The organism is Sediminihaliea albiluteola (assembly GCF_014077625.1).
GTDB classification, from domain to species: domain Bacteria; phylum Pseudomonadota; class Gammaproteobacteria; order Pseudomonadales; family Halieaceae; genus Sediminihaliea; species Sediminihaliea albiluteola.
Genome location: NZ_JACFXU010000014.1, coordinates 230,687 through 346,029, shown reverse-complemented (window position 1 = coordinate 346,029; position 115,343 = coordinate 230,687). Strand labels below are relative to the sequence as shown.

The window sequence follows — 115,343 nt, the reverse complement described above, 5'->3', positions numbered from 1 at the left end:
TTGCTCCCACTCAGCCAGTGATGCGTCGTAGCGTCGCGCTTCGAACTCCTCATTGGTGAAGTACTTTACTGTTTCAAAATTGAGCAGGCTGTCGACAGCTCGGGTGTTACTGTTGGAGTCAGCCTCATTCATTTCGCGCACGAAGCGGGTCCGCCATTCCGTCGCCCGAATAGAAAATATGCCGTATATCAATACCGCTATTATCACGATAACTGAAAATGTGGCACCGTAGCTGAACAGTAAAATACCGGCCACCATAGTTATTTCAAACAAGGTCGGAGCGATATTGAAAATGAAAAAGCGCATCAGGAAGCTGATACCGCTGGTACCGCGTTCGATATCGCGCGCGAGGCCGCCAGTGCGTCGGTTTAAGTGGTAGTCGAGGTCGAGGCTGTGGACATGACGAAATACCTGCAGACCAATGCGCCGCATGGCGCGTTCGGTGACTCGACCAAATATAGTGTCGCGCAGCTCGCCGAAGAACACATTGGAAAAACGCGCTGCGCCATAGGCTAGTACCAAGCCTAAGAGTAGAGCCGCTGGGCTAGCGAGTTGTTGGATATCTTCCAAGCGATCAACCATAGCCTTGAGCAGAAAGGGAATGGTGAGAATGGCGCCTTTGGCCAGTAGTAGGCAGAGCAGAGCCAGCAGCACCCGCAGGCGGTTTTCCATGAGAAAAGGCCAGATGTAAGCTAGCAGCCGCCAGTTGACCGGCTTGCTAGTGTCGTGATCACTGTGGCTGTGTCGCATGTTCTGAGTCCGTCAAATACCTTGCTGTTGAAGTGCTCGAGCGTTGTTAGGCTGCTGAGCTGACAGTAGTGTGGGCATAGCCATACTACAACAATGGGTCTGGGAATAGCTTGAGCTGCCCGCTACTTGGCGCAGTGATACTTTGGGGCAGGCCAATAAGGGCTGTTAAAACATACCCGCCAAACCTAGTACCATGGCGTAACGAGTGCCCTTACCGATAGCTGTTAGCCCCAAGAATTGCCAGAAAGGGATTTTCATCATGCCGGCGATAAAGGTCAGTGCATCACCGCCTAGTGGAAGCCAAGATAGCAGTAGTGTCCAACGCCCATAGCGTTGAAACCAGCGCTGGGCCAAGGCGATGTTTTTTTCTTTGAAAGGAAACCATTTGCGATCGCTAAAATGCAGCAAATAACGCCCAAGTAGCCAGTTAAGCACAGAGCCCAAGGTGTTGCCGGCAGTGGCCCAGGCCCAAAGAGCTAAGGGCTCATGACCATTGTGTACTAGTGTAGCCAGTAGTATTTCAGAATAAGCAGGTAGCAGAGTTGCAGCTATAAAAGCACTGGCGAACAAGCCCAGGTAAGCCTCGGTCATTCTTTTTGCTCCACTTATCCTTGTTTGGGTTAAAAGATTGGCCCGGCGTCTTTGCCTTTGCGAAGATATCAGGGCTAGGCTCTGTGCTAATGGTGCCTTAGAGCGTTAGTATGACCAAACAATAAAGAGAGCAATTATTTAAGGAGTGCGATTGTGGAATTACCGGAAGCGGTACACTTTGGTCAAAATGACCTGCCTTTTGTCGATATTGGTGATGGCAGCAAGCTGAAAGTCTTACAGCTGCGAATCGGTGAAGGCATGTGGATTATCGAGAATATTTTTCAAGCCGGTTATGAGGTGGAGACGCATCAGCATACCGGTCCAGTTTATGGCTATACCACATCTGGAGCATGGAAATATAGAGAGTACGATTACGTCAATCGCGCTGGTTCTTTTCTCTACGAACCCGCCGGCTCGAAGCACACCTTGCAGTGCATCGAAGACGACACTCGCGTTTGGTTTCAAATGTACGGTTCTAATATCAACCTAGATGCCCAAGGCAATATTAGTTCTGTGGTGGATGGGCCTATGACCTTAGCTTTTTATTACGCTATGTGTGAAGAGCAAGGTCTGCCAAGACCCAATGTGTTGGTGGGCTGATGATGAAAATCGATATTTATGATCCCGACCAATACCTTGCCGGCATTCCTCATGATCAGTTCGCTTGGTTGCGTAAACACGCGCCAGTGTTTTGGCACGATCACCCCGATGGTTCAGGCTACTGGGTATTGAGTCGGCATGCCGATGTGACGGCTGTTTCCCGCGACTTTAAGACTTTTTCCGCCCAGCGCGGCTTTGTGATGGTGGATGATTTGCCAGCGGATATTCTTGCCATGGCTCAAAATCAGCTTTTGGGTATGGACCCTCCGGCTCACGGCCCTATCCGCCGTGCCGTGATCGCTCGCTTTACCTCAAGAAAACTAGCTGAACTAGAGCCCCTGCTGCGTGAAACAGCAAGGAATATCATGCAGTCTGCTCCCACAGCTCAGGAAATCAACTTTGTGGAAGATTTAGCGGGCGATTTGCCTACGGCGGTCATTTGTTCGCTGTTGGATATTCCGCAAGATATGTGGCCGCAGATCAGGCGCTGGTCAGATCTACAAACCTCGGGCTCTGACCCTGATTTGGGGGGCACAGCGGAGGATGTTGCCCAAGCGTCCCTGGAGATGGGTACCTACGGCTATCAATTGGCAGCGGAACGCAAAGGCAAGGGCGGTGATGATTTGATTTCCTTGCTAATTGATCAAGAAGTCGATGGTCGCTTGATTAGCGAAGAGGAGTTTGCCTCTTTGTTTATACAACTCACGGTGGCGGGCAATGAGACAACGCGCAGTTTAATCAGCTCTGGTATGCACCAGCTACTGCAGCGGCCGGACTTATATCAACAGTTAGCCAAGGACCCAAGTGGCCTGCCAAAGGCGATAGAAGAGATGCTGCGCTGGACCTGTCCGCTGCACTACTTCCGTCGCACTGCGACCTGCGATACTGAAATTCGTGGTCAGAAAATTGCTGAGGGCGATCGTGTGGTCATGCTTTACAGCTCGGCTAACTTCGATGAAGAGGTGTTTGATAGGCCCCTAGAGTTTGATATCACCCGTGATAGTAATCCGCATTTAGCCTTTGGCCATGGTATTCATTTATGTCTGGGGGCGAACTTGGCACGAATGGAGGCGCGACTTTTCTTTGAAGAGTTTTTTAAAGCCTTCAGTGGTATTGAGTCACTCGGTGCGCCGCAGTATATCCGCTCCAATAGTATTCACGGTTTTAAGCAGATGCCGGTACGTTTGATCGCCTAAAGGAGCTGCTGATGAAGGCTGCATTGTGCAGCGTTCATCGGCACTTAAGGATACTGTCGCAGGGTAAGAGTATCGCCGCGTTGGCTGAACTCAATGTGGCGCAGGAAGGACATACCCAGTAGTACTTCCTGAGTCTGTAGTCCGGGGCTGATACTGGCTACTACATTGTCTAGAGCGATGTCTCCCACACTGACACGATCCAGCCGAGTGGCATAGGCTGTTGCGATTCCATTGGCTGTTTGGGTAGAGATACGTCGCCCCCGTTTAAGTGATAGCTTTTGCGCCACAGCCATTGGTATGGCCACACCGGTGGCTCCTGTGTCCAGCATAAACACCACCTCGTGGCCATTGATACTGCCTTTGCTCAAGTAGTGGCCATTTTTACTGCGCTTGAGTACCACCTCCCGCACACCGCTTTCGAGGTGCTGGGTTTGTACATTTTGGTTAGGGTTATATTGCTGCTCCAGTAGCTCGGAAAAGTAAAAGCCAAGCAAGGCCATAAACACTAGCCAGGCCAAGGCCTGCATAATAATGCCCATTTTGCGCTGCTCTTTGGCTTCTCTGCTCATGCTACTTTAGCCCTTGGTGTAGCGTGGATTAGGCTAGCGTAACTACACAAGCTGCTGACAAAATCCGGCAACACAGCGCTAGTGGAGAGCGTGGCTAGGGCCAGCTTCACTGCTATCAGCCTCAGGAAATAGATAATCCATCTGCAGACATTCATTTGCCAGTTGTCGAGTGCTGTTCAGAGTCATAACTACAAAGATGGAAAACTGTTCGCGGCTAAGGCCAGCACTGATAGCTAAATAGCTGGCAATTATCAATTGTGGTGTGGCGTCGTCCACTATGTCGAGAAAAATTTTAAGGTTGGGGTGCTCGATGTTCATGCGGTGTATATCGGCGGATAAGGGCAGCAGTGCCATCGGGCGAACCTCTAGGCCTGTGCTAAACAACAAGCCCTCTTGCTCTTGTAGTAGCCGAGCGTCAACGACACCCTCTAATGCTTGCAGGGCACTAATGTGTAGACCATTGCAGTCACTGCAGAGCGTAAAGTCGACATTGCTCTCATTAAGCCAGCTTTCCAGTTGACGGCGATCGGGTTTTTTTAGAGAAGGCATGGTGGCGAGTATAGTCGAGAATGACTCACAATTTTACGACTTTGCCACCCCAGCTGCTATAGCAGCTGGGGCGCTTCAAAACCTTTGTGCGTCGACGACAGTGGGAAGTCTTTTGTTTGCATGATGGCTGTGATACATATGACAGCGCTGCTGCAGTTGGCAGTGTCCTGAGGCGGGTATCGTATAGTGGCATTACCCAAGCTTCCCAAGCTTGAGAGAGGGGTTCGATTCCCCTTACCCGCTCCAATGGGGGACTCCTTAGGACCAAAGTTACATAATCAATAAATATGCACTGGAGGACAGGGCCATTCATAGTTTTACAGTAGAAAAAACTCTTGCCGCAGCACGGCAGCAAGTTTGGGCGGTGGTATCGGACTTTTCCAATTTGGGCTGGTTTGAAGCTGCTGAACGAGTGGAGCAGGTAGGTGAGGGGGTCGGTCAAATACGCCGTATTTATATGCCCGGTATGGATCAAGCCGTTGAAGAAAAGCTTCTTGCTATCGATGAGGCGAGTTACAGCTATGAATACGAAGTTCTGCCGGGGGCTATGAACGTGATGCGTGACTACCGTGTGGTGGCCACATTAGGCGATGCAGGGGAGGGCCGTACACAGATGCGTTTAGAGTGCTCCTTTAGCGGGGTAACGGCTGATGGTGTCGCGCCTGAGGATATGATTGCCCTTATGCAGGACACCTATGACGCTATGCTCGACGCCATTGCAGCGGAGGCACTGAGCCGCGCCTAGCGCGGCCTTTAGCTCTCATTACTGTCGCCGGAGGGGCTCGCGTATTGGTCGTTCAGAGACTGCACGAAGCGATCTGATTCAGTTAATACCTTTTCCACTTGCCGGCGCCGCAGGCGCCCCCAGCCTCTGGGTTTAATGCTGGCGAGGGAGGTCCACCAAGCGCGCAAATTCCAGGCAAAGGCCCTTTGAATAGCCTGACTATCGGCCCCCAGAGATTCATCTTTAGCTAAACTGCGTAGCACACTGCGCCCGGCAATGCCGCGCAGCTTAGTGTGTAGAAACACAGCTACTAAAGCGAGGCTTGTGAGTACTCCGATCTGGGTGGCTATCTCAAGATTGACAAAGGGAGTTAGGTAAAAGCCATCCCAGTGTCCGCCGCGAAAACTCCACCACAAGAACAGTGCGGCAATGGCGCTAAACACCGGCACACTTAGCCATAGTGTGCGTTTGCGCCAGCGGCGGCGCGCCTGCTCTAGCAAGGGTATTTGCACATTGAGCATATGCCGGGCAGTCTTTTCCAGTACGCCAACAACACGGTAGGCGCGCTCTACTTCAACTTGATGGATGCGCATTTCAATATGGGCTAGGTCGGCATCTCGCTTGCTCTCGAGGCGCTCTCGTACTTGTGGGTCTTCAATCGCTAAGGCGGCGTCACGGGCGTAGATCCGGTAAAAGCGGCCGGCCGTTAAGCCACTTTGTGCCAAGGCGCGCTGCCAAGCCGCCACCACCTCTTCAGGATTGTCTTCTCGGGCGGTGTTGTCGATTTGGTTGAGGATGTATAAAAACTTGTTGGCATCGGCCCGCTGCACGGTATCCGCCACTAAGTGTTTTAGTGTGTCAGCCATGGCGCCGGGCTCTGGATGGCGGGCATCAAAAAACACCAGTACCAAGTCTGATAGGTTGATGATGTGATCAGTGATCAGCAGAGTAGAACTGCGCTGCTGGTCGGCATCAAAGCCGGGTGAGTCGATAAAGATTTTGCCGCGCAGCGATTCGGCTCGCAGAGCTTTGAGCTGCAAGTAAGAGTCGACCCGGCGACCTTCCCCCTCAGCAACACGTTCAATGTCTGCACTGATTTGATAAAAAGGGAAGCGCGGATCGCTGTCCAGAGCGAGCCCTGGCAGCGAGGCGCCTTCCGTACCGGAGCCGTAGCAAATCACCGTGAACTTATCGTCTACAGCCTGGTTACCGGTGCGCTGCAGGGCTTTGCCCACGTATTGGTTCATAAAGGTGGATTTGCCGGCGGAGTAGGTGCCCAGTACCGAAATGACTGGCCACCAAGACACCTGAGTGGCGAAAGACTCATCGGCGCTCATTAGGCCCAGCTTGCGAGCGGCATTGTCCAGCTTCTGAAAACTCTGAACACAGCCGGCAAGTACCGGGTTTTCCTGCTTCAGGTGGTTCTCTAGGCGCTTGATCCGCTCTTGAGTCGTGTTTCTGGCCACAGCTGTATACCCCGCTATCACTTTACATCACTATAGAACCCTATGGCCCCTAGACGCAAAGAGTCGTTTTGCGAGCATTGCTCAGAGCTGCTTTAAGCTTTCCTCTAGCTCATCCACTAAAGCTTCAAATACTTCCAGTGCCGCGTAGATCGGCTCGCTTGTGGTCATGTCGACCCCGGCGGCTTTTAATAGCTCTATCGGATAGTCACTGCTACCGGCGCGAAGCATAGTGAGGAAGCGCTCTCGAGCTGTTTCGCCCTCTTCGATAATTTTGCTTGCCAAAGCATTGGCGGCAACAAAGGAAGTGGCGTATTGGTAGACATAAAAATTGTCGGTGCGCAGCAAGTGGGGGATGCGACTCCACTCACTGGCATTGAGCGGGTCAGCGTGTACAGCATCACCGTAGTAGGCTTTAAAGACCTCGGCGTAGAGTGCGTTTAATGACTCCTTGGTGAGTGCTTCACCGGCTTCCGCTTTAGCGTGGGCCTGCATTTCAAAATCGGCCAGTGAAGTTTGACGGAAGAAGCCACTGCGGAATTGGTCGAGATAGTTCTGCAATAGGTAGGCCTTCTTGCGAGGACTGTCGGCCTTGGCCATAAGGCTCTGGAACAGGATGGCCTCATTGGTCATAGAGGCAATCTCAGCGATAAAGGTGCGATAACTGCCGTAGATATAAGGCTGTGTATTGCGAGTCAAATAGGAGTGTATGGAGTGACCATACTCGTGAGCTAGGGTGGAGACATCGTTTAGAGTGCCGGAGTAGTTAAGTGATAGGTATGGTTTGGAGTCGTACATACCCCAAGAGTAAGCGCCACCGCGTTTTCCTGCGCTCTCAAAGGCATCAACCCAGCCTTCTTCAAAGCCCTGCCAGTACAGGGCGAGGTAATCATCACCCATGGCCGAGAGTGCTTCGGCAACGATTTGTTTGGCATCTTCAAAATCTATCTGGCCATAATCAGAGGCCACCATGGGAGCGTACATGTCCCAGACTTCGAGGGTTTCTAAGCCCAGAGTTTTTCGGCGCAGCTCTAGATAGCGCTGCAGTGGCTCGACTCCTTCCCGCGCTACGCGAATCAGGTTGTGATAGACCTCTTCGGGTATGGCACTTTGGTAGGTCGCTGATTGCAGGGCCGAATCAAAGCCGCGAATTTTGGCTTCAAATACACGGCTTTTGACGTGGCCTTCGTAGTTGGCTGCCAGCATATTGCCGTGTTTTTCATACTCTTTAAACAAGGCTTTCCAAGCTGCTTCGCGATACCTGCGATCGGCGCTGCTCATTGCCGCACCATAGAGTCCCTTGGTAAGGGTCACCGGATTGCCCTGTTCATCCTCTATCTCACCAAAGCTGAGGTCGGCGTTGTCTAGAGCTAAAAAAACGCTAGAAAACTTGCTTAGCGGCTCTGAGGCCTGTGCTAGTAGCGACTCGGCCTCCTCAGACAGGGTGTAGGGACGCATCCGCGACTGCTCTTCGAGGTAGTGGCGATAGCCCCTTAATTGCGGCGTCTTCTCGAGCATCTGATCTATTTTTTGTGGTGAAATAGCCAGCAGCTCTGGTGCGATAAAAGAAGTAGAAGTACTGAGCTGGGCGTGCAAGCTTTGCGCCCGTGAATAGCGCGCGCTGTTTTCCCCCACTCGCATGTCCTCAAAAGACTTTAGGCCGGCATAAACATAGATCCGGCCGAGCAAGCGGTTCAGTGACTCATATTCCTGTATAGCTTGCAGCAGGGTGCTGCCATCTTCGCCTAGGCGACCCTTGTACTTTTCAATGTCTGGTATCCGTTCCTGCAGCATTTTGACATCGGCTTCCCAGGCATCACTGGACTCATACATTGCGCTGAGGTCCCATTTATATTGCTGGGGAATTTCACTGCGCTCGGGTGCTTGCGCTAGAGTGGTTAAGCTGAGCGACAGGCCCAAGGCCAGTGCTGTGGTTTTGAAAAAGGCTTTAGTCGCCATTTGTGCTCTCCAAAATAAAATATTAGCGTTGGCTGATCGGGTGTCGCTCGCCTCACTGAAGCTTATGCCTTGAGCTGCTCGGCGTGCATTTGCTCAAGTATTCGGAAGGTGCCTGTCGGGTCCTGACGTTTCATATCCAGCAAGTTCATTTCAGGACCTTCACCCACTGCTATTTCTTCTACGCCACTAGCAAAACCGTCGGCTATGACCTTAGCTGCAGCGTTAACATCCATGCCGGCTTCGATGTTGGGATCGGCCTTAGCGTGGAGCTCGCCTGTGCCAGTGACGGCATTATGGGCCACGGCAGTGCGGACAGAGCCCGGTACAATCGTTGACACCTTCAAGCCCAGATGGGCGACCTCAACACGCAGCGCATCGAAGAAGCCCATCACCGCATGCTTGGCGGCACTGTAGCCTGTGCGCATGGGCGCGCCAACTTTACCGGCGACACTCGAGGTTACTGACAGCAGACCACTACCCTGTTTTACCATAATCGGCAGAACCAGCTTGGTCAGTGCGATTTGGCCAAGGACATCAACATCAAGCAACTTGCGATACACCGCAAGATCGGTCTCCAAGCAGGAGGAACGCTGCGAGATACCCGCATTATTGACCAGTAGATCAATGCGCCCGAACTGCTCAACTACCTTGTCGACAGCTGCGGGCATGGACTCGTAATTTTCTACGTCCAGCGGTAGGACCAGTAAATTTTGCTCGGCTGCGCCGGCATTGATGCACTGCTGCTTAACTTCTTGTAGTGCTTGTTCGCGGCGAGATGAAAGCACCACACGAGCACCGCGCTGGGCCGCTTCGAGTGCTAAGGCCGCGCCAATGCCTGAAGACGCTCCAGTGATCCAGACCACAGCTTGGTCAAAGTTAAATCCCTTATTGTTCGCGTTCATTTACTGCTCCTATGCTGCGCCAGTACTGAGGGCGCTGTGCTTATTAGAGGGCCGTGGAGCAATGCGCTATTAAAAGTGCTTTGCTCTATATCAAAGGGCCCTGTGTTATTGTCCATGAGGGACTGAAAACTACGGTGTTGAATCCTACCATGTAGATTCTGCCTGTGGAGTCCTGACATCGTCTATGCTGTGTAGTACAGACAAGCGCTATGGGGAACCTAGGTCATGTGCGGGCGGTCTGAGCTAACAGTGACAGGGAGAAGTACTGATGACAATGAGTGAAGAAAACAATAATCGTAGCACTGACGAGCAGCCTGAAGAACATATGACGGCGATGCCGGAAGAGCGTCTTAATCGAGAGGTGTCCAGCAAAAAGGGCTTCCCCATCAAACACGCAGTGATTGTCTTAGCGATTATTGCCGTGTTGCTTTACCTATTTTATCCCCAGCAAGCGCCAGAGCAGGAAGTGCGGGAAGTGCCACTAGCAGAGCAGGGGCTCCAATCAGAGCCGACTGTACTGCCGGCGGCGGAGGATATTCCCAGGCTTGTGAGCCCTGAGCCATCTCAGAGCAGCGAGCAATCGCCATCAACAGATGAGCAGCAACCGGCATTGCCAGCCCCTAAAGACAGCGACCCTTTAATTCGTGAACAGTTAGCAGCAGTCGGTGTTAGCGCAGAACTTAGCGGCTTTGATAAAGGCGAAAACTTACTGCAGCGTTTAGTTGCTTTGGTTGATGGCGCAAGTCGCGGCACTGTGCTGCGCAAGATTTTACCCATGGACGCGCCTCAACAAGCTTTTCCGGTGATGGAGGTTGATGGCCAGCTTTATATGGATGAGGCGGGTTATGAACGCTTTAAGCCGTATGTAACTGCGCTGACGGCTTTGAATACCCAGGCAATGGTAAGTAGCTTCCATCAGCTGCGGCCTCTGTATGAGGAAGCCTATGGTCAGTTGGGGCTCAAGCCCGATGACTTGGATAACGCGGTGATTCGTATTTTGGATCGCATCATTGCCACGCCGGAGATAGAGGAGCCTATTGCCCTGGAGAGCAAGTCAGTGATGTATAGCTATGCCGATCCCGAGCTAGAAGCCTTGGCACCACTACAGCGGCAGCTCTTGCGAACTGGGCCAGATAACCTGCGCCGCATCAAAGCAAAGGCAAGCGCCCTGCGCGAAGCTTTGCTCAAGCCCGAATAAGCGGGCTTGAAGTTCTATGGCTGTGAAGTGCTATAGCGAGTAGCGAGGTGGAAAATGTAGCGCGCAAAAGAGTTAGCGCGCTACATGGGTTTTTACTGCTTATAAACAGCGACGATTTCCTCGATAGCAGCTGTAATCTGATTACAATCGAAGTTGCCTAGTGTCGCTCTATCTTCTGCACTGGTTTCAAAGCTCACCGTGGCACCGGCGCCGGCAAACATTATGGCATTGGGCAGAAGTGGGTGATCGTCTTCACGTACCTCTAAATCTTGAGGGTTGCCCGCAGCGGTGAACCAGCGCTCCAGATATTCCTTCCAGCTCAAATTTTCATCGCCAATGAGATAGGCTTTACCGCCCTCACCATTTTCCAGCGCTCCCAACACTGCCTGCGCGACTGAACGTGAAGTAATGTGATTGGTGCCACCTTTGGGTGCAAACACGGGCAGGTCGCTTAGTTGGCCACTGGCGTAGGCAACGAGACCGGCAATGTGAGGGACTTCCGTACCTGGGATGTGACCTAAGACAAAGGGTAGGTCCAGACAGCAAACCTTGAATTCGTCTGAGTTTAGGGCCCGCACTGCTTTGTCTGTGTTGGCTCGCGAGGTCACATAGGGACAGACACCAATGCGTTCTGGGGCGACCTGCGGGTAGAAGGTGCCGATGTAGACTACTTGGCTGATACCTGCATCTCTGGCGGCTTCTAGACAACGTGGTACCGCTATATCGTTGGCTTCAGTGTAAACCTGTGCGGGGTCAGCAGAGCCATCCATTGGCACATTGCGAATGTCGGCGGCGGCAGAAAAGACCAGGGCATCAAAGCCCTGTAGTCGGCCATCGCCCATATCGTCATTGATGTAGTCGCCTGCTAAGAAGGGCAGTTCTGCTAGGGCCGGTGCTTGCGGCGCTTTGCGCGACATAATAGTGACCTCGTGGCCCGCGCGCTTCAGCTGTAGTGCGGCGTCGCCGCCGATAAGGCCTGAGCCACCGATAACCAGTACTTTCATGAGTATTCCTTTTTTAGGCTTAGTTTGAATCTTTGGCGCCCAAGTCCTGGGGCCTCGTTAAAACGCGTATTTCTATCATTCTAAGCTAGATAGCTCAGCGTCTTGTCAGCTTGGCCCAGTCAGTGAGCAGCATATGCACTGCATTGAGGTTAACAGTTTGACTCCTCCGGCAGGTAGGGCTGAGTGGCCCTTGTTAGTTCGCGCTGTTGAACTTAACAGCGATTTGAACTTTGCTGCCGCTGCCACAGGCTGTTGCTGCATGGTTGACAGCACATGGGCGCTGGCCCAAAGTCGCTGCATTATTTGCTACACGGATCGGGCAACATGCAGCACTTGGAACTCTCTCTGGCGATCGTATTACTGATTGCAACGCTTTGTCAGTGGTTGGCTTGGCGGGTGCGTCTACCGGCAATTTTGTTCTTGCTATTGGCTGGCTTGGTGGCTGGGCCGGTGACTGGCTGGCTGGTGCCAGATGAGGTTTTTGGCAATCTTCTAATGCCGGTGGTTTCGCTATCGGTGGCAATTATTCTATTTGAAGGCAGTTTGACGCTGAATATCGCTGAAATTCGCGGGGTCAGTCAGGTTGTACAGCGCATGGTAACCATTGGCGCGCTGGTCACTTGGGTTATCGTGGCAACCGCCACCCACTATATCTTCGATTTCAGCTGGCAGATCAGCGCCCTGTTTGGGGCGGTGGTGATAGTCACTGGTCCTACGGTGATAGTGCCGATGCTGCGCTCAGTGAGGCCCACGCGCAAGGTGGCCAATATCCTGCGCTGGGAAGGTATCGCTATCGATCCGGTCGGGGCTTTGATGGCGGTGATGACCTACGAGTTCATTATTGTCAGTACGGATCAATCGGCGATTACCCACGTCCTACTGCTGTTCATGGAAACCGTGTTGGTCGGGATAATAGCTGGCTTGGCGGCGGGGATTGTGCTGGGCCGTATGCTGAGTCATCACTGGTTACCCGAGTATTTGCACAACTTGGCCACCCTCTGCTTGGTCTTGCTATCGTTTAGTGTTTCTAATGCTTTAGCCCACGAGTCTGGCTTGCTAGCGGTCACTGTGATGGGGATGTGGTTAGCTAACAAGCGCGATGTGGATATTCACCCCATTCTCAACTTTAAAGAACACCTCAGCCTGATGCTGATTTCAGTGCTCTTTGTGGTACTGGCTGCGCGGATCGACCTTGAGCAGCTGGCCAGTATCGGCTGGAAGGCTCTGCTGTTGCTACTGGTGCTGCAATTCTTGGCCCGGCCAGCCAAAATATTGATTTGTACCTTGGGCATGGACGTCAATTGGCGCGAGCGCGGCCTGTTATCTTGGATTGCTCCCCGGGGGATTGTCGCAGCGGCTATTTCAGCGCTGTTTGCGGAAAACCTGATTGCGATCGGCTATGACGAGGCGATCTATCTAGTCCCGCTGACTTTCACCATGATTATTGGCACGGTGGTTTTGCAAAGTGCCACAGCTCGGCCGATTGCTCGTATGCTGGGGGTGACCGAGCCCTCACCACGTGGTTTTTTAATTGTCGGTGCCAATGCCTTTTCCCGGGCCTTGGCGCTAGCGCTCAAAGAGCACGATTATCGCTGTGTATTGGCAGACTCGAGTCGCGAAGACATCCGTGCGGCACGTTTGGCGGGTTTAGACACTTACTATGGCAATCCTGTATCAGAGCATGCCGAAATACATTTGGACTTGTCGGGCATTGGTGGTCTGTTGGCGATGTCGCGGCAACGCTATGTCAACGTGATTGCTGCTATTCACTATCAACAGGATTTTGGCGCGCGGCGTATCTTCCGCTTGGCTTCAGATATATCAATGCGCAAGGCTGAAAAGCACCAGGTTACACAGGGCTATCAGGGGCGACAGCTGTTCGGTGAAGAAGTGACCTATGGCGAGGTACTCAAGTTACTCAACCGTGGCTGGAAAATTAAGAGCACGCGACTGAGTGAAGAGTTTGGCTGGGAGCAATACCAAGCTGAAAATGGCGTGGACTATCTGCCTTTATTTGTGATTGATGGCAAAGGCTGGATTGTGCCCTTCGTAGCCGGTGAAGACTTAAGCCCCGATGCGGACAGTATTGTATTGGCTTTAGCGCCGGAGGAGCGCTTAGCTAATGGCAAAGCGGCGGAAGCCAGTTAGAGCTCCGCTCCCAAGGAAAAGTGTGAGCGCAATCACGAATGGGCTTTAAAATTGTTTATAAATCTTTTGGGCTGTGTGAGGGTCTATCGAGCAAGTAAAAAGTATAACTATATTGGCTTGAACTACGCGCTAACAAAGAGTGCGTGAGGACATAACGATGATTATGGCAACCTTCAATCGCTTGGCGTCGCGCACTAGTTTAGCTTTGCTAGCGTTAGCATTATCTCCTTCGGTCTTAGCAGGGGCTGCAAGCCCGGGTAGTATCACCTTTGCGCCTGTTGGCGCAGCTGTGGCAGCGACCTCTGTGCCGACACTTGGCACAGCCGCGTTGATTTTTCTGGCGCTACTACTGGCCTTTGTAGCTTGGGTGTCCATGAAGAAAGGTGGCCCAACTGCGCTCTCTTCCAATTGCTGCGTATCTTGATTAGTCACTTTAGTCACAGCAACCTGCGAATAGCGCCGGCTGTTGATCGCTTCCTGCAGCCATTGATTGTTACGCCAAGCTTCCACCGAGTTCATCATAGCTCTGATGAGTCTCTCACCAACAGCAACTACGGCACCATCGTGCCTTGGTTTGACCATCTTTTTGGTACAGCCCGCCAGCCCGGCTCTGGTGCAGGCATACCTTTAGGTTTGAATTATCTCAGCGCTAAGCGAGATACTCAGATTCGCCGGGTGCTATTGCTGCCTTTTCTGTGGCGCCTGTGGAAAGTTGGCGATAAATAAGGCATTTATCTGTAGTCTGATCTGGCTTTGAAAAGCCAACACAGCGAGCGGAGATAGAGTGGACAAAGCTTTCTTTGAGTCCTATTACGAGACTTATAACAGCGAAGATGCCGAGGCTTTAAGGGCCTTTTATCACGATGAGGTCGAGCTGATTTCAGCCCAGGGAGTCATCAGAGGGCCTGATCAAATCATTGCAGTTTATCGTGATATTACGGCTAACTTTATTGATCAAATGACGCCGCAGGACATCAGCTTTAAAGATGGCTTCGCATATATACAGATACTGGACCGTTTCACAGCGAAACGAGAGGTGGAAGACTTTATGGGCATGGCTTTTACTAAAGGGCAAAGCTTTGAGTTGAATATCCGAGCTGTGTACGAAGTCGTTGATAATAAAATAATAAAAGCCAGCTTGTCGTTAGAGTGAAAGTTTGGCCCTTGTCGCTTTCAGGTAGCGCTTGCTCAATACTTGAATGGCAGCAAAACATACTATATGTTCAAAAATCCAATATTAGCTGCTGTCCGAGCTTCGCTGACTAGCTTAACTTAAGCTTGCTTTAGCAGGGCTTGGTACTGCAGCCAGAGTAGAGGTGCGCCTGTGAGTAAACTGGAGCAGTTTCGCGACGAAACCCGCGCTTGGTTAGAGGCAAACTGTCCTCAAAGTATGCGGGTTACACTGCATTCCTTTGAAGATATATACAGTGGCGGGCGTAATCCTGAAATTAAACACCCCGACCAAAAGCTGTGGTGTGATCGCATGGCCGAACGAGGCTGGACGGTGCCCCACTGGCCCAAGGAGTATGGCGGTGGCGGGCTTAGTGGCGAAGAAGTCAAAGTCCTGCGGCAAGAAATGGCACGGATCAATGCGCAACCGCCCTTAGAAAGTTTTGGCATTTCGATGTTAGGGCCTGCGCTACTGAAGTTTGGTAGCGAAGCGCAAAAGCAAGAACACCTGCCGCCGATTGCTCGAGGAGAAATTCGCTGGTGTCAGGGCTACTCGGAACCCAATGCCGGCTCCGATCTCGCCAGCCTGCAAACCCGCGCCGTAGACAAGGGCGACTATTACCTCATTAACGGGCAGAAAATTTGGACCTCTTACGCCGATAAATCTGACTGGATATTCTGCTTGGTGCGCACCGACAGTTCGGGTAGCAAACACGAGGGTATTAGCTTTGTGTTGTTCGACATGGATGCCCCCGAAATTACCACCCGCCCCATTAAACTGATCAGCGGCAATTCACCTTTTTGTGAAACCTTTTTTGATAATGCCAAGGCCTATAAGCGCAACTTAATAGGTGAAGAGGGTAAAGGTTGGACTATTGCCAAGTACCTACTAACTCACGAGCGAGAGATGATTTCTAGCTTTGGGGCTGCGCCTCGTGAGTCTTTGGCGGAGGCTGCAATTGAGGCCTTTGGGAGCGACGCTTCCGGACGGCTCGCTAATGGTGTGCTGCGGCAGAGCCTGGCTCAGTATCAGCTGGATGCCATGGCTTTTAGCGCCACGATGGCCCGTGTTCGAGATGAAGCCAAAGCGGGGCAGGGGCTTGGTGCCGCTTCGTCGATCTTTAAGTATTACGGCACAGAGCTCAATAAGCGTCGCAACGAACTCAATGTAGCACTTAACGGCGAAGCGGCTTTGGGTTGGGAAGGTGAGGCTTATGAGGGCGGTCGCCTCTGTCGTGATTGGTTGCGCTCTAAGGGTAATTCGATTGAGGGCGGGACCTCGGAAATACAGTTGAACATTATTTCAAAGCGCGTACTGGGTTTGCCGGACGCTTGAGCGGGCTGGCGCTGCCAAGCCTAAGAGGGCAATAGCGATGACACTGGTTTTAAACGAAGAGCAGCTTATGCTCAAGGATTCGGCGGCAGGTTTTTTGGCACAAAAAGCCAGCGTGTCACATTTGCGTGCACTGCGCGATAGCAACAGTTCTAGTGGTTTTGATCCAGCAGTATGGCGGGCCATGGTCGATATGGGCTGGGCGGGCATTGCCATACCTGAAGCTTTTGGCGGCCTGGGCTATGGTTACACAGGTTTGGGTTTGGTCTTAGAGCAAATAGGGCGGCACTTGAGCAGCTCGCCATTGGAAGCAACGGTCTTAGTGGCGGCTACCCTAATCAATGAGCTGGGGACTGAAGCACAGAAAGAGCAGTGGTTGTCGGCGATAGCAGCTGGTAATTGCCAGATGACGCTGGCCCTACAGGAGGGCAAACATCATGCCCCCGAGCGCACGGCACTTATGGCTGTGCCAAAGGGTGCTGGCTATCGACTCAATGGCAGCAAGCAATTCGTATTGGATGCCAGCACAGCGCAATATTTTTTAGTGGTGGCGCGTAGTGCTGGCGAGGTGGGTGAGGGCGATGCATTGAGCGTTTTTATTGTCCCTGCAGATACTAAAGGGTTGCGTATTGAAGCGCGGAGTATGGTCGACTCTCGGGCCGCCGGAGTGCTGCACTTGGATGCTGTACAACTGGGTGTGGAGGCTCTTTTGGGCGAAGCGGGTCAGGCTCGTCAGGCACTAGAACGCAGTTTGGATATCGCCAATATTGGTTTAGCAGCTCAGCTTTTAGGCCTTTCTTTAGAGGCTTTTGAGCGCAGCCTAACTTACCTGAAAGAGCGCAAGCAGTTTGGTCAGTTAATTGGCAGTTTTCAGGCCCTGCAGCATCGAGCAGCCAAAATGTTCGCAGAATTGGAGCTGGCCCGCTCCATAGTACTGCAGGCATTGCAGGCCATTGACCAAGGCGGTGACGGATTGTCGCTATTGGCTAGTGCGGCCAAAGCGAAGTTATGTGAGGTAGCGGAGCTAGTTAGCAATGAGGCTGTGCAAATGCACGGCGGTATTGGAATGACCGATGAACACGATATTGGCTTGTTTTTGAAGCGGGCACGAGTGCTCCAGCATAGTTTTGGTGACTACAACTACCACCTTAATCGCTTTGCCCAGCTCAAGGGCTATTAACTGCAAATTAAACTGAGCTTTAATCATCTTGCAGCTGATATGGGGCGCAGTCATTGACATTCGGCAGCGCTAATGGCTTTTCAGTACGCCTCTTAGGTATAGCTTCCTGCAGGAGAATTAAGCGCCACTTAACAAAGGACTATAAAACAGTGTGAGCCGACAAGGCCTACACTGCCTGAGTCAGGCATTAACGCCAAACAATAAGAGAGTGCATTATGGATCTGGGAATTAGCCCCAAAATCGCCCCTGTGCTAGAACAGGTTAAAGCCTTTATTGCCAATGAGATTACTCCGCTAGAAGAAGAGTTTTTGGCAGAAATTGATGTCGGTGATCGCTGGAGTTTCACCGGGCGTCAAACAGAGATTTTAGAGGGGCTTAAAAATAAGGCCAAAGCACAGGGCCTGTGGAATTTTTTCTTGACCGATGGTGAACAAGGCTCTGGCTTAACTACGGTTGAATACGCCTACCTCGCCGAGGAGATGGGCAAGTCTCATATTGCAGCGGAAGTCTTTAATTGCGCAGCCCCCGATACTGGCAACATGGAAGTGCTCTACAAGTACGGCAGTGAAGCGCAGAAAAAGCAGTGGTTGGAACCGCTGCTAAACGGCGAAATTCGCTCGGCCTATGCTATGACGGAGCCTGGGGTGGCCTCCTCCGATGCGACTAATATATCTACCCATGCAGTGCTCGATGGTGACGAGTGGGTGATCAACGGCGAAAAACACTATATTTCAGGTGCCGGTGATCCGCGCTGCAAAATTTTGATCGTGATGGTCAAAACTGACCCCGATGCGCCAAAACACCTGCAGCAATCTCAGATTCTCGTGCCGATGGATACCCCAGGTGTTGAAAACCTGCGAGCGATGAATGTTTTTGCCATGGATGACGCTCCCCATGGCCATATGCATCAGCGCTATACCAATGTGCGAGTACCTAAAGACAATATCATCCTTGGGCCTGGTCGCGGCTTTGAGATTTCTCAGGGACGTCTGGGGCCGGGCCGCATCCATCACTGTATGCGAGCCCTGGGCGCTGCGGAAAGAGCCTTGCAGCTGCTCTGTGAGCGCGCAGTATCGCGCAAGGCTTTCGGTAAGCCACTGGCCCAACTGGGCGGCAATATCGACATTATCGCCAATGCCCGCATGGACATTGAGATGGGGCGTTTACTGACGCTTAAGGCGGCCTGGATGATGGATAACGTTGACCCTAAAGAGGCGCGGGTATGGATCTCAATGATTAAAACAGCGGTGCCCAATATTTCGATCCGTATTGTCGACCAGGCGATTCAAATGTTTGGTGCACTGGGGGTGTCTCAAGATACACCATTGGCCAATATGTACATGGCGCAGCGCACCCTGCGCTTGGCTGATGGCCCAGACGAGGTGCACCGTATGGTAGTGGGGCGCAATGAGCTTCGTGACTATATGAAAGCACAGCAAGCGGCTAGCTCTGGCGATGCTTAGCGTGATCTAAGGGTGGAGCTAGCAGTGTCCGGCACAGCTCTCCCTAAAGGGCTCTGCTAGTCTTTGTCTTTCTTATTAGACTGTTAAGGCATTTCTTTTGTTTTGCCTCGTTCGGGCTGTGGCTAATGGTAATTTACATGGGCCTAAGAGGCGCAGCAGGAATTCATTAGGTGACGGCCAGCACAGCCTTAGTTTGACTGTGCTATTCCAAGTGAAGGAAGGGTCGATAAAGTGATTTAAGGAGTAAGTTAGTCATGCAGCTACCAGACACAGGAACTATTTTAGAGCTTAGCCAAGGAAAAATTCATTACTATGATGTCGGCCAGGGTGATGTCATTTTGTTTCTCCATGGCTCCGGCCCCGGGGTGACCGCAAGAGCAAATTTTGAGCGTAACCTGCCCGCTTTTGCCGAGCACTTTCGATGCTTGGTGGTGGATTTTCCGGGTTACGGCCAAAGTGAGGCAATTGATGGTGACCCAGTATCAGTTTGTGTCTCCGCTGTAGTCGAGTTGCTCAATGAGCTGGCTATTGAAAGGGTGCATATTATTGGTAACTCTATGGGGGGCATGGTTGGCTCAGTGATTGCCGCCAATCACCCAGAGCGGGTTAATCGCTTTGTAACTATCGGCGGCATCGGCATGAATCTATTTTCAGCTTTCCCAGCCGATGGCTTGAGTCTGCTCACGGAGTTTGTGGAAAACCCGACGCGAGAGCGTATCGAAAGTTGGTTGCGTTCAATGGTTTTCGATCAGAGCTTGCTTACTAAAGAGTTAGTTGATGAGCGTTTCGCGCGGGCGACAGAAGCCAAGACCTTTGAATCGACCAAGCGGATTTATTCGCGGGAATCCATTCAAAAAATTGCTGAGTTCCGACGGGGCGCAGCTGCCGCGGATGTTATCGCCCATCTGCCGCGGATACAGGCGCCTACCCTGTTAACTTGGGGCCGTGACGACCGAGTAACACCGCTGGATATGTGTTTGATTCCAATGCGTATTATCCCCAACTGCGAGCTCCATGTTTTTCCCAACTGCGGCCATTGGTCGATGATTGAAAAAAAGGACGAGTTTGAGAGCTTGGTGCTATCTTTTCTGCGTCGCGCTTAAGGCCTGAACTTGTACTGAGCTGCCGCATTCCTTGATAAGGCAAAGCGGCAGCACAATACTTGAATGCAAAAAATACCTACTGTATGTTCAAAAACTGTTTTATCTGGCACTGAGTCGACATAGATCTTGTGCAAGACTGCTTTTGGCTCAGTGAAACACCCTAATAATTATTCCAGTTACAGCCAAGGAGTGCCGTATGGCCGTTACCGTTGTTTCAAAAGAAGAAATGCTTAAACAGAAGGGCGTAAAACTAGAGCCCGGTCCCTGGGTGACGCTCGATCAGTCGCGTATTAATGCTTTTGCTGATTGCACCGAGGATCACCAGTTTATTCATATCGATCAAGAAAAGGCTGCCCAGACCCCTTTTGGTGGAACCATTGCGCACGGTTTTCTGACGCTCTCTATGTTAGTGAAGATGTGTGAGGACAGTGGCGTGATTCCCGAAAATATCGTCATGGGTATCAACTACGGCTTTAACAAAGTGCGCTTTCTTGCCCCAGTGCGAGCCGGTAAGCGAGTGCGCGCGCATGTTGAGATGCTGGATGTGGAGGAAAAAGAAGGCAACCGCCTGCTGATTACTCAGGGCATTACAGTGGAAATTGAAGGTGAAGAAACTCCGGCGCTAGTCGCAGAGTGGCTGTCTATGGTTGTTGTTGCCTAGTACTGGCATCGCCGTTTATTTTTTACAGAGGATTTGATTAATGACTATTCGCTATGACGGCAAAGTTGCCATTGTGACCGGTGCTGGCCAGGGTTTGGGTCGCAGTCATGCCATCGAGCTAGCTAAGCGCGGTGCCAAAGTTGTGGTTAATGACTTGGGCGGCGCCAAAGATGGCACCGGAGCATCTAGTGCCGCGGCGCTATCAGTAGTGGCAGAAATTGAAGCGGCTGGTGGTGAAGCGATCGCCAACGGAGCCAATGTCGCCAACTATGATGAAGTACAGGCCATGGTGAAACAGGCGCTCGATACCTGGGGGCGGGTTGATATTCTTGTTAATAACGCCGGTATCCTGCGCGACAAGAGCTTTGCCAAGGGCTCGCTGGACGACTTCAAGTTAGTCTTAGATGTGCACTTAATGGGCACTATCAACTGCACCAAGGCCTGCTGGGAAGTAATGCGCGAGCAGGAGTATGGTCGCATCGTTGTTACCAGTTCCTCTAGTGGCTTATACGGTAACTTTGGTCAAACCAACTACGGCGCGGCCAAGATGGGCGTGATCGGTGCGATGAATACTTTGGTGCAAGAGGGTGCCAAGTACAACATTCGGGTTAACGCATTGGCGCCAACTGCTGGCACCCGCATGACCGAAGGCCTCCTGCCGGATAAAGCCTTTGAGCTTTTAACACCTGAAACAGTAACCCCTGCGGTCTTGTACCTAGTCAGCGAAGATGCTCCCAACCGGACAATTCTCTGCGCCGGTGCTGGCGGCTTTTCTGTGGCGAAGATCGTCGAAACCGATAGCGTTTGGCTGTCCCCCGAAGAGCAGACGCCAGAAGGTATCGCAGCTCACTGGTCGCAAATTAACAATGACGACACGCTGCGTGAGCTCAAAGGTGGGTTTGAGCAATCCTTAAAAATGCTCACGGTTGCCGCTGAAGGTCTCGGCATTAAGCTGGATTAAAACAGGCTGACTGGCAGCATTAGTTGGCCCACTAAGGGAGCAATCGATGAAAGCAGTGGTATGTAAAGAGTATGGTATGGCAGACAAGCTCGTGCTGGAAAGCAACTGGCCGCTGCCTGTCGTTGGTGAAAAAGACGTGCTGATCGAAATCAAAGCAGCGGGGCTTAACTTTCCCGATGTGTTGATGATGCAGGGCAAGTATCAGACGCAGCCCGACATGCCCTTTGTGACTGGAGGGGAGTGCGCCGGGGTAGTGCTTGAGGTCGGCGCTGCGGTGACCCGGGTCAAGCCCGGCGATAAAGTGATTGCCATGGTTGGTTGGGGTGCATTTGCTGAGCAAGTGGCGGCCAATGAAATGACAGTATTCCCGATGCCTGAAGGCCTGAGCTTTGAGCAGGCTGCTGGAGTCGGCATCACCTACTTCACTTCCTATCACGCACTCGTTCAGCGGGCCAAAATTGCCGCGGGTGAAACCCTGTTAGTGATGGGCGCCGCTGGAGGGGTGGGTGTTACTGCGATTGAGCTTGGAAAGCTGTTGGGTGCCAGAGTGATTGCGGCTGCTAGCAGTGATGAAAAGCTGCAGTTGTGCCAGCAGCTCGGTGCCGATGAGCTGATCAATTACAGCACAGAGTCTCTCAGAGATCGGCTCAAAGAGCTGACCGATGGCAAAGGCGTTGACGTAGTCTATGACCCAGTGGGTGGCGACTATGCCGAGCCAGCAGTGCGCAGTATGGCCTGGAATGGACGCTACTTGGTGATTGGCTTTGCCAGTGGCCCGATTCCCAGTATTCCCCTGAACCTGACGCTGCTGAAGGGTTGCTCTTTGGTAGGTGTGTTTTGGGGGCGCTTTACTATGGAGGAGCCGGAGCTCAACCTGGCCAATATCCAAGCGCTGTGGAAATATTTCGCCGAGGGCAAATTGAAGCCGGTAGTATGCGATTTGTTTCCCTTGGAGGAGTATGAAGCGGCTTACAATTGCATGATTGAGCGCCGCGCCCGCGGCAAAGTGATTATCAGTCTTCAGCAGTAGTCGCTGGCTGCTGCAACATATCGGGAGCCGCCAGTGCTAGCCTTTGAGTTCGACACAGTGCCTAAAATTCACTGTGCCAGTGGCAGTGCTTTGCTGCTGGCACAGCACTGTCGAGCGCTGGATATCTCGCGGCCTTTATTGGTCACTGACCCCGGCCTAGTGTCGATCGGTTTGCTGGCACCGGTATTGGCGGCGCTGCAGCGCGAAGACTTACCTGCGCTAGTGTTTGATCAAGTTTGTGAAGACCCGCCTGAAAGCACAGTTTTAGCTGCTTTTGCTAGGGCGCGCGATGCTGGGGTTGATGGTGTTATTGCGGTAGGTGGTGGCAGCTCGATGGATGTGGCTAAAGTCGTCGCGGTGCTGCTGGCTGGTGTGCAATCTTTGCCAGAACTGTATGGGCTTGACCAAGTAAAGGGTGGGCGATTGCCTTTAATCCTGGTGCCAACTACTGCTGGCACTGGCTCAGAGGTTACCCCGGTGGCTGTTATCACTACCGGTGAAACCACCAAAGCTGGCGTTTCATCAGCGCTGCTGTTGCCGGATGTTGCGGTATTAGATCCCGAGCTGACGCTGAGTCTGCCTCCGGCAATCACTGCCATGACGGGGGTGGACGCTATGGTCCACGCGATAGAGGCTTATACTTCTAAGCACAAGAAAAACCCCATATCTGATAATTTGGCCCGCCAAGCTTTGAGGCTATTATCGGGTAGTATCCGGCAGGCGGTGAAGAACGGTCATGATCGGAGTGCCCGGGCCAATATGTTGCTGGGCGCGTGTTTAGCAGGGCAGTCTTTTGCTAATGCACCCGTGGCGGCGGTGCATGCCTTGGCTTATCCTCTCGGTGGCCACTATCATATTCCCCACGGCCTCAGTAATTCGCTGGTGTTACCGAGTGTGCTGGAGTTCAATGCTCCTGCTGCAGCGCCACTTTATGCAGATTTAGCGCAAGTGCTGAGCCAGGATGCGCTCAGTGGTAGCGAGGAAGCGCGGGCTGCTCAACTGGTAAGTGGGCTGCGCACTCTGATCGAAGAGCTGCAGCTGCCCGCTACGCTGGCGGCGCTGAATGTCCCCTACAACGATTTGGATATGCTGGCAGCCGAGGCCATGCAGCAGCAGCGGCTGCTAACTAACAACCCGCGCGAAGTCACTGAGGCCGATGCCTTGGCCATCTATCGCGCTGCTTATGGAGAACTACCTTGAATAAGAGCAAGCCCTTGGCTCGCGCTGATTATCGCTGTTTTTGCCCGCTTACCACTCGCTGGTCAGATAATGATATCTACGGCCACGTCAATAATGTGGTCTATTACTCATACTTTGACTCGGCGGTTAATCGCTACTTAATTGAGCGGGGCGGGCTCGACATTCACCGCGGTGAAGTGGTGGGCTTCGTGGTCAGCTCCGACTGCGAGTACTTTGCTCCGATCAGTTACCCTGAGACCATAGAGGCGGGTCTACGGGTCGAAAAGCTAGGGCATAGCTCGGTGCGTTATGGGGTGGGCATATTTCGAGAGGGCCGCGATGAAGCGGTCGCCCAGGGTCACTTTGTACATGTGTTTGTAGAGCGCAGTACAAACAAAGCGGTGACCATGCCCGAGCAGCTACGGGCAGCGCTTGAGGCGATTCATCTCGGGTGAGTGTGACGGTCGTGTAGGCTCAATACGACCAATACCAGCAAAAATACGCCGGCACTAAACAGCGCGGCCAAGGGGCCGTGGATCTGATATAGAGCGCCGGCGCAGATTGGCCCGACCACAAAACCCATCGCGGGGCAGGCGCTAACCATGCCAGCCACAGCTCCCTGTTCCTCAGTGCTGACGGCCAGTGAGGCGCCTGCAGCCACCGCCGGCATAGCCAGTCCCAGGCCGTTGCCCATAAACGCCATACCCACCGCCAACACAGCAAAGCGCTCAGAGCCGGCAACAATGCAGGCGCCGATGAGAAGTGATAGCAGGCCGAGGCGTAAAAACTGGGTCGCTCTTAGCCTGAGTCGCTGCATCAGTGTCACCTGGGCGTTGAAGGTGAATAGGGCAGATATCATCAAGGCGGCCCCGGTGAGTTGGGCGGTTTCAATGCCCGATAGCGAGAGCTTGTCCTGAAGAAGAAAACCAAGCGTTTGCTGGATAGCGGAGAAACCGATAAACAGGCCCACTGCGCCAGCAAGGTAGTGCCGAATTCGGGGATCCGTGAAACGGAGTCGCTTGCGGGGGTTGCGGCTAGTCAGGTCTTGCTTGGGGGTAGGGGGCAGCATGCGCCACACCACAAAACCCGCCAATGCTGATAATCCTGCGGCAAAATACAGTGGTGCCAGTAGACCAAAAGTGGCCAGCGCACCACTCACGGCTGGTCCTAGAATCATACCCATGCTGTTGGCCGTGCCCAGTCGTGCCATGGTCTTAGTGCGCATGCTGGGCGAGCTGTTGTCGGCAGCGTAAGCGGTGCTAGCGGGGCCGGTGGCAGACATAATAATCGACTGGCTACAGCGCGTAATCATCAGCACGGCATAGAGCAGCAGACCCGACATCATCCCTGCCAGGCCGGCATAGAGCACACTGGTAAAGAGCACCGTGCCAACAGTGTAGCCGGCTAGGCCGGTGATGATGATTGGTTTGCGACCAACTCGGTCACTGACACGCCCCCAGTGTGGCGAGGCCAGAGCGAAAATGAGTGCCGATACGGCAATGATAGAAGTGATTTGTAGCTCGCTAAGAGCCACTTCTCGGCCCAGTGGCGCCAGAATCGCAAAGACTAATGACTGACCAATGCCGGTCGCCATTAAGCCCATAATCAAGACGGAGGTTTGACGAATATCGAGTTGTTTGTACTGCTTAGTCATGCGGGCTTCAATCTTTTCATTGTAATTATGCTGCGGCCAGCATAGGTGATGTCGCTGTGGTGATGCTCCCCTAAACAGGGCGGGGTGGTAATATCACCAAATTGCCTTTCTGGGCCTCTCTAGTGGGCTAGCTGCTGTGGACAGCCACTGCGTATTCCCCTACAATCTTTTGCCAGATTTAACACGCTCGGCCAGCATCCGGGTTCCGTGTAGTCCTGTGAATAACTAGAGCTGATTGTATGATAAAAAGCGAGATGCGGTTGCCCGATCTCGCTTTTTTTTGAGCGCGCGGGACATTTGTGCGCTACATGGCAATCACTCACTGACGCGTTGGAGGTGTACTTGTACAGTCAGGCCCTGTTAGCCCTTGAGGATGGCAGTATTTTCAAAGGTACCGCTATTGGTGCCGAAGGAAGCTCTGTCGGTGAGGTGGTGTTCAACACCGCTATGAGTGGCTATCAGGAGGTTCTTACTGATCCTTCTTATGCCCGCCAGATAGTGACGTTGACCTACCCCCATATTGGAAACACCGGTACTAACCCCGAAGATGAAGAGTCTGCGGCGATTTGGTCCACTGGTTTGATCATTCGTGATCTGCCCCTGATGGCCAGTAGCTTCCGCAATCAAGAAGACTTCTCCTCTTACCTTAAGCGTCGCAATGTCATTGCGATGGCCGAAATCGATACCCGCCGTTTGACCCGTATTCTCCGCGATAAAGGTGCCTTAAGCGGTTGCCTAATGGCTGGCGACAACATCGATGAGCAAGAGGCGCTCGCGCAGGCTCGTGCCTTTGCCGGTCTCAAGGGTATGGACTTGGCTAAGGTAGTCAGCGTCAAAGAGTCCTACACTTGGACAGAGGGAAGTTGGGCGCTCGGTGAGGGCTTTTTCAAGCCTGCTGAAAGCGAGTTGACTAAGCATGTGGTGGCCTATGATTTTGGTGTTAAGCGCAATATCTTGCGCATGCTGGTGGATCGCGGCTGCCGTGTCACAGTAGTGCCGGCGCAGACTCCCGCAGCAGAAGTGCTGGCCATGAATCCCGATGGCATATTCCTGTCCAATGGCCCCGGTGACCCCGAGCCTTGTGATTATGCCATCCAAGCGATCCAGGAATTCCTAGAAACGGATGTGCCAATTTTCGGTATCTGTTTGGGGCATCAGTTGCTTGGTCTGGCCAGCGGAGCCAAAACCATGAAAATGAGCCAGGGTCATCACGGCGCCAACCATCCAGTGCAGAACCTAAAAGATGGCCGGGTGCTCATCACCAGCCAGAACCACGGTTTTGCGATCGCTGAAGAAGGGCTGCCAGCCAACCTAGAGGTAACCCACAAATCCTTGTTTGATGGCACCATACAGGGTTTTCAGCGCAGCGATAAAGCTGCATTTAGCTTTCAGGGTCACCCAGAGGCAGGCCCAGGTCCACACGATGCCGCGCCACTGTTTGACCACTTTATTGAATTGATAGAAGCCCGAGCGGGAAGAAGTTAAGCCGTATGCCAAAAAGAACTGACATTCAAAGTATCCTGATCCTCGGTGCTGGACCGATTGTTATCGGCCAAGCCTGTGAGTTTGATTACTCCGGCGCCCAAGCCTGTAAAGCGCTGCGGGAAGAGGGTTATCGCGTTATTCTGGTGAACTCCAACCCAGCGACTATTATGACCGACCCGGCGATGGCCGACTCCACCTATATCGAACCGATTGAGTGGCAGACGGTTGAGCGGATCATCGAGGCAGAAAAACCCGACGCACTGCTGCCAACCATGGGTGGCCAGACAGCCTTGAACTGCGCGCTAGATCTGGCGCGTCATGGCGTGCTGGAAAAGCATGGCGTTGAGATGATTGGCGCCACCAAGGAAGCGATCGACATGGCGGAAGACCGCCAGCTATTCGATGACGCCATGAAGCGCATCGGTCTGGAGACGCCGCGCGCTGCCACCGCCCACAGTTTGGAAGAGGCTTTTCAGGTACTCGACTCAATTGGCTTCCCCTGCATTATCCGGCCCTCCTTTACCATGGGTGGCTCCGGTGGCGGTATTGCCTATAACCGCGACGAATTTGAAAAAATCTGCCTGCGCGGACTCGATCTATCCCCAACTAAAGAGCTGCTGATTGACGAGTCACTGATCGGCTGGAAAGAGTTCGAGATGGAGGTGGTGCGCGACAAAAATGACAACTGCATCATCGTCTGCGCGATCGAGAACTTTGATGCCATGGGGGTGCACACCGGTGACTCTATTACCGTGGCGCCGGCCCAAACGCTGACCGATAAAGAGTATCAGATCATGCGCAACGCCTCGCTGGCGGTGCTGCGTGAAATCGGCGTCGAAACTGGCGGCTCCAACGTGCAGTTTGGCCAGTGTCCTAAAACGGGGCGCTTTGTCATCATTGAGATGAACCCGCGGGTATCACGCTCCTCAGCACTTGCTTCTAAAGCGACTGGTTTCCCAATTGCCAAAGTCGCCGCAAAGTTGGCTGTTGGTTTTACCCTAGACGAGTTAAAGAACGACATTACCGGTGGTGCCACGCCCGCATCCTTTGAGCCGAGCATCGACTATGTTGTAACCAAGATTCCTCGCTTTGCCTTCGAGAAATTTAACGCCGCAGACTCACGCCTGACTACCCAGATGAAGTCTGTGGGTGAGGTGATGGCTATTGGTCGCACCTTCCAAGAATCCATCCAAAAAGCCATTCGAGGCCTAGAAGTCGGCTCCTCCGGCTTTGAGTCGAAAATGGATGTGAAGGACCCCGATATTCGCGATGAGTTGATCTCCGAGTTGGTCAACCCCGGTCCTGACCGCCTCTGGTATTTGGGCGATGCATTCCGCGCAGGTATGAGCGTGGATGAGGTGTACCGCCACTCTGGTGTAGACCCTTGGTTTTTGATCCAAATTCAAGATTTGATTGAAATCGAGGGCAGCCTGAATTCGCTGGCCTTGACTGACATTGATAAGCAGGCCATGTACCGCCTCAAGCGCAAGGGCTTTGCCGACAGCCGGCTGTCGGTCTTGCTGGGTGTCACGGAAGGTGAAGTGCGCAGTCATCGTCACAGCCTCGGTATTCGCCCAGTGTATAAGCGGGTTGATACCTGTGCCGCGGAGTTTGTCTCCACCACGGCTTACATGTATTCCACCTATGAGGAAGAGTGCGAAGCTGAGCCGAGCGACCGCGATAAAATACTGGTCTTAGGCGGCGGTCCCAACCGGATTGGTCAGGGTATCGAGTTTGACTACTGCTGTGTGCATGCGGCACTGGCGATGCGTGAAGATGGTTACGAAGCCATCATGGTTAACTGTAACCCAGAAACCGTGTCGACCGATTACGACATCTCTGACCGCCTGTATTTTGAGCCGGTGACGCTGGAAGATGTGCTGGAAATTGTGCACCTAGAAAAGCCCAAAGGGGTGATTGTGCAATTTGGTGGTCAAACGCCGCTGAAACTGGCCCGCGCCCTTGAAGCTCAAGGTGTGCCGATCATTGGCACCTCTCCTGATGCCATCGATCGCGCTGAAGATCGTGAGCGCTTCCAGCGTATGATCCAAAAATTGGGCCTGCGACAGCCTGCCAACACCACAGTGCGCAGCGTTGACGAAGCACTAGAGGCAGCTGAAACGATTGGTTACCCACTGGTAGTGCGGCCCTCTTACGTACTTGGCGGTAGAGCCATGGAAGTGGTTTACCGCGAGGAAGACTTGCTGCGCTACATGCGCGATGCGGTACTGGTGTCTGATGACTCACCGGTTCTGCTCGATAGCTTCCTCAGTGCGGCTGTCGAAGTGGATGTGGATGCAGTGAGCGACGGTAAGCAGGTAGTGATCGGCGCAATCATGCAGCATATTGAGCAAGCTGGTGTGCACTCCGGTGACTCTGCTTGCGCTCTGCCGCCCTATAGCTTGCCTGCTGAGGTACAAGACGAAATGCGCGAGCAGATTCGTCAAATGGCCCTGGAGCTCGGTGTATGTGGCTTGATGAACGTGCAGCTGGCCTGGCAGGACAATGAAATTTACATCATTGAAGTGAACCCTCGTGCTTCGCGTACGGTGCCCTTTGTGTCTAAGTGCATAGGCCTATCGCTAGCTAAAGTGGCGGCGCGCTGCATGGCTGGTACCAGCCTGGCAGATCAGGGCTACACCAAAGAAATTGTGCCCCCTTATTTCTCAGTTAAAGAAGCGGTTATGCCCTTTAACAAGTTCCCTGGTGTCGATCCAATTTTGGGCCCTGAAATGCGCTCTACTGGTGAGGTGATGGGCACGGGTGACACTTTTGCCGGCGCTTTTGCTAAAGCACAGTTGGGAGCGGGTTCGCCCCCACCGCGCAGCGGCACGGCCTTGATCAGTGTGCGGGATGTCGACAAGCCCGGCATAGTTGAGGTGGCAAAACAGTTGGTTGAGTTGGGCTTTGATATAGTCGCCACTGGCGGCACCGCAAACGCACTGGAGCAGGCGGGACTGAGCGTGCGCCGGGTTAACAAGGTGCTAGAAGGGCGGCCGCACATTGTTGATATGATCAAGAACAATGAAGCGGACTTCATTATCAATACTACAGAAGGGCGTCGTGCGATCGCAGACTCGGCCCCCATTCGCGCCAGCGCTGAGGCGCATCGAGTGTTTTACACCACCACTCTTGCAGCGGCCGAAGCGGTGTGCATGGCCTTGAAACTGGAAACAGACAAGAAGGTGCGCAGGCTGCAAGACCTGCATGCAAGTATAGGAGTATAGCGCTATGAGCAATGTGCCCATGACGGTATCTGGAGAAGCTGCTCTACGGAAAGAGTTAGATCAGCTAAAAAAGGTCGATCGCCCACGTATCACCCAAGCTATTGCTGAGGCGCGGGAGCACGGTGACCTGAAAGAAAATGCTGAGTACCACGCGGCCCGTGAACAGCAGAGCTTTAACGAAGGTCGTATCATGGAAATTGAGAGCAAGCTCTCCAATGCCCAAGTGATCGACGTGACCAAAATCCCCTACAGTGGCAAAGTAATATTTGGTACGACGGTCGACCTCATTAATGTCGAAAGTGAGGCCACTGTGACTTACCGCATAGTGGGTGACGACGAAGCCGACGTGAAGCAGAACCTGATCTCGGTCAGTTCACCTATCGCGCGCGCTTTGATCGGCAAGGAAGAGGGCGATGTCGTGGTCGTCAAGGCACCTGGCGGCGACGTGGAGTATGAAATCGATCGGGTTCAGCATATCTAAGCGATGCCCGCATTAACCCCGCTGTAGCTGAAACAGCTGCATGCGGGCCAGCACCAGCTGCGCAATCAGATTAATCACCAGAGCGTGGTTCTCTTTGCGCAGCCCTTCCAAACCTTCACTTATCTGTTGCTGCAAGTCGCGGCTTATCTCACTGGGCAGGTCATCTGGCAGGCTGAGAGTAAAGCTGTAGGCTTCTGGTTGGCTAAACTCTTTGTAGATGCGTGTCAGTTCAGTGGCAGCAAAGTCGCTCAGAGCTTGGTCAGCGCCGTAGGCCGCTAAGCGCTGCCGCAGTTCCCGATCGAGAAAAGCTAGGCCCTGGGCCTGCGTGGATGGAAAATGGAGAACAGTCCCCATACAGTAGCTCGCCTCCTGTCATCAGATATCATCGATATCATAGGCCAGCGCAGTGTGTGGGGAAAGCGGGCTTTACTGAGGGCGTAGCAGGTTGGATAGTTTGGGGTCAGGCTGCTTGCTGTGGCGCAGTAGCAGAACGACGTTGCCAATGGATTGGACTAAGCTGCTGTTGGTGAGCTGGCAAATCTCGGCGGCGACTTCGCTGCGAGCTTCGCGGCTGCCCACGGCCAATTTGATCTTGATTAGCTCGTGATCGCTGAGGGCGCGCTCAATTTCTGTCAGCACATTGTCGTTGAGGCCCTTGCCTGCGACAGTGACGACGGGGTTTAATTTGTGGCCGATAGCCCGCAGTTGCTTGATATCCAGCTTGGCGTTCTTGCTCATAGGGTTTCCACGTTACAATGGGGTATTCACTCGGGGCGGGTATTCTACACAAGCGTATAGTGACACGATACGGCCCAATTTACGGAAATTATAGAGACTGTCTATGGCAAAGAAGCGCCCCTCAAGTCAAGCTTGGTTAAAAGAACACCGCGACGATCCCTACGTGCAGCGAGCCCAGCGTGAAGGCTATCGCTCGCGTGCTTGTTACAAGCTATTGGAGTTGCAGGATAAAGATCGTTTGATTCGTCCCGGTATGACGGTGGTGGATCTCGGCAGTGCCCCCGGTGGTTGGTCGCAGGTTGCGGCAGAGCTAGTGGGGCATCGAGGGCGGGTGGTAGCTTCGGATATACTGCACATGGACAGCTTGGCCGACGTGGAGTTTATTCAAGGTGACTTCACCGAGGACGCCGTGTTTGAGCAAATTGTTGAGGCGATTGGCGCAGCGCCAGTGGACTTGGTGATGTCAGATATGGCGCCGAATATGAGTGGTATGAGCGAGGTCGATCAACCGCGCTCTATGTACCTTGTCGAGCTGGCTTTAGATATGGCCTGTAAAGTATTGGCTCCTGGCGGATGCTTTGTAACAAAAGTATTTCAGGGGGAGGGCTTTGATGAATTGTTTCGTCAGGCTAAGGGCTCTTTTGGCAAAGTGTTGACACGTAAGCCAGCGGCCTCGCGGCCTCGCTCGAGAGAAGTGTATTTAGTAGCGAAAGCTTTCAAAGGACTTTAATTAGCGCTAATGCACACAGGGGGCTTGAAACGTGGAGCAATAACCCCATCTGTAGTACATTGGACAAACTTATATTCCCATTGTGGAATGCTTCGGGGGCTTGGTGTCCTTGTAGTGTTCTCCCACATCAATCCTCCGATTGGTCGGGCGTGCCCAGATTCCAGCTATAATTGTGGAACAACTGGTTTTAGCGTCGGTCTAGCAGACGGCAAGTTGGTGAGGTAACTGCGTTGAGTGATATGGCAAAAAATCTACTACTTTGGCTGGTTATAGCCGCCGTCCTGTTGTCGGTGTTCAATAACTTTAATATGCAGAACTCGACCGAACAGGTCGGTTATTCTGATTTCATTGAGCAAATCCAGCAGGATCAAGTGAAAAAAGTGGTAGTGGATGGTCTCACTATCACGGGCGAGCGTTTTGACGGCAGCCAGTTCGAAACAATTCGGCCCATGGTGGAAGATCCTAAGCTGATCGACGACCTATTGGATCACAAGGTGGTGGTTGAAGGGCGTAAACCGGAGCAGCAAAGCGTTTGGACGCAGTTGCTGGTGGCGAGTTTCCCGATCCTGATAATCATTGCCGTATTCATGTTCTTCATGCGTCAGATGCAAGGCGGTGCGGGTGGCAAGGGCGGCCCGATGAGCTTTGGCAAGAGTAAAGCGCGGCTGCTGGGTGAAGATCAGATAACTACCACCTTTGCTGATGTGGCCGGGGTCGATGAAGCTAAGGAAGACGTGCAGGAGCTGGTTGAGTTTCTGCGCGACCCGGGTCGATTCCAAAAGCTTGGTGGACGGATTCCTCGCGGTGTGTTGATGGTGGGGCAGCCAGGTACCGGTAAAACTTTGCTAGCCAAAGCCATCGCCGGTGAGGCCAAAGTACCGTTTTTCTCTATATCTGGCTCTGATTTTGTCGAAATGTTTGTCGGTGTGGGTGCTTCTCGGGTGCGCGATATGTTCGAGCAGGCCAAAAAGCAAGCACCCTGTATCATCTTTATTGATGAAATTGACGCTGTCGGTCGGCACCGCGGTGCGGGCTTAGGTGGTGGCCACGATGAGCGCGAACAGACCCTAAACCAGCTGCTGGTCGAAATGGATGGCTTTGAAGCGAATGATGGCGTCATTGTTATTGCTGCGACCAACCGCCCCGACGTGTTGGACCCAGCATTACTGCGCCCCGGTCGCTTTGACCGTCAGGTGGTTGTGGGCTTGCCAGATATACGTGGTCGCGAACAGATCTTAAAAGTACACATGCGCAAGGTGCCGCTGTCGGAAGATGTCGAGCCCTCTAAAATTGCTCGTGGTACACCCGGTTTTTCCGGTGCCGACTTGGCTAACTTGGTTAACGAAGCGGCGCTCTTTGCAGCGCGGGGCAATCTGCGCACCGTAGGTATGACCCAGTTCGAGCTGGCCAAAGACAAGATTATGATGGGCGCTGAGCGCAAATCGATGGTGATGTCGGAAGCTGAAAAGCGCAATACTGCCTACCATGAGGCTGGTCATGCGATTGTTGGGCGCTTGATGCCCGAGCACGACCCGGTCTATAAGGTGAGTATTATTCCGCGTGGTCGCGCACTGGGTGTGACAATGTTTTTGCCCGAAGAAGACCGCTACAGCCACAGTCGCCGTCATATCATTTCGCAAATATGCAGCTTGTTTGGTGGCCGTATTGCCGAGGAGATGACGCTCGGCAAAGATGGTGTTACCACCGGTGCTTCCAATGATATTCAGCGGGCTACGGACATCGCCCGCAAGATGGTGACCCAGTGGGGACTGTCGGAAAAAATGGGGCCTTTAATGTATGACGAGGCCGATGAAGAGGTTTTCCTCGGTCGCTCCAGTGGTCAGCCCCACAAAAGTATTTCCGGTGAAACCGCAAAACAGATTGACCAGGAAGTACGGCGTATTATTGATGAGTGCTATGCCACTGCTGAGCGCATACTGGAAGAGAACTTCGACAAGCTGCACCTGATGGCAGAAGCTTTGATGCTCTATGAAACCATCGATGCCGATCAGATCGACGATATTATGTCTGGTCGCCCAGCGCGTGAACCGAAAGACTGGGGTGGCTCTGGTGGCGGTGCCAGCAGTGATAGTAGCGCAACAAAAGAGCAGAATAGCAGCTCTGATGAGAGCGAATCCTCCCCAATAGGCGGCCCTGCCGGCGAGCATTAAGCGCGGGGCTCAGTAGATTTTGCCTGCCACAGCAGACTTTCCCCTGCCGGTGCTTAACTGCGCTGGCAGGGCTCTCGACTTATCGCGCCCCCAGGTCATGGGGGTGCTCAATACCACACCAGACTCTTTTTCAGATGGCGGAAGCCTCTATAAGCAAAACGGCTTAGATCTCGAGCAAGCTATGGCTCGGGCACGTCTGATGTGTGAACAGGGCGCTAGCATCATTGATATTGGTGGTGAGTCGACTCGCCCCGGCGCTGCTCCAGTCACTATTGAGCAAGAGCTGGAGCGGGTAGTGCCGCTGGTTGAGCGCATCGCAGCTGAGCTAGAGGTTGTCATCTCGGTGGATACTAGTTCGCCGCAAGTGATGACCGAGGCCGCTGCCGTAGGGGCTGGGTTAATCAATGATGTGCGGGCTTTGCAGCGCGAAGGAGCCTTGGCAGCGGCGGCGGCGACCGGCCTGCCGGTGTGTTTGATGCACATGCAGGGGCAGCCGGATACCATGCAGCAGAATCCTCAATACCGGGATGTTAGTGCTGAGGTGAGCGATTTCTTGCGCCAGCGCATGAGTGTTTGTGATCTGGCGGGAATTCCCCGTGAGCGTTTGCTGCTCGATCCAGGTTTTGGTTTTGGTAAGTCACTACAACATAACTTGCAGCTACTGCGTGACTTGCCGCAGTTGCGCGACTTGGGTCAGCCTTTGCTGGTCGGTATGTCGCGAAAATCAATGATCGCTAAATTGCTCGACCGGGCAGTTGACGAGCGTTTGGCAGCGGGTCTTGCTCTGGCGGTGTTGGCCGTTGAGCGCGGAGCGTGGATAATACGCACCCACGATATTCAGGAAACTGCCGACGCCCTCGCCATGTGTAGCGCACTGGCAGAAATTGGAGAATAAATGAGTAGACGCTATTTCGGCACCGACGGTATTCGCGGTGAGGTAGGCAGTAAGCCGATTACGCCTGACTTTATGCTCAAGCTTGGTTGGGCCTGCGGCCGAGTCTTTTCTCGCAGTGATGACGGCGCTGGCCGCAAGACTGTGATTATCGGCAAGGACACCAGAGTATCTGGCTATATGTTCGAGTCGGCCCTAGAGGCTGGCCTGGTGGCTGCCGGTGTCGATGTGAAGCTGTTGGGCCCCATGCCCACACCGGCGGTGGCTTTAATGACGCGCACTCAGCATGCCGTGGCGGGCATCGTGATCAGCGCCTCACATAATCCTTTTTATGACAATGGCATCAAGTTTTTCTCTGCTACTGGCTCCAAGCTGCCCGATGAGGTTGAGCTGGCTATTGAGGCAGAATTGGAGGAGGAGCTTGAAGTGGTGTCCTCCCGAGAAATTGGCAAGGTGTTGCGGGTAGTCGATGCAGCCGGGCGCTATATCGAATACTGCAAGTCGACGGTTCCCGAAGGCTTTAGTCTGCGGGGGCTTAAAATTGCGGTTGATTGCGCTAACGGTGCGACCTACCACATCGCTCCGAGTGTGTTATCAGAGCTTGGTGCCGACGTGGTCACCCTCGGTGTCCAGCCAGATGGCTTCAATATCAATGAAGGTGTGGGTTCTACTGATACCGCGGCGCTTTCAGCCTTAGTACTCGAGCAGCAGGCTGATCTAGGTATCGCCTATGACGGCGACGGCGACCGTGTGCTGTTTGTTGACCGCAATGGCAAGTTGGTCGATGGTGACGAGCTACTCTACATTATTGCACTGCACCGTTTAGCCCATGGCACCTCTGAAGCAGGTGTGGTGGGTACGGCAATGAGCAACCTTGGGCTGGAGCTGGCCCTGCGTGACGCCGGTTTGCAGTTAGTGCGGGCCAAAGTAGGTGACCGCTACGTCAAAGAAATGATGGAAAGCCAAGGCTGGTTGCTGGGAGGGGAGTCCTCGGGGCATATTATCTGTGCAGACCACACCACTACAGGCGATGGTATCGTGGCCTCTTTACAGGTCTTGGTGGCTGTGCAGAAGTCGGGCGGCGAGCTTTTGACGCTGCTCAAAGGAATGACCAAGTGTCCCCAAACCATGATCAATGTGCGGGTTAAGGGCAAGTTTGACATTAATGACTATCCCGCCATTGTCGATGCGGTGAAAGAAGTGGAGGATACATTGGGTGATCGCGGCCGAGTCTTGCTGCGCCCCTCGGGTACTGAGCCCCTGGTGCGTGTCATGGTGGAAGGCCAAGATCATGAGAAGGTCGCCGAGCTCTGCGCTGATTTGGCAGGGCGTGTCGAGGCGGCTGTGGCATAAAGGGATGGCTTTGCGCTCGATTGTCCTTGGCATTTGTCTTGTAACGCAGGGATATCTCGGGTAGCATTGCCGCCGTTTTCGCTCCGGGGAAAAACCATGCGTCGACCGCTTGTTATGGCTAACTGGAAGATGCACGGCTCACGAGCCAGCGTCGAGCAGTTGAGCACAGAATTGTTAGGCTTGGAAAACTTGTCACAGATAGACGTGGCTGTGTGTCCAAGTTTTGTTCACCTTGCACAGGTTTTGGCACAGGCTGCTAAGTCTGGGCTGCAAGTGGGGGCCCAGGACTGCAGTCATATGCAATCTGGCGCTTACACCGGTGAGGTATCAGCCGAAATGCTGGCTGATTTGGGTTGTGAGTGGGTCTTACTGGGTCACTCGGAGCGGCGCCAGTATCACTCAGAGTCTGATGACATGGTGGCTGCAAAGCTAGCTGCAGCACTTGAGGCTGGTTTAAAGCCAGTACTGTGTATTGGTGAGACGCAGGCTCAGCGTGAAGACGGTGAGGCTTTTGAGGTTGTAGCCAAGCAGCTTAAGGGCGCTTTGGCTGGTCAGGCAGAGCTGCGAGGTTTGGTGGTTGCCTATGAACCTGTTTGGGCGATCGGTACTGGCCTGACAGCAACGCCGGCCGAAGCGCAAGAGATGCACAGCTTTATACGTGAGCAGTTGGCGGGTATAGGATCATTGAATGCCGCTAAATTGCGCATTCTTTATGGTGGTAGTGTAAAAGCTGCCAATGCGCAGGCACTGTTCTCCCAACCGGATATCGACGGGGCTTTAGTGGGAGGTGCGTCATTAGACGCAGCCGAGTTTGCAAAAATTATTGAGGCGGCGATCTAGCGCCAGCCACTTTTGAAGTTGACGCCCCACGAGGGCAAAAGGACTTATGGAACAAATTATTCTGATTGTTCATCTGCTGCTTGCCTTGGGCATTATTGGCCTGATCATGCTGCAGCAGGGTAAGGGTGCCGATATGGGCGCATCCTTCGGTGCCGGTGCCTCCCAGACACTCTTTGGTAGTGGCGGCAGTGATAACGTTTTGACCCGAGCTACTGCGTGGTTGGTTGTGCTGTTTTTTGCTTCTAGCTTTGGCTTGGCTATTCTGGCGACTCAAAAAACACGTGTTGTCGATGATTTGGATCTCATTTTGCCGCCAGCTGAAGAAATTTCTGCGCCAGCTATAGAGTCTGATCTTCCAGTAGTAGATAATGCGGCGCCGGAAGCCGCTCCCATCCAAGAGGGAGATGTTCCGGAGTTGTAATCACCTGTTTATGCCGAAGTGGTGGAATTGGTAGACACGCTATCTTGAGGGGGTAGTGAGCTATGCTCGTGCGGGTTCAAGTCCCGCCTTCGGCACCATCTAAAAATCATCCTCTTGCGATGACTTTCTGCGGATTATTTCTGCGCCATACAACTGCCTGAGTGCACCTGCATGCTGAGTGAAAAAAACGAGTACTGGTCAGAAACATTTGCCGGGAAAGATTTTTCCTCCCAGGTGATCAAGGGTAAAGAGTTTGACGGCTGCGTATTTCGAGACTGTGACTTCAGTGAGGCCACTTTTGAGCGCTGTAATTTTGTCGACTGCGAATTCAATCAGTGCAATCTCAGTGTGGTATCCCTAGCTTACAGTAAGTTCTCAGGTGTCGTTTTTCATGAGTCAAAGTTGGTCGGTGTGGATTGGACTCGTATCACGCGGCCCTCGTTGATAGTGAGCTCGCCTGTCAGCTTCTACAAATGCATACTCAATGACAGTTCTTTTTTCGGTTTATCCTTTCCCGAGCTGATACTGGAAGAGTGCAAGGCGCATCAAGTGGATTTCCGCGAAGGGTCTTTTAGCTCAGCCAACTTCACTTATAGTGACTTTAGTGGCAGTCAGTTTAGTCAAACTGACCTTGCGGAGGCGGATTTTTCAGAGGCCAGTAACTACAGCATAGATGTCTATCAGAATCGAATTAAAGGCGCGAAGTTTAGCCGCCATGAAGCCGTGGGCCTGCTGGAGAGTTTAGAAATAGAGCTGGTCGACTGAGCTGCTTCCTCAGGCGCTCGCAAGTCTTTGGAGATTACTCACTTTGCCCTTGGGACTTAGCCGTAGATAGTAGTTTGCTTTTTGTTTTTCTATATAAATCCCAGAGCAGCATCGTAACTAAAACGATTAGCCCGTAATCGATCCAACTGGGAAAGTGGCTGGCTGAGATCAGCAAGCATAGTGTAAGTATGATGGCTGAGTGGCTAATAAACAGTGATTTTAAGGATATCGGCAGTAGGTCAGTGCTATTTTGTTTTTGAGTCATTGCGTCTACTTTACGCCTCGTGGTCTTTTCTGTTTCTTGTTATCGCCAGTTCTATCAGGGTGCCAACAAGAATTAATACAATCACTGCTTCGATGGGTGCGCCAAGCCAGTACCCTAGGAGGCCTAAAGCCATCGCCGCTATGTAACCGATATAGCTTGATTTCATATTAAAACCTCGGTGGTTGGTCATTTCGCTTGCATGGGTGGAGTTTGTTAGCCGAGGCGGCTGACGAAGTAATCGCCGCCCCGGCAAAGGGTTAATGCTGTTGTAAGCTTCTCGTCAGTGCTGGTGACGAGCCACTGCCGCCGATATAGTTAGCAAGATCGTATACGGCGAGCCCGAAACCAATACGGCCAGCAATTGCTGTAAGCATGCTTCTGGCGCCGAGCTGACCGATTGCGCCAACGGCGATACCGATAATAGGTGCTACACCTCCGTTTACGTTCTCAAGCTCCTCGGTAGTCAGTTCGCGGCATGGTGAAATAGCTGTGATCAAGGGTGTAACTTCTGCTGTAGTGTTCATATATAGTTCCCTCTATGAGTTACGTCCATTTTGTTAAGGTGCCACTTTTCGGTGGCGGGTTAGCATCGCGACTTCGGTCTGTGCCAAAAAGCCTCGATGTTTCGTTTCTCGACGAGTTGCTTATTGCAGATCTGCGTCGATGGTATGGTAATAGTTGTCGGCTCCTTGCATATAAAGATGAGCAATAGGGGGTTCAGAAACAATATCGATTTCGTTCAGGGCTTGTTTTGATGGATTGTTTTAGACTGAAGATGCTAGTTTTTTGCCGTCTATAGCTGGTGAATTGTATGCCCTTAATAAATGTAGGAATTAAATCGCTAGATAGGTTGACCCGGGTGGGTGTCATACCTATAATGCACAACCTCGAATTTGGGACGCAGCAGCAACGCGGCTCAAGGTGAAGTGCCAAGGGGTCTTCACAGCGAGAAAGTTTTGATGCGGGGTGGAGCAGTCTGGTAGCTCGTCGGGCTCATAACCCGAAGGTCGTCGGTTCAAATCCGGCCCCCGCTACCAATTTCGTATTACCCGCTCCAAAGTATTGGTAATACGTTTCGAAAAGCCCCTTTTAAGGGGCTTTTTCGTATCTGCGATAAAAGTGCCAGAAAGTCGGCGGGAGCAAGCAATACGTGGCAAGTAAACAGCAGGAGATTCAGCAGCTTCTGATGCCTTCTATTGAGGCATTGGGCTATGAGCTGTGGGGCGTCGAATATTTGTCCCAAGGCCGCCATACCGTATTGCGTATTTATATCGAAAACGAACAGGGCATCAGTGTCGATGATTGTGCGACCGTGAGTCACCACATCAGCGGTGTGATGGATGTTGAAGACCCAATAAGTGGTGAGTACACGCTGGAGGTGTCTTCTCCTGGCCTAGATCGCTTGTTGTTCCGCCTAGAGCAGTACCCCGCCTATGTGGGTGAGTGGTTGGATATGCGCTTGCGCACTCCCTTTGAAGGGCGACGTAAGTTCAAAGGCGTTTTAAACGGCATTGAGGGTGAGGATGTGGTAGTACAGGTGGAAGATCACGAATATCTGCTGCCCTTCACTACGATTGAAAAAGCTCGAATTTTACCCCGCGACTGACGCGGACATCGAACAGGCGAGGCTTTAGATGACAAAGGAAATTCTGCTGGTTGCGGAAGCGGTATCGAATGAGAAAGGTGTCTCTGAAGACATTATTTTTGAGGCGATTGAGCTGGCGCTGGCGACAGCAACGAAAAAGCGTTATGACGAAGATGCCGATATCGAGGTAACTATCGACCGAAAGACTGGCGACTATGATACGGTCCGCCGCTGGTTGGTTGTGCCCGATGACGAAGTAGCTTTGTTAGGCACGCAGCTGACTACCGAGGAAGCGATTGAAAAAGATCCGAACCTCAAGCCTGGTGATGTATTTGAAGAGCAGATAGAAAACGTTGGCTTTGGTCGTATCGCAGCGCAGACAGCTAAGCAGGTTATCGTGCAGCGTGTGCGTGATGCCGAGCGCGCTCAAGTGGTCGAGCAATACATGGATCGGCTCGGTGAGCTGGTGGCTGGCACTGTTAAGAAGGTCACTCGTGACAATGTCATCGTGGACCTAGGCAACAATGCTGAGGGCCTATTGCCCCGCGAGCAGTTGGTGGGCCGAGAGACCTTCCGCGTCAATGATCGCGTGCGTGCGATTTTGATGGAAATTAGCACCGAAACCCGTGGTCCGCAGCTGATTCTCAGTCGCGCTTGCCCTGAGATGCTGATCGAGCTGTTCAAAATTGAAGTGCCGGAAATTTCCGAGCAAGTGATACAGATTCGCGCTGCGGCCCGTGATCCGGGTTCTCGGGCAAAAATTGCAGTGAAGACCAACGATCAGCGTATCGACCCCGTCGGTGCCTGTGTGGGTATGCGTGGCTCACGAGTGCAGGCAGTATCCGGTGAGCTCGATAACGAGCGTGTGGATATTGTGCTTTGGGATGACAACCCCGCTCAGCTGGTGATTAACGCAATGTCGCCGGCTGAGGTTGAGTCGATTGTTGTAGATGAAGACAAGGGCACAATGGATGTTGCCGTGTCAGAAGATAACTTGGCTCAAGCGATTGGTCGCTCGGGTCAAAACGTACGCCTTGCAAGTGAGTTGACCGGTTGGACCATCAACGTGATGAGTACCGAAGAAGCCGCTGATAAGCATGAGGCAGAGGCCGGTGAAGTTATTCAGGCCTTTATGGATCAACTAGAGATTGACGAAGAAGTAGCTGAAATCCTAGTAGATGAAGGTTTTAGCACTCTGGAAGAAGTAGCCTATGTGCCGCTGGAAGAAATGACTGCGGTAGAAGGTTTTGACGAAGAAATCGCCGAGGAACTGCGGGCTCGCGCCAAGGATGCCTTGTTGACACAGGCTATCGCATCCGAAGGGCAGCTGGGTGATAAGCAACCTGCAGAAGACTTGTTGAACATGGACGGTATGGATCGGGAGCTGGCTCATATATTAGCCAGCCGTGAAGTGACGACAATGGAAGACTTGGCTGAACTCGGTGTGGAAGACCTGATGGATATCCCGGAGATGACAGAAGAGCGCGCGGGCGAGCTGATTATGACAGCCCGTGCTCCCTGGTTTGCGGAGGAGTCGGAGTAAGGCCGTAGCTAATAGCGGCAACAGACTATCGCAAACAGGGTAACGGGATTAAGGAGAGTAAGGAATGGCGCAGGTGACAGTAAAGCAACTCGCAGAGACTGTGGGTGCTTCCGTAGAACGTCTGCTTTCGCAGATGAAAGATGCCGGCTTGCCGCATAAAAGTGCAAGCGAAGCGGTATCTGAGGAGGACAAGCAAACACTGCTAAGCCACCTCAAGGGCGGTGCATCCAGCGCGGGGCCCAAGCGTATTACGCTTAAGCGTAAAACCATGAGCACGCTGCGTACCAGCGGCTCACAGGGCAAAAAAACGGTTAATGTCGAAGTGCGCAAAAAGCGCACTTACGTAAAACGTGACCCTGAGGAACTGCGGGCTGAGGCAGAAGCTGCCGCAGCGGCTGAAGCTGAGGCCAAGCAGCAAGAAGATAGGGCAGAGGAAGAGCCCAAGGTAACAGCTGAGGCTGTGCCGACACCTGAGCCAGAAGTGGAAGTTGTGCCAGAGCCTGAGCCAGAACCCGAGCCGGAACCTGAGCCCGAGCCAGAGCCCGAGCCAGAGCCAGAGCCAGAGCCGGAACCAGAGCCGGAGCCCGAGCCAGAACCGGAGCCGGAAGTAGCAGAAGAGCCCGAGCCAGAAGAAGATCTGCGCAATATAGATCCTGAAGTTTTACGTCAGCGGGCGATTCAGCGTCGTCAAAAGAAAGAGGCTGAGGAAGCTGCCGCGCGTAAGGCTGCTATCGAAGCACGTAAAGCTGAAGAAGAGCGACAGAAGGCCGAGGCTGCAGCAGCTAAAGCCGCTGCAGAAAAAGAGAAAGAGGCGAAGCGACCCAAGCGTTTGCACGATGCACCGCCGCCGCCCAGTGCTGATGAACAGCGCCGCAAAGCGGGTCCTCGTGGTCGACTTGACCGCAGTTCTGCTGGCCGCGGTAAGCAGCGCGGGCACAACCTGTCACTGTCAGATTTGGAAGCAGCAGAGTCAGGTGTAGGTCGCCGTCGCGGTGGCCGCCGTAAGATGAAAGCGAGTCATGCCGAACACAGCAAACATGGATTTGAGATGCCAACAGAGAAAATTGTCCATGAAGTAGAGCTGGCGGATATGACATCCGTGGCTGGCCTAGCACAGCAGATGTCGGTGAAGGCCGGTACGGTCATCAAGGAACTGATGAAGCTAGGTGTGATGGCCACGATCAACCAGATGATCGACCAGGACACAGCTATTCTGGTGGTCGAGGAACTGGGCCATACATATAAGCTAATCAGCGCCGATGCGCTTGAAGATAAGCTGGAAGAGACATTGGCTCAGCACGAGGGCACGATGGAACCACGCGCGCCAGTTGTTAGCGTGATGGGCCACGTAGACCACGGTAAAACCTCTCTGCTGGACTACATTCGTAAAAGCCGAGTTGCCTCTGGTGAGGCCGGTGGTATTACACAGCATATCGGTGCTTACCACGTAGAAACTGAACACGGCATGATCTCCTTCTTGGATACCCCTGGCCACGCTGCGTTTACCGCAATGCGAGCCCGCGGTGCTAAGAGTACTGATATCGTTATTTTGGTTGTTGCCGGTGACGATGGCGTGATGCCGCAGACAATTGAGGCTGTTCAGCATGCGAAAGCTGCTGGAGTGCCGTTGATTGTAGCCGTGAACAAAATGGATAAAGAAGACGTTGATCCAGACCGGGTTAAGAATGAACTCGCAGCTAAAGACGTCATTCCCGAAGAGTGGGGCGGTGACACGCAGTTTGTGAACGTTTCCGCGCTAACGGGTGATGGCATTGACGCCCTGTTGGACGCAGTACTGCTGCAGGCTGAGTTGCTTGAGCTGGAAGCGCCTCGCGATGTGCCGGCTCAGGGTTTGGTGATTGAGTCGCGCCTTGATAAAGGTCGTGGCCCAGTGGCTTCTCTGTTGGTGCAAAGCGGTACCTTGCGTCAGGGCGACATCGTCTTGGCAGGCCTCCAGTACGGTCGCGTGCGCGCCATGTTGGATGAAAATGGCAAGCCGATCGAGTCAGCTGGCCCCAGTATACCGGTGGAAATTCTCGGTCTAGATGGCACACCTGATGCAGGTGATCAGTTTGCTGTTGTTGAAAGTGAAAAACGGGCTCGCGAATTGGCCGATTATCGCCAAGAGAAAACACGCGATACCAAACTGCAGCGTCAGCAGGCCGCTAAGCTGGATAACATGTTTGAAAGCATGACCGCCGGTGAGAAGAAAACACTCAACGTAGTGGTGAAGGCCGATGTTCGCGGTACTTTAGAAGCTATCCAGTCTTCGCTCTTAGAGTTGGGTAACGAAGAAGTGCAGGTGAATATTGTCTCCGGTGGCGTTGGTGGTATTGCCGAAACAGACGTTACCCTGGCGATTACTTCTGGTGCAGTGATTTTCGGCTTTAACGTGCGGGCTGACGCTGCGGCGCGTCGCCTGGTTGAGTCCGAAGGTGTTGATCTGCGTTACTACAACGTGATCTACGACCTGATTGACGATGTGAAACAGGCCCTGAGCGGTATGCTACCGCCGGAAATGCGGGAAGAGATTGTCGGCATCGCGGAAGTACGCGATGTGTTCCGCTCGCCGAAGTTTGGCTTGATTGCTGGCTGTATGGTCACCGAGGGCACCGTGTATCGCTCCAAGCCGATCCGTGTACTGCGAGATAACGTGGTCATCTTTGAGGGTGAGCTAGAGTCACTGCGTCGCTTTAAAGACGATGCCAATGAAGTTCGCAGCGGCACCGAGTGTGGTATCGGCGTGAAGAACTATACTGACGTCAAAGTCGGAGATTTAATTGAAGTCTTCGACGTGAAGGAGATTGCACGCTCTCTGTAGCGGCATATTTATGGCTAAAGAATACAGTCGTACCCAGCGCGTTGCAGATTACCTGCAGCGCGAACTGGCGGCTTTAATTCAGCACGAAGTGCGCGATCCACGCCTTGGTATGGTCAGCATTACCGGTGTTGATGTCAGCCGTGACCTGGGCCACGCGCGGGTCTATTACACAGCTCTCGACAGTGATACTGCTGAAGAAGCTGCTGAAGCGACCACTGTGCTAAATAAGGCTGCGGGTTTTTTGCGCTCGCAATTGTCGCGCGACAGCAATATGCGCACGGTGCCTCAACTGCGCTTTATCTTTGATAGCAGTGTCGGGCGGGGCCGCTCAATGGAGAGTTTGATTCGCAAGGCGGCCGATGCCGATCGCCAGTTAGGTCTGCGTGCGGATGACGAGCCTGGAGAGGATAGCTAGTCGTGGCGCGTCGTCGTCGTGGCAGAGCAATCGATGGGATTTTGGTGCTCGATAAGCCCTTAGGCACCAGTTCTAATCATGCCTTGCAGCAGGCCAAACGCTTGTATTTTGCAGCTAAGGCTGGGCATACAGGTAGCTTGGATCCCTTGGCGACAGGCGTATTGCCACTGTGTTTTGGCGAAGCCACTAAGTTTTCCCAGTATTTGCTGGATGCCGACAAAGCTTATGACAGCACCTTTGTGCTAGGTCAAAGCACTACCACGGGTGATGCCGAGGGTGAGTTAGTAGCAGAGCACGACGCGTCTGCGATCACTAAGGCACAAATTGAACAGGCACTGACGGCGTTTCGTGGTGAAATCGAGCAAGTTCCGTCAATGTTTTCGGCCATTAAGCAAAATGGTCAGCCGCTTTATAAGCTGGCGCGGCAGGGCAAAGAAGTTGAGCGCAAGTCACGCCGAGTCACTATACATAGCCTCGAGCTGCGCGCGCTACGCTTAGGAGCTAAGATCGAGTTGGATGTGTCCATTCGCTGCAGCAAGGGCACCTACGTGCGCTCTATTGCAGAGGACCTCGGTAAGGCCTTGGCTTGCGGTGGACATGTCAGTGTATTGCGTCGCACCCAAGCGGGGCCATTCACATTGGCAGATAGTGTGAGCCTAACAACTCTAGAGGCCTTAAAAGAAAACGATGATCTAGCGGCGATGGATCAATTATTGTTGCCTGCAGACACTGCGGTAAAGGCTTTACCTGAAGTACGTCTCACGCAATCAGCGGGTTTTTATATACGCCAGGGCCAAGCAGTATTGGTGCCAAAAGCACCTCACAGTGGTATTGTGCGAATTAATTTAGAGACCGGAGAGTTTCTGGGTGTAGGAGAAATATTGGACGATGGGCGCGTGGCGCCGCGTCGACTGATAGTCACTAGTGGGTGACAAGAACTTGTCTGTAAATCTGCACGGGCAAGCTCATAAGTAAACACGGCGGCAACTTCAATGTGGGGGCCGCTATAGGCAGATTACATAGAGGAATATTGAAATGGCATTATCAGCAGAACAGAAAGCAGAAATCGTAAAACAGTACCAGTTAGCAGAAGGTGATACTGGTTCCCCAGAAGTACAGGTTGCGTTGCTGACGGCAAATATTGAGCAGCTGCGAGATCACTTCGCATCACACAAGCATGACCACCACTCACGTCGCGGTCTGATCCGCATGGTTAACCAGCGCCGTAAGCTGCTGGATTATCTGAAGCGTAAAGATGTTGCTCGCTATGCCGAGCTGATCAAGCGACTGGGTCTACGTCGATAAGCTGTACCTTATACCGGGGCCTAGCGCCCCGGTAGTCATGTATAGAATTGGAGAAAAATCTTGAATCCAGTAACTAAAACATTCCAGTATGGTGGCCAGACCGTCACTCTGGAAACCGGCCGCATCGCCAGGCAGGCGTCAGGCGCGGTCCTGGTTACCGTAGAAAACACCTCGGTCCTAGTGACCGTAGTGGCGGAGAAGACGGCTAAGCCTAACCAGCCTTTTTTCCCGTTGTCCGTACACTATCAGGAAAAAACTTACGCGGTAGGTAAGATTCCCGGTGGTTTTTTCAAGCGCGAAGCACGCCCTAGTGAAAAAGAAACACTGACATCACGTCTGATTGACCGCCCCATCCGGCCGCTGTTTGAAGATGGCTTCATGAATGAGGTGCAGGTTGTATGCACCGTGATGTCTGCGGACAAGCACATTGATCCCGATATTCCGGCAATGATCGGCACCTCGGCTGCACTGGCCATCTCTGGTTGCCCCTTTAACGGTCCGATCGGCGCGGCACGTGTAGGCTTCACCGAAGCACAGGGCTACACCCTTAACCCGACTTACGAACAGCTGGCCGAAAGCAAGCTGGACATGGTCGTAGCTGGCACCAGCGACGCTGTACTGATGGTTGAGTCGCAGGCCGCTGAATTAAGCGAAGATCAGATGCTTGGTGCGGTACTTTATGCGCACCAAGAAATGCAGGTGGTTATTCAGGCGGTCAAAGAGTTGGCCGCTGAAGCTGGCAAGCCCCGTTGGGACTGGCAGGCACCTGAAGTCAATCAGGAGCTGCTAGCAGCTGTTGAAGCACAGGTTAAAAATGATCTGGGCGAAGCCTACCGCATCACCGAAAAAGCGGCGCGCTATGATCGCATTAACGAGATCAAAGAAGCATGCGTTGAGGCCTTGGCAGTAGAAGAAGACGGCCCCTCAGCCGAAGATGTGAAAGAGATCTTTAAAAGCGTTGAGAAGAACTTGGTGCGCAAGCGTATTCTGGCCGGCGAGCCGCGTATTGACGGTCGTGATACACGCACTGTGCGCCCCATCGCTTGTGAAGTGGACGTGCTGCCCAAAGTACACGGCTCAGCTCTGTTTACCCGTGGTGAAACTCAGGCCATCGGCGCTGTTACACTGGGCTCAACCCGTGACGCGCAGATTATCGATGCCCTGGAAGGCGAGCGTCGCGATCCTTTCATGCTGCACTATAACTTCCCTCCTTATTCAGTGGGTGAGGCGGGTCGTATTGGTTTTACTAGCCGTCGTGAAATAGGCCACGGTCGTCTGGCGCGTCGCGGTCTGGCAGCTGTATTGCCTGATAGCGAAGCATTCCCTTACACCATCCGTGTGGTATCTGAGATCACCGAGTCCAATGGCTCTAGCTCTATGGCTTCAGTCTGTGTCGGCTCTCTGGCTATGATGGCAGCGGGCGTGCCCTTGAGTGCACCGGTTGCGGGTATCGCCATGGGTCTGGTTAAAGAAGGCAACCAGTTTGCTGTTCTGACTGACATCCTCGGCGACGAAGACCACCTCGGCGACATGGACTTTAAAGTGGCCGGTACCGCCGAAGGTGTTACTGCGCTGCAGATGGACATTAAGATCGAAGGTATTAACGAGCAGATCATGGAGATCGCGCTCAGTCAGGCACTGCAGGCTCGCTTGCACATCCTGGGTCAGATGAACGAAGTGCTGCCAGCGGCTCGCACAGTAACATCTGAAAATGCGCCCAGCATGGTGACCTTGAAAGTTGATTCCGACAAGATTCGCGACATCATTGGTAAGGGCGGTGCAATGATCCGTTCTATCACTGAAGAATCTGGCGCCACGGTCGATATTGATGACGATGGTTCGGTGCGCGTATTTGGTCAAGATCAAGCTGCCCGCGATAAAGCCGTTAGCATGATCGAAGAGATCACCGCTGAAGCTGAAGTGGGTGCGGTGTACACCGGTACAGTTGCACGTATCGTGGATTTCGGTGCTTTCGTAAACATCCTGCCTGGTAAAGATGGTCTGGTACACATTTCTCAAATCGCTAATGAGCGTGTTGAGAACGTGTCTGATCACCTCAGTGAAGGTCAGGAAATTCGCGTTAAAGTGCTGGATGTAGATCAGCGCGGTCGTATCAAGCTGTCCATTAAAGAACTGTTGGAAGATGAAGCTGCTGAGCAGAGCACAGAGCAGGAATCATCTGATTCTTAATTGGCTAAGCTCAGTTCGATGAGAAGGGGATGCTGCTGAGCATCCCTTTTTTTTGTCTTTGTTGAAGTGAAAGAGCCGGAATTTAGCCGCTGTAAGTGCAATATTAGCAGCTACGCGACAGGTTTTTCAGGCTTAGTTATTTGGAGTATTACTGTATGAAGCAATATTTATTTGCGCTCTTGCTTAGCGTTGTTAGTGCAAGCACATGGGCTGATGCACTCGCCGTTAAAGGGAGTTTGTCGAGTTGGTGGGCCAAAGGTGAGGCAGCAGACTTTAGTGCCAGCAAAGAGCAGCAGTGGTCTGCCACGGCGGCCTTTGAGCACCCTATCCCTTTAATTCCAAATGTTAAGCTGCGTTACTTGGATTATGCCGAAGGCGGTAGTCAGGGCATGTCACTGACCACAGTGGATACTATCGCTTACTATGAAGTGCTAGATAATTTCGCCATTGATCTAGACTTGGGCCTTGCTGCTACGCGCTTCCAGAACGGCAAGCTGGGTGGTGGACGCAGTTTTGATGGTTGGATACCTCAGCTTTATGGCGCGCTGCGAGTACCTTTGCCGCTGACAGGTTTTGGTGTTTATGGCGAAGCTACTGCGACTTCTTTTGACGATAGCGAAGCTTACGATATAGAGGCCGGAGTAGATTACCTGATTGACATGCCGGTGCTGGATATTTCCTTGCGTTTAGCCTATCGACAGATAGAGAACGACTTCGATGACTTTGACAAGTTCAGCGGCAAGTTAGAATTCAGTGGTTGGAGTCTGGGTGTACTGATCGACTTGTAAGGGCCGCTGTTAACCAAAATCGATGGGCTCATCCATTGGTGGTGAGCCACGTCGCTTGCGCATCCAATTAACCGCAGGTAACACACCTGGGCTGGTGACTAGTTTGCGCTCTAGGTGGTACTTGCCGGGAAAATCCATCAAAAAGAAACCGGCGAGTAAAGTCAGTAGGCCTTGCCCAGGTGTGACCAGCATGATCAGCCCGAGTATGGCGAGCAGGGCTCCTAAGAGGTTCTTGCCAATGATAATAAGGACATTGAGCCAGGGGTGGCGCTTAGAGTGGCGCAAGCTGCGCCGCAGCGGTTGGTTAAAGTAATCTGTCGGTAGGCGCGCTAAAACCCAGGGCAAAGCAATAAGAGTGGCAATCAGGGCCAGCACAGAAAAAGCGCTGGTGGCCAAGAGTAGCCACTCCCAGTTAGCTTCGAGTAACGCCACCATGATGACGTCTAGCTATAAACAGTGGAAAGCTGTTTATTTGGCGATGAACAGCTGGCTGCGTTCTAGGTATTCGCCACCGCGCTCAATAACTTCTTCGCGATTAAAGCGTTCCGAGGCCACGTGGACAGCCTCTAATGCTTCTTCGGTTGCTTCCAGCTCTTCCTCAATACGCTCTAGCGCATTCTCCAGCGTGTAAGACAGCTGGTGGATCTGGCCCATGTCAGCATCACTTAGCTCTTCTTGAGCGAGTAGCTTGGCAAGGCGAGCATTGTATTCCTCGAGGTTGGTCAGCGCTTCGCTCAGACTTTCAGCTGGCACTCCACGAAAGTGGTCTATGCGTTTGTCGTCATCAGCGCTAGCAACGATGGCAAATAATAGTGAAGAGAGAACAAAACAGACTACACGATATGTCATTGGGGTCGCTCCTAAAGTGAAATGCGAAAAACTATCGCAGGGCAAGCAAGACTAATCGACCCCTGCTTGCTAAGCAAGGCGATGAACTCTAAGCAGCGCTTTAGCGCTGCCTAGGGAAGAGGGGAGAGCTTAAGTTGCTGTTCACTGAGCAGCGAGCATGCCCCAGTCGCTGGCTGGGTTAACCGCCAACCGAACATTGTCGATTAGGCGCGTATTGCCTAAGCGTGCCGCCGCTAGAATAGCTATTTCTTCAGTCTCTTCACTGACTGCTCGCAGAGTGCGCGCGTCGCGTATGGTGAAGTAGTCAGGCTCCAAACCGGCTTGCAGTAGCTGCATGCGAGCGTGGGACTCCAGTTGCAAAAAGTTGTCAAAACCACAGGCTATGGCTTCGCGACAGGTGGTCAGAGTTTGATGAATGATAGGCGCAATACGGCGCTGCTCAGGTGACAAATAGCCGTTGCGTGAACTCTTGGCTAGACCATCCTCATCGCGCGCTGTGGCTACGCCAACTATTTGTACGGGCATGCACAAGTCGCTGACCATTTTGCGAACAATGGATAGTTGCTGGAAGTCTTTTTCGCCGAATACGGCTAAGTCGGGCTGCACTATGTTGAACAGCTTATTGACCACCGTGGTCACACCGTTAAAGTGTCCCGGACGGCTGCTGCCACAAAGGGTTTCAGAAATATCTGGCACTTGTACTTGTGTGTGAGTGTGCATCCCTTCGGGATAGATGTCCTCGACACCGGGCGTAAATAGGACTTGTACGCCTTCACTAAACAGCTTCTCTTTATCGGCTGCTAAGGTGCGAGGATAGGCGTCGAGGTCTTCGTTAGCACCAAACTGCAGTGGATTAACAAAAATGCTGACCACCACCACATCACAGCGTTTGCGCGCGCAGCGCACCAGCTGAAGGTGTCCTTCATGCAAGTTGCCCATAGTGGGCACAAAAGCAATGGACTGACCCTTACTACGCAGGTCGTTAAGGGCTGCACGCAGTGTCGCGTTAGTAGTATAAGTTCGCATATCTTCCATTTCCTATGTGGTGGAATGGGTGACGCTAAACCGATCGTCGAGTTGAATGGTTTGGCCCTACCAATAGAGTGTAGGCCAAGGGGGAGGCAGTATGCCTTATGAAAATCTAGTGGGCAACGGGTTTAAGCAAAAAAATCACCCTTGATGTTACCAAAAGAAGCACTAGGTAGCACTTGGGTGTGAGTGCTTACTATCTTTGCAGCCCTGCCCATCCGTAGCTTTCGGCTTCGGCTGGGCTGTTTTAGGCGTAACTGTGCTCCTCGCGAGGGTAATCCCCAGATTTTACTGCGGCTACGAATGCGCGCAGAGCATCTTGAATGCTAGCTTGATTTTCCATGAAGTTTTTGACGAAGCGGGGCGTGTGCTCAGAAAGCCCCAGCAAGTCGTGCATAACCAAGACCTGAGCATCAGTGCCCGGCCCGGCGCCGATACCAATCACCGGGATGTCCAGTTTCTCACTGATATCCGTAGCGAGGTGTGTGGGCACGCATTCCAAAACAAGTAAGCTGGCGCCCGCGTCTTGAATCTCTACCGCGTCCGCTAAAATGGATTTAGCACTCTTGGGCGTGCGGCCCTGAACTCGGTAGCCGCCAAATACGTTAACTGATTGCGGGGTCAGGCCAAGGTGCGCGCAGACAGGGATACCGCGTTCCACTAGCATGCTGATTGAGTCACTCAGCCAAACACCACCTTCTACCTTGACCATTTGTGCGCCAGCCTGCATCAGCTGTGCAGCGTTACTCATGGTGTCTTCGGGGGTACCGTAGCTCATGAATGGCATGTCGGCGATAATGAGGGAGTCGGGTTGTGCTCTGGCCACACACTCGGTGTGGTAAGCCATATGCTCAATTTTAACCGGGATTGTACTGCCCTGGCCCTGAATCACATTACCCAGGGAGTCGCCTACGAGTATGGTTTCTGCCCCTGCTTCACTGACTAGGCGTGCAAAGGTCGCATCGTAGGCGGTGATGCAGACAAACTTCTCCCCTGCGGCTTTCATCTTATCCAGGGTGCTGACGGTGATCTTGCCCATGGCGGAACTATCCAAAAAAAGTGGGGTTGAAGTAATGGCGGCCACTGCGGATATCGAGCAGGTAGTCAACCAAATGTGAATAATCTCTGTCGCTATTAGCCAGATCAATTTCACTGGCATTAACGATCAGTAATGGGGCGCCATCGTAATATAGAAAAAACTCACTGTACACTTCGTTCAGGCGCTCAAGATAATCGCGGCTGATTCCTTGCTCAAAACTAACGCCGCGCTGCTCGATGCGCTCTAGTAAAACATCGGTCGAAGCCTGTAAGTATATGACTAGATCGGGCTTGGGTGCGTCGATGGTCATCTGCTGGTAAACCCGCTCGTAGAGCTGGAATTCATCTGGCTCGAGATTGATGCGAGCGAACAGGGGGTCTTTATCGATAAGAAAGTCGGCCACCCGTACTGGCGCAAAAATATCAGCCTGACGCAGGTCTTGAATTTTCTCGCTGCGATGAAACAAGAAAAATAATTGCGTCGCTAGGGCCGATTGCTTCGGGCTGCGGTAGAACTTCTCAAGGAAGGGGTTCTGTTCAGCATTTTCCAACAAGGTCGGATAGCCGAAACTGGCTGCTAGACGTTTGGCCAGAGTTGTTTTGCCGACTCCAATCGGGCCTTCAACCGCGATAAAAGGGGGCGGAGTCCGTCCTTTTAGGTCGACACCAATGCTTTGCTTATCACCGCTCAAGCTGCACTCCTTGACTAGGGGGTATATTGAGGCGAATGGATGTTCGTTCGAGGCGGCCACCATGGCAGTTCTGTAATAGTTTGCCTAGTGTGTCACCGCAGGGCAGTGCAAAGTCTTGATTGCAGATGTCTGCCAGTGGCCTCAGTACAAAGTTGCGCTCACTCATCGCTGGGTGGGGGACGGTCAAGCGCGGCTCATTAATGATCTGCTTGCCGTACAGTAAAATGTCTAAATCGAGGGTGCGTGGCCCCCAGCGCTGCTCGCGTACTCTGCCCTGGGCATTTTCAATGCTCTGTAGCGCGTCAAGTAAGTCCATGGGCGGTAAGTCAGTGCCCAGGGCTAGCACCGCATTGAGATAGTCCGCTTGTTGGCCTGGGCCAACGGGGGCGCTGCGGTATACGGCTGAGCTAGCAGCCACTTGTGAGCGCGCAATGCTAGCGATACTAGAGACGGCTTGCTGCAACTGAGCTTCGGGATTCTCTAAGTTGCTACCCAAACTGATGTAACAGCTGATCATGCTTTGGTATTGGGACGGCGCTTACGGCGGCGACGAGGGCGGGGTTCTCTCTCGTGCTTGATCGCTAACAAAGCTTGGTTTTCAGGTCGAGTTTGAAACTCTGTCCACCAAGCGCCATGACCATCGGCTACTTCACCGGCCTCTTCGCGCAGCAGTAAAAAGTCATAGGCCGCTCGGAAGCGACGGTGCTGTATGAGTTCTGTGGCTTTGCGGCCGCGGCGCTCTAAGCGCAGTTGGAACTCCCAAATATCACGCATAGGCATGCTGAAGCGTTTGGGGATCGACAGAGTCTGTACAGCTTGGCTGATGATGATTTGTGAGGCGCTGTGCATGGCTACCATGGGCGCATCACCGCGCTGTTGTAATGCCCGGGAGAGATCTAGCACGGCGGGCCACAGCAGGGCGGCAAGCTGGAAAGCCGGCGTAATTGGCTTGTCTTCGCGAATGCGCTGATCTGTATTGCGCATGGCGGCAGTGACTAAAGCTTGTGCGCTGCTACCGGGAGTCAGATGAGGCACGCTGTCGGGGAATAGGTAGACCAGCAGCTGGTACTCCTGCAGCAGCTCTAAGGTGCGCTGAGCATAGCCACTTAGGAAGAGTTTCAGGAACTCATCAAACAAGCGGGCAGCTGGAATCTCTGACAGAAGCGCGGCACACAGTGGCATAGCGGCAGCAGTTTTAGCTTCAATATCGAAATCTAGCTTGGCGGCGAAACGAAGCACTCGCAACATGCGCACCGGATCTTCCCGAAAGCGTGTTTCGGGGTCGCCGATAATGCAGATGGCGCGGCGCTCAAGGTCCTGCAACCCGTCAACGTGGTCAATGACCTCAAAGCTCTTGGAATCGTAGTACAGGGCGTTAACGGTCAGGTCCCTGCGCACGGCATCTTCTTCTAGCGTGCCAAAGACGTTATCTCGCAATAGCAAGCCGCTGGTGGATTGCCGAGAGCGGCTGGAGCGTTTGCTGGTTACTTTGTCATCGCTGTCGTGGTGACCGCGAAAGGTGGTGACTTCGATAATCTCGCGGCCGAATTGTACGTGCACAATACGAAAGCGACGGCCGATTATGCGCGAGTTACGGAACAGGGCATGTACCTGTTCTGGTGTGGCGTCGGTGGCGACATCGAAATCTTTAGGGTGGCCGCCAAGCAGTAAGTCGCGAACGGCGCCGCCAACAAGATAGGCCTGATAGTCTGCGCTGCGCAGACGCGACATGACCTTTAACGCATTATCACTGATGTTTTGTCGGGATATGCAATGCTGATCCCTCGGGATGACCTTCAAGAGCTCTGCCTTGTTGCCGAAATTAACTGAGCGAAGTCTAACACAGTGTCATCGATTCGTGTGCGAGCATAATCACTGTTAGTAGGGGAGGGACAACGAAATAGATGGAGGAAACTTATGCTTCCCCCATCCAGGTCCGAGTAAATTTATTGTTATTGAAGCCGGTATTATTTTTATGGGCAGGCGATAGAACTATTGCTCTAATGAGCTGCCTAATTATTTGAGTGGCAACATTGTGGCCTCTCAAATCCGGCGGGTAGATCCTCGCAGCTTTCGGTGGCAAGTGCCAAAGATGCGCGTGGTACGCCCGATAAAGTGGAAATTGAAGGGGAAGGTTTCTTCCCCAACCAGGTCCATAGTTACTTATATTATTTTTATTGTGGCAGATTCTTATAATTATTGTTGTAGCCGACAATAATATTGCATTTGCTGTGCCAACTTTTGGTAATCCCTTTAAAATCAATAGCTTACCTTTATTTGTTGTTTTGCTATGAAGTTTAAAGGTGATCATTTGTTACTTTTTGACTCTCGGGTTTGTTACATCCCGAAGGTCCGGTAACGCTAACTCGTGGCTTTTTTGCGTTGGCGGGAACTTTTGCTGCTGCTCTTTTTGCGTGGAATTTCAAATCGCTGTCGACGCTCCCACAAGCACTTGCGACTGATGCCCAGCTTTTGTGCTAGCTCTGTTTCGCTCATGGAGTCTTGGTGCTCTAATACGAAACGCTGGAAGTAATCTTCAAGGGAGAGATCTTCCGCCGGGTCAGAGCTGATGCTTCTCGGCTGCTGCTGCGCTGCCTGACTGCTTTGCTTACTTTTACCACCACGGATGCGATTAACATTGACCAGTTCTAGGTCAATACCCAGGACTTCATTATCAATCTCTTCACCATCTGACAAAATCACTGCCCGCTCAATAGCGTGCTCCAGTTCCCGCACGTTACCCGGCCACTGGTAAGTAGTTATTGCCTGAATAGCTCGTGGTGACAGGGTCATACTGTCTTTACCAAGGCGTTCCAGCTGCACCTGTAAAAGGTGTTCAGCGAGGTGCAGGATGTCTTTGCCGCGCTCACGCAAGGGTGGCAAGTGGAGCCTGAGAACGTTGATACGGTAGTACAGGTCTTGGCGAAACTCGCCTTCGGCAGCCAAGTTCTGCAGGTTGCGGTGTGTGGCGCAGATTAAGCGCACATTGACCTTGCGTGAAGTCACTGAGCCAATGCGACGAATCTCTCCCTCTTGGATGAAGCGCAGTAAGCGCGCTTGCGCTTCCATAGGTAGCTCGCCAATTTCATCTAGGAACAGAGTGCCGCCATCGGCCGCTTCTATCAGCCCGGTGCGACTAGCGTTGGCGCCGGTGAAAGCGCCCTTTTCATAGCCGAATAATTCCGACTCAATCAGAGTGTCTGGAATGGCCGCACAGTTGACAGAAATCAGAGCTTTGCCGGCTCTCTTGCTGTGCTGGTGCACGCTGCGGGCGACCAGCTCTTTACCCGTTCCGGTTTCGCCTAGCACCAAAACTGTAGAGTCGGTGGGGGCGATTTTCTTGATATCCTTGAACAGGGCCTGCATGGCGGGACTGTTACCCACGATGCCCGTGGCGCGGTCATCGGCAGAGCCGCCGCCATCTTGCGCGCTGCTTTGCGGGTAACTGTTTTGGGCGGTGGGATGATTAGCAATAATTCTCTGTACTGCATTGAGCATATCGCTGTGGTCGAAGGGTTTGGCAATGTAGTCCACAGCCCCCATGCGCATTGAGTCGACCGCCGAGCGCAAACTGGCGTAGCTGGTCATAATTAAGACCGGCACCTCGCCAGCCTTTTTAATCAAGTCGGTGCCAGGTGCGCCGGGTAGGCGTAAGTCACTGATAATGAGGTCGAAGCTGAGCAGGTTGTGTCGGGTCTCTGCTTCCTGCACTGATGCTGCTTCTGAAACGCTGTAATCATTGCGCTCCAAAAGTCGCCGCAATGCGGTGCGGATGACCGATTCATCTTCGACAACCAGAATCTGCTTCATAAGTGTTACCTTGTGTACGTTAGTGACATAACATACCCCGCCGCCCCATAGTTTTCCAGTCTGGGCATTTGCAGTGTCACTACTGGTTACACTTTTAGCTGATATTCTTCGCCGTAAGTCGCTAGCGGCAACTGTAAAATAAAGCGCGTACCGCCTTGTGGCCCCTCATAAATCGGGCTTTGCAATTGAATCTGGCCCTGCATGTCCTCCATGATGCTGTACACCAGTGCTAAGCCTAGACCGGTGCCCTCACCAGGCTCCTTGGTGGTGTAGAAGGGTTCAAACACTTGCCCTTGAATCTCGACCGGAATGCCGCAGCCATTATCCTCAACCGAGATTAGCGCTTTGCCTTTATCGCAGTGCGCAGAGGTTCTAATCAAACCCTCGTCCATGCACGCATCTCGCGCATTACCAAGTAAATTGATAAAGACTTGCAGTAATTTCTGGCTGTCGGCCAATACGACAAGCTCGCGGTCACAGTCATTACAGTAGGTAACGGGTTGGGCTTTGTGATCCAGTTGCAGCAGGTGTATGGCCTCGTCAATACAGTTAGCTAAATTGCAGGGCTCTAATCGAGTGTCACCCATGCTGGAGCCAACGTGGGAAAAGTTCACCAAGGATTCCACAATGCGGCTGACCCGCTGGGTTTGTTTGAGGATATCTCTGGCGGTCTCTCGAACTTCATCCGCTTCGAGGCTGTAATCTAAGTTTTGGGCGAGGCAGGCAATACCGGTAATAGGGTTGCCTATTTCGTGTGCCACACCAGCTGCCAAGCGACCGATAGAGGCGAGGCGCTCACTGTGCAGGAGCTCGGCTTCCAGACGTTCGAGATCGGAAATGTCCTCAACAAGCATTAAGCGGTCGCCGCTGTTATGGTTCTCGGTAGAGGCTTTTTGCAGGCTAATCCAGCGTGAGTTGCCATTGGCTAACACCACTTCGCGTTTGAGAAGTAGGTCGTTGTCATCGGCTAAAAACTCGCTGAATACAGCCTGCCAGGGTGCAGGCATGGCGTCTTGTAGTGAGCCAAGCACCAGCCGTGCAGGGATGCCCGTGATCATCTCCATGCTGCGATTCCACAGCAAGATCTCGCCGTCGGCTGCGGTTGAAAAAACGCCAATGGGAAGGTTGTCTAAGGTTTGGCGATAGTGCCGGCGAAGGTTGTCGAGCTCTGCGGCTAGTCCAGTGAAGCGCCCCTCAGCTTGGTCGAGTTGGCGCTCGATTAAGTACAAATCTTCGGTACTGCCGTGGAGGTCTGGCTGGAATGGGATGCAGCGATCGAGAACGGTTTGCGCCACGGAGGGGCCCATCAAGCCTGATAGGTTAGCTTCTATACGGCTGCGCAAGCGGCGCAGGGCATAGGGGCGAGCTTCGTCTTCGTCAAATTGAAGCTCCATCAAAGCCCGTCGTACTTCAGCCCTCGCGGTGCGCTCGCCAAGTGTGGAGGCTAAAGCGTCGATAAACTCGACAGCACTTTGCAGAGAAAGGCTGCGCCGAGTTGGTCGGTTGAGGTCATCCATTGAGCAGATCTCTGCAGCTACTCGCTCCTCTTCGCTGGCCCCGGTGAGCAGTGATACCGCTATAAATATTAGGGTGTTGGCGCCCAGAGCTAGCACGCAAGTTACAGCCCAAACCTCCTCAGAATTACCGAACCAGTTTTGCGCCAGCACCGACATAAGCTGCCAAGGTTGAGCACCTAGACCGGGTAGTAAGAGAGCAAAAAACCAAATGCCCAAGCCCGCTGCGAGGCCGCATAGCAAGCCTCTGCGGTTGCCGCCGTTCCAGTAGGGGGTGGCAAGAATTCCCGGTAAAAATTGCAGGGTTCCGACAAAAGCAATTAGGCCAAGTTGGGCGAGGTTTTGCCGGCCGTTTACAGCGAGGAAGCAGCCATAACCAGCGAGTATCAGTAGGGTTATGAGGCTGCGACGGAGCCACTTAAGGTGTGAATAGAGGCTGTTTTCGCGGCCGATCTGAAAAAAGCTGCGCGGTAAAATAAGGTGATTCAGGATCATGTTAGCCAGCGCCAAAGTGGTCACAATAATGGTCGCGCTGGCGGCGGACAATCCAGCGACAAAGGCAGTTGCGCTAATGGCTTGTGACTTAAGGCCCAAGCCCAGAGCTAAGCCGCTGAACTCCCGGGGGATATCGTGAGTCAGTGAGTTGCTGGCCCAGCTTATCGGCAGAATAGGTAGGCTGATCACTAAGAGGAACAGTGGCAGCCCCCAGCTGGCGGCGCGTAAATCTAAGCTTTCTTTATTTTCTGCGAAAGCCATATGAAAAATATGGGGCATACAAACCGCCCCAGAAAAGAACAGCAGTAACATGAGGCGGGTGGTGTTGCCGTGCAGCGGTTGTTGCAGAGTTTCGGTCACAGTGGGGTTATTGGCTAGCCAGCTCTGCATGGCATCAAAACTGCCAAAAACCTGGTAGATCGCAGCGAACATAAGACCCAGCATGGCGAACATTTTAACCAGTGATTCAAAAGCGATGGCGGTGACTAGCCCAGTGTTGCGTTTTTGTGAGGCAATGTTGCGTGTGCCAAACAAAATGGCAAAGACTATGATAATGATGCAGAACATCAGGGCTAAGCCATCTTGGCGGTCGGCTGATGGCCCTAGGTTGTCGCTGGCACCGGCGAGAATATGAATGCTGTCCGCTACAGCTTGTATTTGCAGTGCCAGTAGGGGCAGTAGGGTGATGCACATGGCGATGCTAATTGCGGCACCGACCCATTGGCTGCGAAATCGAAAAGTGAGTACGTCAGCCAGCGAAGATAGCTGATAAACCCTGCACAGGCGCAACAGCGGTAGCAACAGCATGGTGGCCATTAAGAACATCAATACTGCGCCTAAATAGTACATCAGAAAACCGTAGCCATAGCGCCAGGCCAGTTCAAAAATAGCGTTGCTGGCCATGGCGCCGGCGAATACGCCCAGTGACAGAACATAGGTAGCAGGGTGGTGAGTTATACGCCGCGGCAGTAGCTCTCGGTCGGCCAGATGGGCAACCAAAAACAAAATACTCAGATAGGCCACAATAGCTGTGACAATTTGGGCTAGGCTAAAGCTCATCGGGATACCTCGAGCGCTGGTTCCACCAGCCCGCGATAACTAGGGCGAGCCATAGTAAGTAGGGTCGGTACCACAGGGTCTCGTTTTCCCACAGCCACTGTTCTATAGAGGGCAAGAAGATGAGAGCGAGCCCGAAGAGCATCATAAGTGCCCGGTTGACATACATCGCGCGGATTCCTGTTCGGGGCGTGGCCGATGATACTACTGAAGCGCTGAAGGCTGGTAAAGCGCCCTTATAGGCTCAGGTCTGATTGCATTTGTGAGGGAAGAGCTGGAACCGATTGCCACTGCCAGTGCTCACAGGCATAGCTTAAGAGGCTAGCGCAGTCGTTTAGCTCGGTAGGGGGTGGCGGTTGATTGAGGTAGGCTAGAGCCAAGCGTAAGTTTTGCGGCGCTTTGCGATCATCTAGGGCTGGAGCATGATTTTGTTTGCTGAGCTTTTGCCCTTGTTGGTTGGTGAGCACGGGTAAGTGGTCGTAGGCGGGACTGTCCAGCTTGAGTAAGTGTTGGAGCCATAGTTGCCGCGGGGTCGAGTCCAACAGGTCACTGCCGCGAACGACATGGCTAATGCCTTGTGCTGCATCGTCTACCACCACCGCTAGCTGGTAGGCAAAGAGCTGGTCTTTGCGCTGTACGACAAAATCACGCAAGGTTTCACCAGCGGGCCAGGATTGTGGACCCTGCCAGCGGTCTTGCCAGTTGGCGACATAGTCACTAGCAAGAGGCACGCGCCATGCAAATATTTTATCTTGCTCGCCAGGGTAGCTGCTATGGCAGCTGCCACTACAGTTGCCATAGCGATCTGTTTGCTGGCGGCTACAGTAGCAGGCAAATAGCTGATCTTGTGCGGCCAGCTGCGCCAGGGCTTCTAGGTAGGCTGCGCTACGACGACTCTGCCACATCAGCTCTTCATCCCAGTGCAGGCCGTGTTTTTCGAGGCTTCTAAGAATCGCCGACGCAGCACCGGGTTGCTCTCTGGGCGGATCAATATCTTCTATACGCAGTAGCCAGCTGCCCCGGTTGGCGCGGGCATCGAGATAACTTGCCACTGCGGCAATGAGGGAACCTAAATGCAGAGGGCCGGTGGGGGAAGGAGCAAAGCGGCCGCGGTAGTTGTGCTTGGGAGCGGGAGCGAGCATAGCAGGGCTTGTTGGGTTGCCGGCTACCCGTTGTTTGCGGGCACCGGCGACAAGCTAGGGACTTAACCTAGTACCTGCTTTTCCTTGATTTCATCCAAGGTCTTGCAGTCGATGCACAGAGTGGCGGTGGGGCGCGCTTCTAGACGCTTGATCCCAATCTCGACACCGCAGGCGTCGCAGAACCCGTAGTCATCTTGGTTGAGCCGTTCAATAGTGCTGTCGATCTTTTTGATCAACTTGCGCTCGCGGTCGCGAGTGCGCAGCTCTAAGCTGAACTCTTCTTCCTGAGTGGCTCGGTCTGCTGGATCAGGGAAGTTAGCCGCCTCATCTTTCATGTGAGTGACGGTGCGGTCCACCTCCTGCATCAAGTCAGACTTCCAGTTGAGCAAAATCCCGCGGAAATGCTCGCGTTGCTTTTCATTCATGTACTCCTCGCCGCGCTTGGGTTTGTACGGCTCAAAGCTCTTGAATTCAGTGTTGGCACTCTGCTTTTTGGCAGTTGCCTTAGTGGTCGTTTGTTGCTCTGTTTTTGGCATGGTCAATTTCCCATACTACACGATGAGTCAGGCACACGAATGCATGCGCCAGGTTGAGAAGCCCTGGGCCGCTCGTCCCAAGCGCGGAGAAACTACCAGATAAGCCCCCCCTGTGCCAGTACTATTTTGTCCAGCGGTGCCGCCTTGCCGTTTGCCGCGTGGGCACTGTTAGAATAGGCCTCACAAATTTGCGGGAAAAACCCTGATGTATAAGCAATTTAGCAGTCTTATCAGTAGCCGGCCAGTGGTGGCACTAGGGGCGCTGAACTGATGGAGTTTGGAGAGTTAATTCAGGGGCGCCTTTTGCGTCGTTATAAGCGCTTTTTGGCCGATGTGGAGTTGCCAGATGGCGAGGTCATAACCGTTCACTGTCCCAATACGGGCGCCATGACCGGCTGTATGCCAGAAGGTGCGGCGGTGTGGTTATCCACTAGTAGGGTGAAAACACGTAAGTACCCACAGACCTGGGAGTTAGTTGATACGCCCCAGGGGCTGGCCTGTATTCACTCGGCCCTAGCCAATAAGGTGGTCCAAGAGGGCATAGAAGCAGGTCGATTAGAGGGCTTTGAGGGCTACCCTTTGTTGCGCAGAGAGGTTAAATACGGGACTAACAGTCGCGCAGACTTTTTGTTAGAGGGGGAAGCGGGGCGCGTCTTTATTGAAGTGAAGTGTGTCACTCTCTGTCGCGAAGGCGCTTGGGGAGCCTTTCCCGATGCCGTGAGTGAACGAGGTCGCAAGCATATTCGGGAGTTGCAAGCGGTGCGCGATGAGCACACGCGATCACTGTTGCTGTTTTGCGTATTTCACAGCGGCGTGCAGCGGGTTTGTGTAGCCGGTGATATTGACCCGGCTTATCGCGATACTTTGGCCCAGGCGATGGATGCCGGCTTAGAAGTACAGGCTTATGGCAGCGATGTTTCTACCGCTGGGCTTCGTTTAGCTGGCCCTTTGCCTTTTAGTCTCGATCCTGACTGAGCGGGATTCTAATCGAGGTAGATATCGCCATTGCTGAGAGTGAATGCTAGGGCCCGTAAAGATTCACCTTGGCAGGGGCCGCTTACACACTCCCCAGTGTGGCTGAGAAATTCGGCGCCGTGTTGCTGGCAGATGATGAGCATAGCGTTAGCAGCTAGCACTGAGCCGCCCATTGGGTCGAGAATGTCATTGGCATGGGGGCAGTTGTTTTCATAGAGATACAGCTCTCCGTTAGATTTCACGGCCAGTAGCCTGAGGCCGTCGACCTCGATGTTGGCGCTGCTGTTATCTTCAAAATCGTTGATGTTTCCAATGCGGCTCATGGGCTCTCGTGTTTGTCGCTGTAGCTTTGCTGCGCTATTGTCCCGTTTCATGTTGGATAATCAAGCAGGTTAATGCGTGCCACAACTGACCCCAGCCCAGCTTACTGGCATCGATGAGTCTCATCTGGTGGACTTGCCCGGTGGCCACCGTTTGCACCCGCAGACTGCAACTGCGCTGCAAGTATTGCAAGAGGATGCCCGTGGTGCGGGCTTTGAACTGCAAATTGCCAGTAGTTATCGCAGTTTCGAGCGGCAGCTTGCTATCTGGAATGGCAAGGCTTCGGGGCAGCGCCCAGTACACGATGATGCCGGTGAGCCACTACAGATGGCCGCTTTGTCAGCCCAGGAAAAAATTCATGCCATTATGAGGTTTTCGGCTCTGCCAGGGACTTCTCGTCATCACTGGGGGACGGATCTTGATATCTACGATGCGGCAGCAGTGGTGGCTGATTATGCGGTGCAATTGACGCCCCAAGAAGTGGCCCCCGGCGGGCCCTTTGATGAGCTACATAAGTGGTTAGATAGGCGTATGGCAGAGGGGCGCTCACAGGGTTTTTTCAGACCCTATGGTCGCGATCGCGGCGGTGTGGCGCCGGAGCGTTGGCATATAAGTTATGCGCCCCTGTCTTTGCCTTGTGGTGGTATTGTCGATGAGCGTTGTTTGCGACAGTGCTGGCAGCAGCAAGCTTGTCAGCTGGAGTTGCAGAGCGATATAGAGCGCAACTTGGGGCGCTTGTTGGAGCGCTATGTCGAGGTGGGAAGCGAGTGGTGTGAGCAAACTTAACAGGCTTCTCTGCTCAGAAGAAATCCTGCTGTAGCTGATATCTGGGCCGGCAGAGTCGCCGGCCCATCACGGTGGTGCTACTTACTTGTTGGCTTTTTCGAAAGCGGCCACGGCAGTAACGATCGCTTCGCGAGCGGCTTCAGCCTTGCCCCAGCCTTCTACTTTAACCCACTTGCCTTCTTCCAAGTCTTTGTAGTGCTCGAAGAAGTGGGTGATTTGTTGAATCAGCAGTGGTGGCAGATCAGTCGCTTCTTTGACGTCTTTATACAGTGGCGTCAGTTTGTCGGTGGGCACGGCAATCAGTTTAGCGTCTTCGCCAGCTTCGTCGCTCATGTGCAAAATGCCTACAGGACGGCAGGGGATGGTGCAGCCGCTGACAATATTGTGCGGGGTGTGTACCAGCACATCGAGTGCATCGCCGTCGTCAGCCAGAGTGTTGGGAATGTAGCCGTAGTTACAGGGGTAGAACATGGCGGCGGACATAAAACGGTCCACCATCAGGTTGCCACTGACATCGTCCACTTCATACTTGACCGGGTCGGAGTTGGCGGGAATTTCAATAACAACGTTGATTTCGTCGGGTATGTTTTTCCCGGCTGGTACAGATTTCAGGGTCATCAGTTTACCTATTGCGATAATGGTTAAAGAGTCGGGCGCGTAGTATAGCAGCGCTGCCTTAAACCTTGAATCCAGTGGCTAATTTTTTGGCTACAGGCTCCAGCTTAAGACGTGTATAAATGGGCATGCCGTTACGGTACTCGGGGTAGGCTTCACCGTAAATCAGTGGTGCGAGGTACTCCCGGCCGGCTTCGGTGATGCCAAAGCCATCGTCCGTGATGTAGTCACGTGGCATCATTTTTTCTTGGTTGGCGATTTCTTCTAGTGGAGCTTCACTGATTGACCAGCTGTATTCCTTGCCTTCGCCGCGAATGATGGCTGGCATCACGGAGTTTTTGCCCGCTATGGCGTATTCGACAGCAGCTTTGCCGACTGCGTAGGCTTGGTCTAGGTCAGTTTGTGAGGCGATGTGGCGCGCAGAGCGCTGTAAGTAGTCTGCCACCGCCCAGTGATATTTGTATCCCAGCTCAGACCTCACCATACCCGCCAGTGCCGGGGCCAAGCCGCCGAGTTGCTGGTGACCAAAGGCGTCTACCACACTGGATTCGGTGAGGAAGGTGCCGTCTTTATATTGGGTACCTTCTGAGGCCACAATGACACAATAGCCGCGCTCTTGAACGGTGCGCTGCACCCTGGCAAGAAATTTCTCGCGCTCAAAGGCTATTTCAGGGAACAGAATGATGTGCGGGGCATCGCCTTCTTGTTCTGCTGCCAAGCCTGAAGCTGCGGCAATCCAGCCGGCGTGTCGGCCCATCACCTCAAGAATGAATACCTTGGTGGAGGTTTCACACATGGAAGCGATATCCATTGCTGCTTCGCGGGTCGAAATCGCAATGTACTTAGCGACGGAGCCAAAGCCTGGGCTGTTGTCGGTTAAGGGCAGGTCGTTGTCGATTGTTTTGGGGATATGGATGGCTTGAATCGGGTAGTCCATAGACTCGCCCATCTGGGCGATCTTGAGGCAGGTGTCGGCTGAGTCACCGCCGCCGTTATAGAAAAAGTAGCCAATATTGTGTGCTTTAAAAACCTCAATTAGGCGCTCATACTCGGCGCGGTTTTCGGTCAGGCTTTTCAGTTTGTGGCGACAGGAGCCAAAGGCACCAGCGGGAGTGGTTAGCAAGCCGCGAATAGCCGAGGCGCTTTCTTTGCTGGTGTCGATCAAGTCTTCGCGTAGCGCACCGATGATACCGTTGCGACCGGCATAAACAGTGCCGATTTGACTGCTGTATTTGCGAGCGGTTTCAATCACACCGCAAGCTGAAGCATTAATAACAGCAGTGACGCCGCCAGATTGAGCGTAAAAGGCATTTTGTTTGGGCATGAGGAGATCGGTCCGTGATAAATAAGGCCCGGTCGGGACCCGGGAAAATAAAAGCGCGCATCATACGCGAATTGGGCGGTTTTGTGGACGGTAATAGGCACAATTACCGTTAGCTGACGGAGACAGTGTGCCGGCTTGGCTGTGGTGGGCCGCACTGCGTGCTAAACTCGCGGCTGCTTAAATTTAGGAGTCCAGCTTGGGCGTGAAAGGACATATTCATATTTTAGGTATTTGCGGTACCTTCATGGGTGGCATCGCCTTGTTGGCAAAGGAGCTGGGTTATCGGGTCAGTGGCTCTGATGCCAATGTGTACCCGCCGATGAGCACTCAGCTAGAAGCCGCCGGCATTGAGCTGATGGAGGGCTATCTACCTGAACATCTGCAACCTGCGCCGGATCAAGTGGTGGTGGGTAATGCCATGGCGCGTGGCAACCCAGCGGTTGAATACCTGCTAAATCAGGGTTTGGATTATATTTCAGGCCCTCAATGGTTGGCTGAAAACTTGCTGCACGGCAAGTGGGTGCTGGCAGTTGCTGGGACCCACGGCAAAACTACTACCAGTAGTATCTTGGCCTGGGTTTTAGAATATGCGGGTATGTCGCCGGGCTTTCTGATTGGCGGGGTGCCGGCTAATTTTGGTCTATCGGCGCGCAGTGGCGATACCGACTTTTTCGTGGTCGAGGCAGACGAGTACGACACGGCTTTTTTTGATAAGCGCTCGAAGTTTGTGCACTATCGCCCGCGCACCTTGGTGATTAACAATTTAGAGTTCGACCACGCGGATATTTTTCCCGATCTAGCCGCCATTCAACGCCAATTTCATCATTTGGTCCGCACAGTTCCCGGTGACGGCAGGGTGATTCATCCTGCGGCAGTGCCATCTGTGGAGCAGGTCTTGGCCCAGGGCTGTTGGACCCCGACAGTTGATTTTGCTTTGGCCGCCGATAGTCAGTGGCGTGCCGAGTTGCTGCGCGATGACGGTTCAGCATTTTTGCTGCAGCGGCCGGGAGCCGCAGCAGTAAGCATCGAGTGGGCTCACCTTGGGCGCCACAATATTGAAAATGCCTTGGCGGCGATGGCCGCTGCGCAGCATGTTGGCGTCACGCCTGAAATTGCCGCTGAAGCCTTGGCCGAGTTCCGTGGAGTAAAACGGCGCCTAGAGGTATTGGGTAGCCCTCGTGGAGTGACGGTCTATGATGATTTTGCCCACCATCCCACGGCCATCGCCACAACCCTTGAGGGCCTGCGAGCTCACGTGGGAAAAGGACGGGTGATCGCCTTGATTGAACCGCGATCCAACACCATGCGTATGGGGCAACACCGAGAGCAGCTCGCGGCCGCGACGGCGGCGGCGGATCAAGTATATTGGTTTCAGCCTCCGGGTATGGACTGGTCGCTCAGCTCAGTGGTGCAGGCCAGCCCGGTACCGGCCCAGCTAGCAGATGATGTGGATGCGCTAGCCCGCAGTGTAGCGAATGCGGCCCAAACTGGTGATCGTATAGTCATTATGAGTAACGGTAGCTTTGGTGGAATTCACCAGCGACTGTTGCGACAACTGGATAAAGAAGAGAGCTAATGTCTCACTCACTAATGAATCTTTTTGAGCGCGCAGTCCTGAAAAGGCCTGTTCTATCGCTGGTAATAGTGGCCGTGTTGCTGCTCGCTGCTGGCAGTCAGCTGAGTAAAATCAAGCTGGATGCATCGGCTGACTCGCTGATGTTGCAGGGTGATCCGGCGCTGGATTTTTTCCGCGAAGTTAGCAGCGAGTACAGCGCAGAAGACTTTTTGCTGATCACTTGGCAGCCAGAGGCAGCACTACTAAGTGATGCTTCCCTAGACCCGCTCAAGCGCATGGCTGACGAGCTGCGCGAGTTGGATGGTGTGTCATCGGTGCTCACGGTCTGGGATGTCCCCCTGCTGGAAAGTCCGCCGGTAACGCTATCAGAAATCACCTCCAGTGATCCTTTGCCCTCGCTGCGTGACGCGGGGGTGGATCGCGACTTAGCGCTGAAAGAGTTCACTAGCAGCCCGATTTATTCCGAATTGCTGGTCAGTCGCGATGGCAAATTAACTGCGGTGCAAATCAATTTGCAGCGTGACGAACACTACTTTGACTTGTTAGCTCAGCGTGAGGCGCTGCGCTTAGCGCGCAGTCGTGATGGCCTGAGTGCCACTGAAGAAGCCGAGCTGGAACAAGTTGAGATCGCTTTTAAAGCGTACACGGCTGTCATGCTGGAGCGTCAAACCAAGCTGGTTGCCCAGGTGCGAGAGATCTCTGACCGCTATCGTCAGTACGCACAACTGTTCGTTGGCGGCGTGCCAATGATTACAGCGGATATGGTCAGCTTTGTACGCAGTGATTTGGCCTTGTTTGGCTCAGCGATTTTGGGTGTGATGATACTGGTGCTGGCGGTCATTTTCCGCCGCGTGCGCTGGGTGGTCATTCCGCTGTTGACCTGTAGTGCATCGGTCACTGTCATGTTGGGCATATTGGGCCTATTTGACTGGCGTATGACGGTGATTTCTTCCAACTTTGTGGCTGTTTTACTGATTGTCAGCTTGGCCATCGCCATTCACTTAATAGTGCGTTTCCGGGAGTTGCAGGCTAAAGACCCCAGCGGGGAGGTCTACCAGCTGGTACGCGAGACGGTGGCGCAGATGGCTGTGCCCTGTGCCTACACAGGCATTACCACTATTGTTGCCTTTATGTCGCTGGTTGTGTCTGGCATCAAGCCGGTGATTGATTTTGGTTGGATGATGACGGTTGGTGTCATGGTGGCCCTGTTGCTGGCCTTTATTATGGTGCCCTGCATGATTTTAGTGTGGCCGAAAGGTCGACCCATGCGCTATGCCGCCGAAGGCAAGCCCATGACACTGTATTTTGCGGCCGCCGCGGACCGTTATCGCCGCAGCATCATTGTTGGCACCTTAGCTTTGTGTGCGCTAGTGCTAGTCGGTATTTCACAGCTGAAAGTGGAAAACCGCTTTATCGATTACTTCAAGGACACAACTGAAATTTATCAGGGTATGGAGCTGCTGGACTCTCGTCTGGGCGGCACCATTCCACTGGATATTGTGCTGACCGCCCCAGATGAGACTGCGCCCCTGCCCGGCCTTGAGCAGCAGGGTAGCGCTGAAGATGCACCACCGCTTGCTGCAGACGACCCCTTCTTAGAAGAGAGCGAAGAGTTTGCCTTCTCCGCCGATGAATTTGGCGCTGATGATGGTTTTGCTGATGACGATTGGGGTGATGACTTTGCTAGCGATAGCTTTGATTTTGGAGCGCCGGCAGGCGCTAGCTTCAAACCCAGCTACTGGTTTACGCAAGCGGGCATGCAGCATGTCGATGCCGCCCACAGGCTAGTTGACGCCCAAGAGGAGACCGGCAAGGTGCTGTCCTTGTCGACAACTTTCGCGGTAGTCAAAAAGCTGATGGGTGATGATATTGGCAGCGTTGAGCTGGCGTTGGTGCAAAAAAGCCTGCCGGAGGACATCAGTGCTTTGATGGTCGATCCATACTTCTCCGCCGACAAAGAGCAAGCCCGTATCACTGTGCGGGTGATGGAGACTAGCGAGACACTGCGGCGCGACGCATTTTTGAAACATTTGCACAGCGAATTAGTTAAAACCTTAGGCGTGGCGCCAGAGCAGGTGCAATTTACCGGTATGCTGGTGCTGTACAACAACGTATTGCAGAGCTTATTCAAATCCCAAATTCTGACTCTGGGCGCGGTGTTTGTGGCTATCCTGCTGATGTTTATTGTGCTGTTCCGCTCATTCTCTTTGGCCATCTTCGCTTTGGCGCCCAATATTTTGGCTGCCTGCTTAGTGCTTGGCTCCATGGGTTTGCTGGGTATACCGCTGGATATTATGACCATCACCATTGCCGCGATTGTTGTGGGCATGGGGGTGGATGACTGTATTCACTACGTGTATCGCTACAAGCGCGAATTTGCCCTAGATCGCAACTACCGAGAAGCTATGTATCGCAGTCACGGCAGTATTGGCCGCGGTATGTTCTACACCACGGTGACGGTGATCATCGGCTTCGCGATGCTGACTCTGTCAAACTTTAACCCCAGTATTTACTTTGGTTTGCTGACAGTTTTGGCAATGGCTTCAGCGGTCATAGGAGCGCTGTTGCTGTTACCGCTGCTGATTGTGCTGTTTAAGCCGCTCGGTCCGGAGCAGTAAATGCAATGTCGGGCGGCATGTGGTGCCTGCTGTATTGCGCCCTCTATCGCCCGACCCTTTTATGGCATGCCAGAGGGTAAGCCAGCGGGGGTAAGCTGCGTACACTTAAGCGAGGATTATCGCTGTCAATTGTTTGGTGACCCTCGGCGGCCCGCGCTTTGTGAACGCTTTCAAGCAGAACACGAAGTCTGCGGTGACAATCGCAGTGAAGCTCTAGCAAAGCTCTCAGAGCTAGAGGTATTGAGTCTTCCAGACTAAAGCTAATTGATGAGTGCTATGACTGAGATCCCTTTGTTTCCTCTATCAGCTGTGTTGCTGCCCTATGGGCGGATGCCGCTGAAGATTTTCGAACGACGCTATTTGGATTTAGTGCGTGAATGTATGCGCCACAATAGCGGTTTTGGAGTGGCCTGGATTCGTCGCGGCGAAGAAGTGGCGCGACGCGGTGCAGCTAGTCCCGAATTAGGCGACTGGGGTTGCTATGCCCATATCGTTGATTGGGATCAGTTGGATAATGGTCTCTTAGGAATTACCATCGAAGGGCGGCAGCGCTTTACTTTAGAGAGTGCGCAGGTAGAGGCCTCTGGCTTGTGGCGCGGCCAGGTAGACATGCAGCCCTCACCAGCACCGGTGGCTATGCAAGCACAGTGGCAGTCTTTGGCAACTGTGCTGCAAAGCTTAGAAACTCATCCCCATGTGCAGCGTATGAATCTGAATATTGATTACCAGGATATTTGGCAGGTCGCCTATACGCTGGTGCAGTTACTGCCTTTAGATGAAGCGCTAAAGTACGAGCTCTTGGGCATGGAGCAGCTGGAATCGCTGCTGGCTGAGTTAGATCGGCTACTCAATCAGATCAGCGGAGAAGAGTAGCCTAAGACGCGAGGCTGGGAGCTGTATGAACACTTGCTCACTTAGCCGAGCTTATTCAAAGCTCGGCAGCCAGCCACCCGATTCCTTCCAGCGGTTAACAATTTCACAAAACAGTTCAGCGGTGCGTTCAGCATCGTAGGCGGCGGAGTGCGCTTCGTCGTTGTCAAAGGCAATGCCCGCTGCGCTACAGGCTCGCGCCAATACAGTTTGTCCGTAAGCAAGCCCCGACAGCGTGGCAGTATCGAAAAAAGAAAAGGGATGGAAGGGGTTGCGCTTGATTCCGCAGCGTTCCACCGCAGCATTGATAAAACCGCCATCAAAGTGTGCGTTATGGCCAACTAATATAGCCCGATTACAGCCTTGGTCGCGGATTTCCTTGCGTACAATACGGAACATGTCAGTCAATGCATCTTCTTCGCTGACTGCTTCACGAAAAGGGTGCCAAGGGTCGATGCCGGTGAAGTCTAAGGCGGCCTGCTCAATATTGGCGCCCTCAAAAGGCTTCACTTGAAAATTGTAGGTGCGATGTACAGCTAGCAGGCCATCCTCATCCATGCGCACGATAGTGGCGGCGATTTCCAAAATGGCATCGGTGGAGGCCATAAAACCACCGGTCTCGAGGTCAACCACCACCGGCAAGAAGCCGCGGAAGCGATCACAGATGCGGTGCTCGCTGTCATAGGAAGTTGTTTCACTCATGTTCATTCACCACCTGCCAGCCTACTGATTGGCCGGCCCGCATAGGTGTTAGCGGCTTGCCGCCAAGTGCTTGTTGAGCTGGCACTTGCCAAGACTGCTGACGCAAGGTGATGTGATCGCTGTTGCGCGGCAAACGGTAAAAGTCTGGGCCAAAATGTGAGGCAAAACCTTCTAGCTTGTCTAGGGCTCCTGCTGCTGCAAAGGCTTCTGCATAGAGCTCGATAGCAGCATGGGCCGTGTATACGCCGGCACAACCGCAATCGTTCTCTTTGGCCGCGGTGGCGTGGGGCGCCGAGTCTGTGCCCAAGAAAAACTTAGGATCACCAGAGGTAGCGGCTTTGATCAGCGCTTGCTGGTGGCTGTTGCGCTTGAGCACCGGCAGACAGAAGTAATGGGGGCGAATTCCGCCGACCAACATGTCGTTGCGGTTCAGCAGGAGGTGGTGAGCGGTAATCGTAGCAGCCACATTGGCCGGGCTTTGGCTGACAAAATCTACGGCATCTGCGGTAGTAATGTGCTCCAGCACTACGCGCAATTGTGGGAAGCGCTGCACGATCGGCGCGAGGTGGCGCTCGATAAACACTTTCTCGCGATCAAAAATGTCAATGTCCGTATCGGTGACCTCACCGTGGATCAGCAGGGGTAGATCATGCTCTTCCATTGCCGCTAGGGTGGGGTAGAGGCTATCTAGGTCGGCCACGCCAGCAGCCGAGTTAGTGGTAGCACCCGCTGGATACAGCTTAACCGCGTGGACAAAGTCGCTAGCGGCAGCCCGCTTTACTTCCTCGGCATCGCTTTGATCAGTGAGGTACAGCGCCATTAGCGGCTCAAACTGGCGTGGCAAATTGGCCATAGCGGCCAGGATACGGTCGCGATAGCTGGCTGCTTGAGCCACGGTGGTCACTGGCGGGGTGAGGTTGGGCATGATAATGGCGCGGCCAAAGTAGCGGGCCATATCAGCGCAAGTATCGCGTAGGGCATCGTTATCACGTAGGTGGACGTGCCAGTCATCGGGACGGAGTAGAGTCAGTTCGGTCACAGTTAACCTAGGGCGGGATTGTTGGGAAGGCGAATGCTACCTTACTCCTCGCCTCTTGGAAAATTGGCTTGTTGGCCGCGCCGCACAAGGTCGCTGGGCCCAGCCTATAAACGAGGCTGGGAATTGGCGGTCCCTGAGAGTAAAATGTTCGGCCTTTCTATCTAGCACGGGAACTGTGAGATGTCTGATATAAACAAAGTGGTACTAGCCTATTCTGGAGGACTGGATACCTCGGTAATCGTGCGCTGGCTGCAGGATAGCTATAACTGTGAGGTGGTGACCTTTACCGCCGATATCGGCCAGGGCGAAGAAGTTGAGCCCGCGCGCGCCAAAGCCCAGGCTTTGGGAGTCAAAGAGATTTACATCGACGACCTGCGTGAGGAGTTTGTGCGGGACTTCGTGTTCCCCATGTTCCGAGCAAACACCGTTTATGAGGGGGAGTATCTCTTAGGTACTTCTATTGCACGTCCTCTGATCGCTAAGCGTTTGATTGAAATTGCTAACGAGACAGGCGCCGATACTATTTCTCATGGCGCTACCGGTAAGGGTAATGATCAGGTGCGCTTCGAGTTGGGCGCCTACGCTCTAAAGCCGGGGATCAAGGTGATTGCCCCTTGGCGTGAGTGGCATCTTAATTCCCGCGAGTCTTTGATGGCCTACTGTGAGCAGCACAGTATCCCTGTGGACTTCTCCACTAGCAAAAAGAAGTCACCCTACTCAATGGACGCCAACCTGCTGCACATTTCTTATGAGGGTGGCATTTTAGAAGATCCTTGGGCAGAAGCTGAAGAAGATATGTGGCGCTGGAGTGTCAGCCCTGAGGCTGCACCCGATCAAGCTACCTACATTGAGTTGGACTACGAGCGCGGTGATATCGTCGCCATCGATGGTCAGCCCATGAGCCCGGCCACTGTCTTGGAGTATTTGAACAAGGTGGGCGGTGCTAATGGTATCGGTCGCGATGACCTGGTGGAAAACCGCTATGTGGGCATGAAGTCCCGCGGCTGTTACGAAACACCGGGCGGCACCATCATGCTTAAGGCACACCGTGCTATTGAGTCGCTGACTCTGGACCGCGAAGTGGCTCACCTCAAAGATGAGTTGATGCCGCGCTATGCCAAAATCATTTACAACGGCTACTGGTGGTCACCTGAGCGGCAGATGCTGCAGACTGCAATTGACCAGTCACAAGCCTGCGTGAATGGCCGTGTGCGCTTGAAGCTCTATAAAGGCAATGTGATCGTGGTGGGTCGCCAGTCAGATGACAGCTTGTTCGATGAGGGCATTGCGACCTTTGAAAATGACGCCGGTGCCTATGACCAGGCTGATGCAGAGGGCTTTATTAAGCTCAACGCACTGCGTATGCGCATCGCAGCGAATAAGGGCCGCAAACTCCTCTAAGTGAGGCCATGCGCTTGCTCTAGTCGAGCTAGGCAAGCGCATAAGCTCTGCGACTGACAAAAGACTGAGTCCGATTTGGCAGAGCAGCGAATCGGGCTCAGTTGTATTGGTTAGTGCAGTTTGAGCTCTGCGCTCCTTTACTGCTTATAAACAGCACCGCCTTTCATCACAAAGCCGACATCTAGCAGCGCTTCAATGTTCTCCAGTGGAGAACTGTCCAGTGCAATCAGGTCGGCGTGCTTGCCCACTTCTAGAGTGCCTAGGCTGTCGCTCATATCAATCAAGTCAGCGGCGCTCACGGTGGCTGATACCAGAATATCCATGTTGCTCATGCCGGCCTGTTTCATCAGTACCGCTTCTTGAGCGTTGTTACCGTGGGCAGAAACGCCAGTGTCGGTACCAAAGGCAATTTTGACCCCAGCTTGGTAGGCTTTGCTGAAGTTCTCCTGCATGTCGGAGCCGACGCGAATAGCCTTTTCTTTAATTGCAGGGCTCATAAAGTCCGAGTTTTGTGCCATTTCACGCACAGTGTGGCCAGCCAAGAGTGTGGGAACGAGGTAGGCACCGGTAGATTTGAATAGTTTGATCGCCTTCGTGCCTGTGTAGGTGCCATGTTCAATGCTATCTACGCCAGCTTGCAGAGCGGCAATGATGCCGTCCTCTTGGTGTGCGTGGCTCGCGACCTTGCGCCCCATGCGTTTGGCTGCCAGTACGACTTCGCGCAGCTCGTCCTCTTCCATCTGTTGACCAGTGCCGGTGTTGCGGTCAGTCAGTACGCCACCGGTTGAGGTGATTTTGATCAGGTCGGCCCCATATTTGATGGCATCCCGTGCGGCGCGGCGGCAATCGTAAGGGCCGTCACAGATAGATCTGTCCGTATAGAGCTCCAGCAACTCGTGCTTCATGCCCGAAATATCATTGTGGCCGCCGGTGATGCCCACGCCGCCCGCGGCAATAATGCGTGGACCAACTATCCAGCCGCGCTCGATAGAGTCGCGCAGGGCGTACATCGGCTGAGTATTGGAGCCAGCGTCGCGCACTGTGGTAAAGCCAGCATCTAGGGTGCGCAGAGCGAACATCAAGGAGCGCATTTGCACTAATTCATCAGAAAACTTGAGGCTTTCACTGTCGCCATCGGGACCAAGCTCGCCTTGTAAGTGCACGTGCATATCCATTAAGCCCGGCATCACAAAGCGGTCTTTTAAGTCAATTAGCTTAGCGTCGGCAGCAAACTCGGCGCTGTCGCGATAGCCGTCGAGAACTTGGCTGACCTTGCCGTCTTTGATGATTAAGGTCTGCTCTGTTTGTGTTGGCTGGCCGGGTACTGCGAGTAGCGTGCCGGCGTGAATAAGCACTGTCTCTGCTATGGCGCTGCTGGCGGCTACAGCGCAAAGAGCGATAACTGCCGCGCTGTGGCGGATGATTTGGCAAAAGTGAGCTAGTGTGGGCATCTGTGGTCTCCGTATGTTTGGCCGCTGCAGCCTATAAAGCAGCGAGCGCCTTGTCAAAGTAGCACAGGTTACTGTCGGAGTGATTGCGCTGATCACTGATAGTTACTGCGATAACTATGACAGTTATGATTCGAATCTGTCAGTATTCTTGTAGCTGAGATTTTTTGTTGCATAGTAGACTGCTAGTGCAATGGTTTTTTAGATTGCTGAGGGAGTTCATGAGTAAAGAAGAAAGTTTGTCCAATAGCCTTAATTGTTGCCCTGAGGTGATCGCGTTTTTTGATGAAGATACCAACACCTTTTCCTATGTTGTGAGGGACCCTGCATCCACTGCTTGTGCCGTTGTTGATTCAGTGATGGAGATCGACTACGCCGCGGGGCGTTTAAGCTGTGAAGGCGCTGATAAAATCATCGACTACATACGCCGTCATAAACTGGATCTGCAATGGTTAATTGAAACCCATGTCCACGCAGATCATTTATCAGCGGCCCCTTATATTCAGCAACAGCTCGGTGGCCAAATCGGCATTGGTGAGCATATTGTGAGTGTGCAGGAGGTCTTTGGAAAAATATTCAATGCCGGCACTGAGTTTCAGCGTGATGGCTCGCAGTTTGACCATTTGTTTGCTGAGGGAGATCGCTACATGGTCGGCCAGATGGAGTGCTTGGCCTTGCATACTCCGGGACATACGCCGGCCTGTATGACGCATGTCATGGGGGATGCAGCCTTTGTCGGCGATACACTGTTTATGCCCGATGGCGGCACGGCCCGAGCTGATTTCCCCGGCGGCGATGCTCGAACGCTGTACCGCTCTATTCAGCGGGTCTTGTCCCTGCCTGAGCAGATGCGCCTATTCATGTGTCATGATTATATGCCTAATGGTCGCCCAGTAGAGTATGAAACGACGGTGCTGGCTGAAAAGCACAGCAACATTCATGTCGGGGGTGGTGTCAGCGAAGATGACTTTGTTGCGATGCGTGAGGCACGCGACGCAACACTGGGTATGCCCCGTCTGATTTTGCCATCGCTGCAGGTCAACATGCGGGCCGGCCACCTACCGCCAGAAGAGGATAACGGGACGGTATATCTCAAACTACCTCTGAATATACTTTGAGCCTAGAACTAAGGAGAGGATTCGGCCGTGGATCTGCCTATAAGCTTGAGGGAGTGCTGAGTCAGTGTCACCAAAGCTGAGCCGCTGGAGGCGCTATGTGCCCGCCTTAGATTGGGCGCGGCAATACAACCGTAGCGCTTTGCTCAGTGACGGCTTGGCTGCTGTCATTGTGACCATCATGCTCATCCCGCAGTCTTTGGCTTATGCCATGCTGGCTGGCTTACCGCCAGAAGTCGGCTTATATGCCAGTATCCTACCTTTAGTTGCCTATGCGCTCTTAGGCAGCAGTCGCACGCTTTCTGTCGGGCCGGTGGCAGTGGTCTCTCTGATGACGGCGACTGCAGTGAGCCAAGTGGCGCCACCAGGGAGCGGTCTTTACCTGCAGGTGGCTATTTTGCTGGCGCTCATGTCTGGCGCCATGTTGCTCATCATGGGTTTGCTGCGCTTGGGTTTTCTTGCCAATTTTCTTTCGCACCCAGTGATTGCTGGTTTTATAACAGCCTCTGGCATTCTCATCGCAATTAGCCAGTTAAAGCATATTTTAGGAGTGTCGGCTAGCGGGTCTACATTGCCACAGTTGTTGCCTGAGCTGTGGCATAAGCTAGCTACAATCAATTTGCCAACCCTGATGATTGGCGGTTTTATGCTGATGTTTCTATTCTGGGCACGCAGCGCTTTAGCACCATTGCTACAGCGTTTGGGAGTGCCAGAGCTAGCAGCTAAGGTCTTGGGTCGCGCTGGGCCGGTGCTTGGCATAGTACTAAGCAGTCTGCTGGCCAAGTCTTTGAATTTGGAGGCGCATGGTGTGGCCTTGGTGGGTGAGGTTCCTTCGGGCTTGCCGCAGCTTACTTTGCCAAGCGTCCTTGGTTTGCCCTGGCCAGAGCTCTGGGTATCCGCTTTGTTGATCTCACTGATAGGCTTTGTCGAGTCGGTCTCAGTGGGGCATACGCTGGCGGCCAAGCGACGCCAAAAAATTAATCCAGACCAGGAGCTGCTGGGGCTTGGTGCAGCCAATATTGCCGCCTCGCTGTCGGGTGGTTATCCGGTAACCGGCGGCTTTGCACGCTCTGTGGTGAATTTTGATGCGGGTGCCGAAACACCGGCCGCTGGCCTTATGACGGCATTGGGGATTGCACTGGCCGCAGTGTTTTTTACCCCTTATTTGAGCTGGTTACCCATTGCGACGTTGGCGGCAACGATCATCGTAGCTGTCATGTCGCTGGTGGATTTATCGATTCTGAGTCGGTCTTGGCGCTTTGGTCGTTCTGATTTCAGCGCGGTGAGCATCACCGTACTGGTCACTTTGGTATTTGGGGTTGAAGCGGGTGTGACTTGCGGCGTGCTGGTATCACTGGCTCTGCATCTCTATCGCAGTTCGCGTCCACATATGGCAGTCATCGGAGAAGTTCCTGGTACTGGGCACTATCGCAATGTGGATCGCCACAAAGTCACTACTCGCAGTGATTTATTACAGATACGGGTGGATGAGACACTGTATTTTGCTAATGCTAGCTATGTTGAAGACCGCATTATGGCTGAGGTGGATAGCCGCCCGGGTTTGCGCCGCGTATTATTACTGTGCACAGCCGTCAATGAGATTGACATGAGTGCTGTAGAAGTCCTTGAGTCAATCAACGAGCAGTTAGCTGAGCGTGGCCTGACTTTTTATCTATCAGAGGTGAAGGGACCGGTGATGGATTTGCTGCGACGTACGAGTTTCTTGGATGAGCTCAGCGGGCGGGTTTTTCTATCGCACCACGACGCCGTGTGCAGGTTGGCTGCGGAACTCGATGCTGAAAATACCCAACAGGTACCGAATTGGGAGATTTGATGGATGCTAAAGCCAGTGCATCATTATCATGTCAGCGCCCATGGTAGCCCCGCAGAACAACTGCACAGGCAACAAGGCTGGAAACGGCGCCTGATAGCTGTGACTGCTTTGCTTAGGGTGTTGAAAAATAGTTTTGATAGCGAGTAATTACTCTCTTTAAAGGAAGTCCATTGGATACTATACGCGAAGAAATTAAGCTCTTTTTAATCTCTTGGCTCGACCAGTACTGGCCCGGCAACACCCAGCTTGAATTCAATTTGCTGGTGCTTGTGTGGCTTGGCTTGTGTGCCGTAGCAGTACATGTCCTGTTGCATGGCGTTGTTCGGCGCGTTATTACGGATATCACTCGCAAGGCTGGCCAGCGTTGGCAGCACTTGCCCGATGCCGATAAGTTTTATCGCCGGTCGGCATTTATTTTTCAAGGTATCGTCCTGCAAATTCAGGCAGGGCTGTGGCTGGATGAGTCATCCAGCTTGCTCAGCTTTATCGCAACAGCGACCAACCAATGGATCCTGCTGTTTGGTTTGCTGGCCTTCTTCTCCTTGTTGGATTTCTTTCAGCGACTTACCTACAACAAAAGCCATACGCTCAATTTTCCACTGCGGGGTTTAGTACAGAGCATCAAGCTTATCGCCAGTGTGCTGGTTGTGATTCTGGCGATTTCGATGTTGATGAATAAATCACCGCTCATATTGCTGAGTGGTTTGGGGGCCGTGTCTGCGGTCCTTATGCTGGTTTTCAAAGACCCGATCTTGGGATTAGTGGCCGGTATACAGCTATCTGCCAATGATATGCTATCGGTTGGTGACTGGCTGGAAATGCCTAAATACGGCGCCGATGGCGATGTGATCGATATCGGTCTTACCACTGTAAAAGTGCAAAACTGGGATAAGACCATCACCACGATTCCCACCTATGCCCTGATATCGGATTCATTCAAAAACTGGCGTGGCATGTCAGAGTCCGGCGGGCGACGTATCAAGCGCAGTGTGTTGATTGACACCAGCAGCATCCAATTTTTGAGCGACGAGCAGTTACAGCGCTTAAGAAAAGCTGAGCTCTTGGGCAGTTACTTGGATGAAAAGATTCAAGCGGTGGAAGAATCCAACCGCAGAAATAACACCGATATGTCTGTGCTGATTAATGGTCGCAGGTTAACCAACATAGGCACATTTAGGGGCTATTTGCTGACCTACTTAAAGTCACACCCCTACATACACCAGCACATGACCCTTATGGTGCGGCAGCTCAGCCCCACCACAGATGGTCTGCCGATTGAAATTTATGCCTTTACCAGCACCACTGCCTGGGCACGCTATGAGGATATTCAATCGGATATCTTTGATCATGTCTTTGCTGTGCTGCCGGAGTTTGGCTTGCGCGCCCACGAAAGCCCCACTGGTTATGATATTCGAGCGCTGGTGCGGTCTAGCGATACCCTTACATAGCTAGCGCTTCCCTCGCAAGAAAGGGAAGCGGTAGATGTAAGATTAAGTCTTATTTCCAACTGTATATAATGTCCAAACCGAAAGAGCGCGGATCTCCAAATACCCCGACTTTAGGTGACCAGTGGAAGTTTACGACGCCGTCAACGAGGTATTCTTCATCCGAGAGGTTTTTCCCCCATAAGGCAAAGCCTAGTTCCCCATGGCTTAAAGCAATTTGGTCAAGGCTGAGTCGTGCATTCCATAGGCCGTAGCTATCAATCTGGTTGTAGGGTTCGTTTAATGGTAGGGCAGATAAGGGGCCACCGAGATTGAAGATAACTCGTTGTTCATCCCTCCAGGAGTAATTGAGGTTCGCGCGAAGTTCGCCTAACCCCATTCTGGGAAAGGTGTAGTCGAGATCTATTGTGAGGCTATGCCGTGGCGCCGAGGCGAGCTCATATTCCGAGCTCACGTCGATACCAGTGGCTGGATCGATAACTTTTTTAATATCATGATCTATAAAGCCATAGGCGAAGTTCAGCAAGAAACCTTCTGAGATGAGAGCTGTAAGATCAATTTCAGCTCCCTTAATACGCGCTTTTCCGGCGTTGAAGAATACAGGTGCAGCGGGATTTTCTGGTAGGTTGAAGCCAAGCTGCATGTTATCAAAATCGCTGCTATATATTGCAGCATTAATGCGCAATTGACGATCCCACCACTCCGATTTAATTCCTGCCTCTACACTCCTAACAATTTCTTCATTAACGGCTTTGGTTGCTGCTGTTATAGAGTCTGCACGTGAGTTAAATGAGCCTGCCCGATAACCTTCTGCCCAACGTAGATAAAGATTTGCCAGTTCAGTCATGTCCCAAGAAAATGAAAGCGCGGGTGACACACGATGAAAAGTTTTATCGGCTTTACTATCAAAGGTATTTCCATCCAGTGCCTGAAGTCGGCTTACAGCGAGGTGGCGCTGGTCTTCGGTATAGCGTAAGCCCCCGGTTATATGCAGGCGTGATTCCCAAGAAGGTGTCCAGGTAAGTTGTCCAAAGACAGCCTTCGCCTTTGACAACACATCACTAGATCGTTGTTGCAGGGGTAGCTCGACTAGGGAGAAGTTGGGGCCGAAGGGCAGGCTGATACGGTCATCTGAATATTCAGTTCCCTCTTCTTTGAAATAATACAGGCCGGCAACGTAATCGAATTGCGATGTACTGCCTACTAGCTGTAGCTCATGCGACCATTGCTCTTGCTCAGTCTCAAAAGGCGTGTTGGCGAATAGCCGTGGGGTCTGGATGCTAGTACTGTAATCTTGGTATGTCGACTCATCTAACTCGCGGTAGGCGCTTATCCATTTTAACTCGGCTTGTTCGCTAAGCTCCCAGTTTAGTGTCAGGCTATGCCCAGCTATTTCTAGTCCACTCTCTAAAAGTGGCTGACTTAGTGAGGCTGAGCCAAAACGCTTGGTAGACCATGGTACAACCTCGTATCCAGCTGCGCCTGGTGCCAGTGACTGGTAATAAGGTGAGCCTGAATCGATATCACTGCGGTCGTAAACATAATCGGCAATAAAGTGCTTCTCAGGTGTCCAGCGTACTGCAACACGCAGTGCCTTGCGGTCTTCGTCACCAAAATTGGGGCCATTACCACGGTTTCGAACTGGCCCCTTGATAGAGCCAGTATGATAGTTTAATTGCAGTGCGAGATCGTTAAACTCGGGGAAATCGATATCTGTTGCACTGCGCCACAAACTTCGGTCACCCACAGTTAACTTTTGTTTTAAGCTAAATTCTCCAGAGGGTTTTTTGGTGATTATATTGATAGCACCACCGGTGGTGTTACGACCGTAGAGGCTGCCCTGTGGTCCCCGGAGTACTTCAATACGTTCAAGCTCGGCTAGTTCCATAGCTAAACCGGTTGAACGTGCCATATAAATATTGTCGACGTAAACACCAACCCCTGGGTCTTGGCTTAACTGCGAGTCGTTATTACCTACACCTCGAATAAAAACTCGCAAAGTGCTTTTAGAATTGGGAAATTGGCGCATTGAAAGACTTGGCACACTGAATTGGATGTCACCAATATTTGTAACGCCCATGTTGACTAGCTGGTCACTATTAAATGCTGTGATTGAAATCGGCGTTTCCTGCAAGCTTTCGCTGCGCTTTTGTGCTGTGACAACGACTTCCTCAATACTTGTGGCCCGCTGAGCATTTACCTGAGGAGCTATTGTTGCGAGTACTAGAGTTGGGGCTATAAGAAAAAGTTGCCGGGCAGAATAGTTTTGCATGTTCTTATTTCCGTAGTAAGAAATGTTGATAACACAGATTAAAGCTTTCCGTCTGCCATCAGCTCCATGGGGTCGAGCATACTAAATACTCCTAAACAACCACCGTTAGGTGCAGCATCGTGAGGGGCGTAGCCTAGTAATTTCTGAGCTGTCTTGGAGTAGTTTCTGACCTCGTTAATAGGGGCTGCTAGGTAGTTATTCTCTTCTGTTCGTAGCCAGCCGAGACAATAACTAACGTGCATTCCACGGCGTAAGTCTGCTGTAGTGATGTTTGAGCCAGCTGCGTGGGCGGTGGCACCCAAATAGAGTAGAGCTGAGCCAGCAGACATTTCTGCTGGTACTGCATCGGCATAGTTCAGTGTCTTATTTCTAGGCCAACGATGGCTGCCTGGGATAACTAGGGTGGCGCCATTAGCTTCAGTGAACTCAGTCAGTGCTAATATTGAAGCCACCTCTACATTAAAATCGCTCGGTAGGTAGGACCAGCAATCACCGTCGCGGTGTAGGGCCTGAGCTTTGGCGCCGGGGGCAATTTCAAAAATATGGCCGTAGTTCAGCTGATAGCTGGCGCAGTTAGGCAGCAGAATTTGCTCACAGAGCTCAAGGTAAAGCGGATGCTGCATAATTTGTTCGCGGAATATCTCGGAGCGACCGGTCAGGCCGGTTAAGTGTCGTGTTTTGCTGCCAAAAAAATGGTCGTATATCGGGCTTAAGAATTTGCGATCTGGTCGCTCTTGAGCTAGCGGGCCATCCATTTCACGGTTAAATGCCTCAAGTATTGAAGCTTCCAAAAAGCCTTCAACAATAAGCACTCCGTGTTCAAGGAGGGTTTTACTGATTAGCTCACCATCACTACAGGCCTTGAGTCTTGGGATTGAGGTTTGAGACATAGCAAAATACTCCAAGTGATGCAGTTGCTCACAAAGATAACTGACTAAGCGTTCAGTCAGTGTAGGTTTGAGCGAGAGCGTAGTCAATAAGTGATATATTATGTGTATACAAAATAAGTGCAGGGCATAGATGAAAGTCGTAAAGCATGCTGCGCAAAGCCGAGAGCAGCGCAGCCTTCAAGTACGTGAGGCGGTATTGCAAGCCGCTATAGAGGTATTTGCTGAAAAAGGCTTTGAGGGCGCAACGCTAGGTGAAATCGCGAGTATAGCGGGTGTAAAGCAACCCTTGTTGGTCTACCACTTCACTAATAAAGAGTCGTTGTGGGAAGTGGCGGCGAGCAGTTTAATGGAGAAGTTTAACGCTCGGCAAAGTGAGCTTTATCAAGGCGAGATACAATTAGATGACCGTCAGCGCCTGCTAACTCTTCTTAAGTCCTTCATATACACACTACGTGAGCTACCAGCCTACGGTAAGCTTTTATTAAAAGAAGGTTCGCGAATTTCTCAGCGTACGCAGTGGCTGGATCAACATTTCGTGCCTGCGATTTATCGCAATGCCAAGTTTAATGACCCGCGATTACAGCGCATTTTTGGCACTGTTAATTTGCTACGCTATGTGGTGGCCGGAGGTATTTTGTATATCGTAGTGGCGGGGCCACAGTTAGCTGTTAGTGCAGCAGAGGAAGGAGGTATTGGCGATTCACCTGAGGAATTGAACCCTTTGAGTGATGATATGGTTGAACAACTGGCCAATATTCTATGTGGAATGGTATTCAGTCAGTTGGAGGAGCTACCAGCCCTTGAGCCATAAGTCCTACTGTGTCCTATTGCGGAGAAATTGACGTGCTTAGTGCAACAGCTTGTAAGGCTATCACTCGCAAAAATACATCAATGATGTTATGCAAAGGGCATTCTAATTAATATTCATACAAGCAAATCATTGCTGGTCTGTCATGTTGTGCAGATGGGATTAGAGCCAGTACTTACTTTAGACACAGGCTTCATGGCCTCAAGAAAGCTCCATACACTCAAAGACTGTTTGGGGGAGAGCTGCTGGACTCATTAAGTAGCTTCACGGCCACTGGTATGTTGCTCATACGCGGAAGACCCGTATAACGCTCGTAGTGTGAGTCATTACTAATCAGCTTGCCGGTGTTGCTTCCAATATCTCTGAAGGCTTGATCCTGTTCGGGTAAGCCCCCCCAGCCGTGAGACATAGAGATTACCCCGCGACGTAAGTTTTTGTCTGCCTTGACAACAGCACTGATGGTGCCATGTTCAGAGCTGAGCGAAATACCCATGCCATTATTGAGTTCTAGAGCTTCCATATCCAATGGGTGCATAAAAGCAGGATTATGACTGTCTCCACGGACCTGCCCCGGATTATCGTGCCAACTTGAATTCAGAACGTTTATTTGTCGTCTCGACACCAGTCTAAACGGATATGCGCCCTTTGTTTCGCCTGAATGGACGCTGCGCATCAGGTTCGACATCATTTCATTGTTGGCGAGATCTAGCCGTCCTTCCCAGTTTGCTTCTTTGGGCGCAACAATGACTGCTGGGTCTGCAAAAATAGCTCCGGCCGGATATTGCTTTACTTCCTCAAGTGAGACTCTGCCAGCTTTAGTGACGAACTCGAAGATATCATCGGTGGTTGGCTCATGGGTCATATCCACAGTCCAGGGTTCAATACCCGAGGTTCCGTGCCAGAGTATTGGGGTAGCCTCGAGCTGTAGTTCCATGCGCTGTGCCAGGCGGTAAAAGAACTGCCAATCTTCAAGCAAGTCAGAATCCTCGGGAGGCTCCACTACCGCAGGGCTATATTGTGCCCATGGCGCCGTTGTACCGAAGCCGGGGGCATAGCTATTCATGAATTCGTGGGTAAGCGTAATCCCAGGCATCTCTAGTGGATGACGCACTGCGATAACATAGTCGGATTCACGAGCAGTGGTCGACATTGTGAGATCGATTTGCACAGATAGTTCGAGTGCCCGAATGGATTCAATCGCCTTAACCTGATCGGGCCAGATCGATACTGGGTTGCCTCCATGGCTGATCAGCGCTTTTACTTGGCCTTCACCGGGAAGTAGGATCTCATCCGGCAGTGCGGCGGTAGGTAGTCCTGCGGCTGTACTGCTTAAGTTTCGGACGCGTAATTGCTCTCCGAAACCGTAGGCAAATTCTGGCGAAGGAGACTGAGCCTGGGCAATCGGTTGTACGAACTCGCTCAGGGTCGCTGGCTCGGTGACCTGCTCGCCAGCACGCAACCAACGCCCACAAAGTGTGTTGAGACAAAGCACCAAGTATTCCAGTAAGGTAGTGTTACCGGACATATTTGGGCCAGTTCCTGCCGTAGCGACTCCCGAGCCCGCAGTGGCAAACTCTCGGGCGGCTTCGGTAATCTGTTCGTAATCCAATCCGCTTAGCTCAGTTACGACTTCAGGGGTGTATACCTCGAGTGCGGCACGCAGGCTGCTTAATCCAGTAGTGTTATCGGCTACAAATTCAGCGTCGTAGAGTTCGTTATCAATAATAAATTGGAGCATCGCCGCGAGAATTGGAATGTCGGCACCGGGTTTTGGTTGTAAATGTATCTGTGCCCGTCGGGCTGTTTCTGAGCGCCGCGGATCGATGACAATAAGCTTCATGCCGCGCTTAAGCGCATCGGTTAGATGCCTGCCTGGATTAGTGTGGGGGATTCCACCGGACATAGATACTAAGGGGTTCATCCCAATAAGTAGTGTAGCTTGGGCCTGGAGAAAGTTATGCGAGGGTGCCATCCAGCGTCCAAACAGTGCCGCCGCGACGAACTTGCCAGGTTGATCAATGGTGTTGGAAGTGAAAGTCATTGGGCTACCGATGGCGGTCATCCAAGCCCCTGACATTACTGAATTGGCTGAGGAGGAGGTTGAACCAAAAGTACCAATATAAGCGGCAACTGACCTGGCGCCGTGCTCTTTGATCAGGGATGTGAGTTTGACTGCGATTTCATCAATGGCCTGGTCAACAGGAATCGGCAAGTAGCTGCCATCGGGCTGACGTTTCTGTGAATACCATAAACGGTTGGGACTGTTGCGCTGTGCCGCATAATTTTGTCCCTTGATACAGCAAAAACCTTGAAATAATGGGTTCTCTTTGTCGCCTCGAACTCTTATCGGTACACCTTTCTCTATATCGACTAAAACACCGCAACAGGCGTGGCAAGCTCGGCAGAAACTATTAACTGTACGACTCATCGCTATATCTCTATCACTTAATTCCAGCTACAACAGTATTGCATATTGCGTTGCATTAGCAATGTGATGTGCAAGGGCGGATTATCAATACATTATCTCAATGTGCATATCGAGTTAGGGTAGGGCTAGATTTACTAAAGCAAGCACTATTCTAGAGGTTTATTGTTAAATATAAGGTAAGACTGTTTCGGCAAAGTAATGAAGTTGTTGCCAGGCGTATTTTGGTGGAAAGCCAGAAATTAGGGGGTGCAAACACACATTTCCCTGTTCACCTCGTTCTCGAGCATAGGCTATGGCCTCCTCCGGCCTTAGTATTGGATAGAGGTCTGTGTTCTTCAGGGCGCGAACATCATCGATTTCAATATATTGTCCATCAGAGCCTGCTTTCTGCTGCCATCGGCCATAGGAGTTGCATTCGTGTAAGATGAAAGGAGCCATGCGTTTCCATTCGGAGTCTGGGTTATCCGCTACCGCTAAAAAGCCTGTTCCGATGTCACTCCATGGGCCCGGATCACGCCCAAGTTTTATTGCCTCTTCGCGGAACACCTTGTATAGCGATTCATCAGGGGTATAAAAGTTGTCTGCGAGCCGCGCCGCACGGCGAGCCGCTACTTTGCTGCTGCCGCCCAACCAAAGTGGTGGCCTGGGTTGTTGCACTGGACGAGGAAGAACGAGTGCTTTTCTGCCTTGGTATTGAAAGGGCTTGCCACGCCACGCCTCAGTAATAGTGCTGATGCCCTCTTCCATTAACGCCCCGCGCTGCTTAGGGTCGACGCCAAACATTTCAAACTCCTCTGGCACATAACCCCCGCCGAACACCACTTCAATGCGACCATTGCTTATAACATCGAGAACCGCCAGATCTTCAGCAAGTTTCAATGGGTTGTTTAGCGGCAAAATAATTAGGGAAAAACGAAGGCGTATCCGCTTCGTTCGCGCCATCATCGCGGAAGCCAGTACTATCGGTGAGGGGAGATAACCATCACTGCTGCAGTGGTGTTCGCTTATCTGCAGAATGTCAAAACCCTGCTCCTCTGCCCACACCGCCATATCGAGAGCGGCGTCATAAAGTGCTTGTGTTGAGGCTCCGAAATCAGGGTTTCTCATATCAAAACGCATGATTAGATTAGGCATAGGGCTCTCAGGGATAGCTGGGTTTTGCAGCAGTCTACAACTGTCAAAACATTTGTCAATAAATGTAATTTTGTGGGTGTGCCTACACGCCTAGTAGGCTTAGGGAGTGCTCGTGTGCTCAGCTGGAACTGATACAAGGGCTAGGCTGTTAGTTGATAGGAAAAGGGAACTGGAACAGAGCCCTTAGAAACAGACTCTGAACCCTAGCCTAGGTACTATAGACGCTGTGCTACAGCGTTGCCCTCAGCTGTTGCTTTAACAATCAAGCCGAGTCCGGTGACATCGCCCACCGCATGGCATGAGAAGCCTGCATTTATCAGTTCATTATAGAGAGTGCTGTCTGCCACGGGCTCTCCGGCCAAGAGGATGCTGTCAGCGGGAATGAGTCGTATATCACCATTGTCTAAGCTTATCTCGACCCCAGATTCGGTGATCGCGGAATAGTTGACCCGAGTGTTAATACGCACAGCCAGTTTTTCGAGTCGCTTTTCATGCTCAAAGCGTCTTTTGGGGCCGATTTCAGCGGCTATCAAGGGCCCTTTTTCCAGCAGGTGGACGTCGCGCTTTCTGGCGGCCAAAAATTCGGCCAACTCAATGGCTGCCAAATCTCCACCGATAATCACCACTTTTTTTCCTAAGGGAAGCCACCAATCGGCCAGTTTACGCAGGCGAGATGGACTCAGGTGCCGATCAATAATGGGGCCGGAGAGGGCAAGGCCAAATCTCAACCAGCTGGGCAGTGAGGCTGCTTCTGAGCTGATTTCACCGTTGGCTAAGTCGCGTAATAAACTTCCAGTCAATACATTTTTGGAAGTGATGCCTGGGATATCGTCGTACTGAAGCTTTGCTCCTGTGGCTACGATGACCTCATCGGGATTTAAGGTCTGAACTGTATTGAGGTTTACAGCTTCGCCTAAGCGAATATCAATATCTAAATGACGGACTTGGTGTTTGAGGTAATTGAGGAATCGCTCGTTATCACTGTGTACGGTAGAAGCCAGAACCAGTGAGCCACCGAGTCGACGGCGCTTATCCATTAAAGTCACACGATGGCCTCTCAGGGCGGCAACTCTGGCGGCTTCCATCCCAGCAGGACCAGCGCCAATCACAAGTATGTGTTTCTTGTGCGCTGCTACTTGGTAGTTAAGCTCGCGCTCACGTCCTGTGGCCGCATTGACGGCACAATTCATTTTCGCATCCATCGGCCAGAGAAACATTGAGTCGATACAGTTCTGACAAGAGATACAGCGGCGAATACTGTCGAACTCCTTGCGAGCGACTTTATTTGGAAGCTCAGGGTCGGCTAAAAAGGGCCGCCCCATAACGATCATATCGACATTACTGTTTTGCAGGGTATGTTCCGCAAACTCCGGGTCCAGAAAACGGCCGACAACCATCACCGGAACATTAACCACCTGTTTGATGGCCTCGGCTTCAGGTAGATTGTAGCCGTATTGATATTCGGGGCCACAGATCATCTGGGAGACCATTGGGTCGCTGATACCGCCTGAAACGTGGAATGCATCCACACCAGCGCGCTCAAGAATCGGTGCTAGCACGGCGCTGTCGTAGGAGTCGCGACCGCCGGGCACACGCTCGAAACCGGAGATTCGCAGGGTGATGGGGAAGTCTTGCCCCGCCACGGCCTTTATTCGATGAATTACCCGCAGCAAGAGTCGGGTGCGGTTTTCAACAGTGTCCGCGCCGTAGTCATCGGCGCGTTTGTTTTTAAGTGGGGAGAGGAAGCAGCCAAGGAGCATGTAAGCGTGAGCAGCGTGGAGCTCAATGCCATCGTAGCCTGCTTCGCGCGCCCGCCGGCTAGCCTGTGCATAGGACTCCACGATGTCATCAAACTCTTCTATAGCGAGCTCTCTGGCGGGCATTCCGTGGCAGGCGGCTACTCCATGGCTCGGCCCTACTGACATTTCCCCGTGATAGACGGAAATCATTGATTCAGGGCCCGGGTGAGTAATTTGGGGCTGTACCTTCGCGCCATATTGATGGATAGCGTCGGTCAGTTGGCGATGTGCTGCAATAAATTCATCGCTGCCTAGGGACATTGATTGAGGCTGATATTTTTGCCGCACATCGACCGTGCAGACTTCGACTGTAATGAGTCCAACACCGCCTTTGGCACGCTGTACTAAGTAATCTTGTAATCTTGCAGAGGGTGATTGATCCTCATTCGCATAGTTAGTGGTCATAGCTGCCATAACCATACGGTTCTTGATCTGCATCCTGCCAATATTAATCGCTTCGAGAAGTTTCAAGGCTCTAAACCACCTAAATTAATATTCTAGCCACTCACCAGCTATTTATTTGCTGTTTGTGTGCTGAGGGTGTACTGCGCTGCGAGCAGTCAATTTAGTGGCGCATTACACATAGCCATCACCTGCTCATTAAAAAGCAGATGAGAGTGTCGGCATTGTATGGCGAGCTGCTTGAGAAATGCAAAAAACATTTCAGTGATAATTTTTTTATTGTTAGACGTAATAGTCAATGAGACTTATGTTGTGGCTTTTGTCAGCACGTAATCCGCCGATGCTATAAAAGCTCGGTGCCTAGCTGAAAGCAGCATCTCTGGGATTAAGCTTATTCCCAGGTCTATAGGACGACCTGACATTGCACGCTTATCTAGCAGCAAGCTACTGCTGTAACACAGAGCATATAGAGCGAGTTGTTCTAAGCTTGCAGCAGCCTTGGGGGCTAACTCATGGCGCTAGGTAAATTATGATAAGCAGTCCAGCTGATAGTGCTGCAATAAAGCAGCGAAGCACGACGCCTTTATCAACCTTTGATAGCTCAGCTAAGGGTTCACGACTCAAGCGCGTGCGATAAAGCACTGGCCATTCAATCAGTGAGGCGTTGATGAAGCTGGCAATAGCGGCAGATTGGAGTGCGACTCGCCCCCAGCTATTGCTGGGAATGCCATGCCATAGCAGTACTACGGCTAAGGCGCCACCTACACTGCCAGCGATACTCATCATAAAAAATTGCGAGACACTGTTGTTACTGAAGTTCCAATTGAATAAAAACAGACCGCTATGCTTGGCGATGTCGTAATCGCCTTTGCTGGCATAAGCTCCCAGCAAGTGGAACCACTCGTGAATGAGTGTCGCCAGGGTGATGCCAGCGATAATGCCCGTAACGACACTGAGGCCAGAGGCTAGAGCCAGACCGGTGACAGCCTGCCAGCTGTCGGCCGCAGCAAACAGCGATAGCGTTAGGATTGCCAGTAAGGCCTGCATTCCCCAGAGTCGGGCCAGCTGCGCCTTAGAGGAGGGTTGCGGCGTGGGTTTCTGGGTTTTTTGAGAAGCGGCGCTCTCATTCATTTCTTCACTGCGCTCAACAGTGCTTTTGTTGTTCACAAGATGCTTTCCTAATTATTGACTGTGCTGCGCCACTGAGGCGTAGTCGGATAGGGCTATTTATGTCATGAAACATGCTAAGAGGTCTAATGTTTAGTGATAATTTACTGCTCCTGCGCTCAGGAAAGGTGTTTGAATCTGCAGCGTCTCTTGACCCGATAGCCAGCAGTATATGGATCTAAGCTTGGTTTTTCGCCAATACGAGTTTACCTTGGATACTATGAACATAAGCGACTTTCTAGCCAAAGTAAGATAGATAAAATTTTTCACTGACCATCGAGACTTGTGCTGCTACCATTAAAGATAAAATAACCTAAATTTATATAGCAGGAGAGCTGCCCGTGAAAAAAGCACCCGCACGCCTCACGCCCTTCCCTAGGGGTCCTTTGATAGCCGCGCTAGCCGCAGCTAGTTTATCCGCACCCGCTTCGGCTTTGACTTTTGAGCTCGGGCCCTTTGAGGGAAACCTATCTACCAACCTCTCGGTGGGTGCCAGTTGGCGCACGGAAGCGCCGGATAATGGTGTGCTGGCACCAGGTAACACCAATGGCCGAGGTAGTGCCTCATCAAGTACTGCCGATGATGGCAACCTGAACTATGACCGCGGTGACCTATTCTCACTGCAGTTTCGCGGGATTCATGACTTAGAGCTGGCCGCAGATAACTACGGCATTTTCACCCGACTAAAATACTGGTACGACTATGAGCAGGGCCACGGTGAGGTGCCTCATGGCCACATCGCGAATGGTTACAGGCCAAATCGTAAGCTGGACACCTCTGGCTTTGAACGTTTGGCACGTTATCGTGGCATCGAGTTCCTCGATTACTATGCATATGGAAGTTTTGAGGTAGCTGAGCGTCCGCTGGAGCTACGTGCAGGTAATATGGTGCTGAGCTGGGGCGAAAGCACCTTCATCCAAAATGGCATCAACGTTGTTAACCCCTTCGATGTCACCGCGCTGCGCAAGCCCGGTTCAGAGATCAAAGAGGCTCTGTTACCGGTGGGCATGGTTTACGCAAATTACGGCCTCACCTATGACCTCAGCGTGGAAGGTTTTGTGCAGTACGACTGGCAGCGAACGGTCCTAGACGAATGCGGTACCTATTGGAGCGCGGCCGACCCCTACGGGGGTGGCTGTGATATCTTGACTGTGTCCAATGCTGTGCACGATCGCGATGCAGAGGCCGAAGGCTTTGTGGTGAGGCGCAGCTCTGATGTTGAGGCCTCTGATTCAGGTCAGTGGGGGCTCGCCTTGCGCTACTACGTCGAGGCTCTGAATGCGACTGAGTTTGGTCTCTACTACATGAACTACCACAGTCGCACGCCAATCCTCAGTGCCACAAACGCTACCCAGGCCTTTGGCTTGCCAATTAATTTTGGTGCTAACCCCGAGTACTTTTTTGAGTTCCCAGAGGATATTGAACTCTGGGGTCTGACCTTTGCCACCAACCTTGGTGATTGGGCTGTGTCTGGCGAGCTGAGTCATCGCCCTGACTTCCCCTTGCAGATTAACACCACGGATATTTTGCAGACTATTGCCCTTGGTAGCGCAGCTGAGTGGTCGCGGATGCTGCCCCGGTCCTTAGCGCAGGGTCCCGGTGCTTACTTAGCAGGTTATGACGATGTGTCATATACCCAGTTCCAAATGACCTTTATCAAGTTCTTTGAGCAGGTTTTGGGTGCTCAACGCTTGTCGTTTGCCAGTGAAATCGGTGCCGTCTGGCTCGGTGGGATGAACAAAAATATTAATTATGGCCGTTCTCCCGCTTATGGGGTTGGCGATTTTGCTCCCTTTGCCAGTGAGTTTGCGCTTTGGCCTGGTTCACCCATTGCCTGTGACTCACATCCGGCTGCCGAGGCCTTTGCTGGCATTAGTCCCAACAGTAACCCCGATTATTGCACCAAGGACGGTTTCACTGACGACTTTTCTTGGGGTTACCGAATTCGGGCAGGTCTTGAGTACAGCGATGCCTTTGCAGGTATTAACTTGACGCCCAATATTGCCTGGTCTCATGACGTCAAAGGCACATCACCGGCGCCCAACTTTGTTGAAGACCGGATTGCGCTGAGCTTGGGCGTAACCGCGGACTACCTCAATATGTACCGTGCAGAATTGTCCTATACCAGCTTCTTTGGGGCAGATTATGATGAGCTAAAGGATCGTGACTTTGTTTCCCTGAGCTTCTCGGTAGCCTTTTAGAATAATTGAATCATAGGAGTTACATATGAATAAGACCTTAATGTCTATTGGCCTTGCGTCTCTCTTGGGCCTAGGTAGTGGCCTAGCGCTAGCCAAGGCGACACCAGAGCAGGCCGCGCGCCTGGGGGGTAGTGAGCTGACACCGATGGGCGCCGAGCGAGCTGGCAACGCCGAGGGCACTATTCCACCTTGGGAGGGTGGGATTAGCGAGCTGCCCGCGGCCTACAAGAAAGGCGAGCGGCTGGTTGATCCCTTTGCTGACGACAAAGTGCGATTCACCATTACTGCTCAAAACGTCGACCAGTACGCCGACAAACTTTCACCCGGGCAAATCGCCATGTTTAAGCGCTACCCGGACACTTATGCCATGCCTGTTTACCCGACTCGCCGCAGTGCAGGCCTGCCCGAGAGTGAGTATCAGTTGATTAAGGATGGCGCCACTGAAACTGAGCTCGTTGCTGGTGGCAATGGCCTAGTTAATTTTAAGGCCAACGTGCCTTTTCCGATTCCTGCCAGCGGTGTTGAGGTGATCTGGAACCACATCACTCGCTACCGCACTCCGCTCGGTGTAAAGCGACGCTATATCCAGGCCCCAGTGCAAACGAATGGTGCTTTCTCGCCAGTACTGTTTGAAGAAGAGGCGATCTTTGCTAACCGTTTCCCCGACAACCCAATGCCAAATCGCTTGTTCGTCTTCCTGCAGCGTATTCTGGCTCCTGCACGTCTCGAGGGTGATGTGTTGCTGGTACACGAAAATGTGGACCAAGTAAAAGAACCGCGTTCGGCATGGGTCTACAACTCTGGGCAGCGCCGGGTCCGCCGGGCTCCTAACATTGCCTATGACGGCCCAGGTGTGGCCTCTGACGGTTTGCGCACAGCAGATGACTTAGACCTGTTCAACGGTGCCCCCGATCGCTACGACTGGGAGTTGGTGGGCAAGCGTGAGCTGTACATTCCTTATAACGCTTATGATCTGCGCCGTGGCGACCTAAAGTACCAAGACATTATCAAGCCAGGTCACATGAACCCTGAGTACTTGCGCTACGAGCTGCACCGAGTATGGGTGGTTGAAGCCACGCTAAAAGAGGGTGCTCGTCACATCTATGCGCGTCGAACCTTCTATGTGGACGAAGATAGCTGGCAGATCGCCGTGGTTGATCACTACGATGGTCGCGGCGAGTTGTGGAAGATGAAAGAGGGCCACATGGTGCAGCACTATCAAGTGTCAGTACCTTGGATTTCTGCGGAGTCTCTGCACGACTTAATCTCCGGTCGCTATGTAGTGATTGGCTTGGATAATGAAGAGCGCGGTTACCAGTATGACTTTGATTATGTCGGCGATTTCAAAGATTTCACGCCAGCGGCATTGCGCCGTGCCGGTCGCCGCTAGGTCGAGCGTCATGATGGCGCGCAGTAATGCTGCCTGCCGACCATTCCTCGCAGTAGTGCTGCTGGCGCTGCTGACTTTTGCCCAGCCCGGCAGCACTGCTGAAGATTTTGTGTTTCTTCCCGCCCTCAGAGTGGATGAGCCAGAGCAGATGCAGCTGCTGGACATCGCTCGCGCGGGAGAACGCTTGGTAGCGGTGGGTGAGCGGGGGGTGATTATCCTCAGTGATGATCACGGTCGCAGCTGGCGCCAGGCCGAGGTGCCGGTCAGTACAACACTAACCGCAGTCCACTTCCCTGAGCCCGATTCGGGCTGGGCTGTGGGGCATGCCGGAGCTATTTTGCACAGCGCCGATGGTGGCGACACTTGGGAGCTGCAATTTGATGGCCGCGAGGCCAATCGTCAGTATTTGGCCTGGGCGCAAGCCAGGGCTGCAAGCTTGGAGGCAGAGCTCGCTGCAAGCGAGGATGCGGAGCAATTGGGTGCTCTGGAAGAGGCGCTTGATGAGGCGCAGTTCGCTGCCGAGGATGCCGCTGATGCGATTGATACTGGGCCAGCTGACCCTTTTCTGGATGTGCTTTTCACCGATGCCAAGTCGGGCTTTGCGATAGGTGCTTATGGCATGTTGTATCGCACTGATAACGGTGGCGATGATTGGCGGATAGCCATTGACGGTATAGCCAACCCTTATCGCTACCACTACTACGCAATAGCTCAGGATAGCGCCGGAGGCCTATATCTGAGTGGTGAAGCCGGCCTACTGTATCACTCTGAAGATGCTGGTAGCACTTGGCGGCGGGTAGAAGATCTCTACGATGGCTCCTTGTTTGGGCTCATTGTGTCCGGCGAAAGGGTCTACGCCTATGGGCTGCGTGGCCACATATTTAAGGCTTCTACAGCAAGCGCAGACTGGGCTGAATTTACGAATAATAATGGGACCAGTCTATACGGCGGTGTGCGGCTTGCTGATGGCCAGGCTTTGATGGTTGGCGCTGGCGGTCTAGCACTAGCCATTAGCGAGAATGGTACACAGCAAGCTTGGCGGCACCCCTCGCGCGCCAGTTTGTCCTCAGCTGTGCAAGCGGCCAATGGCGACGTGTGGCTGGTAGGTATGTCTGGTCTGATGGCATTGAGTGAGGCAAATTCTCTGTGACTAAGCACGAAAGTACTACCCTCAGCGCAGAGGATGGTCGCCTGCGGCCTCTTCTGGGCACTCTCATGATGCGTGCACGAGTGCCTTTGATCGCGTTATTTGCTATAGCTACATTGTTCTTTGGCTGGCAGGCCAGCCAGCTCAAGCCAGATGCTAGCTTCGAAAAAATGCTGCCCACCTTACACCCCTACATCCTGAACTTCCTCGAACGACAAGATGAGCTAAAGGGTTTAGGAAACTCAGTGCGCATCATCGTCGAGAGTCGTCAGGGCGATATTTTTACCAAGGAATATCAGCAGCTGCTGCAAGAGATCACTGATGAAGTGTTCTACGTCAACGGGGTTGACCGATCCGCTATGCAGTCGCTGTGGACCCCCAATACTCGCTGGATGGAAGTCACCGAAGAGGGTTTTGTGGGTGGTGCGGTCATTCCCGACGACTACGATGGCAGCGAGCGCACTCTGGTTAAGTTGCGTGAGAACGTGCTCAAGTCGGGCCAGATTGGCCGCATCGTGGCCAATGATTTTAAATCCACGATTATTGTTGCACCTTTGGTCGAGATCGACCCCAACACCGGTGAGCGCCTAGATTACGCAAAATTTTCTCAGGACCTTGAAACGATGGTGCGTAACAAGTACCAGTCGGAAAAGGTCAGCATCCGTATTACTGGCTTTGCCAAGCTAATTGGTGATCTGATTGATGGGGCAACCCTAGTAGGCCTATTTTTCTTAGTGGCCTTTGGTATTACAGCCGTGATGCTGTTTTTGTATTCACGCTGCGTCTGGCTGACTGGGGCGGCACTATTGTGCTCGACAGTTGCCGTAGTGTGGCAGATGGGCTTGCTGAAGTTAATGGGGCTGGGGCTGGACCCTTACTCCATGTTGGTTCCTTTCCTGGTTTTTGCTGTGGGGGTGAGTCATTCGGTCCAAATTATTAACCGCTTTGGCACGTTGATTTATCTTGAGATGCCGCGCATTGAAGCGGCAAAGCTGACCTTTATTCGCTTGTCCAAGCCAGGCTTTGTGGCCCTGTTAAGTGACGGTGTGGGCTTCTTTACTCTGCGTGTTATCGATATTCCGGTTATTCAGGAGCTGGCGCTAGTGGCAGCTACCGGTATTGCTGTGCTGGTACTGACCAATTTACTGCTGCTGCCCTTAGTACTGACCTTCACTGGTATTTCCAGTCGCTGCGTGAGCTACCGAGTAGAAAAAGAAAATAGCAACTTCCGTCATTGGCGCATACTCTCTGGTGTTGCCCAGCGTGGCCCTGCACTGAGTGTGCTCGCTGTCTGCACGGTGCTATTTGCGGTCGGCATTTACTTCGGGAAGTTCCAAAAAATAGGTGACCTCGACCCCGGGGCGCCAGAACTGCGTCCAGACTCACGCTACAATCAGGACAACGCCTTCTTGACCAATAATTACAGCACCAGTACCGATGTCTTTGTCGTTATGGCCAGCACGGATGTGCAGCAGTGTGGTAGCTACGAATTTATCTCCGCGGTGAATTACTTCCAAGGCGTGATGGAAACCGTGCCCGGTGTACAGTCGGCAATGTCGCTGGTGGATGTGTCCAAGCTAGCTATTCAAGGTATGAACGAGGGCAGCCCCAAGTGGCACGAAACAAGCCGCAACCGCTATATCCTCAACAACTCCTTAAGTAGCGCGCCGAGCACACTGCGTAACACTGACTGCTCCATGGCTCCGGTTATTCTATTTTTAGATGACCACAAGGCAGATACCTTAGATGGCGTGGTCCAAGCAGTTACCGAGTTTGCCGAGCAGCACAATAGTGACAGCCTGCAATTTGATCTGGCGGCGGGCAATGCTGGCGTGGAAGCTGCGACCAACATCGTTATTCGCAATGCCCAGAACAAAATGCTGTGGTGGGTGTATGGCGTGGTGATCGCTCTGTGCTTGATTAACTTCCGCTCATTGCGTATTACCGCCTGTATTATTATCCCACTGGTGCTGACCTCGGTGCTGGGGCAGGCCCTGATGGCGGCACTGGGCATCGGCGTGAAAGTGGCCACTTTGCCGGTAATCGCCCTTGGTGTGGGTATTGGTGTGGACTATGGGATCTATATCTACTCCGCCTTACAGAGCCATTTAGCTAAGGGAGAAGGGCTGCAAGAAGCCTATTTCCACGCGCTGAAATCCAGTGGTACGGCGGTGGCTTTCACTGGCCTGACGCTCGCAGTGGGCGTAGGCACTTGGATATTCTCACCGATTAAGTTCCAGGCTGATATGGGCATTATGCTGACCTTCATGTTCTTCTGGAACATGATCGGAGCGCTGTTGTTCTTGCCGGCACTCGCTTGGCTGCTGACTTCGTCTAAGAAGGCCAGCGACTGAAGCAGTGCTGAGAACACTTAGCCGACTGTGGCAATCAGCTATTGCCACAGTCAGCGCTTAACTGGCGCTGTAGTCGGATGGGAGGTGCAATGCGGTATTCTATACTGGCTTCTATAATTATCCTGAGCGATTGACAGAGCCCAGTGATTTTGTGAGTGTGATAATCATAATTATATAAAGCAAAGGCATCACTTATGACTAAGGTTAATGCCATCTGTCGCTCTTGCGCGGCTATGTGTCCGCTAGTGGTTGAGCTTGATAACAATCGCCCAGTTAACATCATCGGCGACAAAGATAATCCCGTTTTTCACGGCTACAGCTGTATCAAAGGCCGTGAAATGGTCAATACGCTGCATCATCCCGATCGTCTGTATAAGAGCATGAAGCGCTTGCCTAATGGCGAGTTTGTCGAAATAGGCTCTGAACAGGCGCTCGATGAGATTGCTGAGCGTCTGCAGGCAATTATTGCTGAACACGGCCCACGCGCTGTGGCGACCTACGCCGGCACATTTATTTTCACTTATCCGGCAACACAGCCAGTTCAGCATGCATGGATGGATGCGCTGGGCACCCCAATGCGTTTCACCGCTGCTTCCATCGACCAGCCAGGCAAGGCGATTGCACCTGCTTTACATGGTAGCTGGCAGGCTGGCGCACAGGTATTTGACGATGCCGATACCTGGATGTTGGTCGGTGTTAATCCGCTGGTTGCTAAGTCCGGCGGTGTGCCGAACCAGAATCCGGCCAAGCGCTTGAAAGATGCTGTAGAAAAAAACGGGATGCAATTAGTGGTTATCGACCCGCGTCGAAGCGAGTGCGCCAAGTGGGCGGCGGTGCACCTGCAGCCTCGGCCGGGTGAGGACCCGACAGTACTGGCCGGTATCATCCGTGTGATTATTGAAGAGCAACTCTATGACCAAGACTTTGTGGCTGAAAATGCCGAAGGCTTTGAACAGTTGCGAGCTCAGGTGGCTGGATACAGCCCTGAGTATGTGGCCGAACGCGCCGGTATAGCGGCGGCAGATTTGATTCAGGCGGCGCATCTATTTGCTGGGGCAAAGCGCGGTGGCTGCACGGCCGGCACCGGCTCGAATATGGCCGGTCGCGGCAATCTCACCGAATACTTGTTGATGTGTTTAATGACCCTTTGCGGGCGCTGGCTGAAGGCCGGTGAACGAGTGCCAAACCCCGGTGTGATGGGGCCAAAATTTAATCCCAAAGCACAGGCTAGCCCGCCCCACAAAGGCTGGGGCTTAAGTGAAAAGCTGCGTGTTCGAGGTCTTACTGATACCGCGGTTGGTTTGCCTACCTCGGCACTGGCCGACGAAATCTTGCTTGAGGGTGAGGGGCAGATTAAAGCGCTGATCTGTATCAGTGGTAACCCGCTGCTGGCTTGGCCAGACCAGGAAAAAACCCTGGCAGCGCTGAAGAAACTTGATTTATTTGTCTGTCTGGATATTCAGATGGCAAATAACAGCTGTCACCTGGCAGATTACACGATGGCCTGTAAGCATTCACTGGAGTCGCCGGCGATCACCCTGCCCAATGAAATGCTGTCCTACTTTGGCACCGGCTTTGGTTTTAGTGTGCCTTATGGGCAGTATGCTGCGGCCACCGTGGAGGTGCCAGAAGACTCTGATCTGATCGAAGAGTGGGAGTTTTTCTACGGCTTGGCTCAGCGCATGAACTTGCCAATAGAGTTCGAAGTCGCCTACAGCTGGGCAGTCACTGGCCAAGCACCGCCCAAGGTCAGTTTGGATATGAAAAACAAGCCCACAACAGATGAATTATATGAGCGTTTAACCGAGCAAGCGAGGGTGCCGCTGGATAGGGTAAAGCAGTATCCAGGTGGCCATATTTTTGATGATGAGGCGGTCTATGTCGCTGATAAAGAGCCCGGTTGGAGCGCGCGCCTGCAACTAGCCGACCCAACCATGATGGCTGAACTGGAGGAGGTGCTCGCTGAGCAGCCGGATCATTTGCGCTTTGATGGTTATCCCTTCCGGCTGATCAGTCGGCGTACGCCAGATGTCTTTAATTCAACAGGTCGCAATAATCCCAAGCAACTGCGCAAGTACAAATATAACCCGGCCTTCATGAATCCCAGCGATGCCGCTAACTTGGGTTTTGTCAGCGGAGAGCTGATCCGTATTGAATCACCGCACGCGGACATCAAAGGCATCGTTGAGCTAGAAGAGGGTATTCGTCCCGGAGTTATTTCGATGAGCCACTGCTTTGGTGGTGACCCTGAGCGGGATGAAGATATTCGTGAAAAAGGCTCCGCTATCAACCGTTTGATCAGCGTCGATCGGGAGTATGACCCTTACACCGGTATTCCTCGTATGAGTGCCGTACCGGTGCGAGTGGCCAGTATCAAGGGTGATGAGTCTAAAGCTGTTTAGGCGGCGAAGCTAAGGCAGTGCTTCAGCGGGCTGCTTGCTGCTGTCCCGCTGACTCTGATCCTCTGCAAGAGGTTCAGGGTAGATAACTTCGGCAATCCGCAAAATGTGCTTAGAACTTTCCTCAAATAGCGCGATGATTCGCAATAGCCGTGAAGCGTCAGGTGCGATCATATAACCAGTGGTGATCAGTTCTAGCAGTTCTGTCCGACGTTTGTGCCGCAGGTTTTTAATTAGCTGCAGTTGCTCCGAGCGCTGCTGTAGCGTTAATTGCTTGAGCTCACCACTGCGCATAATGACTAGGAGTGCTTCCGGCAACTGCGAGTCAAGTGCGGCGTTAATATCTGATTGAGTGAACTCCGCAAGTTCTATTATCAGATCCCGCAATTGCAGGGACTCTTCTCGAGCCCAGTTCAGGTTCAGAAAAACCTCCGACAGTCCTTCGGTGAGGTTTTGTGCTCCAATACGGTTACCGTAATCGCCAATGGCAGCAAGCAGCACACCAGTATGAATGGATTCTTCAGGCTGCGACTCGCGATCAATAATCTCGCGCCCGCGAAACAACAGCTGTTTGAATACACGCTTGATCTCTAAGTGCATGGCATTCATACCCATTTCGGGGACTGAGATTACCGTGTCATCGAGGTAACGTAGTCGATCGGAGTTGAGCTCGGGTTGCTTAATCCACTGCTCAACGCGGCGCAGTAACTGGTCTGCGAACAGGGACATGAGTAGCAGTCCAAATAGGTTAAATAATGTGTGAAACAGAGCCAGCCCGGTGCTGATGTTCATGCGCCTGTCAGAGCCTGCAGTAAAGTGCTCGAACAACCACCACAGGGGGCCGAGTAAGAGCAGGGCGATACAGCCAGTGAACAGTTTTTCTGTTACGTGCACTAAAGCCAGGCGACGGGCGTTGGGGGTAGCGCCGATACTGGCTAATAGGCTGGTAGAGGTCGTGCCAATATTCGCACCAATCACTAACGAGGCGCCCAGTAAAGGTGTCAGCACCCCGGTGACAGAGGCGGTGAGGATGATAGCGAGCGCCGCAGAAGAGGATTGGATTAGCGCTGTTAACAGTGCGCCAAATAACACGCCAAGAAGGATGCCGATGGGCCCAGAGGTTCCGAGGCGCTCAATAGGAATCCAGTCAGCGACATCGATAAAGGCATCGCGCAACATGCCCAAGCTTAAAAACAGCAAACCAAAGCCAGCAATTGAGAAACCGATGTGTGCTATACGCCGATTATTGCCAAATAGCTTTAATAGCATTCCGGCCCCAATCAGAGGGAGAGCGAATGCCCCTACGTTTATCTTTAAGCCGATCAAGGCAACAATCCAGGCGGTGATAGTGGTGCCTAAGTTACTGCCAAAAACTACCCAGGCAGCTTGCTTGAGGCGCAGCATGCCAGCATTGGTAAAGCCCAGAGTAGTGACAATGACTGCACCGGAAGACTGCACTAGGGCAGTAATACCAAAACCTGCCAAGGCTGCCCTTAGGCGGGTTTTAGTCGAGCGTTCGAGGAAACCCTGTAAAGATGATCCAGCGGCGGCTTTTAGCCCGTCGGTCATCATGGACATGCCGAGCAGCATCAGGCCGATGCCGCCCAGCGACAGAGTAAATGTCATCCAGCCCATTCTGTGACCTCAGTAGCTTTCGACTTGTGTGCGGAAGTTGTCTGGCACCGGTACCACGCAGCGCTGCTGGTAATCGAAAAACAGCAGGGTAGTGGCAACTCGAGCGACTTCTTGTCCGGAGGGGGCTTTGCTGATGCGATAGACAAATTTAAAGCTCTTGTCTTTGATATCGCAAACCCCTAACTCAACAAGCAGTTTTTCGCCGTAGCTGACTTCTGCAAGGTAGGCTATCTCAGCGTGAGCCATAATCAATTCGGCATCTTCAAAAACAGTCGCTTGGCTGTGGCCGGACTTGCGGATAAAGCGCAGCTGCGTCTCCATGGTGATAGGGAGGATACGGTCAGCGCCTAGGTGGTTAGCTGCATTGATGTCGCTGTAAAGCACGTCATAGTGGATGGAGAACAAAAATGTTTCCGGAAGTTCGATGGTTTTACGCGACATGCACAGTTCCCTAGGGTGGCAGATACTGCTGCGCATTCTAGCGCCAGCGCGAGGGCATTGCATAGCAAAGTAGCTGCTCTAGATCGATAGCCTAGGGCAACTGCGTTAAAACCTTGGCTTGTTCGGGGTGGCGTGCTGGCGGCTTTGACACTTACCTTTAGTCCAACTACCTTCAGGGTTGCCATGTTAAGAAAAGGTAAAATAAGATGAGAGTGACAGCTATCACCTTGGTATTTGTTCTTTTTGGCTTAGGCCTTATTGCCAGCTCAAGTGCTGATCAGCCTAGGGTTGTTAATGTTGGTGAGCAATTGCCAGCAAAACTTCGGGGGCTGTTGATTCAGGAGATGATAAGCATTCTTGCTGCTAGCCAGAAGATTCAGGCTGCCATAGTGCGGGGAGATCACCAAATCGTGGCCCAGCAAGCACAGGCGATTCATGATAGTTTCATCATGGCTCAAGAGATGACAGAAGAAGACGAGCAGGCACTGCTTGCAGCGGTGCCGCAAGGTTTTCTCGAACAAGACGAAGCGCTGCATAAACTCAGCGAGGAACTTGCCGAAGCTGGCCGCGACAAGGACTCGGCTCGACAAGTGCAGCACTTTGCTGAAATGACAGCAGGCTGCGTGGCCTGTCACAGTGAATACGCAAGTGCTCGCTTCCCGGGGCTCTAGCTAGGGGCCTATCTGATATAGCAAAGTTGATAAACCGGATGCTTACACAGGGTTTTTTGAGCTGCATTTAGCACTTTCTGCATTTTTTATCATGCATTTTTTTAATTGTTATCAATGACAAAAATCCGGCACAGGAACTGTGCAAGTAAGGGTTTAGCGGTGGGGCTAGGTATTGGCTTGTGCTTGCCCTGCCGGGCAGGTCTTGGGGATTTGCTAATGCCTGATAAAGCGCCTGATTAAGACGCTGTTGGCTAATGAGATACAGGGCTAATTGAGGTTGGGCAGCGGTTTATATTTTTCGCTGGGCCATCTGCTGCAATGTGTTTTATCACAGCAGATGGCATGGCTTTCTAGTGCAATATTACGGCTAGTTTAACGGCTGTAAGCTCGCATGTTCAGGCCAAAGGCAGCGACAAGATCCCGCATTACTTCGACCACGCCGCCGCCAAAGGTGTTGATCTGACACTGGCGGTACTCAGCCTCAAGCTCGCCGCGAATGGCAGCCCCGGGGCTATCGCGGTGCAGGGTGCTAGCTGGCCCCACGGCGTCCATCAGCAGTCGGTAGACTTCGATCAAGCCCTCGGTGCTAAAGGCTTTCATGGCGGAGGCGTAGGCCACTTCAGGCTCGCCATGCTCCATGCTCCACACCATACGCCAAGTCATCAGGCGCATGGCTTCTAGTCGCGCGTAAGCTTCCGCGAGGGCGCGCTGCACCCAGGGTTTGTCTATTGCTCTCTCTCCACTAGCATCTGTATCGCTGGCCCACTGGAGAACCTGCTGGTAGATGTCATAAGCATAAATGCCAATAGCAGCTAGGCCGACTCGCTCGTGGTTGAGCTGTGAGGTGATCAGCCTCCAGCCCTGGTTCAGTGAGCCACAAATCATATCGTTTGGGCAGGTGACGTCGGTGTAGTAACTGACGTTGGTCCGCACATCGCCCACGGTATGAATCGGTGAATAGCTAAAGCCGGGCTGGTCGGTAGCCACCATAAAGATGGAAATACCCGCGTGAGGTCTCGATGCTTCGAGATCGGTGCGAGCAGCGAGCCAGACGTAATCTGCCGCTTCGGCACTAGAGGTAAAAACCTTGGTGCCATTGATCTTCCAGGTGTCCCCTTCGAGCTGCGCGGTGGTTTTGAGTGACGCCAGATCGGTACCAGCTCCGGGCTCGGAGTAGCCGATAGCAAAATGTAAGTCGCCGGCAGCAATTTTTGGCAGGAAGAACTTTTTGTGCTCTTCAGAACCGTGGGCCATGATCGCCGGAGCGACGGTATTAATGGTCACAAAGGGCAGTGGTGCGTTGGCGAACTGAGCTTCTTCGAAGAAGATCATTTGATCCATGGGGCCGCGGCCTTGGCCGCCGTACTCTTTTGGCCAGCCGAGGGCTAGCCAACCGTCCTGACCAATTTGTCGGATCACCGATTTATAGGCATCGCCCCCTTCGTTGCTGCGGGTCGCCTCGATCAGCTCGGGGGTCATCAGGGAGCGGAAGTAGCTTCGCAGTTCCTGACGCAGTGCTTTCTGTTCTTCAGTATGCTCAATATACACAGCTTAATTTCCTGCCTGCACAGTGTTAGGGGATTATTATTGATCTTGAATCCAAATTCAATAATAATTGCTCCCAATCTAGGGAGGTTGTGATGTCCACAGTCAGCACGCAAAGAGTCGGACGGCGCGCCAAGGGCGAGCTAGCACGGGAGCGTTTAAAGAATGCCGCCATCGCGGTGCTCGATCGTGCGGGTTATCACCAGCTTCGTATTAAGGATGTTACCGCTGAAGCAGGTGTTGCAGCTGGACTCTTTCATCATTATTACAGTGATCTGCGTAGCCTTGTCGAGGAAATACTTGAAGAACATATAGCTAAGGCCGAAGCAACTGAGGTGATTGAGCGGGATGTGAGCAAGGGGGATTGGTTCAACCGCCTGCGCTCTCACTACCGTTTTGCTGTGCGCAACCACGCCGAGCACCCGGGTATCATGCGCTGTATCCACCAGTTTTGTGCCGATGACCCAGACTTTCGGAAGCGTTGGAACGCCTCTTACTACAAGCGTTTAGAGCTGCTGGTTGATGTCTTTCCTTTTGTGTTTCCAGACAGTGAACTGAGCGCCGATGAGGCTCGACTGATTGTTTACGGCCTCAGTGGTATCGGCCAAGATTTACTGCGCGAATACTATATCGAACGAGATTCGCCACTGCTTGCCCTGCAACTTTCCGAAGAAGAGCTCGCAGAATGGCTGGCCGTGCTCCAATATCGGAGTTTGTTTGCCTGTAATCCACCAAAAGAGCAATTGCGTTACGCATCCCGCATACTGACCATCAAGCGTCACTCGTCCTCTCCTGAGCACAGTGACCAAGCCTGCAAGGGAGACTTAGCATGAATTTTTCACTGTCCAGTGATCAAAGCACCATCGCCGACTTGGCGCGCCAGATTTTTCGCGACCAGGTAACCGACAGCTATCACGCGGCGGGGCCGGCGAATCCCGATACTGCGCTGTGGAAAATCCTCGGCGAGTCCGGCCTTATCGGCCTGGGACTCTCAGAGGCAGCGGGTGGTTCAGAGATGGACTTCATTGCTGAGTGTTTGGTCTTGCGTGAAATGGGCGCGGTGTTGGCGCCGATTCCCTTGCGAGAAACTCTGCTTGCCGCTTGGGCGCTAGATGCGGCGGGACAGCATGAGTCACTCGCAGCGGTGGTCGCCGGTGATGCATATTTAGCACTTAATTTAGCTGATGGCCCCCAGCTTTCAGGCGATCAGATCACTGGCACCCTAGCGCAGGTGCCCTATGCCAGTGGCGCCGCACTGATTGTTAGTGCAGCCGGTGATGAGCTGGTTGCTTTTGATCCTGCTGCCTCAGGGGTGACTTTGACAGCAGAGCGCGGCACTAATAGCCGCCCTGCAGCTACGCTAGCGCTCAAAGATGTGCCGGTTATTCGACTTGGTGGCACCGAGCTGGTTGCCCAGCTCAAGCAACGGCTTCAGGTGGCGACTGCGGCAGTGCAGCTCGGTGTGGCCGAAGAGGCCTTGCAGCGCACAGCTACTTACACAACAGAGCGCAAGCAGTTTAATAAGCCCATAGCAGCCTTCCAGGCGGTTTCTCATCGCGCTGCAAATGGCTATATCGATATCGAAGCACTGCGCGCTGTACTAGACGGCGCGATGTGGCGAATCAGTGAAGGCCTCGATGCTACACTTCAGGCTGGAGCAAGTCGCTGGTGGGCCTGTGAGATGTCGCATCGTATTAGTCATACTGCTCAGCATCTACACGGTGGTATCGGCGCTGATCTGGACTATCCAATCCACCGCTTCTTCCTTTGGTCAAAACAGCTGGAGTTTGATCTAGGCGGTGCGGGACAACAGTTGGCTGCAATGGGCGAGTACTTGGCGAAAAACCCAAGTGCAGGTATGACGGTTTAAAGTAGCTGGCATCTCTGCTGGATTATGCAGATAGGCAGATAGATAGAATAAGGAGCATCACCACGTGAACGTACTGAGCTTTAAAAACCTTGAAGATCGACATTTAGGCCGAGCTTTAAGCATGCAGGCTGAACAGCAGCCAGATGCAATTTTTATTATGTTTGGCGAAACGCGCTATACCTTTGCCGAAGCTAATCAGCGAGTCAACGAACTGGCCGCAGGTTTTGCTGAGCTGGGTCTAGAGCAGGAGTCGCGCATAGCTTTCTATATGGGTAGCGCCCCAGAGGTTGTGTTTCTTGCCCTAGCTGCCAATAAGCTAGGCGCTATGTGGGTCCCGATTAACGGGGACTATAAGGGCAGCTGGCTATCTGAGACCATTAACCGAAGTCGCCCGCATATTCTGGTCACTGATGCTGAGCATGCAGCGCGAGTGGCTCAGGTGCGTGATGATTTGGAACTCAAACACTTAGTCGTCCTGGGAGATAATAGCGCCTTGCCCGAGTCGACTCCTTTCGACAGCTTGTATCGGGAAGGTGCTGCTGAACCTGATATGACTGGCATGACTTACGGTGACACCAGTGCTGTGCTGTGGACCTCTGGCACCACTGGTCGCTCCAAAGGTGTGATGCAGAGCCATAACGTTTGGTTCAATGCAGTGGAATCAGGTGACGCACAATTTGGCACGCAAGACGGCGATGTAATTTACTCTGTTCTGCCGATGTATAATTCGGCAGCTTGGGTAACCTCTATTCTGCGATCACTGATCGTTGGAGTGCCGCTCGCGGTAGACCCCGCTTTCTCGGTGAGCAACTTCTGGGAGCGCGTAGATTACTATGGGGCGACACAGAGCTTTACTGTCGGCGCTATGCACATCTTCCTTTGGAATACTCCGGAAAAGCCTGATGACGCTAAGCACAGCCTGCGCAAGCTGATGGCAGTGCCGATGCCGCCGGATATTGCCGAGCCATTCAGTAAGCGTTTTAACCTTGAACTCATGCCTCAGGGCTTAGGTCAGAGTGAGGCGATGCAGCTGGTGGTAACGATGCCGGGGCAAGCGGCGCCCCCGCCAGGTAGTTGCGGTTTGCCCTCACCAGCACTGGAAGCACGTTTAGTCGATGACGATGGCAATGATGTGCCAGACGGTGAGGCCGGAGAGCTCTGGGTTAAGCCTTTGAAGCCCTATGTGATTTTCAGCGGTTACTTTGATGACCCGGAAGCAACGGCAAAGGCTTTTGAGGGTGAGTGGTATAAAACCGGTGATATGCTGCGCAAGAAAGAGGATGGCTATTATTACTTCGCCGATCGGAAGAAGGATGCAGTCCGTCTTAAGGGGCGCAATATCTCCACATTTGAGGTGGAGCTAGTCGCTAAAAAGCACCCGGGGATTGCCGACTGCGCAGCTTTTGGTGTTCCCAGCGATATCCTAGAGTCGGAAACAGAGTTAAAGCTCGATGTGATCCTACGTCCAGGTGTGCAGCTGAGTGAGCAGGAGCTTGCCCAGTACATCAATGACAACGCGCCGTATTTCTTTGTGCCGCGCTTTATTGAGTTTGTTGATGAGCTGCCTTATACGCCCACCAACAAGGTGCAGAAATTCAAACTCAGAGACAAAGGCCTCACGGCGAAGACTTGGGATGCTCAAGCAGCGGGCTTCAAGGCCGAACGTTAAAGGCGCTTTGTTGTGTTTCGGTGCCCCTTTCTGTGGGGCACCGGAGTGTTGCAGTTCTCGATAAAGCTAAGGGCTGCGTCGCTTAGGCGCTTTGCAGCTCGATCGCTGTCTCTGTAGCTAATATAACTGACCTTAAAGGGAGCTAGCACTGCCTTTGAGTTCGGCTATTGCTTTGGCTGCAGCTTCGTCGTCGGCAGGATCGTCGGGGATCGGGAAGGTCAGTGCACTGGCTAGTCCGGCGTAGCGAGTCTGCAATAGCTTAGCTATTTGCTCATAGCGCCCACGGGGCACAAAGGCCTCTAGCATTTTATCGTCTACCACTGCGGCAAGATCTTGCCAGCGCCCCTCGCGTGTTAGCGACAGCAAGTGTTCGCCGCGATCTTGCCAGCCAAATAACTCTAAGCTCGGCCAATAGGCCGGGGTCGAGTAAAGAAATGCCAGCCTTTGGCGCTGCTTTTCCCATTCCCGGGCCACTGTCGCATCGTCGCGACCGGTGGCAAGCAGTGAGCCGAGTATGAGCTGGAAGTCTTCAGTCTTGCGACCCGCTTGGTCAAAACCTGCCTGCAGGCGCGGCAGGCAAACTTCACGGATATAGCGCGGGGGGGTGTTGGTGGGGTGGGTGATCATGCCGCTCGCTGTGCTGCCGACCATGCGTGTCATCAGAGGGCCTACCGCACCGCAGTAGAGTGGTGGCGCTGGATACTCTAGCGGACCGGGATTGAAGAAAGGTTGTAAGCGGGTGAAGCTGTAGTGTTCACCGCGGTAGTCTAGGCGCTCTCCACTTTCGAAGCTGTGAAAGATGGCTTTCAGGGCCTCCAGGTACTCACGCATTTGAGCTACGGGTGCCAGCCATTTTGCAGAGTAGCGCTGCTCAATATTCTGGCGAATCTGGGTGCCTAAGCCGAGTTCGAAGCGCCCTTTGGAAAGACGCTGCAAGTCCCAAGCTGCGACCGCTACGGTCATTGGGCTGCGCGGAAAGGCTACTAGCACCGAGGTGCCAACAATTAGCCGCTCAGTTGCCTGCAGGGCAAGGGTGGCCAGCACTAGGCCATCGTGTACGGCATCTGGTACCTGTAGGCCATCAAAGCCCATCGCCTCAGCGCGCTTGGCGTGCTCGCCAATGGCTTCGGGGCCCATGGTTTCTGGGGTGGTGGCATAGACCTTAAACATTCTTAATCCCCTTGTAACTTGCACTGAGGTTTTTATCGCTTTGTGTAGCGGCTATGGGGGCATAATGGCTGCTGGATAGGGTTCCTGTGAAGGGAGCTCTCGCCTTCGCCAAGATAAGCAAGCTAGCGTTCTTCTCTGCTTGGGCAGAGCATTGCCCAAGCAGTTTGCCGGCACTCCAGCGGCACAGCCATGAAGAAAGCTCGCTTGCCTTGTGAGCTGCTAGCTAGTCTTGGCCGAGAATCAACGCGCCAGTAGGTACGCCAACACCGCTGCTCACTAGGACATGCTCTACATTTTTGGGCTGGTTGGTCGAGCTACCGCGAACTAGACGGGCACCCTCAGCGATATTATTCATGCCGTGGATATAGGCTTCCGAGAGAAGTCCGCCGTGAGTATTGTTGGGCAGGCGGCCGTCGATATCTAGGGCGCCCTCGCGGACCATATCTTTGCCTTCGCCGCGGCCGCAGAAGCCAAAGCTTTCAAGCTGCATGATGATTTCTGAAGTGAAGGCATCATAGAGGCAGGCCGCGTTGATGTCGTCTGGCCCCAAACCACTTTGCTCATAGACTAAGCGAGCCGCCATCTCCATTTCTGGCAGTGAGTCCAGTTCTTCGCGGTAGAAGCTGGTCATCTGCTCCTGACCCTGGGTAGAGGCCTGTACCACGCCGCGAATCACTGCGGGCTTTTGCTTTAGATCGCGAGCGCGTTCGGCACTAGTGATAAGAATGGCGCAACCGCCGTCAGTTTCCTGGCAGAAGTCATAGAGTCGCAGCGGTTCGGCAACCATTTTAGAGGCCATGTATTCTTCCATGGTCAGTGGCTTGCCGTAGCCAAAGGCGCGCGGGTTGTTTTGGGCATAGTTGCGCTGTGATATCGCAACGCGGCCTAAATCTTCGCTGGTGACGCCGTAGTGATGCATGTATTTGTTAGCAATCATGGCAATCCACGAGCCGGGGGTGAGCATGCCGTAGGGCATGTACCAAGACCAGTGAATTAAGTCGGAGCTCACGATTTGACCAGAAATACCCTGGCCCATGCGCTGCCCGGAGCGACCGTTCATTGCCCGGTAGCAAATCACATTGTCGGCCACGCCAGTGGCAACAGCCATCACTGCGTGCAGGATAGTACCGACGGCAGCACCACCACCATAGTTGACCTTAGTGAACAACTTAAGATCATTGGCGCCTACTGTGCGGGCCAGCTCGATCTCGTCTGTGGAGTCCAAGGTATAGCTGACAAAGCCATCGATTTCTGAGGGTGACAGACCGGCATCCTCACAGGCGGCTAAGGTTGCCTGCGCGGCCAGGGAGAGTTCGGACACGCCGGACTTTTTGGAGAACTCGGTTAGGCCAATTCCGGCAATGGCTGTCTTGTCTTTCAAAAAGTGACTCATGAGGCGGCTCCTGTGGCTGGCTGGAACATGGGTAGACGGAAACCGTCTGGATCCTCGTGCATGACCATCTCTACGGCCATGCCAAATTCAACGTCCTCTGGGGCGCAGTTAATCAGCTGGGAGGTGAAGCGTGTGCCTTCCTCAAGGTCCACCAGAATAATGATCAGTGGGTAGTCAAAGCCCGGAAACTGCGGGTGGTGCATAATGGTAAAACTGCAAAGAGTACCGCGGCCAGAAGCGCTGAGATGATCCCACTCTAAGGAGTGACATTTTCCGCACGCTGGGCGCGGTGGGTGGCGTAGTGTCTGGCACTGGGTGCAGCGTTGAATAGCCAAGCGGCCCTCAGCGGCCTCTTGCCACCACCAGCCATTGTCTTCCCCCATCGGGGGTTTCATGCGGAACGATTTTGCCATGGTCAGCCTCGTTGTTTGGTGTTCTATGTCATACCCACCCGCAAGGTGATGGGGTGAGTGTGAAACATAATTGAAATTGAATACGAATTCAATTATGTTGAAGCCAATGTCAGCAATGGCCTAAATAACCAACCCTGGAGATGCAGCATGACTACCGAGGATATTGCCGCCTTAGAAGCACAAATTTATGCTTATGTCGGCCGTGAATGTGGTTCTTCCACCGCGCCAGACCCAGTCAACAAGCCGATGATTCGCCATTGGTGTGAAGTGATGGGTAATACTAACCCCAATCATCTTGATGAAGCCGCAGCAAGCGCTGGCAAGCGTGCAGAGCTAGTAGCACCGGCCACCATGCTTTTTGTTTGGAACCAAACTGGTTACGCAGTAGCTAGCACTGGCAGGCCTAAAGATCCCCAAGTGGAGCTGATCGACCTGCTCGATGCCCACGGCTATAACGGCATAGTGGCAACAGACACGACTCAGGAGTATTTTCGTGAGCTGCGCCTAGATGATGTCATCTCTCAGCGCACTGTGATCGACAATATATCTGAGCGAAAAACTACCGGTTTGGGCGAGGGCTATTTCTATGAAACAGTCACCGAGTTCAGCGACCAAAATGGCGAGCCTGTAGGGCGTCAGACCTTTAAGGTCCTCAAGTTTCGCCCCGCGAAAAAAGACCAAGCCTGAGTGGAGACCACGACCATGACACAGAATTTGAAAAGCAGTGATATCAGCGTGGGCCAGACTCTGCCAGAGCGCCCCATTCCCGTAACCAGCTCGCTGGTGACTTGCGCCGCTTTGGCCACCCGAGACTTTGAGAAAGTGCATCACGATAAAGCCTTTGCCCAGGCCAGTGGCATGCCCGATGTTTACATGAATATCTTAACGAGCCAGGGGCTGACGGAAAGCTACTTGCGCGACTGGGTGGGAAATGACGCTGTATTTCGCAAGCTCAGCGTGCGTTTGGGGGCGCCGAATATTCCAGGAACCACGATGACCATGAGCGGCGAGGTGAAGTCGGTAGATGGCAACACCGTGGAAGTGGAAGTGGTCGGTCAGAACGATAAGTGGGGGATGCATGTTAAGGCACTTGCAACCCTAGAGCTGGCTAGCTAATAGAAGCTGAATAAAGCTAGCCGGCTTTAAGCAGCTTAGCGATACCTTTAAAAAAAGCCCGCGGTCAAAATTGTTTTGGCCGCGGGCTTTGTTGTTTGTTAAAGCTTAAGTTGAAGCTTAAAAAGTATGCGTCAGGGCTTTTAAGAAAGCGCTAATCGCAGTAGTTTCTTCCTCACTTAATTCTTTGCCTAGCTGTAGCCAAGCCATTTGCTCAATAGCTTCTTCTAAACTGTTAACCGAGCCGTCATGAAAGTAAGGGGCGGTTCTAGCAACATCTCGCAGCATAGGCGTTTTAAATAGCATTTTGCTAGCCGGCTTGTTGTCTAAATCAAACAAACCTTGATCGCTTTGATTTTCATAGGCATTAACCAAACCCATCTTTTGGAGGTTGTTACCACCTAAAAGTGGGCCATTGTGGCAAGCCGCACAGCCGGTATTGATAAAGGTTTGCAGGCCTTTCTTTTCAAGCGCAGTTAGTGCGTCTTTATCACCCAACATGTAATCATCGAAGCGATCTTTGGTGATTAAAGTGCGCTCAAAGGCAGCTATGGCCTCAGCGATATTGTAGAAGCTCAAGCCGCCATCATCTTTGAATACGCTGTTGAATGCATCTTGGTACTCTGTGATGTCGGCGAGTTTGTCCACCACGGCTTGCTCAGAAGGCATAGCCATTTCGACGGGGTTTAGTATGGGGCCCATGGCTTGCTCAGTTAAGTCGGCTGCACGGCCATCCCAAAACTGAGTACTTTGAAAGCCGGCGTTCCACACAGTGGGTGAGTTGCGTGTCCCAAAGGCGCCTTCTATTGCCCCGGGCGAGAGGGCCTTGTTGTCCACTCCTGTGCCATGATTAGCTACATCGTGACAGCTGTTACAGGATTGACTGTTGTTGACCGATAGGCGCTGGTCGAAATAGAGCTCTTTGCCGAGGGCTATTTTCTCTGCGCTGTCATTTTCACTGCCAGGCATGGTGCTGGGAATGGGGCCAAATAGGGCATTAGCCTGACTTTGCAGCTCCTCACTGAGCGCTGGTTGAGAGCTCAAGGCTAATAATAAAACCGAGATGGGATTTAAAAATAGGTTTCTCACTTATTCACTCCATAAGGCTGAGAGTATAATGATCAAAGTTATAGTGCTGAAAGCAACAAAGGCCGATTAAGCCAATTGTTAAATTCTATTTAGTGGTGAATGTGCAAAAAGCAGATGTCATAATTATCGGGGCGGGCGCATCAGGTTTGATGTGCGCAGCATTGGCAGCCCAGCGTGGGCGCACAGTGCTGATATTGGAAAAATCCAATAAGCCGGGGCGCAAAATATTAATGTCTGGCGGCGGGCGATGCAACTTTACCAACTTGGAAGTTAGCGATAAGAACTTTATTAGTGAGAACCCACACTTTTGTAAATCTGCCTTAAAGCGTTATAGCAATTGGGATTTTATTGGCAAAGTTTTAGAGTACGGTATTCCCTATCATGAGCGAGATCTAGGAAAGCTGTTTTGTGATGATAGCGCTAAAGACATCCTGAACATGTTGCTCAGCGAGTGCGAACAAGCTGGAGCAGTATTAAAAACACAGGTTGATATCAATGCAGTGACAAGGACTGCAGCAGGTTTCAGATTGCAAAGCTCCTGCGCTGAGTTTGACTGTCAGTCCTTAGTCATTGCAACGGGGGGCTTATCCATTCCTACCATGGGCTCATCAGCATTTGCCTACCAAGTCGCAGAACAGTTTGGTTTAAAGACTCTGCCTCGGCGAGCAGGTTTAGTGCCCTTTACCTTTACTGGTGATATTAAAACTATTTGTGAGTCTCTCTCTGGTTTGGCACTCGAGTGTCATGTACAGCTATTGGGCGACAAGGCTGGGCCGGAGAAGCAGCCAAGTTTTACAGAAGCTGTGCTGTTTACTCACCGCGGTTTAAGCGGGCCGGCTATCTTGCAGCTGTCCAATTATTGGCAGCCAGGTCAGACGGTAGCGATCAATTTGCTGCCCTATGAAAATCTCTTTGAATTTTTGTTAGAGAAAAAACAACAGGGTAGCGGCCAATATGTCAGCACCGTGCTGCAGTACTTTTTTTCAAAAAAACTGATTCAGGAGTTTGCCCAGCGATATTGGCCTGAGGAACAGAATAAGGCCATGGCTGATATTAAAAACGAAAGGCTGCAAAGCATCGCCCATAGCTTGCACAACTGGCAGGTAAAGCCCTCTGGCACCGAAGGTTATCGCACGGCAGAAGTTACCCTAGGCGGTGTGTGCACTTCTGAGTTATCGTCCAAAACCTTAGAGGCTAACAAGCAAAAAGGTTTGTATTTTATCGGTGAGGCGGTAGATGTTAGCGGCTGGCTGGGCGGCTTTAACTTTCAGTGGGCTTGGTCTTCAGCAGCGGCTGCTGCGGAGTTTGTGTAGTTGCATGCTGCCTGCAGGCTAGGGCTAGTGGTTTCAGTCGTGCTTACTAAAGGGAACAAGCCAAAGCGTGAAGCAGTGTTGTGATTCACGCTTGGCTGATCATTGTGCTTAGTTAAGCACTAAGCATCAAGACGGCCTTGGCCCCTGCGTTGAAAGCCAAGTAAGGCTAGGCCCAAGCCAAGTAGTAATAGGCTGGTGGGAGTTGGTACTGCATTAGTGGGAGGGTCAACGATAATTGGCACATCGTTAATCGACACCCCTGCAAAAGCAAAAGCTGTATTGAAGGCTTCATCGAGTGCATTGGTTACTCCAAAGCCCAAGGAGTAGGTGCCAGCACTTTGGAATGAATAGCTCATCTGAATCCAACCGGTACTACCACAGCCCTCGGTTGGTCCCAAATAGCAGTCCCCAGAGCTCAATCCTAGAGGGGAGAAGTTAGTGGCCCCTGGGTTGATTGCAGTGCTCGAGGGTGACAAGCTGACCCCTGAGCCCAAGCCGGGTAGGCCGAAACCTGGCACCGTATTGCCACTGGGGGTAGTGCGAGCGGTAAACAGGTATGAATCAAAAGTTGCGCTACTATTAAATAGGCCAGCCCAAGCATATTCAGTGTATTCTTCGCCATCTGAAGTGATGTAGTTAAAGTAGAAATTTAAATTATCTCCGGACGCGACAGTGAACTGGGGCGTAAAAGCCTCTGAGCCGTTGGTCTCTTGGCCTGTATCGCCACTAGGTAATTGACCTTCACCGGTGGGTGCATTGCTGGTTGATATCCACTGGTAGCTACTAAAACCAGGTGCCAAGCTAACATCGCCGTCTGCGGCTGTGTTAGTACCGCAAGTACCTACACAAGACCAACCGCTAGGCAAGGGCAGGGCGAAGGCCTCTAGGGCAAAGCATGCAGCCACCCCAAGGCTGATGGACATGGCGGTTTTAATTGTTTTCATAGACATTGCTCTTTTATGGTTTAGCGATTAAACAGTTTTAATGTAAAGAGCTTA

At 52.6% G+C, this 115,343-nt stretch carries 101 protein-coding genes and 3 tRNA genes (1 of these 104 cut by a window edge); 61 read left to right on the top strand and 43 right to left on the bottom strand.

The genetic code is table 11. From position 1 onward, the window contains the following. Together H2508_RS08490 and H2508_RS08485 are read right to left on the bottom strand one after the other, a co-directional pair. On the bottom strand, positions 1-750 hold the beginning of the coding sequence (locus H2508_RS08490; protein ID WP_182171853.1) for an ABCB family ABC transporter ATP-binding protein/permease. It extends 1,053 nt beyond the left edge of the window; only the first 750 of its 1,803 coding nucleotides appear in the window; its start codon is at positions 748-750; its stop codon lies beyond the left edge, outside the window. 165 nt (positions 751-915) lie between these two features. Further along, complete coding sequence (locus H2508_RS08485) at positions 916-1,341, bottom strand: YqaA family protein (RefSeq protein ID WP_182171850.1); 426 nt, start codon at positions 1,339-1,341, stop codon at positions 916-918. Positions 1,342-1,494: 153 nt separating this feature from the next. Between H2508_RS08485 and H2508_RS08480 the strand changes: the two genes are divergently transcribed. Both H2508_RS08480 and H2508_RS08475 read left to right on the top strand, forming a co-directional pair. Further along, complete coding sequence (locus tag H2508_RS08480; RefSeq protein ID WP_182171848.1) at positions 1,495-1,941, top strand: 2,4'-dihydroxyacetophenone dioxygenase family protein; 447 nt, start codon at positions 1,495-1,497, stop codon at positions 1,939-1,941. Then, complete coding sequence (locus H2508_RS08475) at positions 1,941-3,137, top strand: cytochrome P450 (protein WP_235965155.1); 1,197 nt, start codon at positions 1,941-1,943, stop codon at positions 3,135-3,137. Before H2508_RS08480 ends, H2508_RS08475 begins: the two co-directional genes overlap by 1 nt. A gap of 44 nt (positions 3,138-3,181) precedes the next feature. Here the strand turns inward: H2508_RS08475 and H2508_RS08470 are convergent, their stop codons facing one another. Beyond that, positions 3,182-3,706, bottom strand: a complete 525-nt coding sequence (locus H2508_RS08470; RefSeq protein ID WP_235965153.1) for a retropepsin-like aspartic protease family protein — start codon at positions 3,704-3,706, stop codon at positions 3,182-3,184. Between the two features lie 78 nt (positions 3,707-3,784). Then, positions 3,785-4,255 (bottom strand): YbjN domain-containing protein, encoded by a 471-nt coding sequence (locus H2508_RS08465; RefSeq protein ID WP_182171845.1) that lies wholly within the window; start codon positions 4,253-4,255, stop codon positions 3,785-3,787. Between the two features lie 172 nt (positions 4,256-4,427). On the opposite strand from H2508_RS08465, the gene H2508_RS08460 reads away from it, so the two are divergent. Together H2508_RS08460 and H2508_RS08455 are read left to right on the top strand one after the other, a co-directional pair. Next, a tRNA-Gly gene (locus H2508_RS08460) sits at positions 4,428-4,501 on the top strand. A 28-nt stretch (positions 4,502-4,529) separates the two neighbouring features. Next, positions 4,530-5,000: an SRPBCC family protein gene (locus H2508_RS08455; protein WP_182173379.1), complete on the top strand. Its 471-nt coding sequence runs from the start codon at positions 4,530-4,532 to the stop codon at positions 4,998-5,000. Between the two features lie 8 nt (positions 5,001-5,008). On the opposite strand, the gene H2508_RS08450 is transcribed toward H2508_RS08455, so the two are convergent. From H2508_RS08450 to H2508_RS08440, 3 genes are all read right to left on the bottom strand, one after another. Next, positions 5,009-6,445 (bottom strand): dynamin family protein, encoded by a 1,437-nt coding sequence (locus H2508_RS08450; RefSeq protein WP_182171842.1) that lies wholly within the window; start codon positions 6,443-6,445, stop codon positions 5,009-5,011. 81 nt (positions 6,446-6,526) lie between these two features. Then, positions 6,527-8,401, bottom strand: coding sequence for an oligoendopeptidase F (gene pepF, locus H2508_RS08445; protein WP_182171839.1), 1,875 nt, complete (start codon positions 8,399-8,401; stop codon positions 6,527-6,529). Positions 8,402-8,463: 62 nt separating this feature from the next. After that, a complete protein-coding gene (locus H2508_RS08440) occupies positions 8,464-9,303 on the bottom strand; it encodes an SDR family NAD(P)-dependent oxidoreductase (protein WP_182171835.1) in 840 nt (279 codons plus the stop codon). A gap of 268 nt (positions 9,304-9,571) precedes the next feature. Here H2508_RS08440 and H2508_RS08435 point away from each other — a divergent pair, with 268 nt between their 5' ends. Next, a complete protein-coding gene (locus H2508_RS08435) occupies positions 9,572-10,501 on the top strand; it encodes a DUF3014 domain-containing protein (RefSeq protein WP_182171832.1) in 930 nt (309 codons plus the stop codon). Between the two features lie 92 nt (positions 10,502-10,593). Here the strand turns inward: H2508_RS08435 and H2508_RS08430 are convergent, their stop codons facing one another. Continuing rightward, entirely contained in the window at positions 10,594-11,505 is a 912-nt protein-coding gene (locus H2508_RS08430) for an NAD-dependent epimerase/dehydratase family protein (RefSeq protein WP_182171829.1), read from the bottom strand. A 324-nt stretch (positions 11,506-11,829) separates the two neighbouring features. Here H2508_RS08430 and H2508_RS08425 point away from each other — a divergent pair, with 324 nt between their 5' ends. From H2508_RS08425 to H2508_RS08365, 13 genes are all read left to right on the top strand, one after another. Next, positions 11,830-13,653: a cation:proton antiporter gene (locus H2508_RS08425; RefSeq protein ID WP_182171826.1), complete on the top strand. Its 1,824-nt coding sequence runs from the start codon at positions 11,830-11,832 to the stop codon at positions 13,651-13,653. 157 nt (positions 13,654-13,810) lie between these two features. After that, on the top strand, positions 13,811-14,077 hold the full coding sequence (locus tag H2508_RS15315) for a hypothetical protein (RefSeq protein ID WP_182171823.1): 267 nt from the start codon (positions 13,811-13,813) through the stop codon (positions 14,075-14,077). Further along, positions 14,017-14,379 (top strand): sterol desaturase family protein, encoded by a 363-nt coding sequence (locus H2508_RS08415; protein WP_268920728.1) that lies wholly within the window; start codon positions 14,017-14,019, stop codon positions 14,377-14,379. Before H2508_RS15315 ends, H2508_RS08415 begins: the two co-directional genes overlap by 61 nt. A gap of 58 nt (positions 14,380-14,437) precedes the next feature. After that, entirely contained in the window at positions 14,438-14,806 is a 369-nt protein-coding gene (locus H2508_RS08410) for a nuclear transport factor 2 family protein (protein ID WP_182171818.1), read from the top strand. 171 nt (positions 14,807-14,977) lie between these two features. Next, positions 14,978-16,159 carry an acyl-CoA dehydrogenase family protein gene (locus H2508_RS08405; protein ID WP_182171815.1) on the top strand — a complete coding sequence of 394 codons (1,182 nt, stop codon included), beginning with the start codon at positions 14,978-14,980 and terminating at the stop codon, positions 16,157-16,159. A 37-nt stretch (positions 16,160-16,196) separates the two neighbouring features. After that, entirely contained in the window at positions 16,197-17,336 is a 1,140-nt protein-coding gene (locus tag H2508_RS08400) for an acyl-CoA dehydrogenase family protein (RefSeq protein WP_182171812.1), read from the top strand. Between the two features lie 215 nt (positions 17,337-17,551). After that, positions 17,552-18,799, top strand: a complete 1,248-nt coding sequence (locus H2508_RS08395) for an acyl-CoA dehydrogenase family protein (protein WP_182171809.1) — start codon at positions 17,552-17,554, stop codon at positions 18,797-18,799. A gap of 254 nt (positions 18,800-19,053) precedes the next feature. Beyond that, complete coding sequence (locus H2508_RS08390; protein WP_182171806.1) at positions 19,054-19,902, top strand: alpha/beta fold hydrolase; 849 nt, start codon at positions 19,054-19,056, stop codon at positions 19,900-19,902. Between the two features lie 196 nt (positions 19,903-20,098). After that, positions 20,099-20,563, top strand: a complete 465-nt coding sequence (locus tag H2508_RS08385) for a MaoC family dehydratase (protein ID WP_182171803.1) — start codon at positions 20,099-20,101, stop codon at positions 20,561-20,563. A gap of 40 nt (positions 20,564-20,603) precedes the next feature. Next, entirely contained in the window at positions 20,604-21,524 is a 921-nt protein-coding gene (locus tag H2508_RS08380) for an SDR family NAD(P)-dependent oxidoreductase (RefSeq protein WP_182171800.1), read from the top strand. 46 nt (positions 21,525-21,570) lie between these two features. Then, positions 21,571-22,554, top strand: a complete 984-nt coding sequence (locus tag H2508_RS08375) for an NADPH:quinone oxidoreductase family protein (protein WP_182171797.1) — start codon at positions 21,571-21,573, stop codon at positions 22,552-22,554. Positions 22,555-22,587: 33 nt separating this feature from the next. After that, the gene (locus H2508_RS08370) at positions 22,588-23,754 is read left to right on the top strand and encodes an iron-containing alcohol dehydrogenase (RefSeq protein WP_182171794.1); all 1,167 of its coding nucleotides are present in this window, start codon (positions 22,588-22,590) and stop codon (positions 23,752-23,754) included. Beyond that, entirely contained in the window at positions 23,751-24,188 is a 438-nt protein-coding gene (locus H2508_RS08365; RefSeq protein WP_182171791.1) for an acyl-CoA thioesterase, read from the top strand. Before H2508_RS08370 ends, H2508_RS08365 begins: the two co-directional genes overlap by 4 nt. On the opposite strand, the gene H2508_RS08360 is transcribed toward H2508_RS08365, so the two are convergent. Beyond that, the gene (locus H2508_RS08360) at positions 24,176-25,387 is read right to left on the bottom strand and encodes an MFS transporter (RefSeq protein ID WP_182171788.1); all 1,212 of its coding nucleotides are present in this window, start codon (positions 25,385-25,387) and stop codon (positions 24,176-24,178) included. The two genes, H2508_RS08365 and H2508_RS08360, sit on opposite strands and share 13 nt — an antisense overlap. A gap of 342 nt (positions 25,388-25,729) precedes the next feature. Between H2508_RS08360 and carA the strand changes: the two genes are divergently transcribed. The 3 genes from carA to greA are packed head-to-tail and all read left to right on the top strand — an operon-like array spanning position 25,730 to position 30,580. Further along, positions 25,730-26,872, top strand: a complete 1,143-nt coding sequence (gene carA / locus H2508_RS08355; protein WP_182171785.1) for a glutamine-hydrolyzing carbamoyl-phosphate synthase small subunit — start codon at positions 25,730-25,732, stop codon at positions 26,870-26,872. A gap of 5 nt (positions 26,873-26,877) precedes the next feature. Continuing rightward, positions 26,878-30,099 carry a carbamoyl-phosphate synthase large subunit gene (gene carB / locus H2508_RS08350; protein ID WP_182171782.1) on the top strand — a complete coding sequence of 1,074 codons (3,222 nt, stop codon included), beginning with the start codon at positions 26,878-26,880 and terminating at the stop codon, positions 30,097-30,099. Positions 30,100-30,103: 4 nt separating this feature from the next. Then, positions 30,104-30,580, top strand: coding sequence for a transcription elongation factor GreA (gene greA, locus H2508_RS08345; protein ID WP_182171779.1), 477 nt, complete (start codon positions 30,104-30,106; stop codon positions 30,578-30,580). Positions 30,581-30,592: 12 nt separating this feature from the next. Here greA and H2508_RS08340 read toward each other — a convergent pair whose 3' ends face one another. Further along, positions 30,593-30,934 (bottom strand): hypothetical protein, encoded by a 342-nt coding sequence (locus H2508_RS08340; protein ID WP_182171776.1) that lies wholly within the window; start codon positions 30,932-30,934, stop codon positions 30,593-30,595. A gap of 72 nt (positions 30,935-31,006) precedes the next feature. After that, positions 31,007-31,318, bottom strand: coding sequence for a YhbY family RNA-binding protein (locus H2508_RS08335; protein WP_182171773.1), 312 nt, complete (start codon positions 31,316-31,318; stop codon positions 31,007-31,009). A gap of 103 nt (positions 31,319-31,421) precedes the next feature. Here H2508_RS08335 and rlmE point away from each other — a divergent pair, with 103 nt between their 5' ends. The 8 genes from rlmE (at position 31,422) to H2508_RS08295 (ending at position 38,490) form a co-directional block, all read left to right on the top strand. After that, positions 31,422-32,048, top strand: a complete 627-nt coding sequence (gene rlmE / locus H2508_RS08330) for a 23S rRNA (uridine(2552)-2'-O)-methyltransferase RlmE (RefSeq protein ID WP_182171770.1) — start codon at positions 31,422-31,424, stop codon at positions 32,046-32,048. Positions 32,049-32,287: 239 nt separating this feature from the next. Next, a complete protein-coding gene (gene ftsH, locus H2508_RS08325) occupies positions 32,288-34,219 on the top strand; it encodes an ATP-dependent zinc metalloprotease FtsH (protein WP_182171767.1) in 1,932 nt (643 codons plus the stop codon). A gap of 19 nt (positions 34,220-34,238) precedes the next feature. Then, positions 34,239-35,114 carry a dihydropteroate synthase gene (folP, locus tag H2508_RS08320; RefSeq protein WP_456238867.1) on the top strand — a complete coding sequence of 292 codons (876 nt, stop codon included), beginning with the start codon at positions 34,239-34,241 and terminating at the stop codon, positions 35,112-35,114. After that, a complete protein-coding gene (gene glmM / locus H2508_RS08315) occupies positions 35,115-36,464 on the top strand; it encodes a phosphoglucosamine mutase (RefSeq protein ID WP_182171764.1) in 1,350 nt (449 codons plus the stop codon). Between the two features lie 96 nt (positions 36,465-36,560). After that, entirely contained in the window at positions 36,561-37,304 is a 744-nt protein-coding gene (gene tpiA, locus H2508_RS08310; protein WP_182171761.1) for a triose-phosphate isomerase, read from the top strand. Between the two features lie 46 nt (positions 37,305-37,350). Then, positions 37,351-37,725 carry a preprotein translocase subunit SecG gene (gene secG / locus H2508_RS08305; protein WP_182171758.1) on the top strand — a complete coding sequence of 125 codons (375 nt, stop codon included), beginning with the start codon at positions 37,351-37,353 and terminating at the stop codon, positions 37,723-37,725. Between the two features lie 12 nt (positions 37,726-37,737). Next, positions 37,738-37,823, top strand: a tRNA-Leu gene (locus H2508_RS08300). A 73-nt stretch (positions 37,824-37,896) separates the two neighbouring features. Further along, positions 37,897-38,490 (top strand): pentapeptide repeat-containing protein, encoded by a 594-nt coding sequence (locus H2508_RS08295; protein WP_182171755.1) that lies wholly within the window; start codon positions 37,897-37,899, stop codon positions 38,488-38,490. A 522-nt stretch (positions 38,491-39,012) separates the two neighbouring features. Here H2508_RS08295 and H2508_RS08290 read toward each other — a convergent pair. Further along, positions 39,013-39,279 (bottom strand): class IIb bacteriocin, lactobin A/cerein 7B family, encoded by a 267-nt coding sequence (locus H2508_RS08290; RefSeq protein ID WP_182171752.1) that lies wholly within the window; start codon positions 39,277-39,279, stop codon positions 39,013-39,015. 436 nt (positions 39,280-39,715) lie between these two features. On the opposite strand from H2508_RS08290, the gene H2508_RS08285 reads away from it, so the two are divergent. From H2508_RS08285 to H2508_RS08245, 9 genes are all read left to right on the top strand, one after another. Beyond that, a tRNA-Met gene (locus H2508_RS08285) sits at positions 39,716-39,792 on the top strand. Between the two features lie 113 nt (positions 39,793-39,905). Beyond that, a complete protein-coding gene (gene rimP, locus H2508_RS08280; protein WP_182171749.1) occupies positions 39,906-40,361 on the top strand; it encodes a ribosome maturation factor RimP in 456 nt (151 codons plus the stop codon). A gap of 28 nt (positions 40,362-40,389) precedes the next feature. Next, the gene (gene nusA / locus H2508_RS08275; RefSeq protein WP_182171746.1) at positions 40,390-41,883 is read left to right on the top strand and encodes a transcription termination factor NusA; all 1,494 of its coding nucleotides are present in this window, start codon (positions 40,390-40,392) and stop codon (positions 41,881-41,883) included. Positions 41,884-41,947: 64 nt separating this feature from the next. Then, on the top strand, positions 41,948-44,704 hold the full coding sequence (gene infB, locus H2508_RS08270; RefSeq protein WP_182171743.1) for a translation initiation factor IF-2: 2,757 nt from the start codon (positions 41,948-41,950) through the stop codon (positions 44,702-44,704). Between the two features lie 10 nt (positions 44,705-44,714). After that, positions 44,715-45,119 carry a 30S ribosome-binding factor RbfA gene (rbfA, locus tag H2508_RS08265; RefSeq protein WP_182171740.1) on the top strand — a complete coding sequence of 135 codons (405 nt, stop codon included), beginning with the start codon at positions 44,715-44,717 and terminating at the stop codon, positions 45,117-45,119. Between the two features lie 2 nt (positions 45,120-45,121). Then, complete coding sequence (gene truB, locus H2508_RS08260) at positions 45,122-46,051, top strand: tRNA pseudouridine(55) synthase TruB (protein WP_182171737.1); 930 nt, start codon at positions 45,122-45,124, stop codon at positions 46,049-46,051. 103 nt (positions 46,052-46,154) lie between these two features. Then, complete coding sequence (gene rpsO, locus H2508_RS08255; protein ID WP_182171734.1) at positions 46,155-46,424, top strand: 30S ribosomal protein S15; 270 nt, start codon at positions 46,155-46,157, stop codon at positions 46,422-46,424. Positions 46,425-46,484: 60 nt separating this feature from the next. After that, positions 46,485-48,614 (top strand): polyribonucleotide nucleotidyltransferase, encoded by a 2,130-nt coding sequence (gene pnp / locus H2508_RS08250; protein ID WP_182171731.1) that lies wholly within the window; start codon positions 46,485-46,487, stop codon positions 48,612-48,614. Positions 48,615-48,769: 155 nt separating this feature from the next. Continuing rightward, positions 48,770-49,402 (top strand): TIGR04219 family outer membrane beta-barrel protein, encoded by a 633-nt coding sequence (locus tag H2508_RS08245; protein WP_182171728.1) that lies wholly within the window; start codon positions 48,770-48,772, stop codon positions 49,400-49,402. A 9-nt stretch (positions 49,403-49,411) separates the two neighbouring features. Here the strand turns inward: H2508_RS08245 and H2508_RS08240 are convergent, their stop codons facing one another. The 11 genes from H2508_RS08240 to dksA all read right to left on the bottom strand — a co-directional run bounded on the left by H2508_RS08240 (position 49,412) and on the right by dksA (position 61,563). Continuing rightward, positions 49,412-49,837 carry a hypothetical protein gene (locus H2508_RS08240; protein WP_182171725.1) on the bottom strand — a complete coding sequence of 142 codons (426 nt, stop codon included), beginning with the start codon at positions 49,835-49,837 and terminating at the stop codon, positions 49,412-49,414. Between the two features lie 33 nt (positions 49,838-49,870). After that, complete coding sequence (locus H2508_RS08235) at positions 49,871-50,251, bottom strand: DUF6746 family protein (protein ID WP_182171722.1); 381 nt, start codon at positions 50,249-50,251, stop codon at positions 49,871-49,873. A gap of 141 nt (positions 50,252-50,392) precedes the next feature. Next, positions 50,393-51,277 (bottom strand): pantoate--beta-alanine ligase, encoded by an 885-nt coding sequence (gene panC / locus H2508_RS08230; protein ID WP_182171719.1) that lies wholly within the window; start codon positions 51,275-51,277, stop codon positions 50,393-50,395. Between the two features lie 250 nt (positions 51,278-51,527). Next, a complete protein-coding gene (panB, locus tag H2508_RS08225) occupies positions 51,528-52,319 on the bottom strand; it encodes a 3-methyl-2-oxobutanoate hydroxymethyltransferase (RefSeq protein ID WP_182171716.1) in 792 nt (263 codons plus the stop codon). A gap of 7 nt (positions 52,320-52,326) precedes the next feature. Continuing rightward, complete coding sequence (locus tag H2508_RS08220) at positions 52,327-53,010, bottom strand: deoxynucleoside kinase (protein ID WP_235965150.1); 684 nt, start codon at positions 53,008-53,010, stop codon at positions 52,327-52,329. Next, a complete protein-coding gene (gene folK, locus H2508_RS08215) occupies positions 53,000-53,527 on the bottom strand; it encodes a 2-amino-4-hydroxy-6-hydroxymethyldihydropteridine diphosphokinase (protein WP_182171710.1) in 528 nt (175 codons plus the stop codon). The genes H2508_RS08220 and folK overlap by 11 nt, the downstream gene beginning before the upstream one ends. Beyond that, entirely contained in the window at positions 53,524-54,810 is a 1,287-nt protein-coding gene (gene pcnB, locus H2508_RS08210; protein ID WP_182171707.1) for a polynucleotide adenylyltransferase PcnB, read from the bottom strand. The genes folK and pcnB overlap by 4 nt, the downstream gene beginning before the upstream one ends. Before the next feature lie 561 nt (positions 54,811-55,371). After that, complete coding sequence (locus H2508_RS08205; RefSeq protein ID WP_182171704.1) at positions 55,372-56,820, bottom strand: sigma-54-dependent transcriptional regulator; 1,449 nt, start codon at positions 56,818-56,820, stop codon at positions 55,372-55,374. An 86-nt stretch (positions 56,821-56,906) separates the two neighbouring features. Continuing rightward, entirely contained in the window at positions 56,907-59,888 is a 2,982-nt protein-coding gene (locus tag H2508_RS08200) for an ATP-binding protein (RefSeq protein WP_182171701.1), read from the bottom strand. 233 nt (positions 59,889-60,121) lie between these two features. Beyond that, positions 60,122-61,027: a tRNA glutamyl-Q(34) synthetase GluQRS gene (gene gluQRS / locus H2508_RS08195; RefSeq protein ID WP_182171698.1), complete on the bottom strand. Its 906-nt coding sequence runs from the start codon at positions 61,025-61,027 to the stop codon at positions 60,122-60,124. 62 nt (positions 61,028-61,089) lie between these two features. Beyond that, entirely contained in the window at positions 61,090-61,563 is a 474-nt protein-coding gene (gene dksA / locus H2508_RS08190; RefSeq protein ID WP_182171695.1) for an RNA polymerase-binding protein DksA, read from the bottom strand. 270 nt (positions 61,564-61,833) lie between these two features. On the opposite strand from dksA, the gene sfsA reads away from it, so the two are divergent. Next, a complete protein-coding gene (sfsA, locus tag H2508_RS08185; RefSeq protein ID WP_182171692.1) occupies positions 61,834-62,538 on the top strand; it encodes a DNA/RNA nuclease SfsA in 705 nt (234 codons plus the stop codon). A gap of 8 nt (positions 62,539-62,546) precedes the next feature. On the opposite strand, the gene H2508_RS08180 is transcribed toward sfsA, so the two are convergent. Further along, the gene (locus H2508_RS08180; protein ID WP_182171689.1) at positions 62,547-62,861 is read right to left on the bottom strand and encodes a Rieske (2Fe-2S) protein; all 315 of its coding nucleotides are present in this window, start codon (positions 62,859-62,861) and stop codon (positions 62,547-62,549) included. 76 nt (positions 62,862-62,937) lie between these two features. On the opposite strand from H2508_RS08180, the gene H2508_RS08175 reads away from it, so the two are divergent. Beyond that, complete coding sequence (locus H2508_RS08175; RefSeq protein WP_182171686.1) at positions 62,938-63,645, top strand: M15 family metallopeptidase; 708 nt, start codon at positions 62,938-62,940, stop codon at positions 63,643-63,645. An 81-nt stretch (positions 63,646-63,726) separates the two neighbouring features. Here the strand turns inward: H2508_RS08175 and ppa are convergent, their stop codons facing one another. Beyond that, entirely contained in the window at positions 63,727-64,263 is a 537-nt protein-coding gene (gene ppa, locus H2508_RS08170; RefSeq protein WP_182171683.1) for an inorganic diphosphatase, read from the bottom strand. Positions 64,264-64,321: 58 nt separating this feature from the next. After that, on the bottom strand, positions 64,322-65,584 hold the full coding sequence (locus H2508_RS08165; protein ID WP_182171680.1) for a 6-phosphofructokinase: 1,263 nt from the start codon (positions 65,582-65,584) through the stop codon (positions 64,322-64,324). A gap of 202 nt (positions 65,585-65,786) precedes the next feature. Between H2508_RS08165 and mpl the strand changes: the two genes are divergently transcribed. Genes mpl through H2508_RS08145 form a run of 4 tightly spaced genes read left to right on the top strand, consistent with a single transcriptional unit; the run spans position 65,787 to position 70,651 of the window. After that, entirely contained in the window at positions 65,787-67,160 is a 1,374-nt protein-coding gene (gene mpl / locus H2508_RS08160) for a UDP-N-acetylmuramate:L-alanyl-gamma-D-glutamyl-meso-diaminopimelate ligase (RefSeq protein ID WP_182171677.1), read from the top strand. After that, positions 67,160-69,778, top strand: coding sequence for an efflux RND transporter permease subunit (locus H2508_RS08155; RefSeq protein WP_182171674.1), 2,619 nt, complete (start codon positions 67,160-67,162; stop codon positions 69,776-69,778). The genes mpl and H2508_RS08155 overlap by 1 nt, the downstream gene beginning before the upstream one ends. After that, entirely contained in the window at positions 69,779-70,036 is a 258-nt protein-coding gene (locus H2508_RS08150; RefSeq protein ID WP_182171671.1) for a YkgJ family cysteine cluster protein, read from the top strand. Positions 70,037-70,054: 18 nt separating this feature from the next. Then, the gene (locus tag H2508_RS08145; protein WP_182171668.1) at positions 70,055-70,651 is read left to right on the top strand and encodes an LON peptidase substrate-binding domain-containing protein; all 597 of its coding nucleotides are present in this window, start codon (positions 70,055-70,057) and stop codon (positions 70,649-70,651) included. Between the two features lie 51 nt (positions 70,652-70,702). Here the strand turns inward: H2508_RS08145 and rnt are convergent, their stop codons facing one another. After that, the gene (gene rnt, locus H2508_RS08140; RefSeq protein ID WP_220463672.1) at positions 70,703-71,356 is read right to left on the bottom strand and encodes a ribonuclease T; all 654 of its coding nucleotides are present in this window, start codon (positions 71,354-71,356) and stop codon (positions 70,703-70,705) included. Further along, entirely contained in the window at positions 71,343-72,389 is a 1,047-nt protein-coding gene (gene pyrC, locus H2508_RS08135) for a dihydroorotase (protein WP_182171662.1), read from the bottom strand. Before pyrC ends, rnt begins: the two co-directional genes overlap by 14 nt. Positions 72,390-72,569: 180 nt before the next feature. On the opposite strand from pyrC, the gene H2508_RS08130 reads away from it, so the two are divergent. Next, positions 72,570-73,790 (top strand): argininosuccinate synthase, encoded by a 1,221-nt coding sequence (locus H2508_RS08130; RefSeq protein ID WP_182171659.1) that lies wholly within the window; start codon positions 72,570-72,572, stop codon positions 73,788-73,790. Between the two features lie 137 nt (positions 73,791-73,927). Here H2508_RS08130 and H2508_RS08125 read toward each other — a convergent pair whose 3' ends face one another. After that, positions 73,928-75,241, bottom strand: a complete 1,314-nt coding sequence (locus H2508_RS08125) for a metal-dependent hydrolase family protein (protein ID WP_182171656.1) — start codon at positions 75,239-75,241, stop codon at positions 73,928-73,930. Positions 75,242-75,459: 218 nt separating this feature from the next. Between H2508_RS08125 and H2508_RS08120 the strand changes: the two genes are divergently transcribed. The 3 genes from H2508_RS08120 (at position 75,460) to H2508_RS08110 (ending at position 79,635) form a co-directional block, all read left to right on the top strand. Next, positions 75,460-76,356 carry an MBL fold metallo-hydrolase gene (locus H2508_RS08120; RefSeq protein ID WP_182171653.1) on the top strand — a complete coding sequence of 299 codons (897 nt, stop codon included), beginning with the start codon at positions 75,460-75,462 and terminating at the stop codon, positions 76,354-76,356. A 64-nt stretch (positions 76,357-76,420) separates the two neighbouring features. Beyond that, a complete protein-coding gene (locus tag H2508_RS08115) occupies positions 76,421-78,187 on the top strand; it encodes a SulP family inorganic anion transporter (RefSeq protein ID WP_328799344.1) in 1,767 nt (588 codons plus the stop codon). A gap of 170 nt (positions 78,188-78,357) precedes the next feature. Continuing rightward, on the top strand, positions 78,358-79,635 hold the full coding sequence (locus H2508_RS08110; protein ID WP_182171650.1) for a mechanosensitive ion channel family protein: 1,278 nt from the start codon (positions 78,358-78,360) through the stop codon (positions 79,633-79,635). Between the two features lie 49 nt (positions 79,636-79,684). On the opposite strand, the gene H2508_RS08105 is transcribed toward H2508_RS08110, so the two are convergent. Both H2508_RS08105 and H2508_RS08100 read right to left on the bottom strand, forming a co-directional pair. Further along, positions 79,685-81,904, bottom strand: a complete 2,220-nt coding sequence (locus H2508_RS08105) for a TonB-dependent receptor (protein WP_182171647.1) — start codon at positions 81,902-81,904, stop codon at positions 79,685-79,687. A gap of 38 nt (positions 81,905-81,942) precedes the next feature. Further along, complete coding sequence (locus H2508_RS08100; RefSeq protein WP_182171644.1) at positions 81,943-82,794, bottom strand: phytanoyl-CoA dioxygenase family protein; 852 nt, start codon at positions 82,792-82,794, stop codon at positions 81,943-81,945. Between the two features lie 130 nt (positions 82,795-82,924). On the opposite strand from H2508_RS08100, the gene H2508_RS08095 reads away from it, so the two are divergent. Continuing rightward, positions 82,925-83,605, top strand: coding sequence for a TetR/AcrR family transcriptional regulator (locus tag H2508_RS08095; RefSeq protein WP_182171641.1), 681 nt, complete (start codon positions 82,925-82,927; stop codon positions 83,603-83,605). 217 nt (positions 83,606-83,822) lie between these two features. Here the strand turns inward: H2508_RS08095 and H2508_RS08090 are convergent, their stop codons facing one another. The 4 genes from H2508_RS08090 to H2508_RS08075 form a co-directional block, all read right to left on the bottom strand. Beyond that, entirely contained in the window at positions 83,823-86,030 is a 2,208-nt protein-coding gene (locus H2508_RS08090) for a molybdopterin-containing oxidoreductase family protein (protein ID WP_182171638.1), read from the bottom strand. A 165-nt stretch (positions 86,031-86,195) separates the two neighbouring features. Then, on the bottom strand, positions 86,196-87,164 hold the full coding sequence (locus tag H2508_RS08085; RefSeq protein WP_182171635.1) for an LLM class flavin-dependent oxidoreductase: 969 nt from the start codon (positions 87,162-87,164) through the stop codon (positions 86,196-86,198). Positions 87,165-87,379: 215 nt separating this feature from the next. Continuing rightward, entirely contained in the window at positions 87,380-89,434 is a 2,055-nt protein-coding gene (locus tag H2508_RS08080) for an oxidoreductase (protein WP_182171632.1), read from the bottom strand. A 441-nt stretch (positions 89,435-89,875) separates the two neighbouring features. Continuing rightward, positions 89,876-90,532 (bottom strand): hypothetical protein, encoded by a 657-nt coding sequence (locus H2508_RS08075; RefSeq protein ID WP_182171629.1) that lies wholly within the window; start codon positions 90,530-90,532, stop codon positions 89,876-89,878. Between the two features lie 341 nt (positions 90,533-90,873). Here H2508_RS08075 and H2508_RS08070 point away from each other — a divergent pair, with 341 nt between their 5' ends. From H2508_RS08070 to H2508_RS08050, 5 genes are all read left to right on the top strand, one after another. Further along, positions 90,874-92,733: a DUF1302 domain-containing protein gene (locus tag H2508_RS08070; protein WP_182171626.1), complete on the top strand. Its 1,860-nt coding sequence runs from the start codon at positions 90,874-90,876 to the stop codon at positions 92,731-92,733. A 25-nt stretch (positions 92,734-92,758) separates the two neighbouring features. Beyond that, positions 92,759-94,123, top strand: coding sequence for a DUF1329 domain-containing protein (locus H2508_RS08065; RefSeq protein ID WP_182171623.1), 1,365 nt, complete (start codon positions 92,759-92,761; stop codon positions 94,121-94,123). Further along, the gene (locus tag H2508_RS08060; protein WP_235965148.1) at positions 94,053-95,273 is read left to right on the top strand and encodes a WD40/YVTN/BNR-like repeat-containing protein; all 1,221 of its coding nucleotides are present in this window, start codon (positions 94,053-94,055) and stop codon (positions 95,271-95,273) included. Before H2508_RS08065 ends, H2508_RS08060 begins: the two co-directional genes overlap by 71 nt. After that, entirely contained in the window at positions 95,270-97,624 is a 2,355-nt protein-coding gene (locus H2508_RS08055; protein WP_182171620.1) for an efflux RND transporter permease subunit, read from the top strand. The genes H2508_RS08060 and H2508_RS08055 overlap by 4 nt, the downstream gene beginning before the upstream one ends. Before the next feature lie 194 nt (positions 97,625-97,818). Continuing rightward, entirely contained in the window at positions 97,819-100,026 is a 2,208-nt protein-coding gene (locus tag H2508_RS08050) for a molybdopterin-containing oxidoreductase family protein (RefSeq protein ID WP_182171617.1), read from the top strand. A 9-nt stretch (positions 100,027-100,035) separates the two neighbouring features. On the opposite strand, the gene H2508_RS08045 is transcribed toward H2508_RS08050, so the two are convergent. After that, positions 100,036-101,658 carry a Na/Pi cotransporter family protein gene (locus tag H2508_RS08045; protein WP_182171614.1) on the bottom strand — a complete coding sequence of 541 codons (1,623 nt, stop codon included), beginning with the start codon at positions 101,656-101,658 and terminating at the stop codon, positions 100,036-100,038. Positions 101,659-101,667: 9 nt separating this feature from the next. Continuing rightward, entirely contained in the window at positions 101,668-102,099 is a 432-nt protein-coding gene (locus tag H2508_RS08040; RefSeq protein ID WP_182171611.1) for an acyl-CoA thioesterase, read from the bottom strand. Between the two features lie 206 nt (positions 102,100-102,305). Here H2508_RS08040 and H2508_RS08035 point away from each other — a divergent pair, with 206 nt between their 5' ends. Next, positions 102,306-102,770, top strand: a complete 465-nt coding sequence (locus tag H2508_RS08035) for a cytochrome c (RefSeq protein WP_182171608.1) — start codon at positions 102,306-102,308, stop codon at positions 102,768-102,770. 372 nt (positions 102,771-103,142) lie between these two features. Here the strand turns inward: H2508_RS08035 and H2508_RS15235 are convergent, their stop codons facing one another. Next, positions 103,143-104,318, bottom strand: coding sequence for an acyl-CoA dehydrogenase family protein (locus H2508_RS15235; protein ID WP_182171605.1), 1,176 nt, complete (start codon positions 104,316-104,318; stop codon positions 103,143-103,145). A gap of 92 nt (positions 104,319-104,410) precedes the next feature. Between H2508_RS15235 and H2508_RS08025 the strand changes: the two genes are divergently transcribed. The 3 genes from H2508_RS08025 to H2508_RS08015 all read left to right on the top strand — a co-directional run bounded on the left by H2508_RS08025 (position 104,411) and on the right by H2508_RS08015 (position 107,854). Further along, positions 104,411-105,148, top strand: coding sequence for a TetR/AcrR family transcriptional regulator (locus H2508_RS08025; RefSeq protein WP_182171603.1), 738 nt, complete (start codon positions 104,411-104,413; stop codon positions 105,146-105,148). Then, positions 105,145-106,185: an acyl-CoA dehydrogenase family protein gene (locus H2508_RS08020; RefSeq protein WP_182171601.1), complete on the top strand. Its 1,041-nt coding sequence runs from the start codon at positions 105,145-105,147 to the stop codon at positions 106,183-106,185. Before H2508_RS08025 ends, H2508_RS08020 begins: the two co-directional genes overlap by 4 nt. Before the next feature lie 64 nt (positions 106,186-106,249). Beyond that, positions 106,250-107,854: an AMP-binding protein gene (locus H2508_RS08015; protein ID WP_182171599.1), complete on the top strand. Its 1,605-nt coding sequence runs from the start codon at positions 106,250-106,252 to the stop codon at positions 107,852-107,854. 132 nt (positions 107,855-107,986) lie between these two features. Here the strand turns inward: H2508_RS08015 and H2508_RS08010 are convergent, their stop codons facing one another. The 3 genes from H2508_RS08010 to H2508_RS08000 all read right to left on the bottom strand — a co-directional run bounded on the left by H2508_RS08010 (position 107,987) and on the right by H2508_RS08000 (position 110,830). Further along, positions 107,987-109,024, bottom strand: a complete 1,038-nt coding sequence (locus H2508_RS08010) for a TIGR03617 family F420-dependent LLM class oxidoreductase (protein WP_182171597.1) — start codon at positions 109,022-109,024, stop codon at positions 107,987-107,989. Positions 109,025-109,247: 223 nt separating this feature from the next. Next, on the bottom strand, positions 109,248-110,417 hold the full coding sequence (locus H2508_RS08005; protein ID WP_182171595.1) for a lipid-transfer protein: 1,170 nt from the start codon (positions 110,415-110,417) through the stop codon (positions 109,248-109,250). Continuing rightward, a complete protein-coding gene (locus H2508_RS08000; protein WP_182171593.1) occupies positions 110,414-110,830 on the bottom strand; it encodes a Zn-ribbon domain-containing OB-fold protein in 417 nt (138 codons plus the stop codon). Before H2508_RS08000 ends, H2508_RS08005 begins: the two co-directional genes overlap by 4 nt. Before the next feature lie 147 nt (positions 110,831-110,977). On the opposite strand from H2508_RS08000, the gene H2508_RS07995 reads away from it, so the two are divergent. Next, positions 110,978-111,517 carry an FAS1-like dehydratase domain-containing protein gene (locus H2508_RS07995; protein ID WP_182171591.1) on the top strand — a complete coding sequence of 180 codons (540 nt, stop codon included), beginning with the start codon at positions 110,978-110,980 and terminating at the stop codon, positions 111,515-111,517. A 15-nt stretch (positions 111,518-111,532) separates the two neighbouring features. After that, positions 111,533-111,946 (top strand): MaoC/PaaZ C-terminal domain-containing protein, encoded by a 414-nt coding sequence (locus tag H2508_RS07990; RefSeq protein WP_182171589.1) that lies wholly within the window; start codon positions 111,533-111,535, stop codon positions 111,944-111,946. 117 nt (positions 111,947-112,063) lie between these two features. Here H2508_RS07990 and H2508_RS07985 read toward each other — a convergent pair whose 3' ends face one another. Then, positions 112,064-113,032, bottom strand: coding sequence for a cytochrome-c peroxidase (locus H2508_RS07985; RefSeq protein WP_328799343.1), 969 nt, complete (start codon positions 113,030-113,032; stop codon positions 112,064-112,066). A gap of 101 nt (positions 113,033-113,133) precedes the next feature. Between H2508_RS07985 and H2508_RS07980 the strand changes: the two genes are divergently transcribed. Further along, positions 113,134-114,345: a BaiN/RdsA family NAD(P)/FAD-dependent oxidoreductase gene (locus tag H2508_RS07980; protein ID WP_182171587.1), complete on the top strand. Its 1,212-nt coding sequence runs from the start codon at positions 113,134-113,136 to the stop codon at positions 114,343-114,345. A gap of 119 nt (positions 114,346-114,464) precedes the next feature. On the opposite strand, the gene H2508_RS07975 is transcribed toward H2508_RS07980, so the two are convergent. Continuing rightward, entirely contained in the window at positions 114,465-115,289 is an 825-nt protein-coding gene (locus H2508_RS07975) for an NF038132 family protein (RefSeq protein ID WP_220463670.1), read from the bottom strand. Positions 115,290-115,343 lie beyond the last annotated feature (54 nt).

Excerpts from the sequence above, each read along its gene's own strand:
- H2508_RS08095 (WP_182171641.1), top strand. The coding sequence starts at position 82,925 with ATGAAAGTCGTAAAGCATGCTGCGCAAAGCCGAGAGCAGCGCAGCCTT.
- H2508_RS08020 (WP_182171601.1), top strand. The coding sequence starts at position 105,145 with ATGAATTTTTCACTGTCCAGTGATCAAAGCACCATCGCCGACTTGGCG.
- H2508_RS08005 (WP_182171595.1), bottom strand. The coding sequence starts at position 110,417 with ATGAGTCACTTTTTGAAAGACAAGACAGCCATTGCCGGAATTGGCCTA.
- H2508_RS08425 (WP_182171826.1), top strand. The coding sequence starts at position 11,830 with ATGCAGCACTTGGAACTCTCTCTGGCGATCGTATTACTGATTGCAACG.
- H2508_RS08045 (WP_182171614.1), bottom strand. The coding sequence starts at position 101,658 with ATGGGCTGGATGACATTTACTCTGTCGCTGGGCGGCATCGGCCTGATG.
- H2508_RS08090 (WP_182171638.1), bottom strand. The coding sequence starts at position 86,030 with ATGAGTCGTACAGTTAATAGTTTCTGCCGAGCTTGCCACGCCTGTTGC.
- H2508_RS07990 (WP_182171589.1), top strand. The coding sequence starts at position 111,533 with ATGACACAGAATTTGAAAAGCAGTGATATCAGCGTGGGCCAGACTCTG.
- H2508_RS08105 (WP_182171647.1), bottom strand. The coding sequence starts at position 81,904 with ATGCAAAACTATTCTGCCCGGCAACTTTTTCTTATAGCCCCAACTCTA.
- H2508_RS07975 (WP_220463670.1), bottom strand. The coding sequence starts at position 115,289 with ATGAAAACAATTAAAACCGCCATGTCCATCAGCCTTGGGGTGGCTGCA.
- H2508_RS08155 (WP_182171674.1), top strand. The coding sequence starts at position 67,160 with ATGTCTCACTCACTAATGAATCTTTTTGAGCGCGCAGTCCTGAAAAGG.
- carB (WP_182171782.1), top strand. The coding sequence starts at position 26,878 with ATGCCAAAAAGAACTGACATTCAAAGTATCCTGATCCTCGGTGCTGGA.
- H2508_RS15315 (WP_182171823.1), top strand. The coding sequence starts at position 13,811 with ATGATTATGGCAACCTTCAATCGCTTGGCGTCGCGCACTAGTTTAGCT.
- dksA (WP_182171695.1), bottom strand. The coding sequence starts at position 61,563 with ATGCCAAAAACAGAGCAACAAACGACCACTAAGGCAACTGCCAAAAAG.
- H2508_RS08435 (WP_182171832.1), top strand. The coding sequence starts at position 9,572 with ATGACAATGAGTGAAGAAAACAATAATCGTAGCACTGACGAGCAGCCT.
- ppa (WP_182171683.1), bottom strand. The coding sequence starts at position 64,263 with ATGACCCTGAAATCTGTACCAGCCGGGAAAAACATACCCGACGAAATC.
- H2508_RS08360 (WP_182171788.1), bottom strand. The coding sequence starts at position 25,387 with ATGACTAAGCAGTACAAACAACTCGATATTCGTCAAACCTCCGTCTTG.
- nusA (WP_182171746.1), top strand. The coding sequence starts at position 40,390 with ATGACAAAGGAAATTCTGCTGGTTGCGGAAGCGGTATCGAATGAGAAA.
- H2508_RS08245 (WP_182171728.1), top strand. The coding sequence starts at position 48,770 with ATGAAGCAATATTTATTTGCGCTCTTGCTTAGCGTTGTTAGTGCAAGC.
- H2508_RS08010 (WP_182171597.1), bottom strand. The coding sequence starts at position 109,024 with ATGTTTAAGGTCTATGCCACCACCCCAGAAACCATGGGCCCCGAAGCC.
- H2508_RS08025 (WP_182171603.1), top strand. The coding sequence starts at position 104,411 with ATGTCCACAGTCAGCACGCAAAGAGTCGGACGGCGCGCCAAGGGCGAG.
- H2508_RS08085 (WP_182171635.1), bottom strand. The coding sequence starts at position 87,164 with ATGCCTAATCTAATCATGCGTTTTGATATGAGAAACCCTGATTTCGGA.
- H2508_RS08400 (WP_182171812.1), top strand. The coding sequence starts at position 16,197 with ATGACACTGGTTTTAAACGAAGAGCAGCTTATGCTCAAGGATTCGGCG.
- H2508_RS08165 (WP_182171680.1), bottom strand. The coding sequence starts at position 65,584 with ATGCCCAAACAAAATGCCTTTTACGCTCAATCTGGCGGCGTCACTGCT.
- H2508_RS08050 (WP_182171617.1), top strand. The coding sequence starts at position 97,819 with ATGACTAAGGTTAATGCCATCTGTCGCTCTTGCGCGGCTATGTGTCCG.
- rbfA (WP_182171740.1), top strand. The coding sequence starts at position 44,715 with ATGGCTAAAGAATACAGTCGTACCCAGCGCGTTGCAGATTACCTGCAG.
- H2508_RS08470 (WP_235965153.1), bottom strand. The coding sequence starts at position 3,706 with ATGAGCAGAGAAGCCAAAGAGCAGCGCAAAATGGGCATTATTATGCAG.
- folK (WP_182171710.1), bottom strand. The coding sequence starts at position 53,527 with ATGATCAGCTGTTACATCAGTTTGGGTAGCAACTTAGAGAATCCCGAA.
- sfsA (WP_182171692.1), top strand. The coding sequence starts at position 61,834 with ATGGAGTTTGGAGAGTTAATTCAGGGGCGCCTTTTGCGTCGTTATAAG.
- H2508_RS08385 (WP_182171803.1), top strand. The coding sequence starts at position 20,099 with ATGGCCGTTACCGTTGTTTCAAAAGAAGAAATGCTTAAACAGAAGGGC.
- H2508_RS08430 (WP_182171829.1), bottom strand. The coding sequence starts at position 11,505 with ATGAAAGTACTGGTTATCGGTGGCTCAGGCCTTATCGGCGGCGACGCC.
- H2508_RS08235 (WP_182171722.1), bottom strand. The coding sequence starts at position 50,251 with ATGACATATCGTGTAGTCTGTTTTGTTCTCTCTTCACTATTATTTGCC.
- H2508_RS08395 (WP_182171809.1), top strand. The coding sequence starts at position 17,552 with ATGGATCTGGGAATTAGCCCCAAAATCGCCCCTGTGCTAGAACAGGTT.
- rpsO (WP_182171734.1), top strand. The coding sequence starts at position 46,155 with ATGGCATTATCAGCAGAACAGAAAGCAGAAATCGTAAAACAGTACCAG.
- H2508_RS08040 (WP_182171611.1), bottom strand. The coding sequence starts at position 102,099 with ATGTCGCGTAAAACCATCGAACTTCCGGAAACATTTTTGTTCTCCATC.
- gluQRS (WP_182171698.1), bottom strand. The coding sequence starts at position 61,027 with ATGCTCGCTCCCGCTCCCAAGCACAACTACCGCGGCCGCTTTGCTCCT.
- H2508_RS08130 (WP_182171659.1), top strand. The coding sequence starts at position 72,570 with ATGTCTGATATAAACAAAGTGGTACTAGCCTATTCTGGAGGACTGGAT.
- H2508_RS08200 (WP_182171701.1), bottom strand. The coding sequence starts at position 59,888 with ATGAGCTTTAGCCTAGCCCAAATTGTCACAGCTATTGTGGCCTATCTG.
- ftsH (WP_182171767.1), top strand. The coding sequence starts at position 32,288 with ATGGCAAAAAATCTACTACTTTGGCTGGTTATAGCCGCCGTCCTGTTG.
- H2508_RS07995 (WP_182171591.1), top strand. The coding sequence starts at position 110,978 with ATGACTACCGAGGATATTGCCGCCTTAGAAGCACAAATTTATGCTTAT.
- H2508_RS08380 (WP_182171800.1), top strand. The coding sequence starts at position 20,604 with ATGACTATTCGCTATGACGGCAAAGTTGCCATTGTGACCGGTGCTGGC.
- H2508_RS08120 (WP_182171653.1), top strand. The coding sequence starts at position 75,460 with ATGAGTAAAGAAGAAAGTTTGTCCAATAGCCTTAATTGTTGCCCTGAG.
- H2508_RS08205 (WP_182171704.1), bottom strand. The coding sequence starts at position 56,820 with ATGAAGCAGATTCTGGTTGTCGAAGATGAATCGGTCATCCGCACCGCA.
- H2508_RS08475 (WP_235965155.1), top strand. The coding sequence starts at position 1,941 with ATGATGAAAATCGATATTTATGATCCCGACCAATACCTTGCCGGCATT.
- H2508_RS08340 (WP_182171776.1), bottom strand. The coding sequence starts at position 30,934 with ATGGGGACTGTTCTCCATTTTCCATCCACGCAGGCCCAGGGCCTAGCT.
- greA (WP_182171779.1), top strand. The coding sequence starts at position 30,104 with ATGAGCAATGTGCCCATGACGGTATCTGGAGAAGCTGCTCTACGGAAA.
- panB (WP_182171716.1), bottom strand. The coding sequence starts at position 52,319 with ATGGGCAAGATCACCGTCAGCACCCTGGATAAGATGAAAGCCGCAGGG.
- H2508_RS08065 (WP_182171623.1), top strand. The coding sequence starts at position 92,759 with ATGAATAAGACCTTAATGTCTATTGGCCTTGCGTCTCTCTTGGGCCTA.
- H2508_RS08335 (WP_182171773.1), bottom strand. The coding sequence starts at position 31,318 with ATGAGCAAGAACGCCAAGCTGGATATCAAGCAACTGCGGGCTATCGGC.
- H2508_RS08035 (WP_182171608.1), top strand. The coding sequence starts at position 102,306 with ATGAGAGTGACAGCTATCACCTTGGTATTTGTTCTTTTTGGCTTAGGC.
- tpiA (WP_182171761.1), top strand. The coding sequence starts at position 36,561 with ATGCGTCGACCGCTTGTTATGGCTAACTGGAAGATGCACGGCTCACGA.
- H2508_RS08000 (WP_182171593.1), bottom strand. The coding sequence starts at position 110,830 with ATGGCAAAATCGTTCCGCATGAAACCCCCGATGGGGGAAGACAATGGC.
- H2508_RS08290 (WP_182171752.1), bottom strand. The coding sequence starts at position 39,279 with ATGAACACTACAGCAGAAGTTACACCCTTGATCACAGCTATTTCACCA.
- H2508_RS08240 (WP_182171725.1), bottom strand. The coding sequence starts at position 49,837 with ATGGTGGCGTTACTCGAAGCTAACTGGGAGTGGCTACTCTTGGCCACC.
- H2508_RS08375 (WP_182171797.1), top strand. The coding sequence starts at position 21,571 with ATGAAAGCAGTGGTATGTAAAGAGTATGGTATGGCAGACAAGCTCGTG.
- pepF (WP_182171839.1), bottom strand. The coding sequence starts at position 8,401 with ATGGCGACTAAAGCCTTTTTCAAAACCACAGCACTGGCCTTGGGCCTG.
- glmM (WP_182171764.1), top strand. The coding sequence starts at position 35,115 with ATGAGTAGACGCTATTTCGGCACCGACGGTATTCGCGGTGAGGTAGGC.
- H2508_RS08150 (WP_182171671.1), top strand. The coding sequence starts at position 69,779 with ATGCAATGTCGGGCGGCATGTGGTGCCTGCTGTATTGCGCCCTCTATC.
- H2508_RS08145 (WP_182171668.1), top strand. The coding sequence starts at position 70,055 with ATGACTGAGATCCCTTTGTTTCCTCTATCAGCTGTGTTGCTGCCCTAT.
- rlmE (WP_182171770.1), top strand. The coding sequence starts at position 31,422 with ATGGCAAAGAAGCGCCCCTCAAGTCAAGCTTGGTTAAAAGAACACCGC.
- H2508_RS08465 (WP_182171845.1), bottom strand. The coding sequence starts at position 4,255 with ATGCCTTCTCTAAAAAAACCCGATCGCCGTCAACTGGAAAGCTGGCTT.
- H2508_RS08295 (WP_182171755.1), top strand. The coding sequence starts at position 37,897 with ATGCTGAGTGAAAAAAACGAGTACTGGTCAGAAACATTTGCCGGGAAA.
- panC (WP_182171719.1), bottom strand. The coding sequence starts at position 51,277 with ATGCGAACTTATACTACTAACGCGACACTGCGTGCAGCCCTTAACGAC.
- H2508_RS08100 (WP_182171644.1), bottom strand. The coding sequence starts at position 82,794 with ATGTCTCAAACCTCAATCCCAAGACTCAAGGCCTGTAGTGATGGTGAG.
- H2508_RS08060 (WP_235965148.1), top strand. The coding sequence starts at position 94,053 with ATGACTTTGATTATGTCGGCGATTTCAAAGATTTCACGCCAGCGGCAT.
- H2508_RS08440 (WP_182171835.1), bottom strand. The coding sequence starts at position 9,303 with ATGAACGCGAACAATAAGGGATTTAACTTTGACCAAGCTGTGGTCTGG.
- secG (WP_182171758.1), top strand. The coding sequence starts at position 37,351 with ATGGAACAAATTATTCTGATTGTTCATCTGCTGCTTGCCTTGGGCATT.
- infB (WP_182171743.1), top strand. The coding sequence starts at position 41,948 with ATGGCGCAGGTGACAGTAAAGCAACTCGCAGAGACTGTGGGTGCTTCC.
- H2508_RS08390 (WP_182171806.1), top strand. The coding sequence starts at position 19,054 with ATGCAGCTACCAGACACAGGAACTATTTTAGAGCTTAGCCAAGGAAAA.
- rnt (WP_220463672.1), bottom strand. The coding sequence starts at position 71,356 with ATGAACATGAGTGAAACAACTTCCTATGACAGCGAGCACCGCATCTGT.
- H2508_RS08180 (WP_182171689.1), bottom strand. The coding sequence starts at position 62,861 with ATGAGCCGCATTGGAAACATCAACGATTTTGAAGATAACAGCAGCGCC.
- H2508_RS08125 (WP_182171656.1), bottom strand. The coding sequence starts at position 75,241 with ATGCCCACACTAGCTCACTTTTGCCAAATCATCCGCCACAGCGCGGCA.
- H2508_RS08485 (WP_182171850.1), bottom strand. The coding sequence starts at position 1,341 with ATGACCGAGGCTTACCTGGGCTTGTTCGCCAGTGCTTTTATAGCTGCA.